Here is a 110,698-nt window from a genome sequence, read left to right on the forward strand (position 1 = left end):
GGCCGATCTGGCCGACGGGCAGCCCGCGCACGCGGAACTGCTGATCGGCGATTCGACCATCCAGCTCGGAATGCCCATACCCGACAACAACGTTCGCGCGCCCGAGGACTGGGTGCACACCTCGATCGTGCACTACTGCCCGGACGTCGACGCCGTGATCGCCCGCGCGATCGCCCATGGCGCCCGCCTCGCCGAGGAACCGCAGACCTTCGTCAACGGCGAGCGGTTCGGGGTGGTCATCGACCCGTTCGGTCATCGGTGGGCGGTGATCACCCGGATCGAGGAGATGTCGCGTGAGGAAGCCGACCGCCGGATCGCCGCATGGATGGCTGAGTCGAACTAGCGGCTGGCGCCGCGGGGTTTTCGGCCCCTTGTGCCTCGCGTTCGAGGAGCGATACTGCGCCTGCGGCGTTCCGTCTCGCTCCTCGAACGCGAGGCGGCCGAAAACCCGTGGGGGTCCGGTGAGCATGGTCAGCTCAGACCAGCGGCGTCCATGCCGCGTAGTTCCTTCTTCAGGTCGGCGATCTCGTCGCGCAGGCGGCCCGCCAGCTCGAACTGGAGCTCCCGTGCCGCGTTCATCATCTGATCGGTGAGCGAGGCGACCAGGTCGGCCAGTTCCGCGCGCGGCATGGACTTCACATCGCGTTCGGCGTAGATGCCGGCGCTGACCGCGCGTCCCGGCTCGCCCTGGGCGCGCCTGCCGCGGCTGACATTGCGGCCCGAACCACCGACGGCCACTTCGTCGTCGGCCTCGGAGTACACCTGGTCCAGGATGTCGGCGATCTTCTTGCGCAGCGGCTGCGGGTCGATGCCGTTGGCCTCGTTGTAGGCGACCTGCTTGGCGCGGCGGCGGTCGGTCTCGTCGATCGCGTGCCGCATCGAGTCGGTGATCTTGTCCGCGTACATGTGCACTTCGCCGGAGACGTTGCGCGCCGCGCGGCCGATGGTCTGGATGAGGCTGGTGCTCGACCGCAGGAACCCTTCCTTGTCGGCGTCGAGGATCGCCACCAGCGACACCTCGGGCAGGTCGAGCCCCTCACGCAGCAGGTTGATGCCGACCAGCACGTCGTATTCGCCAAGGCGCAGCTGGCGCAGCAGCTCCACGCGGCGCAGGGTGTCGATCTCGGAGTGCAGGTAGCGCACCCGCACGCCGAGGCCGAGCAGATAGTCGGTGAGGTCCTCGGCCATCTTCTTGGTGAGGGTGGTGACCAGCACGCGCTCGTCGCGCTCGGTGCGCTGGCGGATCTCGTGCACCAGATCGTCGATCTGGCCCTTGGTCGGCTTCACCACGACCTGCGGGTCGACCAGGCCGGTCGGGCGGATGACCTGCTCGACGACCTCACCGCCCACCTGGCCGAGCTCGTACGGACCCGGCGTCGCGGACAGATACACCGCCTGGCCGATCCGGTCGGCGAACTCCTCCCAGGTCAGCGGGCGGTTGTCGACCGCCGACGGCAACCGGAAGCCGAACTCGACCAGGTTGCGCTTGCGCGACATGTCCCCTTCGAACATGCCGCCGATCTGCGGCACGGTGACGTGCGACTCGTCGATGACGAGCAGGAAATCATCGGGGAAGTAATCCAGCAGGGTGGCGGGCGCCGACCCGGCCGGGCGGCCGTCGATGTGGCGCGAGTAGTTCTCGATGCCGGAGCAGAACCCGACCTGGCGGATCATCTCGAGGTCGTACTCGGTGCGCATGCGCAACCGCTGCGCCTCGAGCAGCTTGCCCTGCTTCTCGAGCTCGGCCAGCCGCTCGGCCAATTCGGCCTCGATGTCGCCGACCGCGCGTTCCATCCGCTCCGGGCCCGCCACGTAGTGGGTGGCCGGGAAGATGCGCAGCGAGTCGACCTGGCGGACCACGTCACCGGTGAGCGGGTGCAGGTAGTAGAGGGCCTCGATCTCGTCACCGAAGAACTCGATGCGGACCGCGAGCTCCTCGTAGGACGGGATGATCTCGACGGTGTCGCCGCGCACCCGGAACGAGCCGCGGGTGAACGCCATGTCGTTGCGGGTGTACTGCACGTCGACCAGCAGGCGCAGCAGCGCGTCGCGGTCGATCTCGCCGCCGACATCGAGCTGCACCGAACGATCCAGGTACGACTGCGGGGTACCTAGGCCGTAGATGCACGACACCGAGGCGACCACGACGACGTCGCGACGCGAGAGCAGGCTCGAGGTCGCCGAGTGCCGCAGCCGCTCGACGTCGTCGTTGATCGAGCTGTCCTTCTCGATGTAGGTATCGGTCTGGGCGATGTAGGCCTCGGGCTGGTAGTAGTCGTAGTACGAGACGAAGTACTCGACCGCGTTGTGCGGCAACATCTCCCGCAGCTCGTTGGCCAGCTGCGCGGCGAGGGTCTTGTTCGGCGCCATCACCAGCGTCGGCCGCTGCAGCTTCTCGATCAGCCAGGCGGTGCTCGCCGACTTACCGGTACCGGTGGCGCCGAGCAGGACGACGTCCTTCTCCCCCGCGGTGATCCGCCGCTCCAGCTCGGCGATGGCGGCAGGCTGGTCGCCCGCGGGCTTGTGCTCGCTGACCACCTCGAACTGTCCGCCCGCACGCTCGATGGTGCCGACGGGCCGGTGCTCGGAATGAGCCAGCGGGTGCCCCCGCTCCTCATACCCTTCCGTCGGAATCTCGGTTGCGAATGCCATGCACTCCAGATTAGGCCCGACCACCGACAAGTCGCGCGGACAGCCTGCTCACCGGCCCCGATCCGGCGACACACCTGCGCCACGCCGAGCCACCGCCCTCCGCCACGGTGTCTTTCCGGTGAACTTCTGCTCATCGGGAAATCCGCTCACCCGCGCGAACGCCGCGCCACTCGCGGCCCGCAGCATCGTGGCGATCACGCGCTCGCGACCGCATCGCCTGGTCCGGCCTGTACCGGCGATCACCCAGCCGCGCCATGGCTACTTCGGAGCATTCCGGGGCGCTGTCCGAAAAGTCCCATGTCCCAAGGATATTCACAGCGATGTGGTCCGGCAGACACGGTGCGCGACGCACATCCGGGCGTACCCTGAGCTGATCATCGGCACGTGGTGAAGGACAAGGCCATGAGCGCACTTCTTCCTCTGCTCGTCGCGGCTCCGGCGGTCACCGGATTCGCCGGATACTTCGCGCGGGAGATCCGCGGCCAGCAGCCGCCGCCCGCCGCGACTCCCACCGCGCCGCCGCCCGGTCGCCTCCGGGTCGAGTACTTCGACGTGGCGGAGCTCACCAGCACCGATGCCAAGGGCTACATCCGGCCCGTCGACCGGTACGAGGTGCAGCCGTGGGGCGTGTACCTCGCCCGCACCGTCGACCGGCCGCGTGGCCGCTACGAGGAGTCCTGGCTGCTGCCCGGCCCCGCCGTCCGCGCCACCATCGCGCACGATCGCCGCGGCGACCACCGCAGCCACGACTATGTCCTCGACATCGTCGAGTTCGTCCAGGTCGGGCCCAAGCGCTGGAAGGCCACCGACTACTTCCTCGACATCGCCGTCCGCCGCGGCCGGTCGGCGACTCTGCGTGGCACGGCCGAGCTGCTGGCGGCGCACGCCGCTGGCCACGTCGACACCGCCAAGGCCGATCGCGCTTTCGAGCGGGCCGCGGCCGCCCTCGACGGCCTCGCCGCCAACGACCACGATGTCGAGCGGTGGCTGCGCTCGCGGGAGATCACCCTGACCTGGATGTGAGCGGGCAGGCCCGCTCACCGGTAGATTTTCCGGTCATGACGCAGGCATCCACCGTGCACGTGCATCCACCCAAGGTCGAGTACTTCGACGTCGCGGCACGGACGAACACCGATCCGAAGGGGTTCGTCCGGCCGGTCGAGGTCTACCGGGAGGAACCGTGGGGCCTGTACATGGGCCGCCACTCCGATCATCCGAACTTCCACTACCTGCAGTCGTGGGTGCTGCCGGAGCTGTCGCTGCGCGCGACGAAATTCCACTACAACCCGGGTGCCGATCAGTGGCAGGACGTCTACGTCGACGTCGGCGCGTTCACCAGGGAATCGGCCACGCTGTGGAAATCGGTCGACCACTACCTGGATCTGCTGGTGCGCACGGGCCGCGAGGTCGAACTGGTCGATGTCGACGAGCTGCTGGCCGCCCACGCCGACGGCCTGCTCGACGCGGCGCAATCCCGGGCCGCGATCGAGCACGCGACCGCGGCGATCGACGGGATGGCCGCGCACGGCCACTCGCTCGAGGGCTGGCTCGCCACCCGCGGCATGACCCTGACCTGGCGCTGAAACGACAAACCGCCCGGACCTTCGGCAGAAGTTCCGGGCGGTCGCCGATCGGATCAGCCTGCCGACAAGCTCGGGAACAGATCCGCCAGTCCGCCGCCGCAGCCCGCGCTGCCGGTCGCGGCGGCCTCACCAACGGTGACGGTGATCGAGTCGCTGATCAGCAGCTGACGCGCCTCGAGCTTGTGCTGACCCGCCGTGGTCGGCTTCCATGTGATGCTCACCGTGCCGGAGAGCAGCGACGGCGACACCGGGCTGCCCGGAATGTCGACACCGTTGTCGGTGAACTTCACCGAGGTCAGCCGGTCGACCTCGACGCTGGCGGTCAGCTTGTAGCTGCAGCCGACCTTGTGGTCGCTGCCCGCCACAGTCAGGTTGCCGACCCAGGCCGAGGCCTGCGGGGCGGCCAGCACGATGCTGGCGGCGACGGCGCCGAATGCGGTGATACCGAAGCCCGCACGGCCGAACCGACGATGATGTGTTGTCATACGCGCTACAACTTCCCTGTGAACCGAGTCACCGCCTGGTGACTCGGCACAATGTACACAGCGCGCGACGACCCTCGGCCGCTTTTTGAAACATTGATGTTTAACAGATTGATCTCGGGTCAGACGCGTGCGTGAGCCCACTCGGTGACCACCGGATAGACGGCGTCGAACCACGGTTCCTTCACCGCGTAGTACGCCTCGCCCGCCGCGTCACCGGCCTTGCCCGCGGCCGCCTGCTCGGCCTCACGCTTGACCGCCAGGTACGCGTCCCTGGCATCCGCGTCGGCGCGCAGCCAGTCGCGCAGGTCGAGCGCGAACCGCTGTCCGGGCGAATCCTGCACGCGCAGATGGATGTTCGCCGGGCGCGCGGGATCGGCGTTGCCGTGCAGGCGCTTTCCCCAGCGAGCCAGGTCCGTGCCGTCGGGGTCACCGGGAGTCGGCTTCGGGTTGTCGTGGGTGGCCTGGGGCGCGAGCGGGAACCCGGCGCCGGCGAGCGCGTCGGCCAGCGACTCGGCGGTGGTCATATCGGCCACCGTCACCTGGATGTCGATGATGTCCTTGGCGGGCAGGCCGTGCACGGCGGTGGATCCGACATGGTCGATCCGCACCGCCGACGCGCCGCACACCAGGTGCAGCCGGGCGATGATCCGCCGCGCCTTGGCGCCCCATTCCGGGTCGGCGGGCACCAGCTGGTAACCGGCCCTGGCCCGCACCCCTTCGCGCTGATTGCGTTCGAACGGCACCAGCCGGTCCGCCCACAGCGCCCGCACCTGCGCCTCGACGACCTCGGGGGCGCCGTTGTTGTCCAGCCAGACATCGGCGACCGCGTGCCGCTGTTCGTCGGTGGCCTGCGCGGCGATCCTGGTCCGCGCGTCGGCCTCGGCGACCCCGCGATGGTCCACCAGCCTGCGCAGCCGGGTCTCGACCTCGGCGCCGACGACAAGGACCAGCTGCATCAGCGGCGCGAGCCCGTTCTCCACCAGCAGCGGAATGTCTTGCACGACAATCGCGTCCGCGGGCGCGGCGCCGATCAGCTCGGCGGTGCGGGCACCGACCAGCGGATGGGTGATGGCGTTGAGCGTGCCCCGTGACTCGTCGTCGGCGAAGGCCACCGCGGCCAGCGCGGGCCGGTCCAGGCTGCCGTCGGCCGCGAGGATGCCCGCGCCGAACGCCTCGACCAGCGCGGCCAGACCCGGCGTGCCGGGCGCGACGACCTCGCGGGCGATCGCGTCGGAGTCGATCAGCACCGCCCCGCACTCGACCAGGGTCCGCGCCACTGTGGATTTACCCGCTCCCATGCCTCCGGTGAGGCCGATCCGCAACATGGCGCCCAGTCTCGCAGACGGCGTCGCGCCACGGTCCGGTCCGTCGGATTCTTTCCGACACGCCCACGCGCCGACCGGCGCAAAATCCGAGGCCGGGCGCGTCGGGTGGATTAATGTTCGCCGAGGCGAGAAGGCCAAGCTCCAGCTACCGAAGGATGATCATGGGCACCAGAGACCACCGGACGGCTCGCCACCGCCTGGGCATGCCCGGCGGTGTGCACTGCATCGAATACCCTGCCGTCGCAGCGACTCTCGCCGAATATCGACGCTCCTGGTTCACCGCCCTGGTCTTCCCCGCCAGACACAGTTTCGCCGCGATGCGCAAACGCCCCAGTATGGCCGCCGGCTACTGGGTGCCCGCCGCCGCGAGCTGATCCCCGCTCGGACAGCGCGGGCCCGTCCGGCGTTCAGACCCCGACCAGCCCGCTCGGCGCGCGCCTGCTCCCCGGCTGTTGCGACGGCATCGCGTTCGGCGGCACCGGATAGGGCACTCCGTGCCCGAGGGTGCCCGCCGCGATGTTCGGACCGCACTGCACCGCCGCCGCGTCCGCCTTGGGACGCGGATCGGGCAGCACCGGCTTGGCGGAGTTCGGCGCCGCCGCGAAATCGAAGGTCGAGGTCATGTCGCCGGTGACGCCGCGCCGCCACGTGGTCAGGTTCGGCACCTCGACCCCGAACCGGGTTTCCAGCAACCGCAGCTGCGAGGTGTGGTCGAAGGTCTGCGAGGCGACCAGCCCACCGCGGCTGTAGGGCGAGACCACCAGGCAGGGCACCCGGTAGCCGAGGCCGATCGGCCCCGCGATGCCGCCCGCCGCGGGCACCCGGTCCAGTGGCACGGTCAGGAATTCTCCGGCCGTTCCCGGTGGCGGGGTCGGCGGGACGACGTGATCGAAGAAACCGCCGTTCTCGTCGTAGCTGATGATCAGCGCGGTCTTCTCCCACACCGCCGGGTTCGCGGTCAGGATGTCGAGCAGCTGCACGATCCCGACCGCGCCGAATGCCGCGGGCAGCGCCGGATGCTCGCAGTGCAGCACCGACGGCACCACCCACGACACCGCGGGCAACGTGTTGTTCGCGACGTCGGCCTGGAAGTCGTTGGGGTACACCGGCGCGATGCCGCGCCGGGCCAGTTCGGAATTCGGGTCGGCGGCCTGGGTGAAGCAGCCGATCATGCCGTCGAGGATCATCGACGACGCCGGTCCGGCATCGCGATTGCTGTAGACCTTCCAGCTCACCCCCGCCTCGGACAGGTTCTCCGGGTAGGTGCGCCAGCTGTAGACGTTCTTGGGGATGAGCAGCGGCGTCTCCACCAGCGGGCCGCCCGCCTGACCGTCGGGATCGATGGTGGCGCTGATCCAGTACAGCCGGTTGGGATCGGTCGGGCCGAGCACCGAGCAGTGGTAGTTGTCGCACAGGGTGAACGCCTGGGCCAGCTCGGTGTGGATCGGAATGTCTTCGGGCAGGTAGTAACCCATCGCGGCGGGGGCGTTGGCCGGTCCGACCGAGGCCACCGACATCGGCATCCAGCCGTCGTTGCGTCCGTCGTTGAACGCCTTGTGCATGCCCGGCCAGGTGTGGTCGGGGTCGTTGATGCACTCGCCGTCGAGCGTGGCGCCCCGGGTGGTGTCGAGCCGGAACGGTTCGACGAAACCGTCTGCGGTGGGACCGATTCCGGGCGACCAGCCGTACTGGCGCCACGACGCGGACGCCTCACCGAAACCACGCACTCCCGGCAGGGTGCCGAAATAGTGGTCGAAGGACCGGTTTTCCTGCATGAGCAGGACGACATGCTCGATGTCACCGAGCCCGCCCATCCCGGCCGGGTCGGCGGCGAAGGCGCGGTCGATGATCGGATTCGCCCAGGAGGCAAGCGTTCCCACGGCGCCGGCCGCCATCGCCTTGGCGAGGAACTGTCGCCGGTTGAGACCGGCGAAGGGACCAGAACTCATGTCGGTGGAGCGCCTTTCCCGAGCAGGGGATGGAGCAATCGCGCCGACACTACCCCACCGACCTGGGAAAAGGCCGAAGGCCCCGGTCCGTGTGGACCAGGGCCTTCGGTACTGCTCTACCCGAATCAGGCGTTGCCGGAGAGCTTCTCCCGCAGAGCCGCGAGCTGGGCGTCGCTGGCGAGCGAACCGCCGGCGGACTCGGCCGGGCCGGAGGAGGCCTGCGAGCTGCCACTCTCGGAGGAGTAGTTGCCCGAGGCGGGTCCGCCGTTGGCGGCCTCGGCGGCAGCGTCGGCTGCCATCTTCTCCATCTGAGCGGTGTGCATCTTGTGGCGACGCTCGGCCTCGGCGTAGCGGCCTTCCCACTCTTCACGCTGCTTGTCGAAGCCCTCGAGCCATTCGTTGGTCTCGGGATCGAAGCCCTCGGGGAAGATGTAGTTGCCCGCATCGTCGTAGCTGTCGGCCATGCCGTACTTCGACGGGTCGAACTCGGCGTGGTAGTCCTCGTTCGCCTGCTTCAGCGACAGCGAGATCCGGCGACGCTCCAGGTCGATGTCGATGACCTTGACCATCGCGTCGTCGCCGACGGCGACGACCTGGTCCGGGACCTCGACGTGGCGCTCGGCCAGCTCGGAGATGTGCACCAGGCCCTCGATGCCCTCTTCGACGCGCACGAACGCACCGAACGGAACCAGCTTGGTGACCTTGCCCGGCACGATCTGACCGATCGCGTGGGTGCGGGCGAACTGACGCCACGGGTCTTCCTGGGTGGCCTTGAGCGACAGGGAGACGCGCTCGCGGTCCAGGTCGACGTCGAGAACCTCGACGGTGACCTCGTTGCCGACCTCGACGACCTCGGACGGGTGGTCGATGTGCTTCCAGGACAGCTCGGAGACGTGCACCAGACCGTCGACGCCACCCAGGTCCACGAAGGCACCGAAGTTGACGATCGAGGAGACCACACCCTTGCGGACCTGGCCCTTCTGCAGCTGGTGCAGGAACTCGGAACGGACCTCGGACTGGGTCTGCTCGAGCCAGGCGCGACGCGACAGGACCACGTTGTTGCGGTTCTTGTCGAGCTCGATGATCTTGGCCTCGATCTCCTTGCCGACGTACGGCTGGAGGTCGCGGACACGACGCATCTCGACGAGCGAGGCGGGCAGGAAGCCACGGAGGCCGATGTCGAGGATCAGGCCGCCCTTGACGACCTCGATGACGGTGCCCTTGACGGCCTCGTCCTTCTCCTTGAGCTCCTCGATCGTGCCCCACGCGCGCTCGTACTGCGCCCGCTTCTTCGACAGGATCAGGCGGCCTTCCTTGTCCTCCTTGGTGAGAACCAGGGCCTCGACCGCATCGCCCACGGAAACGACCTCGTTGGGGTCGACATCGTGCTTGATGGAGAGTTCGCGGGAGGGGATGACGCCTTCGGTCTTGTAACCGATGTCGAGCAGGACCTCGTCACGATCGACCTTGACAATGGTTCCCTCGACGATGTCGCCATCGTTGAAGTACTTGATCGTGGCGTCGATGGCGGCGAGGAAATCCTCGGCGGAGCCGATGTCGTTGACGGCTACCTGCGGCGAGGTGACGGTGGTGGGCATATGTGGATTTGCTCCGGACGGATTGTGGTCGGTTGCGGACATTGGAACTTTCGGTACGCTGCGAGATCACCGCGACGAGGCGACGAAGGATACTGAGAAAGTATCGCACGGACCGCCGCACTTGCTGCTGATCAAACTCAGCACGGGCGACTCCGTCATCGGATACTGTACGCATTCAACCCCGGCGCACAGCGTTCCTCGAAAGACACTCGCGTGCCTCAGCGTACGCGACCTCGGTCCAGCCGGGCAAACCACCCCTCGCGCCACGCCGATACCCTGGTCGCCGTGTCCGATGACGAACGCCACGCGCAGGCCAACGCGCTGCTGGGAACCACAGCGACCACCCGAACCAAGATCGGTTCCGCGGCCAGCGAGCGCGCGAGCAGGCGCTGGTGGGACGCCGATGCCGACCAGTACCACCAGACCCACGCCGACTTCCTCGGTGTCGACTCCCCCGGCGGCGAGTTCGTGTGGTGCCCCGAGGGCCTGCACGAGGGCGATATGGGCTTCCTCGGCGAGGTGACCGGCAAGACCGTGCTGGAGATCGGCTGCGGTTCCGCGCCGTGTTCGCGCTGGCTGGCCGGTCAGGGCGCGCATCCGGTCGGCCTTGACGTCTCGATGGGCATGCTCGAGCGCGGGGTGGCCGCGATGGAGCAGGGTGGGCCGCGGGTGCCGCTGGTCCAGGCGGGCGCGGAGGCGCTGCCGTTCGCCGACGAGTCCTTCGACCTGGCCTGTTCGGCCTTCGGCGGCGTCCCGTTCGTCGCCGATTCGGCGCTGGTGATGCGCGAGGTCGCGCGGGTGCTGCGGCCGGGCGGGCGCTGGGTGTTCTCGGTGAACCATCCGATGCGCTGGATCTTCCCCGACGATCCGGGCAAGGACGGCCTCGTCGCGCGGATCCCCTATTTCGACCGCACGCCCTATGTAGAGGTCGACGGCGACGGCGTCCCCACCTATGTCGAGCACCATCGGACCATCGGCGACCGGGTCCGCGAGATCGTCGGCGCGGGCCTGACCCTGCTCGACATCGTCGAACCCGACTGGCCGGAGTGGCTGGACCGGGAATGGGGTCAGTGGTCGCCGCTGCGCGGGGAGATCTTCCCCGGCACCGCCATCTTCGTCACCGAGAAGCCGGGCGCCTAGAACTCGGGCAGGGCCGCGAAGGCGGGGTCGACCCGCACGTTGGGCACGGTTTCGGCGATCCAGCGGCGGGCCCTGGTCAGGGCGTGATCGGGGAACACCGCGTCGAAACGCACGTCGTCGGACAGCAGATAGGGCAATCGACCACGCAGACCCGGCGCGTACGGGTGGGGCGGGCACATCTCGTTGCGGTGAACCTGCGCGCCGATCGAGGACTCCCGTAGCCCCGGCACCCCGGTCTCGGGGCAGATGATCTGGAACACCGCGGAGCACCGATCCTTGGGCACCACGATCGACGCCGCGAAAACGAGCTCGCCGCGCGGGCCGGGCAATTGCGTCTTCTCCACCCGCAGCAGCGCCGGCAGCCGGTCGACCCACACCACGAACGCCTCGATCAGACAGCCGGTGCGGGCATGATGCTCGGCCAGCCGCCTGCGCAGCCGCGGCAGATCGTGCAGCCGGGCGGGCAGGTCGGGCGTGCCGTTGACATAGGTCAACGCGACGACATCACGAGTGGCCGGATTCCCCCAGGTCGTGTTGTCCAACTGCTGCATTCCAGGAATGTCGAACGAGATGGGCACCGATCCAACTTACCGGCGCGGACCAGTTCGGTTGTCCCCGTACGGGGTAGTGCGCGTCGTTCGGGCCCGAACGCGCTCTTCGACCAAGTCGGCCGGCGATGATTCGTGACCGATCACCACCGCGCGACATCCCTGATCCTGGGTTTCGCCGTAGACTGGGCCGGTGCCGAGCGCCCTGGCCGACCGGGTGAGCCGCCTGGCCCGCGCGGATCATTCCGCCAAACGACTGCGTGAGCTCGTCTTGGCCGAGATACAGCTGTCGATGCCCTTCGCCGGCCATGTCTTCGCGCTCACCGACCCCGTCACCGCGGTCGCGACGGCGCCGCTCGCCGACGTCCCCGGGCTCGACATGGCCCGGCTGCCGGAGCTGATCCGGGCCCGCTATCTCACCCCGCTCAATCGCTGGGACACCCTGCGCGGCACCGGCGCCCACTCCCTGCTCGACGCCACCGAGGGCGATCCGGATCGTTCACTCCTGTGGCGCACCGCCCAGCGCGAGCTCGGCATCACCGACTCGGCCACCATCACCTTCGCCGATCGCTACGGCTGCTGGGGATTCCTGGAACTACTCCGCGTCGACGAATCCCCTTTCACCAGAACCGAACTCACCGGCCTCACCGCACTGACCGCCATCGTCACCGTCGGTCTGCGCCGCACCGTCGGCGCCACGTTCGTCGAATCCGGCGCCCAGCTCCCGCCACCGGATCCCGCGGTGGTGATCCTCGACGGCACCCTGCGCGTGCGCCCCCACACCGCGGCCGCCGCCGAAGCGCTGCTCCGCCTGCTCCCACCCGACGAGCCGCTCCCCCCGGTCCCCGCGTCGGTCTGCAACGCGGGCGCCGCCCTCCTTGCCGCCGAAGCCGGTGCTCCGGTCGGCCCCGCCACCTCCCGCATCCACCTGGGCGGCAACCGCTGGGTCACGGTGAAGGCCGACCGCATCGGCGACCACGACATCGCCGTTGCCCTGGCACCGAGCACCGCCATCGAACGCCTCGACCTGTTCGCCAGAGCCAACGGCCTGTCCACCCGCGAAGCCCAGGTCCTCACCCTGCTCGCCACCGGCCTGGACTCCCGCGAACTGGCCGCCGAACTCGTCCTCTCCGAACAGACGGTCAACGACCACGTGAAAGCCATCCTCGCCAAGTCCGCCACCCGCACCCGCCACCGCCTTCTCTCCCGCGTCCTCGGTGTCAGCTGACGCCGGTCGGTGCTCTGTCGAGGTCGGCGCTCACCCTGCGGCAGTCTTCGGTCAGCGCTACTGGGTGAGCGACGTGATCGCGCACCGGCGGCGGTGAGATCGCCGAGGCCAGTCCAGGTTCCGGCCGCGCAGTGGATCAGTTCGCCACGAGATCCTCGAGCAGACCCGGCCGCGACGGCACCCAGCCGAGGTCCGTCCGAGCCTTGGCCGAGGTGGCGACCTGGTCGAGCATGAACGCCTCGACCATGACGCTCCAATACTGCTGAGCCTCGGTGGGATCCCAGTGCTCGACCCGAGCGCCCACCCGGTCGGCGACGACCTTCGCCGCGTCGCGGACCACCACCGAATCGTCGTTCGTGCCCAGGTAGACCGAGCCGGCGGGCGCGGACTCCACAGCCAGGGCGTAGAGCTCACCGAGATCGTCGGCGTGCACCACCGACCAGCGGTTGGAGCCGTCGCCGAAGTGGCGGATCAGGGCGCCGTCCGCATCCTCCTGCGGGCTCAGCAGCATCGGCACGTAGCCTCGGCCGCCGCCGTAGACCAGGCCGGGCCGGATGCGCACGGTGCGCACACCACGCTCGGCGGCGGCGTCGGCGAGGATCCGCTCCGCCGACGGCCGCCAGGAGACCACCATCGGCGGCGCGAAGGGTGAGAGCTCGGTAGCCGGGGTGTCACCGGTATTGCCGTGCAGCCACAGGCCGCTGGTGTAGACCAGCGCCTTGCCGGCGCCCTGGAAAGCCGACAGCAGCGACTCGACGACGATCCCGTCCAATTCACCGGCGCGTTCGTCATTGCTCGACGCGGCATGGACGGCGGCATCGACATTCGCGGCGGCGGCGGACAGCGCGCCCGGGTCGAACAGGTCGGCGACGAGCGGCTCGACACCCTCGGGCACCGGACGGTCGGACGCGGTCACGGTACCGACGACGGTGTGCCCGCGCCCGCGCAGCGCACGCGCCACCGCACTGCCGATGGTGCCCGATACGCCGGTAACAAGAACTCGCATGGAGTGCTCCTCAACTAGGTGTACGCCGATTTCTATCAACGTTAGAAATTGACTGTAGGGTCGCGGCGCAGCATTGTCTACCCTTGTTAGAAAATGACCGAGGAGTAGCGACGTGCCCCGAGAAGGAAAGCGGATCAAGGGAACCGCCTGCGAACGCGCCGAGGCCCGCGAGCAACTCCGGGCCGAGCTGCTGACCGCGGCTCGCTCGATCGCGACGGAGTCCGACGGCTTCGACAGCATCACCATGCGCTCGATCGCCGACCGCGTCGGCTACACCGTGCCGATCGTCTACCAGTACTTCGCCGGCAAGCGCGCACTGCTGCTGGATCTGGTGGAAGTCGGATTCACCGAGCTCGCCCATCACCTCGATCGCGCCCAGTGCCCGGCGATCCAGCAGCGCGAAGGCGGCCTGCTACCGGCGACCGCCGTGGCGTATTGGCAGTTCGCCATGGCCGACCCGCACCTCTACCGACTCATGCACACCCTGCCGGAGGTGCCGTTCGGCACTGCCGACGCGCCCGCTCCCGCGCGCGCGTGTTTCGAGGCGTTACGCAGAGCGGTTGCCGCGGGGCCCGCCGCCGGGGGCCCGCAGTTGCCCGAGTGGGCCCACGACGAGGACGCCGCCGCCGATCTGCTGTGGGCCCACCTGCACGGGCTGGTCGGGCTGGTGCTCGACGGTCGCATCAAGGGCGGCGGAGAACGCGGCCGGATCCTGCTCGCCGATCTGACCCGCCTGTTCAGCTCACCCGTAGCGCCCACATCCGGCTGAGCCGGTTCAGCAGCACATCCAGCGGCTGCCCACGTTCGTCGGTGCGGATCCGGCGGCTGCGCGCCAGGGAGACCAAACCGTGCACCGCACTCCAGAAGACCTCGGTATCGACTTCGGGATCGCGTTCGCCCGGTAGCTCTTCGATCACGCCCCGCAGCTCGGCGAACGCGCGCAGCAACGGTTCCGGCGTCTGCGGACTTCCGAAGGCAATCTCGGTGACACGGACGAACATCGCGTCGTAGAGGGCAGGCTGACAAACCCCGAACTCGACGTAGGCGTGTGCGATATCGCGCAACTGCAGGCCGGGCGACCCACCCCGGGCCCGCACCCCCGCGAGCGCGTCCGCCAGCTCGATGAATCCTTGCAGCGCCACCGCCTGCACGATGGCCTCCATTCCGGCGAAATGGCTGTAGAGCACCGGCTGGCTGTACTCGATCGCCTCCGCCAGCCTGCGCGCGGTCACCGCCCCCCAGCCTTGCGCCTCGGCCAGCTCGCGGGCCGTATCGACGATCAGCCGATGCCTGCCCGCCCGCTCTCGTTCCCGTCTCTCACGCACCGTCATGCCCACAACGCTAGCGCAGCTAACTCTTCTAACAACACAACTGTACATAGCCCGACTAGAACATCTACCATAGCTAGAATATTCAGCAACGACCAACGGGAGCTGTCGTGGCACATCAAGTCCTCGCCGGAATCGCGATTCTGGCGGTAGCCGTGATCTACGGAACAGACGTGTTCTGCGCGGTGGTCCAGCGCGCAGCCATGACCCGCGTCGGTGACGGAGTACTCACCGCCGCAATGGGTTACATCCACCTCTATGGCGATCAACGGTTGAAGTTCCCCGGCGCGATCGGGCTGATCACCACACTCGCCGCCGCGGTGACGGGTGCTCTGACCGGACGGGGAATCGGTTCCGTCGTCGCGGGTTTCGTCGCCGTCGCGGCGCTGATCGTGTGGTTCGGCATCTACGGCCGGATCAGTGCTCCGGTGAACGCGCGGCTCACCGCCGCCGCCGAAGCGAACCAGGTCCCGCCGGACGCGCGTGCGCTGCAGCAGACCTGGGATTCGGTGATCAACCCGCGAGCCGGGTTGCAGGGCATCGCGTTGCTGTCGCTGTACCTGAGCTCGGTCCTGTCCTGAATCGCGGCGAGGAGCACACCATGAAATCGCTCGTCGGAGGCAGCCCGGCCGCCGACGGATTCCACAGCAACTGGATGCCCGACAAGACAACCCGCGGAGGCGTGCGATGAAGACCATCCGAATGACCGAGAGCCTGATGAGCTACGTCAACGGACACACCAATCTGTTCGACGACGTGCTCGCCCAGCTGGTTGCCGACAACGTGCTGTGGTTCGGCACCGTTGCCGAACCACCGTTCGACCAATCCACCAGGGCTGTCCGAAAATTCAACGATCATGTACTGGCCGACGACAGAGTCGACGTGGTGACACTGACCATCGGCGACGGCGTCATGCTGATCCGTAAACGGCGCTGACTCCTGCCCAACTGAATACGCATCTGGATGCGGCCGGATTCACTGCCGTCGGCGCACCCGAGGAACGTGCGATCCGCGGTCACAAGCTCAGTCCCGCTTGGGATTTCGTCCCGCCTGCGTGAGGGCGAGGCGGAGGGCGTATTCGATCTGGGAGTTGACGCTGCGCAGGTCGTCGGCCGCCCACTTGGCGATGGCCTCGTGGACGGCCGGGTCGAGCCGCAGCAGGATCTTCTTGGGTTCCTTCTTCGGCGCGGTCATGGCACCGTCAGGCGTAGAGGGATCCGGTGTTCACGACCGGCTGGATGGCGCGGTCGCCACAGAGGACGACGAGCAGGTTCGAGACCATCGCGGCCTTGCGTTCCTCGTCGAGTTCCACCATGCCCGCGGCGGCGAGGCGGTCCAGGGCAAGGCCGACCATGCCGACCGCGCCCTCCACGATCTGCGTCCGCGCGGCGACGACCTGGGCGGCCTGCTGACGGACCAGCATCGCCTGGGCGATCTCCGGGGCGTAGGCGAGGTGGGTGATCCTGGCCTCGATGACCTCGATGCCCGCGGTGAGGGTGCGCTCACGCAGTTCGACGGTGAGCTCCTCGGCCACCTCGGCGCCGTCACGCAGGCTGGTGCGGGCGTCGTCGTGCGCGTCGTAGGGGTGGGTGGTGGCCAGGTGCCGGACCGCCGCCTCGGACTGGGTTTCGACGTACTCCTCGTAGTCGTCGACCGCGAAGGCGGCCTTGAAGCTGTCGACCACCTTGTAGACGACGACGGCCGCGATCTCGACCGGGTTGCCGTCGGCGTCGTTGACCTTCAGCTTCTGGGTCTCGAAGTTGCGCACCCGCAACGAGATCGACCTGCGGTCGGTCAGCGGGACCACCGAGTAGAAGCCGGGATCGGAGACCGAGCCGATGTAGCGGCCGAAGAAGGTGACCACCTTGGCCTCGTTTGGGTTGACGATGATCAGCCCGGTGGCGAGCAGCGCGACCACCACCACGGCGAGCACCGCGGCGATCGCGCCCGCCCAGGCTACGACACCACCGCCGTGCTGCGCCGCGAAGATGAAGGCCAGCACAGCGGCTCCACCGAACAACAGGGTGAACACGAGCCATCCCAGCAAGACGACGAACCCGTTCATGCGGAATGCGGACCGCAGCTCCATGACATCCTCCAGATATCTGAGTGATATCACTAAGATAGTAGATGGCGGCCGCGGTTCACAAGTCCGGACAAGCAGCTAGCCGGTGGGTGCGATGTTGCGGTTGAACCGGAACATGTTGTGCGGGTCGTACTTCGACTTCGCCGCGACCAGCCCGGCGTAGGTCTCAGGCGCGTAACCCGCCCGGGTCTGCGCCGCGTCCGCCGCCGCGCCTGCGCCGTAGAGGAAGTTGAGGCTGTGCCCGACAGTCCACGGCGCCAAGGCTTCTCGTACCGCGGCCAGTCCGGCGGGTGCGGCGTCACCCACGCCGGCGTCGGTGATCACCCGCACGGCGTACTCGGCCTCGCGGTGATCCACCGCGACGCCGGTGCCCCGGCGCAACGCCCCGCCGAGGTGACGAATGTCGACGACCGCGTCGACCGGTCCGCCGGGTGCGGTCAGGCCGCGCAGCGCGGCGAGCCCCTCGGCGGTGAGCTCCGTGAGCAGCGCGTTGGTGGCGGCGTAAGCGTGCGGGAAGTCCGGGTCGCTGTGGATGGTGTGCGATTCGGTGTAGGGCATGGCGCGCACGGAGTCGCGCAGGCGCTCACCGAGCGCCCGCAGCGGCGCGACCAGCCGTTCTCCCTCCTCGGCCGGGCCGTGGAAGGCGATGCGGATCGAGGCGACATGCCTGCCGCGCAGCGGTTCCGGCACGGGCGCGAGGTCGGGGAAGGTGACCACGGCGACGGTGGAGGTGAGAGCCTCGGGCACAGTCGCGGTCCATTCCCGCCACGTCTCCAGCGCGGTGTCGACCAACGGGGTGTCGAAGATCAGCTGGCCACCGTAGACCTCGGTGACGGGGACGAGGTCGAACTCCAGGCCGGTCACCACGCCGAAATTGCCACCGGAGCCGAGCACCGCGCCGAACAGTTCGTCGGCCGGGGTGAGGGTGCGCATACGCCCGTCGGCGGTCACCAGGTCGATCGAGCGCACATGGTCTGCGGCATAACCGAATTCACGGGCCAGCAACCCGAGGCCACCACCGAGCACGTATCCGACGACGCCGACCGACGGCGAGGAACCGTTGAGCGGCGCCAGCCCGTGCCGGGCCGCGGCCTCGACCAGCGCACCCGCGCGCACCCCGGCACCGATACGGGCCGTGCGGGCCCGCGGGTCGATCGTGATGGCATCCATCCGGCGGGTGGTGATCAGCACGCCACGATCCGCGGCCACCGAGAGGCCGTGCCCGGTCGCCTGCACCGCCACCGGAAGTCGCTGCCGGGCAGCGTATTCCACCGCCGACCTGACGTCCTCGGCGTGGACCGCGCCGACGACCAGCGCGGGACGGTGGGTGTAGGCGGTCTGGAACCCGGCGACCTCCTCGGCATAACCGGCGTCGCCGGGTGTGAACACCGGGCCGGTGAAGCGGAGGGAATCGATGGTCTGCGTTGCGTTCTCGGTCATGCCATCGACTGTGCCGCCGCGCCTACCAGAAGTACAACAGATAGTTCTTCTCACTGCGATAACAGGTCGTTATGGCAAGGATTTAGAATAGCCGGATGGAACTGCGGCAACTCCGGTACTTCGTCACCGTGGTCGACGAGGGCGGCTTCACACGGGCGGCCGAGCGGCTGCACCTGACGCAGCCGGGCCTGAGCGCCCAGATCAGGCAGCTCGAGCGCGAGCTCGGCCAGCGCCTGCTCGACCGTGGCGCCCGCACCGTGACGCCCACCGAGGTCGGGACCGCCGTGCTCGAACACGCGCGGGCCGCCTTGGCCGCGGCCGACCGGATCGGCGAGACCGTGCAGGAATTCACCGGACTGCTGCGCGGGCACGTGCGGCTCGGGGTGATCTCCGGTGCGGCCACCGAGGAATTCGATGTCGCCGGCGTGCTCGCCGATTTCCACCACGACCACCCGCGGGTCGGCATCAGCCTCACCGAGGACACCGCCGAGCGGATGCTGGCCGCACTCGAACGCGGCGAACTCGACATCGCCCTGGTCGGATTGACCGGCGCCGCAACGAATCCCGGCATCGGCCTGGAGGTGATCCTGGAGACGCCACTCGTCGCCGCCGTCGCACTCGACGCACCGGCCGACCCCGCCGAGTCGGCGGGCACGATCACCCTGGCGGCATTGACCGATCGGCGGCTCATCTGCCTGCCGGCCGGGACCGGACTGCGCGGGGTCTTCGAACGCACATGCGCCGCAGCCGGTTTCACCCCACACATCGCCTTCGAGGCCGCCGCTCCCCCGTTGCTGCTCCGGCTGGCCGCCCGGAGCCTCGGCACCGCGATCGTCCCCGCGCTCACCCCCGCCGAGGCGACCGCGTTCGGCGTGCGCGCACTCACCATCGTCGAACCACGAATCCACGGCCGCCTCGCCATCGCCTGGCGCACCGACCGTCCCGGCGGCCCAGCGGCGAGGGTGCTGCTCGGCCAGCTGCGGATCGCGCTGGGGCAGCGGGCCATCGGGTGAATCGCCGCCACATCACCGCCTACATCACGCCACCGGATCGACACCCCGTCGGTGCGAACGCGGTCGTATCGCCGGTGGCCAGTACGGCGAATCGTCAGCGACGACCCCGGACCGCTTGGGACGGCGGCACTAGGGCCGGTGGCGGTGCCCGGTGGCCGACACGCACGCTTCGACGTACCCACGCACCAGCCGACGATGGTCGTCGTGCCGCCACGCCAGGGCGAGTTCGGCCGGGCGCAGACCGGTCACCGGCCGGGTCACCACACCGTCGTGGGCGATCAGCGGCGCGTTGCCCGTGGCGACCAGGACCACGCCGTCCCCGTTGACCAGGGCTTCGTAGGTCTCCTCGGTGCTCGACACCTCGGCTCCGATGACCGGCCGACGCCCGGCGCGTTCGTCGAGGGCGAGCCAGTAGTCGCGCAGCACGCCCGCCGAGGTCGGTAGCGCCAGGAACGGCTCGTCGAGGAGCTCGGTGAACGCGATGCTGTCGCGCGCCGCGAGGTGGTGCGTTTCCGGGAGTGCGACGAGCCGCGGTTCGGTGGCCACGACCAGCCATCGGTAGCGGTCGCCATCGGCCAGCGGAAGCCAGACGAAGGCGACATCGGTGGACCCGTCGGCCAGGCCTGCTGTCGGATCGTCCCAGCTCACTTGGCGCAGAACAGGTTTCGCGTCGGGGAACGCGGTGGCGAATCGAGAGCGCACCGCAGGCAGGATGCCGCGACCGGGGCTGGTACTTATCCCGATCGACAGCCCGGCCCGCTGGGCGGCCTTCGCGGATTCGACCGCGGACTCCGCCGCTTCCCAGGCGACGAGGACCCGGCGAGCCTGGTGTAGCAACGCCTCGCCGACCGGAGTCAGCGCGACCGAGCGGGTGTCACGCACGAACAGCGCCGCACCGAGCTGACTTTCGAGCTTGCGGATCTGTTTGCTGAGCGCGGGCTGCGAGACGTACAGCGCGTCGGCAGCGGCGGTGAAGTTCAGCTGATCGGCGACCGCGACGAAGTAGCGGAGGTCGCGCCCGTGCACATCCATAACCCTTGGTTATCACAAGGGATATTGGACGCCCACTCGGCACGGCGGAAGTATCGACGGCGAAATATCAACGGGCAGAGGAGAATCTGATGAGCATCCCGCAGATCTGGCTGGTCACCGGCGCGAGCAGCGGCTTCGGCCGTGCCATCGCGGAGGCGGCGATCGCGGCGGGCGACACCGTCGTCGCTGTCGCCCGCCGCACCACGGCCCTGGATGATCTGGTCGCCGCGCACCCCGATCAGCTCGAGACCATCGCCCTCGATGTCACCGACACCGCGCGCATCGACGAGGTCGTCGCCGATGTCGTCGCCCGGCACGGGCGTATCGATGTCCTGGTCAACAATGCGGGTCGCACCCAGGTCGGCGCCGTCGAGGAGACCACCGACGCCGAGTTGCGCGAACTGTTCGACCTGCATGTCTTCGGTCCCGCCGCCCTCACCCGCGCGGTGCTGCCGCACATGCGCGCGCAGCGCAGCGGCGCGATCGTGATGATGAGCAGCTTCGGCGGTCAGCTGTCCTTCGCCGGCTTCTCCGCCTACAGCGCAACGAAATTCGCGCTCGAGGGCCTTTCCGAGGCTCTGGCCGACGAAGTGCGGCCGTTCGGCATCAAGGTGCTGATCGTCGAGCCCGGCGGCTTCCGCACCGGCCTGATGAGCCCCGGCGCCGCCACGCTCAGTGCCGAGACCGACACCTACGCCGACACCGTCGGCGGGACCCGCCGCATGATCGAGACCAGCGACGGCCGCCAGCCCGGCGACCCGGCCAAGGCCGCCGCTGCCATCCGGACCGCACTGTCCGCCGACAAGACCCCGCTGCGGCTGCCGCTCGGCTCCGACGCGGTCGACGCCATTCTCGGACACCTGGATTCGGTCCGTGTCGAGTTGCTGGAGTGGGAAACCACCACCCGTGCCACCGATTTCGACGACAACTGAGAGAGTTCCCTTGCGCACCGCACTGTTTCGCACGTTCGCTCCGATCGTTCTCGCCGCCGCCCTGTCGGTCACCTCGTGTGCCGCCGAGGACACCGACGTCGCCGCCACTGCGACGACGACGCAGCACGCGGCGCAGGACGCGGGGCATGCCCGCCTGAACCAGCTGGTCGGCGAATGGACCGCCGAGAAGTCCACCTTCGTGGCGGGGGGCACCCCCGATGCCCCCCTGATCACCCGCGATGCCGTCTCGCGGTGGAGCTGGATCGGCGAGACCGGGGGCAACTTCCTGCGCGAGGAGGTCACCGGCGTCATCGGCGATCGCCCGTACTACCGGCTCGGTCTGCTCGGCTACTCCCCCGTCGACGACCGCTACGAATGGTCGACCTTCGACAGCGTCACGCCACTGACAATGGCCTATCGCGGCGCGAAGGGCACCGCGAGCAACCCCGACCTCTCGCTGCCGGGCGAGTTCACCGACCCGGGCATCACCGGACCGGCCAATGCCGGCAAGACCATCCCGATGCGGACACTGATCCGCCTCGAATCGCCGAACCGGACGGTCATGGAGCTCTTCTTCACCCCACCGGGCGAACCGGAGCGCCTCGCCGACCGCGTCGTCCTCACCCGGCGGGCGTAGCGACAACGGCGGTCGATGTCGTCCGCTCCGCACCACGGCCTGCCACCTCGCGCATCACCAGATAGATCGGAAAGGCGATGGGCGACAACAGGATCGTGCCGACCAGGAGCGGCGCCATCAGCAGCGGATGGATGTCTCGGTCGCGGCTGTCGAGGTAGATCCAGCGGCCGAGGAACAGGTCCCAGGCGATGATCTGGGCCCAGAGTGCTGTCAGTACGGCCGGGTCGGCGACGGCGTCGGTGATCGCGGGCAGCGACGGGGAGGTCACCAGGGACCACATCGCGCCGAGGACCGGGACGGCGACGATCGCCCAGATCACCAAGGGCACCAGGGTGATCCACGGTGAGCCGATGATCGTGCGGGTCCAGCGCCGGGTGGGGGCCAGGATCATCAGCGCCCAGAACGGGACGGTGACGAAGAAGGACAGGTCGAACAGCGTGCTCATGCGGTGACTACCTTTCGGGTGCCGATCGCGCTCGCGACCGAGATCAGGGCGCCGGCGACGACGCCGGTGAGAATCGCGGCGGCCACGGTCAGGGTGGCCTGGTCGGGGTGGATGAGCGGCTGCCCGCGCAAGGCCTGCCAGGTGACCAGCGCGAGCACCGCCGCGTAGCCGGCGGCCATGGTGACGACCAGGCCGACCCGCACGCGCAGTACCCGCAGCAACGGAATCCGTGGTGCGAGGATGACCAGCAGCGCGGCGAACAGCGGCAGCGCCTGCAACGCGTGCATGCCGAAGAAATGCGGGATCCGCAGGTCACCCGCGGTAGTGCTCCACCCGGTCACCGGCATGCCCGGTGTGCCGTCGGGCGCGCCGACGGTGTGCGCGCCCGCGATGTCGGCCACCCCGGATTCGCGGTTCGGCATCAGATTGCCCAGCGCCAGGCCGACCAGCGTGATCGCGAGGCCGAGCCGGATCGACCAGGTGGTCGCGGCGTCCCCGATTCTGGTCAGCGAGAGTTGCGCGGCGACGACCATGGTCGCGAGAAAGAGCACGATGATGGTGCTGCCCATGATGATCCACAGGACGGCGTCGAAGCTCGTCGTCATGTTGTAGTGGCTGCGGGTGCCGCGCACCACCTGGCCCACGATGATCAGCTGTTCGATCGTGCCCGCGACGACGATCACCGTCGCCATCCACCAGTTGAGCCGGGATGCCTTGGGCCGCAACGAGATCAGCCACGCCAGCGCGACGCTGTAGAGCAGGAACGACACCGCGAACTTGGTCGGCTTGAACCAGGCGGTCGACCCCGTGATGACCCGGTCGTCGACCAGCATCCCGACCACGGCGACGACGGCGAGCACGGCGTTGGCCGCGGCGAACCAGAGCAGTGGGCGATGCAGACGGGCCTGCCGCCGCGGTAGTGGATCGAGGGTTGTGAGGGCAGTCATGGCGAATCTCCCAAGATAGATAGCTGCACTATCCGTTATGGATAGCTAGACTATCCGTTACAGCGAAGGCGAGCAAGGGGGAGCGCGGAAAACGGAGGTGAACTGTGCGGGTCTCGGAGTTGAGCGAGCGCAGTGGAATCGCGGTGGCGACGATCAAGTACTACCTGCGTGAGGGCCTGCTACCCCCGGGCGAACGCACCAGCCCGAACCAGGCCAGCTACGGCGAGGACCATCTGCGCAGGTTGCGGCTGGTGCGCGCGCTGATCGAGGTGGGCGGGCTGCCCGTGGCCACCGTCGGCGAGGTCCTCGCCGCCGTCGACTCCCCCGATCTGCCGCTGTTCAGCCTGCTCGGCGTGGTCCAGGACAGCATCTCCGCCCCGGTACCGCCCGCGGCCGACGCGGAGTGGGAACGCGCGTCGGCGACCGTGCGCGCGGAGATGGATCGGCGCGGCTGGGACATGAAACCCTGCCCCGAGGCGATCGACACGCTCACCTCGGTGCTCGTGCGAATCGCGCAGCTGGGCTACGCGGACTGGGGCGAAACAGCCCTGCCCAGCTATTTCGACGGCGCGCGGGTGATCGCGGAGAACGACGTGACGACCGCGCTGGCCGCGGGCGGACGCGACGACATCATCGACGCGGTCGTGGTGCTGACCGTCCTCGGCGACACCGCCCTGTCCACCATCCGCCGCATCGCCCAAGCCCAGGTCTCGCTGGAAATGCTGAACAACCCCCAGGAATGAGCAACGGCCCCGCGGAATCTCGCGGGGCCGTCGTCCGTCCGAGCTTTCAAAGCAGACGCGAGAGGAACGTCTTGGTGCGCTCGTGCTGCGGGTTCGCCAGCAGCTCACGCGGCGGACCCGATTCCACGACCACACCGCCGTCCATGAACACCAGTTCGTCGGCGACCTCGCGGGCGAAGCCCATCTCGTGGGTCACCACCACCATCGTCATGCCCGAATCGGCGAGCTCGCGCATGACGGTGAGCACCTCACCGACCAGCTCGGGGTCCAGCGCCGAGGTCGGCTCGTCGAACAGCATCAGCTTGGGATCCATCGCCAGCGCGCGTGCGATGGCCACGCGCTGCTGCTGACCGCCCGAGAGCTGCGCCGGGTAGGCGTTGCGCTTGGCCGAGAGCCCGACCCGTTCCAGCAGTTCCTCGGCCCGCGCGATCGCCTCGGTCTTGCGGATGCCACGCACCTGGGTGGGCGCCTCGATCACGTTCTCCAGGGCGGTGCGGTGCGGGAACAGGTTGAAATGCTGGAACACCATGCCGATGTCGCGACGCTGGATCGCGGCATCGCGCGGATGCATCTCGTAGAGCTTGCCGTTCTTCTCCCGGTAGCCGACGAGCTCGCCGTCGACGTACAACCGGCCCGCGTTGACCTGCTCGAGGTGGTTGATGCAGCGCAGGAACGTCGACTTGCCCGAGCCGGACGGCCCGACCAGGGTCAGCACCTTGCCTCGCTGCACCTCGAGCGAGATGCCCTTGAGCACCTGCAACGCGCCGAAGTTCTTGCACACCCGATCGGCCAGCACCATCGGCGGTGCGGCCACTTGTGGTTCGGTCATTTCGCCTTCACCGCCGCCTGCGCCGTGGCCAGTTCCTCGAGCTGCTTGGCCGTCAGCTGCCGGGTGGCACCGCGCGAGTAGTAGCGCTCCAAGTAGTACTGCCCGACCATGAGCACGCTGGTGATCGCCAGGTACCAGGTGGCACAGACGAGCAGCAGCGGGATCGGCTGGAAGTTCACGCCGTAGATGTCGCGCGCGCGGCCGAACAGGTCGGTGCTCAGCGGGATCGCGGTGACCAGCGAGGTCGTCTTGAGCATGCCGATCAGCTCGTTGCCGGTGGGCGGGATGATCACCCGCATGGCCTGCGGCAGCACGGTGCGGCGCATGGTCTGCGTCCACGACATGCCCAGCGCCACCGAGGCTTCGCGCTGCCCCTCACCGACGGAGTTGATGCCGGCGCGCACGATCTCGGCCATGTAGGCGGCCTCGTTGAGGCCGAGACCGAGCACCGCGAACAGGAACGCCGCCTGCAGGTTCTGCACGTCGAACTCGAAGAACTGCGGCCCGAACGGCACCCCGAGGTGAATCTGCTTGTACAGCGAGGGCACCAGGCCCCAGAACACCAACTGCACGAACACCGGGGTGCCGCGGAAGATCCACAGGTACACCCACGCGGTGGTGCGCAGCACCGGGTTCGGGGACAGGCGCATCACCGCGAGCACCGCGCCCAGGCCCACCGCGATCGCCATCGCGAGCACGGTGAGTTCCAGGGTGACGATCGCGCCCGCGATGATCCGGGTGTCGAACAGGTACTTGCCGTAGGTGTCCCACCGGTAGGCGGGATTCGTCGCGGCTCCGTAGACGAACAATCCCACCAGGATCAGGATGATTGCCGCCGCGATCCAGCGGCCCGGCCTGCGCAGCGGGACCGCTTTGATCGGTTCGGGTTCGGTGCCCGGTCCGGGCACCTCCACCGTTGTGTCCTTCTCGGTCACGTCAGCTCACTGCGCCGTTGATCACCGAGGTCTTGATCTGACCCTCCTGGACGCCCCAGTTGGTGGTGATCTCGCCGTACTTGCCGTTGTCGATCAGGTGCTGCAGCGCCTTCTGCAGCGACACCGCCAGCGGCGAGCCCTTCTGCACGGCCCAGCCGTAGGGCGCGGAATCGAACAGCGGGCCCGCGGCCTCGATCTTGCCCTCGCTCTGCTTGATGGCGTAGGCGGTGACCGGCGAATCGGCCGACATCGCGTCGACCTGACCGAGTACCAGGGCGTTGGTGGCCGCGCTCTGCTCGTCGAAGGCCTTCATATCGATGGCCGGCTTGCCCTCGGCGACGCACTTGGCGCTCTTGGCGGGAATCTCTTGGGTGTGCTCGACCGTAGTGGCCTGTACGGCGACTTTCTTGCCGCACGCATTGTCGGGATCGATGGCTTTACCGGTTTGCTGGGCCCACTGGATGCCCGCGGAGAAATAGGTCGTGAAATCGACCTGCTGTTCGCGTTCGCGCGAATCGGTGATCGAGGACATACCCACGTCGTAGGTGCCCGCCTGAATCGCGGGAATGATCTTCTCGAAGTTGGATTCGACGTAGTCGACCCGCAATCCGAGGGTGGTCGCGACGGCGTCGAGCAGGTCGACGTCGAAGCCCACGATCTTGCCGCCGGCGTCCTTGTACTCGTTCGGCTGGTAGGGCACATTGACGCCGACGACGATCTTGCCTGCCTGCTTGACCTTGTCGGGGACGGTCGCGGCGAGCGCGTCGACCTTCTCCACCGACACCTTCGTCACCGTGGAGGTATCACCCTCGGTGTTGGTGGTGCAGCCGCTCAGCACCAGGGCGCCACCGGCGACCGTACAGAGCAGCCGCACGGCGCCGCGGCCGAGAACAGTTCGAACAGACAAAGGAGCCTCCACATTTCACGTCGACGCCGGCCACGTGTCAGCGCCTGTTTGGCAATGTATGCGAACCGGACACAGCGTGGTGCGACAGTAACCGAAGATTAATCAGCCAATGTGAAAGGGGTCCCTTCACCTACGGTGCACGCGCGCTCTGACCTGCTCGGTGAATTCGCTGGTGGAAGCCAGACCGCCGAGATCCGCGGTCGCGATTCCGGCCGCCAGAGTGGCGGCGACGGCACGGCTGATCCGGTCCGCCGCGTCGTCGAGTCCGCGGTCGTCGTGGCGAACGGCCAACCACCGCAACAACATCGCCGCCGACAGCTGCAGGGCCGCCGGATTGGCGCGATTGCGTCCGGCCAGACCGGGCGCGGCGCCGTGCACGGCCTGTGCCATCGCCTTGGTGTCCGAACAGTTCAGCGACGCGGCCATGCCGAGCGAGCCTGCCAGCTCGCCCGCCAGATCGGACAGGATGTCACCGAAGAGGTTCTCGGTGACGATCACGTCGTACTCGCCGGGCGCGCGGACCAGGTGCGCGGCCATCGCGTCGACGTGCTCGTCGTCGACCCGCACGTCCGGGTACTGCGCGGCCACCTCGTAGCACACGTCGCGGAACAGGCCGGTCGTCATCGGCAGCACATTCGCCTTGTGCACCACGGTGACTCGCTTGCGCCTGCCCCGTGCCAGCCGCAGCGCCTGATGCGCGATCCGCTCGCACGCCTGCCGGGTGATCACCGCCACCGCCATCGCCACATCGGGCGTCGGCCGGAACTCCCCCGACCCGGCGAACATGTTGCGGTCGGCGTAGAAGCCTTCGCTGTTCTCGCGCACGATGACCAGGTCGATGTCCGGCGCGCTCGACCGCACCCCGGCGAACGCCACCGCGGGCCGGATATTGGCGTAGAGGCCGAGCCGCTTGCGGATGACCCCACCCGGCGCGACCCGCATGTCCGCGGGGTAGGAGGCGTTGTCGTGGGGGCCGAGGATCCAGGCATCGAGGTCCTCGAGCGCGCGCAGCGTCTGCTCCGGCAGCGGGTCGGCGCAGGCCGCGATGGCCTCGTGGCCCATCAGTAGCGGCACCCATTCCACCGGCCAGAGTCCCGCCGCGCCGATCGCCTCGTCGACGACCGCCCGCGTCGCGGCGACCACCTCGGGGCCGATTCCGTCACCGTCGATCACACCGAGCCGCAGATTCTTCGTACCGTTCACGCCCCCATCCTCGCGCCTGTCGGGCCCGACCTGACCACGGGGACACGCCACAGCGACTACTTTCTGCAGATCATGGTGCAGTCGGTGGAGTTGCTCCTGGACGACGACGGAGCGGACGAGGTCCGCAGACAGTGGGAGGTGCTGGCGCGAGCAGGCATCGCCAGCCCCCGTGGCGCCACCCATCGGCCGCACGTGACGGTGGCGGTGGCGCGCGAGATCTGGCCGCGGATCGACCGCGCGCTGGCCGGGATCGAGTTCCATCCGCTGCCGATCCGGCTGGGCGGGCTGCTGGTCTTCGGGGCGCGCAGGCCGATCCTGGTGCGCCCGGTCGTGGTCACCGAGGACCTGCTCGCCCTGCACCGGCGCGTCTACCACCTGGTCGAACCCTGCCCCGGTGTCCCCGCGACCATGCGGCCCGACGCGTGGACACCGCACGTGACGCTGGCCCGCCGGGTCCCGCCGGACCAGCTCGGCGCCGCGGTCGATGCGGTGGCCGCCGAGAAGGACTTTCCGGCCGTTGTAGTGGGCATTCGCCGCTGGGACGGGGAGGCGCGGCAGGAACGCATTCTGATCGGGGGAAGATAGAAGGACGCCACGGCGTTACAGCCGGGGACACCGACAAGGAAGGGACGTCATGGCCACCCAGACGCTGACCCAGCAGAACTTCGACGAAGTCATCACCGAAAACGACGTGGTCCTCGTCGATTTCTGGGCTTCCTGGTGCGGTCCGTGCCGCAGCTTCGCACCCACCTACGAGGCCTCCTCCGACAAGCACACCGATGTGGTGTACGGCAAGGTCGACACCGAAGCCGAGCAGGGACTCGCCGCCGCGGCGAACATCCAGTCCATCCCCACCATCATGGCCTTCCGCGAGGGCGTGCTCGTGTTCGCCCAGCCGGGCGCGCTGCCGCCTGCCGCGCTCGAAGACCTGGTGACCCAGGTCAAGGGCCTCGACATGGACGAGGTCCGCAAGCAGATCGCCGAGCAGGCCCCCGCCGCCGAATAGGCGCGACGAAACGTCAAGGGCCCGTTCACCTTTGGCGAGGTGAACGGGCCCTTTGTGATTTCGTTGTCAGCCGGCGAGCAGGTTGACGCAGGCGATCATGGCGCGCACGGTCGATTCGGCGCCGTCGCCGGCCATGGCAGCGGCCCAGCCGCGCCTGCCGTTGAACTCGCACTGCACGAAGGTGGCGGTGCCGGCGGCGGTGCGGCGCTGATGGAACTGCAGGATCTCGAGGGGGTAGCCCTCGTCGTAGAGCGCCGAGGTCATGGCGGCGACCGGGCTACCGGCCGCGATGACGGTGCGCAGGTGGTCGGCGAATTCCAGGGTCGCGGTGAAATCCGTTCCGGAACAAGTGAATTCGCCGAGGGCGATCGGTCCGTCGATCCGGGCGTACCGGTCGAGGAACTGGGTGGGGGTCAGGTCGATGGTCTCGGCGCGCAGCCCCTTGGGGGCGGCGTCGAACAGGGCACGGTCCAGTGTCAGCAGTGTCATTGCAGGTGAGGTCTTCCCGAAGATGGTCTTCGTTGGCAGTGGGACCAGCAGAACAATGAAAATCAGCCCGCAGCGAGGGGGCCGGTCCGAATCAGACCCCGCTACGGCGGGTTACTACGAGAAGAATCTGCCGTGTGGCTGCCTGCGCGGTCTGCGCAGCAGCGACCGCGCGGTCGCGGTCAGCGACAAGCAGCGCGGCGAAGCGGTCGGCGGGATTCGGCACGAGTTCGAGAATAGGGCGATCGTCGCGAAACCGCAACCTACTTACCGCCTCGACGTGTCTACCCGTGAGTACCATCACCGCAGCTCAGCGACCACTCGCTCCGGGCCGGTACCGTGAACGCATGGGTGCGGTCTTCGCGATGACGATCCCCGGGCTGGCGATCCTGCTGATCCTGCTCGCGCTGCTCGAGGTGGTGGTCAACCGGCTGACCGGCACGCGTGTGCTGCCGTGGACGCGCAAACGCACCGGCCCCGCGGTGGCGGCGACCGGGTTCGAGCATCTCACGGCGATGTTCCAGGGGTCCAAGCAGCACGAGTTCGAGCAGCGGCAGAGCACGCTGATGCACCGGGAGACGCCGTCGGAGGGCGCGCCGCCGCGGGATGAGGTGGATCTGACGGGTGGGTCGGCCAGGTTGGTCGCGCGCGAACGCTAGCGGTCGCCGCCGAGTCGCTCGACCGAACCGAGTGCCCGCGCCGAACCGTCGACGTCGACCTGCAGGCGCAGGCTGCCGGGCTGCCTGCTGGTGCGCAGCACGACCTTGTCGCCCATCATCACCGGGCCGACATGCTCGACGATCGCCCGGTACGGCAGTTCGTGGTGGTCGGGGTGCGCGGCGAGGGCTTCCTCGACGGCCTCCCAGTAGACGGCGTTGTTGACGTGGCCGAGCCGGTCCACATCGGTCACCCGCAGCGGGAACGACACCGCCTCCGCGGCGACGCCGTTGAGTTCGGTGAGCGCGGCGCGCCAGCGCAGCCGGTGCTCGGTGGTGCTGGCCAGCATCGGCGCCATGAACGCGTCGCTCATCCGCGCCGGGCGGCCCGCCACCGGGTCGATGTGGATCAGGAACGCGGCCGCCTCGATGTGCCCGCCCCGCTCCCCTGTGAGCTGAATTCGCATGTCGCACCATCGATTCGACAGCGCGTCGGCCCAGCGGCGTAGGTGCACCCGGTCGCCGAAGACGATCGGCTCGTAGACGTCGATGACGGTGCGCCGCACGATCCACGCCTGGTGCGCGTCGCCGTCCTCGACCGCGTCGAGATGATCGAACCCGATGTCCTGCAGATACCGCGCCACCGCGTCCAGCCGCAGCCGGTCGTGGCCGTCGGTGTCCCCGAGGCGCACCGGCCACGACACCGCGAAGGCCTGGTCGATATCGGGGCAGGCGGGCAGCGGGGTCGCGATGACATCAGCGGACATATGTCCGATGCTGCCACATTCGGCCGCTGCCGCTGCCCGGCGCCGAGGCGTTTCGCCCCGCCGGAATCAGGCGCGCTCGGCGGCGGCCTTGATCCCCTCGACGTGGCTGGTCCACATCCCGCGCGCGTGCTCGGCCTCCGCCTCGGTGGCGTTGTTGTCCTGACTCAACGTCAACCGCGTGGTGGTGTCGTCCCCGGTGAGTTCGTAGGTGAGCGTGTGATAGTTCTCGGGCAGGTCGTCCTGGCCGCTCAGCGGGCTGTAGTGGGTGAGCTTCAGCAACCGGCCCGGCTCGACCGCGAGAATCTCGCCGCGATCCTCGTAGGACTTGCCCTCGTACTCGCCCTGCCACACGATCGGGCTACCCGGCTGCCAATCGGTGCGCACCTCGGCACCGAACATGAACCGGCGGATCTGCTCCGGGTCGGTCAGCACGTCCCATACCCGCCGCGGAGAGGCGCTGATCTCGGTCTGCACGGTCGCGACGAATCCGGTCATGATGCTCAACTCCTTCGGTCGACGACCCCACACTACGACCGCGCGACCCCCGCGTCTTGGACAAAGGCGCCAGGCTTCGCGCCGACTGGGCTACCCGCCCCGACGAGACGACATTCGGCCACTGCGGGCACCGATCCTGAGCGGTCGGTGCCCCCAGTGGCGAGTAGGCCACGTCAGTGCGCGGCCGCGTCCCAGCTGCGGCCCGTGCCGACCGAGACGGTCAGCGGTACCGAGAGTTCGATGGCCGAGGACATCTGTTCGCGGGCAAGGGATTCCAGGGCCTCGCGTTCGCCGTCGGCGACCTCGAAGACGAGTTCGTCGTGGATCTGCAGGAGCATGCGCGAGCGCAGGCCGGCCTCACGCATGGCGTTGCGCACATTGATCATGGCGACCTTGATGATGTCGGCGGCGGTGCCCTGGATGGGGGCGTTGAGGGCCATCCGCTCGGCGGCCTCGCGGCGCTGGCGGTTGCTGGAATCCAGGTCGGGCAGGTAGCGGCGGCGGCCGAACAGGGTTTGGGTGTAGCCGACCTTGCGGGCCTGCTCGACGACCTCGGCCAGGTAGTCGCGGATGCCACCGAAGCGGTCGAAGTAGACGTCCATCTGCTCCTTGGCCTCGGCGGTGCTGATCTTCAGCTGCGCCGAGAGGCCGTAGGAGCTCAGTCCGTAGGCCAGACCGTAGGACATCGCCTTGATCCGGCGGCGCATCTCCGGGTTCACCTCCGACAGCGGGATGTCGAAGGCCTTGGACGCGACGAAGGTGTGCAGGTCCTCGCCGGAGTTGAACGCCTCGATCAGACCCTCGTCGCCGGACAGGTGCGCCATGATCCGCATCTCGATCTGGCTGTAATCGGCCGTCATCAGCTCGGTGTAGCCGGGGCCGACGACGAAGGTGTCGCGGATCTGGCGGCCGGTGTCGGTGCGGATCGGGATGTTCTGCAGGTTCGGCTCGGTCGAGGAGAGCCTGCCGGTGGCGGCGATGGTCTGGTTGAAGGTGGTGTGCACGCGGCCGTCGTCGGCGACCGACTTGAGCAAGCCGTCGACGGTCACCTTGAGCCTGGTCGCGTCGCGGTGCGCGAGCAGGTGCTCGAGGAAGGCGTGGCCGGTCTTCTCGAACAGCGATTCCAGCGCGTCGGCGTCGGTGGTGTAGCCGGTCTTGGTGCGCTTGGTCTTGGGCATGTCGAGCTCGTCGAACAGCACCACCTGCAGCTGCTTGGGCGAGCCGAGGTTGATCTGCTTGCCGATCACCTCGTACGCCGAGTTCGCCGCCTCGGCCACCCGGTCGGCGAACTGGCGCTGCAGCGACTCGAGCTGGGCCACGTCGACGGCGATGCCGGCCTCTTCGAGCTGTCCGAGCACGCCGAGCAGCGGCAGCTCCATCTCGTCGAGCAGGGCGGTCGACTCGATCGCGGCCAGCTCGGTGTCGAGCGCGTCGGCGAGGTCGGCGACCGCGCGGGCGCGCAGCATCTCCTGGCGCGCTGTCTCGGCGGCGACGGTGTCCTCGTCGTCGAGCAGCGAGAGCTGACCCGTGTCGCCGGTCTCCACGCGCAGTTCGCGCTTGAGGTAGCGCAGGGATAGATCGTCGAGGTTGAAGCTGCGCTGGCCGGGCCGGACCAGGTAGGCCGCCAGCGCGGTATCGGTGGTGAGACCGGCCAGGGTGAAGCCGCGACCACGCAGCGCGTGCCCGGCGGCCTTGGCCTCGTGCAGTGCCTTGGGCACGGCAGGGTCGGCCAGCCAGGCGCCCAGCGCCGCCTCGTCCTCGGGGGTGAGCACGGTGAGATCGATGTAGCCGCCCTCCCCGTCACCGGCGGCGATGGCGATCGCACGGGCGTCGCCGTGCACCGGGGTGCCGCTGCCGACCACCGACAAGCCTTGGCGCACACCGGCTTGCGCGTGCTCGGCCAGCCAGTCGGCCACCGCGCCCTGATCGAGGGCGCCACCGCTGATCTCGAAGCCCGATTCGGCCTCGGGCTCGGCGGAGCCGAGGGTCTCGAAGAGCCGGTCGCGCAGCACCCGGAATTCCAGGTCGTCGAAGAGCTGGTGGATCTTCTCCCGGTCCCACGGCGCCTGCGCGAGCTGGTCGGGGGTGTAGGGCAGCGGCACCTCGCGCACCATCTCGGTGAGCTGGCGGTTGAGCACGACGCTGGACAGGTTGGCGCGCAGCGCGTCGCCGACCTTGCCCTTCACCTGGTCGACCTTGTCGACGAGGGTGGCCAGGTCACCGTATTCGCGGATCCACTTGGCCGCGGTCTTCTCGCCAACGCCGGGGATGCCGGGCAGGTTGTCACTCGGGTCGCCACGCAGGGCGGCGTAGTCCGGGTACTGGGCGGGGGTGAGGCCGTACTTGGTCTCCACCTCGGCCGGGGTGAAGCGGGTGAGATCGGAGACGCCCTTGCGCGGGTAGAGGACGGTGACGTCGTCGTTGACCAGCTGGATGGCGTCGCGGTCACCGGTGACGATGAAGACCCGGTACCCCTGGGCGACGGCCTGGGTGGTGAGCGTGGCGAGCACGTCGTCGGCCTCGTAGCCGTCGATCGCCATCACGGGAATGCCGAGGGCGCCGAGCACATCCTTGGTGAGTTCGACCTGGCCGCGGAACTCGTCGGGCGTCGCGCTGCGGTTGGCCTTGTACTCCGGGTAGGCCTCGGTGCGGAAGGTCTTGCGGGACACGTCGAACGCCGCGGCCACATGGCTCGGCTTCTCGTCGCGCAGCAGATTGATGAGCATCGAGGTGAATCCGTAGACCGCGTTGGTGGTCTGCCCGGTGACGGTCTTGAAGTTCTCCGCCGGTAGCGCGAAGAACGCGCGATAGGCCAGCGAGTGCCCGTCCAGGAGCAGCAGCGTCGGCCGCTCACCGCCCGAATCGGTGGTCGTTGTCGATGCCTGCGCAGTCGTCGGTGAACTCACCCGGATGAGTGTAGGGACCACCACCGACACCCCCGAACCCCGCCGCGCCGATTCTGCACCGACGGGCACCCGCATACCCCGCCCCGCACGCCCGACCACGAGGAGGGCAGGCCGACGCAGTCGGCCGTCGCGGCCGTCCCGCCGATCAGGTGCCGTTGCGTAGGCGACGAAGGAGCAAGCAACGGTGCCTGATCGGCGGGACAGGAGGGGCCGCGACCTCGAGCGCGCCAGCGCTCCGACGACTCAGTGGCCGAGGTAGGCGGACATGACGGCCGGGTCGGTGAGCAGGGCGGAGCCCGCCCCGGTCTTGGTGACCTCGCCGGTTTCCAGGATGTAGGCGCGGTCGCTGCGGGTCAGCGCCTGCTGGGCGTTCTGCTCGACGAGCAGGACGGTGGTGCCCTGGCGGTTGATCTCGCTGATGATCTTGAAGATCTGCTGGATCACCATGGGCGCCAGACCCATCGACGGCTCGTCGAGCAGCAGCAGCTTCGGGCGGGCCATCAGGGCACGGCCGATGGCCAGCATCTGCTGTTCGCCGCCGGAGAGCGTGCCGCCGACCTGCTTGCGGCGTTCGGCCAGGCGCGGGAACAGTTCGAAGATCCAGTCCAGCGTCTGCTGGTACTCGGCCTTCTGCGCGAACGGCCTGCCGTAGCAACCCATGTCGAGGTTCTCGGCCACGGTCATGCCGGGGAACACGCCACGACCTTCCGGCGCCTGGATCAGGCCGTGCACCACCCGGTCGTGCGCCTTCATCGAGGTGATGTCCTTGCCCTCGAACAGGATCTTGCCCGAGGTGAGCGGCAGCAGACCCGACAGCGCGCGCATGGCGGTCGTCTTGCCCGCGCCGTTGGCGCCGAGCAGGGTGATCAGCTCGCCCTGGTCGACCGACAGCGAGATCCCGTGCAGCGCTTCGATTCTGCCGTAGTTCACGACCATGTCGCGCACCTCGAGCAGGGGCACCTTCTGCTCGACGACGGGTTCTTCCTGCGCCGCTTCCACCACGACGGCGGGGGCCTGGGTGGGCGCCACCTCGGCCGCCGCGGCGGCACCGGCCCCCTCCCGCACCTCGTCGACCGTGTCCGCGTCGGGCACACCGAGATAGGCCGCGATGACCGCCGGGTTCTCGCGTACCTGGGCGGGCAGGCCGTCGGCGATCTTGCGCCCGAACTCGAGCACCACGATCCGGTCGGTCACGCCCATCACCAGGCGCATGTCGTGCTCGATGAGCAGCACGGTGTAGCCGTCGTCGCGGATCTTGCGGATCAGATCCATCAGCGCCGACTTCTCGCTCGGGTTGAACCCGGCGGCCGGTTCGTCCAGGCACAGCAGCTTCGGCTCGGTCGCCAGCGCTCGCGCGATCTCGAGCCTGCGCTGGTCACCGTAGGAGAGGTTGCGGGCCTTCTCGACCGCGCGCGGCGCGATGCCGACGAACTCGAGCAGCGCCATGCCGCGTTCGATGGCGTCGCGTTCCTCGCGCCGGTGCTTCGGGGTGCGGAACACCGCGCCGGGTACCGAGGTGGTGTGGCGGGCGTCGGTGCCGACGACCACGTTCTCCAGCGCCGTCATCTCCCCGAACAGCCGCACGTTCTGGAACGTGCGCGCGATGCCCATCCGGGTGATCTCGTTGCGTTTGGTCTTGGCCAGCGGCCGCCCGTCGAAGTGCACACTGCCCGCGGCGGGCTTGTAGACACCGGTGATCGCGTTGAAGCAGGTGGTCTTGCCCGCGCCGTTGGGGCCGATCAGGCCGAGGATCTCGCCGCGGCGGATCTCGAAGCTGACCCCGTCCAGCGCGGTCAGACCGCCGAACTTCACCGTCAGGCCGTCGGTGCGCAGCAGCGCCTCGCCCACCTCGGTGTCGATCGCGCGATGCGGCGCGACGACCTCAGCGACCGTCTCCGCGTCGCCGAGTTCGGGCAGCACCGCGGTGACGTCGACCTCGCCCGCCGGTTCGACCTCCGGCGCGGGCTTGTACCCGGCCGACATGTCCTCGTTGTCGTACAGCGCGTCCCCTGCGCCCGGCCCCGTCATCGCCCTGCTCCGATCGGTTCGGCCGCCGGCTTGCGCACGACCGCCTGGTACACCTGTCTGCCGTAGGTGAGCAGCTTCTGCCGCACCGGGAACAGACCCTGTGGCCGCAGAATCATCATCACCACCAGCGCGATGCCGAAGTAGAAGTACTTCAGGTCACCGAGCGTCTGCGCGCCGCCCTTGCGGAACAGCAGCACGCTGCCGAGCAGCAGCAGGCCGAAGACCACCGCGAAGATCGACACGGTGATCACCCCGCGCCTGGCCCACACGCCGAGCGCGTCACGGCGCCACCGCCACAACAGCCACAGGCCGACCAGCAACGCGACATCGAGCGCGAGCAGCAGATAGCCCATCGACTCGCTCGACACCAGCTGCACCGACTGCAACCGCATCGGCAGATACGCGATGAGGAAGGCGCCGACGATCACGCCGAGCTTGTTGCCCGAGCCACCGAGCACGACCGCGCACAGGAACAGCATCGACAAGATGATGTCGAACTGTTTCGGGTTCACGTAGGTGACCTGACCGGCGTACATGGCACCCGACAGACCACCGACGGACGCGCCGATCACGAAGGCCCACAGCTTGAACTTGAAGGTCGGCACGCCCATGATCTCGGCGGCGTCCTCGTCCTCGCGGATCGCGACCCAGGAGCGGCCGACCCGGCTGCGCTCGAGGTTGCCGATGATCAGCAGCACCACGATGACCAGTGCCATGCCCAGCCAGAACCACCAGGTGCCGCTGCTCGCGCGCTCCAGCGGGTTCATGCTCTCGGTGTCGCCGAGGTTGCCCGGGGAGAAGTAGCCACCGGGATGCGCCTCGGATTCACCGACCTGCGGGTACGCGATCTTGGACAGCCCGAGGCTGCCGTTGGTCAGCTCGGTCAGGTTGTCGGCCATCAGGCGCACGATCTCACCGAAGCCCAGCGTCACGATCGCCAGGTAGTCGCCGCGCAACCGCAGCGTCGGTGAGCCGAGGATCAGACCCGCGAGCGCGGTCAGCGCGACCGCGATCGGCAGGCAGGCCAGCCACGCCCAGCCGGGTTCGAGCCAGCCGCCGTCGGTTTGGTTCCACGGGCTGTTCGGGCTGGTCAGCAGGCCGACGGTGTAGGCGCCGACGGCGTAGAAGCCGACATAGCCGAGGTCGAGCAGACCGGCCTGGCCGACCACCACGTTCAGGCCGATGGCGATCAGCGCGTACATCGCGAACTGCGCCATCACACCGCCGAAACTCACGCCGGGGGTGTCGATCAGCGGGGGCGGGAACAGCGGCAGGAGCGCCAGCGCGATGATGATCGGCACGCCGACGGCCCATTGGCCCGCCCGCGGCAAGCCGTCCCACCAGGTGCGGATCGCGTCGCCGATGCCACGCCGATCCTGTTCCGTCGCAGGGGTTTTCGTCAGGTCGGTCATGCGCGCGCCCTCCCCAGGCTCTCGCCGAGGATGCCGGTCGGCCGGAACATCAGCACGGTCACCAGCAGAACGAACGCGACAACGTCACGCCATTCGTTGCCGAACAGGATCTGCCCGTATTGCTCGGCGACGCCGAGGAGCATGCCACCGAGCAGCGCGCCGCGCAGGTTGCCGATACCACCGAGCACCGCGGCGCTGAACGCCTTGATCCCGAGGATGAAACCGCCGGAGAAGATGATGCCGGTGGGAATGTAGAGCGTGTAGAGCATCGCGGCCGCACCGGCGAGCAGACCGCCGATGAGGAAGGTCAGCACGATGACCCGCTCACGCGAGACACCCATCAGGGTCGCGGTGTCGGGGTCCTGGGCCACCGCGCGGATGGCGCGGCCGAACTTGGTTCTGTTGATGACGATCTCGGTGGCGATCGCGAGCACGACGGCCGCGGCGAAGATCACCAGCGCCACATTGGTGACCTGCGCGCCGAGGAAGGTGAACTGCACCTTCGGCTCGACCAGCCGGATACCGGTCTGGGCGTTGGAGCCACCGAGACCCGGCTTGATCTTGGGCAGGATGTAGTGGACGAACTCCTGGATCACGAACGACATGCCGATCGCGGTGATCAGGAACGCCAGCGGTTTGGCTCCGCGCCTGCGCAGCGGGCGGTAGGCCACCCGTTCGAGCCCGATCGCGGCGATGCCGGAGACCAGCATGCCGAACAGCATCGCCAAGCCGAGATAGGTCACCGTCAGGACGACGCCCTGGGAGTACGCGTTGCCGCTGGGGGCGAAGCCGAGCAGCTCCAGCCCCACGTAGGTACCGAACATGCCGAGCATGAAGATCTCGGAATGCGCGAAGTTGATCAGTCGCAACACGCCGTAGACCAGGGTGTAGCCGACGGCGACCAACGCGTAGATCGATCCGTAGGTGAGTCCGTCGACGGTCAATCGCCAGAACTGGTCGATCACCCCGGAGACGTTGAAATCGATGGAACCCTCGGCCAACAGGGTCACACCGAGCGATGCCGCTGATGTCATGATTTCTCTCGCGTCAGGCAAGCGGTGCGCGTGGCATGGCCACGCGGTCTTTTTTTGATTGCGCCCGCTTCTGTCAGGCGGGGGGGGGGGCTGGGCCCCCCCCACCGCTACACACTTTCGTGGGGACTACTTGACCTCGTACATCCAGATCTGGATGTTGGCCAGCTCGCCGGTCTCGCCCCACTTGTACTGGCGGGCGACACCGGTGCCGTTGTAGTTACGGACGTAGTCGACGAGCTCGGCGCGGGTGACCTTGCCCGAGTCGATGCCCTTGAGCAGGATCGTGGTCAGGTCGTAGCCCTCGACGGAGTAGACGCCGGGCGCCTGGCCGTTGAGCGCCTTGTACTCGGTCGCGAACTTCTCCGGCGCCGGGCTGCACGGGCACGACAGCAGCGCGCCCTCCGAGGAGCTACCGGCCTGGCGCACGAACTCGGGGTCGTTGCTGCCGTCGGCGGAGACGAAGGTCGCGGTCACGCCGCCGGAACGCAGCTGCTGCACGAACGGCGCCGCCTCCGCGTAGTAACCGGCGTAGAAGATGGCATCGGGCTTGGCCGCGGACAGCTTCGACACCGCGGCCGAGAAGTCCTTGTCACCTTCCTTGACGCTGACCGCGCAGGACGCGTCAGCGGCCGGGCCCGCGGCGGTGTTGAACGCCTTGGCCAGACCGGCGCCGTAGTCGGTGTTGTCCTGCACGACGCAGAGCTTCTTGTAGCCCTTCTCGCCGGTCAGGTAGTTGGCGACGGCCGGGCCCTGCGAGTCGTCGTTGCCGAGGCCGCGGAAGAAGGTCTTCCAGCCGTTCTGGGTCAGCGTCGGGTTGGTGGCCGATGCGGTCAGCGTCGGCATGCCCGCCTCGCTGAGGATCTGGCCGGTCGCCTTGGTCTCACCCGAGAAGGTGGGGCCGACCAGCGCGACGATGCTGGGATCGCTGACGATCGTCGGGATCACCTGGCTGGCGATCTGCGGCTTGCCCTCGGTGTCGAACTGCTTGACCGACACCTGACAATCCGGATTGGCCTTGTTGTGCTGGTCGAGGGCCAGCTTGACACCGTTGATGATGTTGATGCCGAGCGCGGCGTTACCGCCGGTCAGCGGGCCTGCCATCGCGATGGTCTGGGGCGCGCACTTGGCCTTGCCGTCGCCCGCGGGATCGGCGGCGGCGCCCGCGTCGGTCTGCGCGACGGCCTTACCCTGGGTGTCGAGCTGAACTACCGGCTGGATCGAGAGATCGGTGTTGCCGCCACCGCCGCCGTCGGACGACTTGTCGCTGCATCCGGACAACACCAACGACGCGGCAGCTCCGATTACCAGAACTCCTCGCGTCGAACGACTGCGCCATGTCGAACTGAGCACGTCTCACCTCTATGTCCTGTGCTCCCCGGGGTCACCGAGGGGGCCGACCACGTTCAGCCCGGACAGAACATATCGCCGGTTTGTTAGATCCGCATCACATTCGCATCATGTCGGACGCATCATGTCCAGTCGTAGTTCACATTATTGTTTCGCTTGCGTAAAGTTTTTCGGCTTTCGGCGCGAGACCCGCGGCGGCGCGTTCCGGCGTCACTGCGGGGTGAGGTTCTCCAGCACGACTTCGGCGACCGCCTTCATGGTCGTGCGCCGATCCATCGCGGTGCGCTGAATCCATTTGAACGCCTGCGGTTCCGACAGACCCTGGGTCTGCATGAGCACACCCTTGGCCCGCTCGACCAGTTTGCGCGTCTCCAACCGGTCCGACAGATTCGCGACTTCTGTTTCCAGCGCGGTGATTTCGTGGAAACGGCTCGCCGCGAGTTCGATCGCGGGCACCAGATCGGATTTGGTGAACGGCTTGACCAGGTAGGCCATCGCACCAGCGTCGCGGGCCCGCTCGACCAGGTCGCGCTGACTGAACGCGGTCAGGATCACCACGGGCGCAACACGTTTCGACGCGATCTCGGCTGCGGCGTCGATGCCGTCGCGGCGCGGCATCTTCACGTCCATGATCACCAGATCGGGGCGCATCTCCTCGGCCAGCTCGACGGCCTGCTGACCGTCGCCCGCCTCACCGACAACCTCGTAGCCCTCTTCCTTGAGCATCTCGACGAGGTCCATCCGGATGAGGGCCTCGTCCTCGGCGACAACGACGCGCTTGGCCGCGGCCTCACGCGTAGCGCCGGCGCCCGCTGCATTCGTGCTCATAGGTTCGACCCCTCTGGAATTCCGATGCCTGTCGATCACACCACGACAGACGACGGCACCGGGCGAGCCGGTCGGGAACCCGTCGTGGGTGACCGAGTGATGTAAAGAGTACCTTTCGCTTCCGCACAGAATGCAGTGAGCGGTCCGAAACCGCCGGTGAACGCGAGCGCGGTGACGTCGCGCACACCCCGCGACCGATACTCCCCCGCGGAGCGCGGCCGATGCCGCGCTACCGCCGTGGTGCCGAGTGTGGGACTCGAACCCACACGTCCTTTCGGACAACGGTTTTTGAGACCGTCGCGTCTGCCAGTTCCGCCAACCCGGCGCACCGCGGTCACTATAGCGCCTCGGCGCGCCGGGAAGCGAACCGCGGGTCTGCCACGTCGTCGCACCAGGTCGGTCGGCGCCGGCAGTGGTGACCGGAGTGTCCGCGCACGGCCGGATGCTCTCCACCCCCGGCCGGGTGGACGGCGCCGCACCCTCGGTGCCGCAAATTATCACCGAACAGAATTGTTACACCGCAGCAGAGTGATGATCGACACACATTTCCCGCAGGTTTCCGGTCCCTATCTCGCGGGTATCACGATGACGCACAACGGATTTGCGCATTGTGATTCATGTACGGGATTCAACCGAGAGGTGAATAAGTAGCGCCGCACCTGTGATGGTTCCATTTCTGGCTCACCGCGCGACAATCAACCCGATTACGGTGTCGGTATGCACGTGTTGTTCGTCTGCAACTCCAACGTCTGCCGTTCGGTGATCGCCGAACGGCTCACCCGGGCGTTCGCGGCGGACAACGGCCTATTCGGGCTGACCGCAGAGAGCGCTGGGACGCGCGCGCTGGTCGGCTTTCCCCCGGAACCGCTGGCCGCGGAGACCATCGCCAGCCTCGGCGGCGACCCCACCGGATTCAAGGCCAGAAAACTCAAGCCCGAGATGGTCGACCGCGCCGACCTGGTGCTCGCGATGACCGAATCACTGCGCGATCAGGTGGCCGAGCTCTCCTTCGGCGTCGGCCCGCGCGTCTTCACCCTCGCCGAGGCGCACCGCATCGCCAAGGTCACCGGCGCGAAATCCATTGCCGCGCTTGACCGCGCCCGCGACGATCTGGCCTACGTCAGCCGGGAGAACATCGCCGACCCGATCGGCTTGTCCCCCCAGGCCTTCCTCGAGGTCGGCGACCAGATCGCCGAACTGCTGTTCCCCCTGTTGCAGGCGCTCGCGCCGCACGAGCAGACCACACTCACCGGCGACGACGAGCGCCCCGGCCTGGTCATCGAACCGGCGCCCGCGCGTCCGCTCTCGGCATTTCTGGCCGCCCAGCGCAGGAGCTGAGCGCAAGGCTGTTCGCCGGAGGGTCCGAGGGATTACACTTCGGCGCGGACGTGCTGTTCCCCTTGCTGGTTCGACACACGACAGGAACTTCAGACATGCCGAAACGCATTTCGGATGTTTCGCTCCATGTGTATGTGACACCGGAAATTCTCGACCGCATCGTCGCCAGTGTCCGGACGGTCCTCGACGACCACCTCCAGGACCGCGACGTGTTCGCCTGGCGGTTCACCCTGCCCGTCGACGTGGCCGATCCCGTCCATCAGGAACTCGAATCACACTGGCGCGGTGCGCGTCCCGGCGCCGAACCGGGCGCCGAGACCACCTCCGAGATCGCGCTCAGCCTGGTCGGCGATCCGGCCGACCTCACCGACACCGATATCGCCGACCTCGAGCACGGCCTGGCGCTGGCGGTGTACGGCGCGGCCACCGAGGCCGTCCCGTTCGTGTTGCGCGCCAACCAGCGCACCGATGTCGAGCTCGAACTCGACCGCGAACACCGCTGAGTCGCTCGCTCAGCGGGCCGGGAAGTGCCGGATGACGCCTTCCTGGACCGTGGTCGCGAGCAGTTCCCCGCTGCGCGAATAGAATCGGCCGGTCGCCAGGCCACGCGAGCCCGCCGCAACCGGTGATTCGGTGGCGTAGAGGGTCCAGTCGTCGAAGCGGAACGGGCGATGGAACCAGATCGAATGGTTCACCGTGGCCGCCAGGATCCGGTCCAGACCCCACGACAATCCGTGCGTGGTGATGATCGAATCGAGCACGGTGGTGTCGGAGGAGTAGCCCAGCGCGGCTACGTGCAGCAGCGGATCGTCGGGCAGCGCGCCGTCGGTGCGCATCCACACCCGGTTGTGGTTGAGCTTCTCGCCGGTGCCCTTGAGGATCCACGCCGGATCGTTGGTGTAGCGCATGTCGACCGGGTGCGGCGCGTTGATGAACATCTCCAGCTTGTCCTCGAAGCCGGCGAAGCTCTCCTCGATCCGGGGCAGTGTCTCCGGATCGGGCACCTGCGGGCCCTCGTGGGCGTGCTCGAGGCCCTTGCCCCAGTCCTGGAACGCCGCCAGCATGACGAACAGCTCCTGGCCGTCCTGGCTGGCGGTGACCGTCCGGTTCGCGAGCGCGCGGCCGTCGCGATGCCGCTGCACGTGGTATTCGATCGGCTTCTTCACGTCGCCACCGCGCACGAAATGCGCGTTGATCGCGTGCAGCGGCCGCTCACCGGCGGTGCGTCCGGCAGCGACGATCGCCTGCGACACCAGCTGCCCGCCGAAGGTGCGGCTCCACACCTTCTCGGGATGGTTGCCGAGGAAGACGTCCTCGCCGATCGGTTCGAGGTCGAGCAGGTCGAGCAGCACCCGCAGATCGGGGGACGGCTCGCCCTGCACTGTCTCGACCTCGATCGATCCGCCTGCCGAACTACTCACGACTAGTGGTCCTCCTCGCCGATGCGATGAACGTGGATCAGGTTGGTGGAACCGACGGTACCCGGCGGGGAACCGGCGACGATGACCACCAGGTCACCCTTGCGGTACCGATCCATCGACAGCAGCGCCTGGTCGACCTGATGGATCATCGCATCGGTGCTCTGCACCATCGGGACGATGAAGGTCTCGGTGCCCCAGGTCAGCGTCAGCTGGCTGCGCACCTCCGGCAGCGGGGTGAACGCCAGCAGCGGCAGCGGGGTGTGCAGGCGGGCCAGGCGGCGCACGGTGTCACCGGACTGGGTGAAGGCCACCAGCGCCTTGGCGTTGAGCCGCTCGCCGATGTCGCGGGCGGCGTAGGAGATCACGCCACGCTTGGTGCGCGGCACGTGGGTCAGCGGAGGCACCCGGTGCGTCTCGGACTCCACCGCGGTGACGATCCGGCTCATGGTGCGGACCGCGTCGATCGGCCACGCGCCGACGGAGGTCTCACCCGAGAGCATCACCGCGTCGGCGCCGTCGAGCACCGCGTTGGCGACGTCGGAGGCCTCCGCGCGGGTCGGGCGGGAGTTCTCGATCATCGACTCCAGCATCTGGGTCGCGACGATGACCGGCTTGGCGTTCTCGCGCGCCATCTGGATGGCCCGCTTCTGCACCAGCGGCACCTGCTCGAGCGGCAGCTCGACGCCGAGGTCGCCACGGGCGACCATCACCGCGTCGAAGGCGAGCACGATCGCCTCGAGGTTGTCGATCGCCTCGGGCTTCTCCAGCTTGGCGATGACCGGAACGCGGCGCCCTGCCTTGTCCATGATGTCGTGCACCAGCTCGATGTCGGACGGCGAACGCACGAACGACAGCGCGATGAAGTCGACGCCCAGCTTCAGGGCGAATTCGAGGTCTTCGATGTCCTTTTCGGACAGGGCGGGCACCGACACGTCCATGCCGGGCAGCGACAGGCCCTTGTTGTTGCTCACGGGGCCACCCTCGGTGACCCGGCAGACGACGTCGTTGCCGTCGATGCTCTCCACCGTCAGGCCGACCTTGCCGTCGTCGACGAGCAGGCGGTCGCCTGCCTTGGCGTCCTGCGCGAGCTGCTTGTAGGTGGTCGAGACACGGTCGTGGGTGCCGTCGACGTCGTCGACGGTGATCCGCACCTGCTCGCCGTTGGCCCAGGTGGTGCGGCCGTCGGTGAACCGGCCGAGGCGGATCTTGGGGCCCTGCAGGTCGGCGAGGATGCCGACCGCGCGGCCGGTCTCGTCCGAGGCCGCGCGGACCATCTTGTAGTTGTCGGCGTGGTCGGCGTGCTCACCGTGGCTGAAGTTCAGCCGCGCCACATCCATGCCGCTTTCGACGAGCTCACGAATACGGTCCTGGGTGGCCGTAGCCGGTCCGAGGGTGCACACAATCTTCGTCCGTCGCATCACAACGGCAAGCCTAGTCCTCCCGATTCCGGGCGTCGTTTCGCCGGTCGGGTGTTAGCCCGGTGTTCACGAAATCAGCGGCGCGCGAGGGCCACATGCCGCGACAGCCTGGTCTCCAGGCGGGTCTGGCCGACGCCGAGGATCAGGCAGATCACCCAGTAGTAGAGGGCGGCGACACCGTAGAGGGCGAAGAAGTCGAAGGTCGGCGCTGCCGCCAGCTGGGCGGTGCGCAGCAGTTCGGTGACCAGGATGGTCGACGCCAGCGAGGTGTCCTTCACCAGGGAGATGAGCGTGTTCGACAGCGGCGGTACCGCGATCCGGGACGCCTGCGGGAAGACGACGTACCAGAGCGTCTGCGGGTAGGTCATGCCCAGCGACTCGGCCGCCTCCCACTGCCCGTTGGCGACGCTCATGATCGCCGAGCGCACCACCTCCGCGGCGTACCCGCCGACATTGAGGCTGAACGCGATCACCGCCGCCGGGAACGGGTCGATGACGATCCCGAACTGCGGCAGCGCGTAGAACACGATGAACAGCTGCACCAGCAGCGGGGTGCCGCGGATGATCGAGATGTAGAAGCGGGCAGGCAGTGACAGCGCCCGCTTCGACGACATCCGCGCCAGCGCGACCCCGACCGCGATCGCCAGGCCGATGACGAAACTGATCGCCGTCAACGGCAGCGTCGCGGTCACCGTGGCCTTCAGCATCGGCCACAGGTTGTGCCAGATCAGCTCCCTGGTTGCGGGATCCATCCGCTATTTGCTGACGTCGGTGCCGAAGTACTTCTCCGACAGCCTGGTCAGCGTGCCGTCCGCGCGCAGTTGCTCGAGCGCTCTGTCGATGTCGGCGATCAGCGCGGCGTCGTCCTTGCGGGCAGCGAAGGCCTGCTTACTGGTCTCGCCGGTCCTGGCGGCGATCTTGATACCGGTGTCGCCGGTCTTCTTGGTGTACTCACCGACGGCCAGGGTGTCGTTGACGGTGGCGTCGACGCGACCGGACTTCAGCAGCTGCACCGCCTGCACGAAGCCTTCCACCGCTTCGACTTTCGCACCGGCGCCCGCGGCGACCTTGCTCCAGTTGCTGGTCGCGGACTGCGCGGTGGTCTTGCCCGACAGGTCGGCCAGCGAGGTGATGGTGGTGTTGTCGGCCTTGGTGACGATCACGCCCTCGGAGGTCGTGTACGGCTGCGACAGCGAATACTTGGCCGTGCGCTCGGGGTTGACGGTGACCTGGTTGGCGACCAGATCGAAGCGCTTGGACTCCAGCCCGGCGAAGATCGAGTCCCACGGCGTCTGCACGAATTCCACCCGCTTGCCGAGCTTCTCGCCGACCGCCCGCGCGACCTCGACGTCGTACCCGGTCAGCGTCCCGTTGTCCTGGTAGCTGAACGGCGCGTAGGTGCCTTCGGTGCCCACCTTCAGCACATTCGGGTCGGTACCGGACGAGCAGGCCGACAGACCCGTCGCGGCGACCACGGCGAGTACGGCGGCGGCAAGCAGTTTGCGCACGGTCAATCCCTTCCTCCGCTGCGCGCATCAGGGCACGCGCAGGCCAAGCGACGCTACGGCGCCACCACAGACGGACACAGAGTATCGCTCACCATGATCGGAATTCCGGCGGTGAAACGGGAAACGGGCACTCCGCGCGACGCGGAGCACCCGTTCGGCAGTGCGGTGCCTGCGATCAGTCGCGCAGCGGACGGCCCTGCGCGTCGGGCACCTTGCCGGTGAGCATCATGATGCCGTCGATCAGCGGCCAGATGGCGCCGATGCCACAGGTCAGCCAGACGACCGCGATCTGGGCGATGCCGAGACCGGTGTAGCCCAGGTAGAAACGGCCGACGCCGAAGCTGCCGAGGAAGATCTCCAGCAGACCGGCCATCAGCTTCTGCTTGTCCGAGAACGGAACGCCGTACATGTCACGGCCGTACGGCGCTTCCGGATCGGCCGGGTTGTAGCCCTGCGGCATGGCGCCGTACGGCGCGGCGCCGTAGACGGGCTGCGGCTGGGCGTACGGGTCGGCGGGCTGGCCGTACTGGGGCTGGCCGTACTGCGGCTGACCGTACCCCGGCTGCTGCTGGCCGTACCCCGGCTGCTGGCCGTAACCCGGCTGCTGCGCGTACGGGTCCGAGGGCTGGCCGTAGGCGGGCTGGCCGTACTGCGGCTGCGCGCCGGAGTCGGGCTGCTTGCTCAGGTCGGGGCCGTACTGGGGATTGGGGTTGTAGGGGTCGGTCACTCATGTCCTCCATCATTCGTGCGGGTACCCGTCGTGGCCCCCGGCCAGTGGCGATCGGCCGAACGGCGGTGCGCCCGCGACGATCACCGGTCATTGTGGTCATAAGGACCGGCCGTTGTCTCCTCGGGTCCCCACGATCGGTCCGCGACACTGCACCCGGAATATCGCGACGGGCGCCCGGAATGTTGCCGGACGCCCGTCGGATTCGCTGCGAAGGCTGTCGGTCAGGCCTTCTTCGCGCCGGATTGCTCCGGTGTGGCGGTGTCTGCCGCGTCGGTGGTGTCTGCCGCGTCGGCGGACGTCGCGTCGTCGGCGGTCGGCGCCGGATCGGCCTTCTTCAGCTCCGCCTTCGGATCGGCGCTGTCGGCCGCGTCATCGGAGGATTCCTTCGCGGTGTCCTCGGTGGAATCCGCTGTCTCGGTGGACTTGTCGGCCGCGGCGATGGTGCCTGCCGCCCCGGCGGCACGCAGCGCCGAGAATTGCCACGGCCACGGCCGCGGCTCACCACCGGGCTGCAGCTGCGCCGGTGTCTCGCGGCCCTTGGTCGCCAGCGCGAAATAGGCCATGGCGCCCAGGAATACGAGGGCGGCGGTGAACGAGTTGATCCTGATGCCGAGGATCTGGGTGGCTTCGTCGCTGCGCATCAGCTCGACGAAGAAGCGCCCGAAGCTGTAGCCGGCCACGTAGAGCGCGAACAGGCGGCCGTGGCCGATCTTGTAGCGCTTGTCCAGCTGCACCAACGCGACGACCACCAGCACGTTCCACACCAGCTCGTACAGAAACGTCGGGTGCACGACCTCGAGTACCCGGCCGGTCGAGACGCCGTTCATCATGTCGCGCGCGCCGGTCTCCGGATCGAAGCGCTCGTAGATCTCGAGGCCCCACGCCACCTCGGTGGTGCGGCCGTAGAGCTCCTGGTTGAAGTAGTTGCCGAGGCGGCCGATCGCCTGCGCGAGCAGCACGGCGGGCGCGATCGCGTCGCCGAGCGCGGGCAGCGGGATCTTGTAGACGCGGCAGCCGATCCAGGCGCCGATGCCGCCGAGGAACACCGCCCCCCAGATGCCGAGGCCGCCCTGCCAGATGTAGAGCGCCTCGATCGGGTGCTTGCCCGGACCGAAGTACTTCTGCCAGTCGGTGGCCACGTGGTACAGCCGGCCGCCGATCAGGCCGAACGGCACCGCGAACATCGCGACGTCGAGCACCGCGCCCTGCTGGCCGCCACGCTGTTGCCACCGCCGCTCACCCCACCAGATGGCGACGACGATGCCGAGAATGATGAACAGCGCGTATGCCCGGAGTGGGAAGGGCCCGAGCTGCCAGACACCCTGCGGCGGACTCGGAATGTAGGCCAGGACTGAGTTCACGGCCCCCACGTTAGTTGAGTGGGGTATCAAGGAGTGACCGTGACCCTGACGTGGGTGGTCCACCACGCGAAGAGTGCACCGATACAGGTTCTGCGCAACCCATTTCGCGAGAACATGGGTAACTCACCGGGGACGGGCTACCCCGGCTCCCGCCTGACCGCCGGCCGCGTGGCCTACCGACTCCGCGCCTAGATCTGGCCAGAAGTCGCGGAGAGGCGGAACTGCTAGGTGCGGACGGTCGCCGACCGCACACCTTCGGCGAGCTCGCTGGTCAGCGCGCGCACCGCGTCCAGACCCTCGGCCGCGGCCGAGACCAGCGCCGATCCGACGATCACACCGTCGGCGTAGGCGGCGATCTCGGCGGCCTGGGCACCCGAGCGCACGCCGAGGCCGACGCCGATCGGGATGTCGGAATGCGCGCGGACCCGCGCGCACAGCGCGGGCGCGGCCGAGGAGACCGCGTCACGCGCACCGGTCACACCCATGGTCGAGGCGGCGTAGATGAATCCACGCGAGGCCTCCAGCGTCTTCACCAGGCGCTCCTCGGTGGACGACGGCGCGACCAGGAAGATGCGGTCCAGGTTGTGCGTGGCCGAGGCGATGAACCAGTCGTCCGCCTCGTCGGGGATCAAGTTCGGCGTGATGATGCCCGCGCCACCGGCCGCGGCCAGGTCGCGAGAGAAGGTGTCGACGCCGTACTGGAGCACGGGGTTCCAGTAGCTCATCACCACGGCCTGACCACCGGCGTCGGTGATCGCCTCGACGACGGAGAACACGTCGCGCACCCGCACGCCACCGCGCAGCGCCTGCTCGGCGGCGGCCTGGATGGTCGGGCCGTCCATCACCGGGTCGGAGTACGCCACGCCGACTTCGACGATGTCGCAACCGGATTCGACCATGGCCTTGCACACCTCGATCGAACCGGCCAGATCGGGGTAGCCCGCGGGCAGGTAGCCGATCAGTGCGGCCCGGTTCTCCGCGCGCGCGGCGGCGAAGGTGTTGGCCAGACGGGACTGCTGACTCACTTCGAGTTCTCCTCGGCGGCGTCGTCGTCGAACAGACCGAACCAGCGGCCCGCGGTGTCCATGTCCTTGTCGCCGCGACCGGACAGGTTGACCAGGATGATCGCGCCCTTGCCGAGTTCCTTGCCGAGCTTCAGCGCGCCGGCCACGGCATGTGCGGACTCGATCGCCGGGATGATGCCCTCCGAGCGCGAGAGCAGCAGCAGCGCGTCCATCGCCTCGACGTCGGTGATCGGCTCGTACTCGGCGCGGCCGATGTCCTTGAGGTGGGCGTGCTCGGGGCCGACGCCCGGATAGTCCAGACCGGCCGAGATCGAATGCGATTCGATGGTCTGGCCGTCCTCGTCCTGCAGCAGGTACGAGTAGGCACCCTGGAACGCGCCCGGCGTGCCACCGGTGAACGTGGCCGCGTGCCGACCGGTCTCGACGCCGTCACCGGCCGCCTCGTACCCGATCAGCCGCACGCCCGCGTCGGGGATGAAGGCGTGGAAGATGCCGATGGCGTTGGAGCCGCCGCCGACGCAGGCGACGACCGCGTCGGGCAGCCTGTTCGTGCGCTCCTGGATCTGCTGGCGCGCCTCGATCCCGATGATGCGCTGGAAATCGCGCACCATCAGCGGGAACGGGTGCGGGCCGGCGGCGGTGCCGAAGCAGTAGTAGGTGTCGTCGGCGTTGGAGACCCAGTCGCGCAGCGCCTCGTTGATGGCGTCCTTGAGGGTCTGCGAGCCGGTGGTCACCGAGATCACCTCGGCGCCGAGCAGCCGCATGCGGGCCACGTTCAGCGCCTGGCGGGCGGTGTCGACCGCGCCCATGTAGATCACGCAGTCCAGGCCGAGCAGCGCGCACGCGGTCGCGGTCGCGACGCCGTGCTGACCGGCGCCGGTCTCGGCGATGACGCGGGTCTTGCCCATCCGCTTGGCGAGCAGCGCCTGGCCGAGCACATTGTTGATCTTGTGCGAGCCGGTGTGGTTGAGGTCCTCGCGCTTGAGGAAGATCCGCGCGCCGCCCGCGTGCTCGGCCAGATTGAGGCACTCGAACACCGGCGACGGACGCCCGGTGTAGTCGCGCTGGAGCCGGTCGAGCTCGTCGAGGAAGCTGTGATCGGAGCGGACCTTGTCGTACTCGGCGGTGACCTCCTCGATCACCGCCATCAGCGCCTCGGGGACGTGCCGTCCGCCGTAGACACCGAAGTGGCCGCCCGCGTCGGGTTCGTAGTCGCTGTGCTGGGCGACGCCCGCACTGGCCTGGGGCAGAGCGCTCACCGGATGCTCCGTCGGGCCGGCTTCGGGCAGGACGGGTGGGTGCCCGCGGTCACCAGCTCCGACACCGCCGCGCGCGGGTTGCCGCTGGTCACCAAGCCCTCGCCGACGAGCACCGCGTCGGCGCCCGCGCCGGCGTAGGCCAGCAGGTCGGCGGTGCCGCGGATGCCGGACTCGGCGACCCGGATGACCTCCGACGGCAGGCCGGGCGCGATCCGCGCGAACACGTCGCGGTCGACTTCCAGGGTCTTGAGGTTGCGCGCGTTGACACCGATCACCGACGCGCCCGCTTCCAGCGCGCGATCGGCCTCTTCCTCGGTGTGCACTTCTACCAGGGCAGTCATGCCCAGTGATTCGGTGCGGTCGATCAGCGAGGACAGGACATCCTGCTCGAGCGCGGCCACGATCAGCAGGATCACGTCGGCACCGTGCGCGCGGGCCTCGTGGATCTGGTACGGGCCGACGACGAAGTCCTTGCGCAGGACCGGGATGTTCACGGCGGCGCGAACGGCATCGAGGTCGTCGAGCGAGCCACCGAAGCGGCGGCCCTCGGTGAGCACGCTGATGATGCGCGCGCCACCGTCCTCGTAGGCCTTGGCCAGGACAGCCGGGTCCGGGATGTCGGCCAGCGCGCCCTTGGAGGGGCTGGCACGCTTCACCTCGGCGATGACACCGATCCCGTCCTCGTGCAACGCGGCGGCCGCGTTCAGCGGCGCCTTGGCGGCGGCCGCTGCGGCTTTGATCGCCTGAAAATCGAGGAGGGCTTCGCGAGCGGCAACATCCGCCCGAACCCCGTCGAGAATCGAGTCGAGTACCGTCATCTGGCTCGAATCCTTTCTGGGGAGACGAACTTCTCACCTGAGAGTCCCCTCAGGCGCTGTCTCACCGATGCTTGACAACAATAAATGGCTGCCGCGCGTGTCACTGCGGCGGGGGTGCGGCGCGTCACTCCTGCGGAGCTGCGCCGGGTCACCGCGGTGGAGCTGCGGCGGGTCACGGCGTGCGGCCGGGCGACTTGCCGTCGTCGTCCGGTCCCTCGGCGGTGTCGGTCGGGTCGGTGCCCGCGTCGAGCGCGTCCCACAGCACGCGGTCCGACAGCGGCGCCGCGGTGCCGGTCTCGTCGCGCTGCTTGCTCACCTGGGCGCTGGCGTCGGCACGGCGGAAGACCGGGTTGTCGTAGGCGCCGGAGAGCTGGGCGTTTCCCCCGGTCCGGCGGGTGAGCAGGACTCCGGCGAGCAGGGCGAGCGCCGCGGCGAGGATCGACAGGACAGCGGGCGCCGGATGCACGTCGGCGCTGCTGACGACGGCACGCACCGGCAGCTCGGCCAGCTGGCCCGCCCGCTCCGCGGTCCTGCCCTCCCCCACGACCAGCGCGAACCCCGGCACGGCGGCGACCGCGGCGACGACCGCGATCACCACCCCGAGCAGCTGGCGCGGTCCGCCCTTCACCGCGAACACCGCGGCGATCGAGGCGACCAGCACCAGTGCCAGCGGGGTGAGCGCGCCGAACCAGGTGGCACCGTCGAGATCGTCGGTGCGCGGTTCGGTGAGCCCGTCGGCGGAGTGCACCGTCACCCAGGTCATCCGCGACGACGCCCACAGCCCCGCCGCAGCCAGCGCCAGCAGCGCCACCGGGACGACCGGCTTGGCGGCGGGTGCGGGAGCGGCAGCGTCGGTCATGCTGTCTCCATTCGGCATGCTCGGGCGCCCCGCGTGGTTACGCAAGCTGCCTCCTCCGGGCGCTGACCGCTCATGCCAGCCCGCCCTCGTAGGTGCGCAGGGTCTGGGCCGCCGCGATCGCCTTGAGCACCGCCATGGCCTTGTTACGGGCCTCGGTGTCCTCGTAGACCGGATCGGAGTCGGCGACCACACCCGCACCGGCCTGCACGTAGGCCGTGCCGTCCTTGAGCAGCGCGGTGCGGATGGCGATGGCGGTATCGGCGTCACCGGCGAAGTCGAGGTAGCCGACGACACCGCCGTAGATGCCGCGCCTTGTCGGTTCCAGTTCCTCGATCAGCTCCATCGCCCGCACCTTCGGCGCGCCCGACAGCGTCCCGGCCGGGAAGCAGGCCTGCACCGCGTCGAGCGCGATCTTGCCCTCGGCGAGCTGTCCGGAGACCGTCGAGACCAGGTGCATGACGTGGCTGTAGCGCTCGACGTGGCGGTACTGGGTGACCCGGACGGTGCCGGGACGGCAGACCCGGCCCAGGTCGTTGCGGCCGAGGTCGACGAGCATCAGGTGCTCGGCGTTCTCCTTCTCGTCGGCGAGGAGGTCCTTCTCGAGCAGGATGTCGTCCTCGGCGCTGTGCCCGCGCCAGCGGGTGCCCGCGATCGGATGGGTCGTCGCGACGCCGTCCTTCACGGTGACCAGCGATTCGGGGCTGGAGCCGACGATCGAGAACGCGGTGCCACCGTCGCCGTCGGGGATGTGCATCAGGTACATGTACGGGCTCGGGTTCGAGGCCCGCAGCATCCGGTAGACCGCCAGCGGCGAGCCGGTGTAGTCCATCTCGAAGCGCTGCGAGAGCACCACCTGGAACGCCTCGCCCGCCTCGATCTCCTTGATCAGCCGCAGCACGCCCGCACCGAATTCCTCGGTGGTGCGCCTGCGCAGGAACTGCGGCTCCGGCTGGTCGAAGACCGACACCGTCGACGGCGCGGGCGTGGCCAGCGCGGCGGTCATCCGGTCGAGCCGGGCGACGGCGTCGTCGTAGGCGGCGTCGGCGTTCTCGTCGGTGCCGTTCCAGTTCACCGCGTTGGCGATGAGGGTGATCGCGCCCTCGTGATGGTCGAACGCGGCCAGGTCGGTGGCCAGCATCAGGACGAGTTCGGGCAGTTGCAGATCGTCGGTGGCCAGCTCGGGCAGCCGTTCGATCCGGCGCACCGCGTCGTAGCCGAGGTAGCCGACCAGGCCGCCGGTCAGCGGCGGCAGACCGGGCAGGCGTTCGGTGCGCAGCAGTTCGAGGGTCTCGTGCAGCGCGCGCAGCGGATCGCCACCGGAGGGGGCGTCGGCCGGTACCGTGCCGAGCCAGGTCGCCTCGCCGTCGACGACGGTCAGCGCCGACGGACTGCCCGCGCCGATGAACGACCAGCGCGACCACGATCGCCCGTTCTCGGCGGACTCGAACAGGAAGGTGCCCGGCCGGTCGTCGGCCAGCTTGCGGTAGGCCGAAAGCGGAGTTTCGGAGTCCGCCAGCACCTTTCGGGTCACCGGGACGACCCGGTGCTCGGCGGCGAGCAGCCGGAACTGGTCGCGGGTCGTGGTGGTTGGTGTCGACGCGCCCTGCATGAGCCCATCATCCCAGGCGTGCCGCGGCACCCGTGCGCTGACCCGACCCCGCGCCGCGACACGGGGTGATCGGCATCACTACACTCGCGCGCGTTCCATGTCGCATGCGGTATCCCTTTCCCCGAGAGGAGCAATGTTGTACCCCTCGCTTCAGGGCGCACAGGACGGCCGGTCGGTCGTCCCGTCGCAGCAGCACTACGGTCCCGGTCAGCTGTCCGCGGCGAACGCGCTCACGTCGTTCGTCACCTACGCCAAGGCCATGCAGGATCTGGACGAGAAGATCTTCCCGGCCGAGTACGCCGGGCACCGCGATCGCATCCGTGAGCTGGAGCCGATGCTGCGCGTGCACGGCATCCTCGACGTGATGGAGATTCGCAACCCCGAGATCAAGGCGCTGCTACAGCGCTAGGAGCCGCTCGGCGGGTGCGGTCCGTCGGGGGCGGTACCTGCCGATCACGAACCGATCCCCGTTCGCCCCGGCGGACGGGGATCTTTCGCGCTCGGCGGCCGGTCGATAAGGTCTGGTCATGCAGCCAGGCCAGCGCGCTCCGCAGTTCGAGCTCCCCGACCAGTCCGCCCAGCTCCGCACGCTCGACGGCCTGCTCGCCGACGGCCCGCTGGTGCTGTTCTTCTACCCGGCGGCCAATACCCCGGTGTGCACGGCCGAGGCCTGCCACTTCCGCGATCTGAGCGCGGAGTTCGCCGCCATCGGCGCCTCGTGCGCCGGCATCAGCACCGACAGCACCGAGGTGCAGGCCGGTTTCGCGACCAAGCAGCGCCTGGACTACCCGGTCCTCTCCGACGCCGACGGCGCGGTGGCCGCGGCGTTCGGCGTCAAGCGCGGCCTGCTCGGCAAACTCGCCCCGGTCAAGCGGCACACCTTCGTCATCGACACCGACCGGACCATCCTGAAGGTCGTCACCGGCGAACTCCGCGCTGCGGTGCACGCCGACGAGGCGCTGGCCTTCCTGCGCGACCGCGCGACCGCGGCGGAGTAGCAGGCGAAACGCCGGGCGCCGGATCGGCGTCCGGCGTCACGGCCGCCTCTACGCTGGGGCGATGACAACCGGCGAGGCGCAGTCGAGCGGTCAGAAGTCCACGGTGACCGTGTGGCGCAACCGGGCGATCATCACGGTCGCCACGGCCGTCGTGCTGGTGATCGCCTATGTCATCCTGGCGTCGTTCATCCCGCGCTGGTGGGCGCAGCGACTGGCGAGCATCGTGCACGGCAGCTTCACCCAGGGCATCTGGTGGGGCCTGGTCTACGGACTGGCGTTCACGCTGGTTCCGCTGCTGCTGGTGCTGCTGGCGGTGCGCATGTGGAAACGCAAGGGCGGCAAGTTCATCGCGGGCGCCGCGGTGATCATCGCGCTGCTCGCCGCGCTGCCCAACCTGATGACGCTGACGATCGTGCTCGGCGGCAACAACGCAGCGCACGCCGGTCAGCGCATCCTCGACGTCGACGCCCCCGCTTTCCGCGGTGCCTGCCTGGTCGGCGCCATCGTGGCGGCGGTGATCTTCCTGGTGGTCCTGGCCCTGATGGGCAAACGGGGCTTCACCCGCCGCAAAGCGGCCAAGTCTGCCACGACGTCGTCCACGCAGACGCCACCGACGAGCGACAGCAATTTCGTATAAGCCCAGCAACACGCCATCGCGGCGCGCTTCCGATTCCGCCGAGGTGTCCTAAGCTCCGGTCTCATGCGCGTGGCGAGCACCGATCGCACCACCGCGGTCCTGATTCTCGGCGCTGGTCCCGCCGGCTTGGTCCTCGGCAATATCCTGCAAGCGGCCGGGATAGATTCCGTGATCCTCGAACGGCGCGATCGCGCGCACATCGAGCAGCGAGCGCGGGCCGGTTTCCTGGCGCCAGGCAGTGTCGCTGTCCTGCGTGAGCACGGCCTCGACACCGGCTTGCGCGAGCGCGGACGTACCCATCGGACTTGCGAATTCCGTAGTGACACCGGACGTTTCGCGCTGTCCTACGACGAGCTCGGACGACGCGAGGTGCACACCGTCTACCCGCAGCAGCACCTGGTAACCGATCTGGCCGCCGAGTATCTGCGCCGCGGTGGCGACCTGCGTTGCCAGACCACCGCCGAACGGATCGGTGACGAGCACAGTGACCGTCCGTGGGTCCTTGCCCGTGCCGCCGACGGCAGCGCGTATCGGATCGCCGCCCGCTATCTGGTGGGTTGCGACGGCGCGCGTGGCGTCGCCAGAAACGCCGTCGCCGGTGCCCGATCGACGTGCGACTACGACATCACCTGGCTCGCCCTGCTGGCGCAGGCCCCACCGACGTCCGAGACCGTCGTCTACGGCGTTCACGCCGACGGCTTCGCCGGGCAGATGCCGCGCAGTCCGGAGATCACCCGCTATTACGTGCAGTGCTCGCCCGGCGAGGATCCCCTGAACTGGAGCGAGGACCGTGTCTGGGCTGCCCTGTCCACGCGACTTCGCGCCGACCGGTACGGGCCGCTGCGGACCGGCCCGATCGTCGAGCGCGGCCTGGTCCGGCTACGGTCGGAGATCCTCGACCCGATCCAGCGGGGACGGTTGTTCCTCGCGGGCGACGCGGCCTCCTCGATCAGCCCGTCGGCCGCCAAGGGCGCCAATCTGGCCATTCTCACCGCGCAGTCGCTGGCGCTCGCGCTCGTCGCCGCCGTCGGACGCGGGGACGAGTCGGGCCTGCGGCGACATTCGGCTGTGTGCGTGCCGCGCATCCGCCGAGCGCACGAGTTCTCGCACTGGATGATCGGCCTGCTCCATCCGCCCGCCGGACCACAGGCCGCCTTCGAACGCGAACTCCAGCGTGCCCGGCTGCACAGCCTGGCCACCTCACGGACACACCAGGACTTTTTCGCGGAGAACTACGTCGGCATCTGAATCCAGGAGGACGCGTGACCCGTTCGCCGGCAGTGCAGCCCCGGATCGACCCCCTCGATCACGACCGCGTGGAAGCGGCCGTGCGGTTCGTCAGAACGCAGGACACCGACAGCGTGCTCACCCGGCTGCTGCCCCACCTCGGCGAATCCGAACGCAGGGCGATCGCAGGCCGCTGCCGGTTCGACCATGTGGGGGTGCTGGTGTTTCCCCCCGACCTCGCGGCACTGGACGAGATGCTGGCGATGCACGATCTCGTCGTGGCGTCGACCGGCCCCAGCGTGGTTGTCCGCCGGCGATTGGCGGCGCGGCACGGCCTGGATCCGCGGCATGTGCCGGTCCAGATCGTGCGGGCCGCACTGCGGGCCGCCGATGGAAAACCCTGCGAGATAGAGATTTTCGCGCTGCTCGACGCACCGGCACAGGTGTCGGCCGCCGAGCGCGCCGACGCGCGGGAGGCCCACATCGCGTTGACCACCGGCCCCATCGACGACGTCGCCCTCGCCGGGCTGTGCGCGCTGCTCACCGGGCCGGGCGGACTCCGTCCCGACGGCGGCGGCTACAACGACCGGGAGGACGCGACCAGCTTCTATTTCGCCCGGCCGGGCGCGCGCACCGACCGGATGGAACTCCACGTCGCCGGTGCCCGACCGGGCGCGCTGGCGAGGCACATCGGCGAGTCCGACGACCCGGCGACACGGCTGCTGCGGCTGCTCACCGGAGCCTGGGCCACCCAGGCGCTGGCCGTCACCGCCGAGTTCGGGATCGCCGACCGGCTCGCCGGCGCACCGGGCAGCCCGGTGCGCGAGCTCGCCGCACAGACCGGGACCGACCCCGGCGCTCTCGCCCGGCTGCTGCGCTATCTGGTCCAGCTCGATGTCGTCGAGCCGAGCGGGGCGGGCTACGCACTCACCGACGTCGGCGCGCTCCTCGTCGCGGACGCCAGTCCCTCCCTGCATCCGCTGGCCCGCCTGTACGGCGGCGCGTTCTACGAGTCCTTCGGCGAACTGGGCTACTCCGTGCGCACCGGGCGGACGGCATTCGACCACCACTTCGGCCTGCACCATTTCGACTACTTCGGCACCGACCCCGCCCGCGCGGACCTGTTCGACAGCGCGATGGCCGCGGGCGCGGCGATTTTCGGCCAGGTGGCAGATCGGGTCGGTGCCGCCACGGCACGCACGGTGGTCGACATCGGCGGCGGCAACGGCGAACTGCTGGCACGCGTGCTTGCCGCGCATCCGCACCTGCGCGGAATCCTGTTCGAACGGGAGACGACCCTCCCGCGCGCGCGAACCACCATCGACCGAGCGGGTTGTCTCCCGCGCTGCGAGTTCATCGGCGGCGACTTCTTCACCGCGGAGGTGCCGACCGGCGGCGATATCTACCTGCTCTCGCGAGTGCTGCACGACTGGGACGACGCCGACGCCCGGACCATCCTGCTCCGCTGCGCGGCGGCGATGTCCGAAAACGCCCGGCTCTACCTCGTCGAACGGCTGCTCCCCGAGGACGAGTCCCGTTCCCTGGTGCCGGCCTGGGACCTGCACATGCTGTGCAATGTCGGCGGTCGCGAACGAACCGGCACGCACTACCGGGCCCTGCTGAAGTCGGCCGGGCTCGACCTGATCACCCACGAGGAGTTGCCTCTCGGTTTCGCGATGTTGCATGCCCGACGCGCTGATTGAGCAGGCCAGCCGTGCCGCTGCGGCCCGTGCGATAGATCGCGCGGGCCGCTGTGAGTGACCTCACGACCACCGCCAACTCGCGGACGCTGCAGCGACGTCGTGGCAAACTCGGTTCGGTGCGCGCCCCAGTACACCAGCCCTGTCGTTCGGCCGTGAGGCTGTGCCGGCGATGACCCAGTGGCTCGACCCCGTCGAACAGCGCGCCTGGCAGGCGATCGTGACGCTCATGGCCCGGATCCCGGGTGCGCTCGATACACGGCTGCAGCGCGAGGCCGGGCTGACCCATTTCGAGTTCCGGGTGCTGAGCCTGCTCTCCGAGGAAGCGGGCCATCGCCTGCAATTGAGTGACCTCGCCCACAAGGCAAATGCGTCGCTATCGCGCCTGTCGCATGTGGTGTCGAAGCTGGAGCGGCTGGGCTGGGCCCGGCGCGACTCCACCGTGGGCAGGCGCGGGGTACACGCCGTGCTCACCGACGCCGGTTTCGAGAAGGTGCTCGAGGCGGCGCCCGGGTATGTGGACGCCGTGCGCAGACTGGTCCTCGACGGTCTCGACGCCGAGCAGACCGCCCAGCTGGCCGAGCTCGGGGAAACCCTGTCGAACCGGCTGAACCGGGTGCTCGCCGAGGACGGCGACTAGCCGGCGGCGAGCAGCACGTCGGTGTCGAAGCAGGTGTGCGTGCCGGTGTGGCAGGCCGCGCCCTCCTGATCGACGATCAGCAGGATCGTGTCGCCGTCGCAGTCCAGTCGCACCTCGTGCACGTACTGGGTGTGGCCCGAGGTCTCGCCCTTGACCCAGTACTGCTGACGCGAGCGCGAATAGTAAGTGCCCTTGCGGGTTTCGATGGTCCTGGCCAGGGCCTCGTCGTCCATCCACGCCATCATCAGCACGTCGCCGGTCGACTTCTCCTGGGCGACGGCGGCGACCAGACCCGCCTCGTTGCGCTTGAGACGTGCGGCGATGGCGGGATCCAGGCTCATGCCTCGTTTATAACAGCCGCGCCGTGGCGACCCGACTGCCCGGTCTGCAACTCGATCGCCACCAGCAATTCGACCAGGTCGTTGACGCTGCGCATATTGCGGCCGGTGAGTTCCTGGATCCGTCCGAGCCGGTACTTGGCGGTGTTCAAGTGGATCCGCAGGGTGTCGGCGGCCTCGCGCAGGTTCATGTCGGCGGCGGCGAAGGCGCGGATGGTCTCGGCCAGCGAGCCGCCGCGGGCGCGGTCGTCGGCCAGCGCGGTGCCGATGCGCGGGTCGACGAGCTGGCGGGTGGTGTCGTCGGCCCGCAGCAGCAGGTACCGGAACGGCGTCATCTGTGGCAGCGCGAGCACACCGCCGTCCTCGGGCAGCAGGGCGAGCGCGGCCTGAGCCTGCCGGTAGGCGCGCGGGATCTGGGCGACCTCGGTGACCGCGGTGCTCACGCCGACGGCGAGCACGATGCCCTCGGCGGCGAGGTCGTCGCGCATCGCCCGCAGCCGGTCACACAGCTGCTCGGCGGATCCGTCGCGCCCGAGCGCCGGAATCGCCACGATCTCGCCGCCGCGCACCACCGAGAGCGTGCGCAGCCCGTTGACACCGACGCGCGCCGCGGCGGCCGACACCAATTGCCGTGTCTCACCGGCTCCGTCGGCCGACCCGTCCAGCACGACGGCGGTCACGACAACCAGCGGCGTGGTGCGGTCGGCGCCGATCCCGTGCGCGGTGGCCACCGACAGATGCGGCCCGCCCGCGGGCAGGGTTCCCTCGAGCAGCGTGTCCATCAGCGCCTGGCTGTCGCGGCCCGATTCGGCCGCCACGTACTGCTGGAACTCCAGGTAGGCGTCGGTGGCCTGGGCGCTGATCAGATCGGTGTAGCGGGCCAGCGGACCGGCCAGCGACAACACCGCTTCCCGGCCCGCCTCGGTGTCGCCCGCGTGGGCGAGCAGCGATTTCCAGATGGCGCGCTGGCCCAGCCGGAACGCGGCGATGTAGTCGACCAGCGGCAGCCCCGACCGCGCCCGCCGCGCGGCCGCCTGCCTGGCATAGGTGACATCGGCCGCGGTGACCCGTTTGCGTTCGAGCAGCGCGCCGAGACCGGTCCGGCTGAGCCGGGCCAGCTGGTCGTGCACGTCGGCGAGGAAGCCGGGGTCGGCCGTCCCGTAGCCGGGCAGCTGGGCACGCAGCGTGGTCATCACGTCGTCGGCGATGTCGTCGGCGTGGTCGTAGGCGCAGCTGACGATCCTGGCCCGTTCGGCGTGCAACGGGTCCGAGACCGACGCGGTGAGCAGATGTGATCCAGCCGACATGTCCGGGGAGTTTGCATGTCCGGTTTCCCGGTGTCAACCGGATGCGGCCATGTCCGCAGCGGACGAGATCGCGCGCAGAAATTGGTCCGCAACGTCCGATGTGGCCCGTGACCTGCGAACTTACCGTCATCGCATGCTCGAAATAACCAACCTGACGGTGCGCTTCGGCGGGATCACCGCCCTGCGGGAGGTCGGGTTCGCGGTCGCTCCCGGCGAGATGGTCGGCCTGATCGGACCGAACGGCGCGGGCAAGACCACCCTGTTCAACTGTATGACCCGGCGCAACCGCCCGACCTCGGGCACCCTGCGCTACCGCGACACCGATCTGTCGACCGTCCGGCCCGACGCGCTGGCCGGCCTCGGCATCGCCCGCACCTTCCAGAACCTCGGCCTGTTCCCCCGGCTGTCTGTCCGCGACAACGTCCTCGTCGGCGCCCACCACCGGGCCACCGCCGGTTTCGTCTCGGCGGGCCTGGGACTGCCGAAGGTCCGCCGGGAGGAACGGGCACTGCGCGCCGAAGCCGACGAGCTGCTCGAGCGGCTCGACCTGACCGCGGTGGCCGACCATCCGGCGTCCGGTCTGCCGTTCGGCACGCTCAAACGCATCGAACTGGCCAGGGCGCTCGCGGTCCGGCCACGGCTGCTGCTGCTCGACGAGCCGGTCAACGGCCTCAGCCACGGCGAGGTCGACGAATTCGCCGAACGCCTGCGCGCGCTCCAGTCCGACCTCGACCTCACCGTCGTTGTGGTCGAACACCACATGGGCTTCGTCATGGGCACCTGCGATCGCGTGGTGTGCCTCGAGTTCGGGCAGGTCATCGCCGAGGGCGAACCCGAAGCGGTGCAACGTGATCCGGCAGTCATCCGGGCCTACCTGGGAGCGGCGGCATGAGCGGTCAGCGGCCGGAGGCGGTAGCGGAGCGTGACCACGGAGGCCGCCCGAGCATGCCGAAAGGACACAGCATGAGTGAATTTCTGTCCATCACCGACCTGCACGCCGGCTACGGCGCGGCGAAAGTGCTGCACAGCGTGAGCTTTTCGGTCGCCGAGGGCAAAGTCTGCGCGATCCTCGGCCCCAACGGCGCAGGCAAGACGACCCTGCTGCGGGCCCTGTGCGGCATGGTCAAGGTCCGCGGCACCCTGCGGCTGGACGGCACCGAGGTGACCGGCCGCTCCCCGGAGGCCATGGCCCGGATCGGTGTCGCCCACGTGCCCGAGGGCCGTGGCACTTTCGCGCCGCTGTCGGTCGAGGAGAACCTGCGCCTCGGCGCCTACACCCGGCGTGACCGCTCGGGCACCGAGACCGACCTGCGCCGCATCTACGACTACTTCCCGATCCTGCGTGACAAGCGGCGCGAGCCGGCGGGCGGCCTGTCCGGTGGCCAGCAGCAGATGCTCGCCATCGGCCGGGCGCTGATGCTGCGCCCGCGCGTGCTGCTGCTCGACGAACCCTCGCTCGGTCTGTCCCCGCTGGTGACCCAGGAGCTGTTCGGGATCGTGCACACCATCAACGAGGAGGAACGCACCACCGTGATCGTCGTCGAGCAGAACGCGCATCTGGCCCTCGGGATCGCCCATCAGGCACATGTGCTCGAGACCGGGCGCATCGTGTTGTCCGGCACCGCGGAACAGATCAGGGCCGATGACCAGGTCACCCGGTCCTACCTGGGAATCCGGGTGCGGCCGTGACCGAATTCGTGCAGCAACTCGTCGAGGGACTCTCGGCGGGCGCGATCTACGCCGGCCTCGCGCTGGCCCTTGTCCTGATCTACCGGTTCACCGGCATCGTCAACTTCGCCCAGGGCGAGCTCGCCATGTTCTCGGCGTTCCTGGCCTGGCAGCTCAGCCAGACCATGCCGTTCTGGGCGGCACTGCCGCTCACGCTGGCGATCTCCTTCGTGGCGGGCATGCTCATCGAGCGGGTGGTGATCCGCCCGGTCGAGGGCGCTCCCGAGATCACCCTGGTGATCGTCACGGTCGGGTTGTTCTTCACCGTGCACGCCGTGGCGGGCTGGATCTGGTCGTACCAGGTGAAGTCGTTTCCGAATCCGTTCCCGGACGGCGCTTTGCGCACCGCGGGCATCAGCGTCGGCTACGGCAGCCTCGGCATCTTCGCTGTCGTCGGTGTGGTGATGGGACTGCTGTATCTGCTGTTCCGCTTCACCGGGATCGGCTTGGCGATGCGGGCGGTGGCCTGTAATCCCCAGTCCGCCAAGCTGGTCGGTATCCGGGTCGGCACGGTCCTCGCGCTCGGCTGGGGCCTGGCCGCGCTGGTCGGCGCGGTCTCGGGGGTGCTGTCGGCGCCGCTGCTGTTCCTCGAGCCGAACATGATGGGCGGCGTCCTCATCTATGCCTTCGCCGCGGCCACCCTCGGTGGCTTCGACTCCCCCGGCGGCGCGGTGGCGGGCGGCCTGATCGTCGGCGTCGCCGAAACCCTCACCGGCGCCTATGTCGACGCGATCGGCACCGAACTCAAGATCGGTGTGCCGCTGGTGATCATCCTGGGCGTGCTCTTGCTGCGCCCGCAAGGTCTGTTCGGACACGCGGCGGTGGAACGGGTATGAGCGAAGTGAACACGATATCGACGACATCGACTTCGGTCGCGCCGGCGGCGCCTTCGTTCGCCGACCGGCTCGGACAGCTCCGCTGGCCGGTGATCGCCACCGCGGTGGTGATCCTGGTGGCCTGCGCGGCGCCGTTCCAGCTGGTGCCCTTCCACACCTTCCAGCTCGCCATGGCCATGGTCTACGCGGTCACCCTGCTCGGGCTGAACCTGCTGGTCGGCCACACCGGCCAGATCTCGCTGGGGCACGGCGCGTTCTTCGCGGTCGGCGCCTACACCGCGGCCGTGGCGATGGAACGGTGGGACACACCGTATTTCGCGACCATCCCGATCGCGGCGGCGGTGGCCTTCGCCCTCGGCTTCGCGCTCGGCATCCCGGCGCTGCGGCTGCGCGGGTTGTACCTGGCGCTGGTCACCCTGGCGATCGCGATCTTCCTTGTCCCGCTGCTCAAGCGATTCGACGGGCTGACCGGCGGCTCGATGGGACTCACCGTCACCAAGCCGGTGCCGCCCGCCTGGACCGGGCTGGCCGAGGATCAGTGGCTGTACTTCCTGGCGCTGGCCACCACCGTCGGCAGCTTCGTGCTGGTCGCCGGGATGCTGCGGTCACGGGTGGGACGCGCGCTGCACGCGGTGCGCGACAACGAGATCGCCGCCGAGGTGCTCGGTGTGAACCTCGCCCACTACAAGACGCTCGCCTTCGCCTGGAGCGCGCTGCTGGCCGGTGTCGCCGGCTGTGTCTACACGTGGGTGATCGCGTTCGTCTCACCGGACTCGTTCGCGCTGACCCTGTCGGTGACGCTGCTGGCAGGCCTGGTCGTCGGCGGGCTCGGCACCACGTGGGGTCCGGTGCTCGGCGGGTTGTTCGTGATGTTCGTGCCCAGCTTCGCCCAGGACGTCAATCAGGCGGCGCCCGGCGTCATCTTCGGACTGCTGATCATCGCGGTCATGTACCTCGCGCCCACCGGGCTGGCCGGTCTGACCGGCCGGCTGGCGCAACGGCTCGGACATCTCGTTCGGAAAGGGAAAACACATGCGCACTAAGGCGATCCACTCGCTCGGCCTCGCGGCGGCGCTGCTCGCGACACTCACCGCCTGCGGTGGTCGTGGCGCCGACACCGGCACCGTCGGGCTCGGCGACTGCAAAGGCCAGCAGACGACCGGCATCACCGACACCAGCATCAAACTCGGCGGGGTGTATCCGCTGTCGGGTCCGGCCTCGGCATACAGCGAAGTCCCCAAGGGCATCAAGGCCTACTTCGACTACGTCAACGCCGAACAGGGCGGCATCGACGGACGCAAGGTCGAGTACGTGGTGCGCGACGACAGCTACCAGCCGCCCAAGACCGTCGAGGAGACGCGCAGGCTCGTCGAGCAGGATCAGGTGTTCGCGGTCTTCCAGACCCTCGGCACCGCGACGTCGTCGGCGGTGTGGGACTACCTCGGCCAGCGCAAGGTGCCGCAGGTGTTCGTCGCCACCGGCGCCACCAAGTTCGGCGCGGGCACCGAGCATCCGTGGACCATGGGCTGGCAGCCCAGCTACCGCACCGAAGCCCTGGCCTACGCGACGTACGTGAAGGCGCAGCGGCCGACCGCGACAGTGGCGGTGCTCTACCAGAACGACGACTTCGGCAAGGATCTGCTCGCCGGGTTCACCGAGGGTGTCGCGGGCAGTGGCGTCAAGGTCGTCGCCGAGCAGAGCTTCGAGGTCACCGACCCCACCGTCGACGCGCAGGTCCGCAATCTCGCGAACTCGAAAGCCGATGTGCTGCTGAACTTCTCGACCCCGAAGTTCGCCTCGCAGGCGCTGGCCGCCGATGTGCGCAACACCGACTGGAATCCGCTGCACGTGGTGACCCAGGTGTCGAACACGATGGCCACGCTGCGGCCGGTCGGGCTGGACAACGTCCAGGGCGTGGTCTCCGCCGCCTTCCTCAAGGACCCGGCCGACGCGCGCTGGGCACAGGACGCGGGCATGCAGACCTTCAAGTCGAAGCTGGCGCAGTACGCGCCCGGCGCCGATCCGGAGAACCAGCACGCCTTGGCCGGCTGGGCGATGGCCGAGAGCTTCCGCAAGACGATGGAATCGGCGAAGTGCCCGACCAGGGAGGGCCTGCGCGATGCGATGCGCTCCCTCGACAACGTCTCGGTCGACCTGCTGCTGCCCGGCATCACGATGAAGACCGGTGCGGACGACGGCTATCCCCTCGAAGCCGTCGGCATCCAGACCTTCTCGGGCAACCACTGGTCGCTCACCGACGGCCTGATCGACACCGGCAAATAGCCCCCGCTCGTTCCGCGGCACACCGCGAAACACCCGAAGAACACCCCCGATCGATGAGGATCACCGATGAAGATGTCCACCACCCTCGCGACCGCCGCCCTGACGGCACTGACCCTCTGTGTCGGCGCGGGCACCGGCCACGCCGATCCGGCGCCCGCGCAGACCGACGTGCACTACGAAGTCAGCAGGCAGGGTGACGCCGCCGTCGTCACCACCACCGACGGCAAGCTGCAGGTCGTCGGCGACCAGCTGCTGCTGACCACCGGCGCCGATGTCCCGGTCGCCGCGCTGCCGCTGTCCTACCGCATGGACGACAAGGTCTTCCCGATCGCCGCCACGATCGACGGCGGCAAAGCGACCCTCACCCCGGCCAAGGACGGCGGTGCCCCGGTGGCTGCCGCGACGAACGTCATCGCCCAGGACTCGGCCGTGAAGCAGGTCGCCGAATCCTTCACCCCGCGTGACCAGACGGCGCTGGGCATGTTCACCCAGCGCCTGACCATCGGCAGTGCGGTGAGCGCGATCATCGGCGCCGTGCTCGGTGGCGGTATCGGCTGCCTGGTCGGCGGCGCCGCGGGAGCGGCCATCGCCAGCCCGGTGATCGTGCTGCTGGTGCCGTGGGTCGGCGCCACCGTCGCCGGGTGTGTGCTCGGCGCGGCCACGCTCGGCGCGGTCGGCACCATGGTCGGGCTGGTCACGGTCGGCGGACCGCTGGCGGTGTTCTCGGCGTACCAGTACTTCTCGACCATTCTCGCGCCGTGCCCGGCTGAACTCGGCGCGTACTGCAAGGATCCCGCGGTGCCCGCCCCCGCGAAGTAGCACCGTCCGCACTCCGCCGGCCCGCCCGAACCACGATCGGGCGGGCCGGCTCGTGGCCGTTTCCAGGCCGGTAAGGAATTCCTGATGCGCAGAACAGTTTTCGACGCCGATCACGCCGCGTTCCGGGCGACGATGCGCGCGTTCATCGAATCCGAGGTCGTGCCGAGCTTCGGCAAGTGGTACGAGGACGGTCTCGTGCCGCGCGAATTCTATTACCGGCTGGGCGAACTCGGCGTGTTCGGGCTCGAGGCGCCGGTCGAGTTCGGCGGGGCAGGTCGCGAGTCGTTCGGGTACCGGACCGTGCTCGCCGAGGAGATCGCGCGGGCCGCTGTCTCCTTCGGCGGTTCGAGCGCCCACGTCACCCGGTGCCTGCCGCTGGTCAAGACGCTGGCCACCCCGGCACAGCAGGCGCGGTGGATGCCCGGCATCGTCACCGGCGACATGATGTTCGCGCTGGCGGTGGCCGAGCCTGGCACCGGTGCGGAGCCTGCCGAGATGCGCACCACCGCACCGCTGTCCGTCGACGGCGGCACGTATGTGGTGAACGGATCGAAGACCTACGTCACCGGTGGCGTGTACGCCGACCGGGTCATCGTGTGCGCGCGCACCGCCGCGCCCCGCCCCGACGACCCGTCCTACGGCCTGTCCCTGCTCGTCGTCGACGCGACCGCCGCGGGTTTCCGGGTCGGGCGCCAGCTCGACACGCTGGGCCGCAAGGTCAGCGGCACCGCCGAACTCACCTTCACCGATGTGCGGGTGCCCGCCGCCGACCTGCTCGGCACGCCACACCAGGGGATCACCCATCTCGCCGGGCAGCTGCCGCAGGAACGCCTCGGCATCGCCGTCGGCGCCTACGCCCAGGCCAAGGCCGCGATCCGCTTCGCGCGCAAGCACACCCAGGACCGCATCGCGTTCACCCGCCCCGTCTCGGCCTTCCAGAACACGAAGTTCGAACTCGCCGCCTGCCAGACCGAGGTCGACGCCGTCGAGGCGGTCGTCGATCGCGCGCTCGCCGCACACGACCGCGGCGAACTCGGCCCAGCCCACGCCGCCTCGGCGAAACTGTTCGCCACCGAAACCGCGGGCCGCGTCATCGACCGCTGCCTGCAATTACACGGCGGCGCAGGCTATCTCACCGACTCGCCCATCGCCCGCCTCTACGCCGATCACCGCATCGACCGCATCCAGGGCGGCAGCAGCGACGTCCTGCGCACGATCATCGCCGCCGAAATGGGGCTGTAGGTCAGCGGACGGTGATGCCGTCGGCGCGCATGGCGGACTTGACCTGGCCGATGGTGAGGTCGCCGAAGTGGAACACGCTGGCGGCCAGGACCGCGTCGGCGCCCGCGTGCACGGCGGGCGGGAAGTGCTCGACCGCGCCCGCGCCGCCGCTGGCGATCACCGGGACGCTCACCGCGGCGCGGACCGCGGCGATCATCGGCAGGTCGAAGCCCGTCTTGGTGCCGTCGGCGTCCATCGAGTTCAGCAGGATCTCGCCGACGCCGAGTTCGGCGCCGCGGATGGCCCATTCGACGGCGTCGATGCCGGTGCCGCGCTTGCCGCCGTGGGTGGTGACCTCCCAGCCCGACGGGGTGTCGGGCTGGCCGTCGGGCACGGTGCGCGCGTCGACCGAGAGCACGATGCACTGGGCGCCGAAACGCTGCGACATCTCGAACAGCACCTCGGGGCGGGCGATGGCGGCGGTGTTCACCGACACCTTGTCCGCGCCCGCGCGCAGCAGCCGGTCGACATCCTCGACGGTGCGCACACCGCCGCCGACGGTGAGCGGGATGAAGATCTGCTCGGCGGTGCGGGTCACCACGTCGAGCATGGTGCCGCGATCGCCGGTGGAAGCGGTGACGTCGAGGAAGGTCAGTTCGTCGGCGCCCTGCGCGTCGTAGGTGGCGGCCAGTTCGACCGGGTCGCCCGCGTCGCGCAGGTTCTGGAACTTGACGCCCTTGACCACCCGGCCCGCGTCGACGTCAAGGCAGGGGATCACGCGGACGGCCAAGGTGCTCGGCGCCGCCGTGTCCGGCCGTTCCTCGGTGCGCGGTGTCATGGTGTTCACCCTCGTTCTTCTTCGGTGACCGTGCAGATCATGTCCAGGAGTTCTTCGTGCACCCCGGGCGCGGCGGCCAGCACCGAACCGGAGGTGATCGTCCACGGCGCGCCCGCCAGGTCGGTGACAACGCCGCCCGCGGCCCGCACCAGCGCGACGCCTGCCGCGTTGTCCCACGGATGGTGCCCGAACACGACCGCGCCGCCGAGCACGCCGGAGGCCGTGAAGGCCAGGTCGATGCCGGTGGCGCCGTGCATCCGCACCCGCGAGGACAGCCTGCTCAGCGCGCCGAGCAGATCGAACCGGAACTGGCCGGGGATGCGGCCCGCCGAGTCGAGGTTGAACGCGCCGAACCCGATCATCGCGTCGGCGAGCTTGCCCGGCTCCAGCGGCGGCATCGCGATGCCGTCGACGAGCAGCGGGCCGCCCGCGACCGCGGAATAGCGGTGGCCGAGCAGGGGCAGCCAGGTCAGGCCGATCACCGGTTCGCCCTCGTGCACCAGCGCGAGCAGCGTGCCCGACATGGGGTGGCCGGAGGAGTAGTTGAAGGTGCCGTCGATCGGGTCGAGCACCCAGGCCGTGCCCGAGGTGAGCGCCGGGCCGCCGAATTCCTCGCCGTGCACCGCGATTCCGGTGCGCTGCTGCAGTTCGGCGGTGATGGTGCGTTCCAGCTCGAGGTCGAGTTCGGTGGCGAAGTCGTTGCGGCCCTTGGCGACCGCGCTCGGCGCACCGATCCCCTCGACGAAGCGCGGGACGACCCCGTCCAGTACCTGGGTGGCGACGGCAAGCAGGTCGGTCAGTTCGGCGGTGCTCGGTGCGGCGGTCATCGTTGGTGTCAGCGCACCGCGGCCAGGGCCTCGGGCAGGGTGAACCGGCCCGCGTAGAGCGCCTTGCCGATGATCGCGCCCTCGACGCCGTCCTCGGCGAGTCCGGCGATGGCGACGAGGTCGTCGAGCACCGAGATGCCGCCGGAGGCGACCACCGGTGCCTCGGCGGCGTTGGCGACCTCGCTCAGCAGCTCGAGGTTGGGGCCGGTCAGCGTGCCGTCCTTGGAGACGTCGGTGACGACATAGCGCGCGCACCCGTCGCGCTCGAGGCGTTCGAGCACCTCCCACAGGTCACCGCCGTCGGTCACCCAGCCGCGGCCACGCAGCCGCCATTCGCCGTCGATCTGCTTGACGTCGAGCCCGACCGCGATCCGGTCGCCGTACTCACCGAGCACCCGCGCACACCACTGCGGGTTCTCGATCGCCGCGGTGCCGATGTTGACCCGCGCGCACCCGGTCGCCAGGGCCGCCTTCAGCGAGTCGTCGTCGCGGATACCGCCGGACAGCTCGACCTTGACATCGAGCTCACCGACGACCTGGGCGATCAGCTCCCGATTGCTCCCCTTGCCGAACGCCGCGTCCAGATCGACCAGATGCACCCACTCGGCACCGGCCTGCTGCCACGCCAGCGCCGCGTCCCGTGGCGACCCGTAGCTGGTTTCGCTACCGGCCTCCCCCTGCACGAGGCGCACGGCCTCACCATTGGCGACATCGACGGCGGGCAACAGCACAAGACTCACGTGACCAGACTAGTAGGTCTGCGCCGACGATCCCGCCACCGGTCCGGGTGGGTGAGGCCCGTGTCACTGTGCTCAGGTGCAGCGGCGGCGGAGTTCGGGAACGCCGCCGCCGGTGAGTTCGTCGAGGACGACGGTGCGGCCGACGACAGCGAGGGCGATGGCCTCGCCGGGGCCGCGGACTTCCGGGCCGTCACCCCACGACCATTTGATATCGGTGGCCACGAACCGCAGGCCCCTGGTCCGCTTGCCCGGGGAGGCGAACGGGTCCGGATAGGACAGGACCGCGATCAGGCGATCGGCGGGAATGGTGCGCGGGCGCTGGAGTGGCCGCCGGATGTCCTGCTGGTGCACCAGCAGATCCGACAGCATGAGCCGCGGCGAGAATTTCGACAGCTTGCCCGATTCGTGTTCGAACTTGTGCACCAGCTGCGCGGTCGGCAGGTTCGCGAACGAGGCGGCGAGCGCGTTGTTGATCCGGTCCACCGAACCGCGGTTGCGCGCCGCGGCGGCCGCGTAGTCGAGTGGGCCGAGCGTGTCCGTCAGCAGGTGACCGACGACGTCACGCACCCGCCAGCCCGCGCACAGCGACGGTGTCTCCCACTCCTGCTCGGTGAGCCCGCGTAGCAGTTCGACCAGTTCCCGACGTTCGTCGGCCAGCATCCCCCGATAGCTCATGTGGCCCACCCTAGGCCAGCGCGACGCGGTCTGGAACCGCTTCGGCTCGGATTCCTTTGGGCGAGAAACGAAGTCGATTCGCCGGTACCGCGCACTCCCGAACGTTGCTGATCGACCGGATGAGCACGCCGCGCCGCCGGGTCCGTACGGGACAATGGACGACGCGAACAGTTCGCTGCTGCCCCGCCGGGCAGCCTCTCCGACGGACAAGGATCCCGCAGCTCGTGGCCAAGCAGAATCGTCGTCGTCGCACGGGACGGCGACCGGCGGCCGCCGCCGGACTTCCGGTCGAGGCCGCGCTGTCGGGTGATCCGGCGCAGGTCGCCGACGCGATCGCGACGGTCGCCTTCCTCGCGGCCCAGGGTGACACCACCGCGATCGAGCGGTTCGCCGAGCAGGTAGCCGGTGCGGATCTGGCTCGGGGAGTCGAGCGCGCCGGTGCGCGGATCATCGACCGCGCCTTCGAGTTCGGATGGTTGCCCGCCGACATCCATGCCGCCGCGCGCAGGCGGGTGGACGAGTTCGCGGCCGGTTATCTGACGGATCTGATGGCGGCGCACCGCGTCGACTTCGCCGCCGAGACCGTCGACGAGATCTGGCAGGCACAGCTGGACGAGGTGGGCGCCACGGTGTGGTGGTCGGCGGATCGTCCGCACCTCGCGCAGTGGGCCGACCGCGCCCTGCTCACCGTGCCCGAAGCGCTGACCGCCGCACTGACCGCCCTCGCCCTGCTCATCCGCCTGCCGAAACTGGAACAGATCCTGCCCCTGCCCGGCACCGCACCCAGGCACGCGCACCACCATGTCGACGAGAAGACCCTCGGCAGGGTCCGCGGGCTCCTGGCCAAAGCCGAGTCGACCTCCTTCGCCGAGGAGGCGGAAACCCTCTCGGCCAAGGCACAGGAACTCATGACCAAATACGCGATCGACCGCGCCCTGCTCGACCCCACAACCACCGACCACGACCTCCCCGCCGCCCGCCGCATCTGGCTGGAAACCCCCTACACCGACGCCAAAGCCCTCCTCGTCGACATGGTCACCCGCGCCAACCGCTGCCGCGCGATCTTCGTCGCCGACTGGGGCTTCGTCACCATCGTCGGCGACGACACCGACCTCGACGCCGTCGAACTCCTGTCGACCTCGCTGCTGGTCCAAGCCACCCGCGCGATGATCGAGACGACGACCACCGAGGAATCCCGCTCCCGCCACTACCGCAAGGCCTTCCTCACCGCCTACGCCGCCAGAATCGGCGAGCGACTCACCAGAGCCGCCGAGGCGACAATCGCCGAATCCCCCGACCCGACCCGCCTCCTCCCAGCCCTCGCTTCCCACCAGCAGCGAGTGGACAAGGCCTTCGACAGCTACTTCCCCACCGTCCGCACCAAGGGCATCACGATCCGCAGCGAGCAGGGCTGGGACGCGGGCACCGAAGCCGCCGACCGCGCCCGCTTCGACAACCACTGACCCTTGCCGGGCCCGCAGGCACACTCGTAATCTCGAATCGTGCGGCCGATCATGTCCGAACGTGAGCTGGCGGGCTGGGAGGTGGCCGAGCCGGGCGCAATCGCAATCTCCGGGGTCGCGATGCACGGTTTTCGTGATCGAGTGGCCACCGGGGTGGACATGCAGGTCGTCGCCCGGCCGGAAGTCACCGTGGTCATCCAGTTCGGTGAGTGCGAACTGGCCGTGGGAAATGCCTTCGGGCAGAACACCTTCGGCGGCGTGGTCGCGGGTCTGTCGCCGGGCCCGCACCGGGTCGGCACACGACGGGTCGAATGTCTCGAGGTGCGTTTGTCGCCGATCGCTGCCTACCGATTGCTCGGTGGCGTCCTCGGCGATCTCCAGGCCACGGTGGCCGATATCGGCGATATCTGGGGCACAGCGGCAACGCTGCTACGTGAGCAACTGGCTGAAACAGCAACGTGGGCAGACCGATTCGCTGTGACGACCCGGTTCCTCACCGACCGGTCCTCGACCAGGTCAGCCGATCCCGAAGTCGCCGCCTGCTGGCATCGCATCGTCGCGAGCAACGGTGACGTGCGGGTGCGGGACCTGGCCGAGCTCACCGGATGGAGTCGCCAACGCGTGTGGTCGAGATTCACCACCCAGGTCGGGGTGACTCCCAAACGTGCCGCGATGGTGGTCCGGTTCCGGTCCGCGTTCGATCTGCTGGTGTCGGGCCGCTCCCCCGCCGATGTGGCGGTGGCCTGCGGATATTCGGACCAATCGCATCTGCACCGTGCTGTGTCGACCTTCGCGGGGATCACGCCGGGTGTGCTCGCGACGATCTGACCGCCGGAACATTCGTTCAAGACACCGCCCGCACCCGGCCCGACAGTAGGTGCATGAACAATTCCCAGGGACTCGAACACCGGATCCGCGCGGCCGAGCAGCGCGTGGCCGGCACCTACGGACTGACGATCACCGAACGCCTTGTCACCCTTCGCGACCCGTCGGTTCAGGTCCGCGTCCTGATAACAGGATCCGGCGACCCGGTAGTCCACATCAACGGAATCTCCGCGCCCGTCCTTGGCATGGCACCCCTCGTCGCCCAGTTGCCCGGCTTCCGGCACATCCTCATCGACCTGCCCGGCCACAGCCTCGCACCCTCGTACTCCTGGCAGGGACGGACCGTCCGCGAGCTCGCGATGGGCGTGCTCACCGGAACTCTGGACGCGCTGGAAGTGGAACAGGCCGCATTCGTCGGCAGTTCGCTGGGCGGCCTGTTCACGCTGTGGGCGACGCTCGACACACCGGACCGGCTGACGCGAGCGGCGATCGTCGCCACCCCGGCCACCGCACTACCCGGATCCCGGGGCATCGCCGAGATGGCATCGCTGACTTCCCCGATCCGCGGCGGTCTCGACCAGCGCCTGATGCAACTGCCGTCCCCTCGATTCGTCGCCCGCTTCGCCCTCACGGAGGCGATCGGCGCCCCTGCGGCACGTGCCATCTCCGACGACATGCTCGACCTGCACCGCCTGCCACTGCGCCTGCCCGGCCAAGCCGCGTCGTACCGCGCCCTGCTGTGCCGACTCCTGCGTGGCCGCACGCCGCGTCCCGAAAATGTCCTGACCGACGAAGAATTGGCACGGATCGAGGCCCCGGTGCTGTTCGTCTGGGGCGAGCACGACGTGTTCAGCTCACCCGATCAGGCACGGCCATCCGTGACGAGGATTCCCGGCGCGCGTCTCGTCGTCGTCCCCGGCGGCCACGCCCCGTGGTTCGACGACGCTGCCCGCTGCGCAGCGCCGATCAGCGGCTTCCTGGCAGGCGAACCGCTCAGCCCAGACCCCATCGGCCGCTGAGCAGAGCGGGAAAGCGCAGCGTCCGAACTACAGCGACCCGATCCAGTTGCGCAGCAGCTGAGCACCCGCGTCACCGGACTTCTCCGGGTGGAACTGGGTGGCCGAGAGGACACCGTTCTCGACGGCGGCGAGGAAGGGGACGCCGTGTTCGGCCCAGGTGAGCTTCGGGGGCGCGATGTGCTCGTTCTCCGGGAGCTCCCACTGCTGGGCGGCGTAGGAGTGGACGAAGTAGAAGCGGGTGTCCGCGTCCAGGCCGGCGAACAGGGTGCTGTCGGCGGGGGCCTTGACCGTGTTCCAGCCCATGTGCGGGAGGACGGGGGCGTCGAGGCGGGCGACGGTGCCCGGCCACTCGCCGCAGCCTTCGGTTTCCACGTCGAACTCGACGCCGCGGTCGAACAGGATCTGCATGCCGACGCAGATGCCGAGGACCGGTCGGCCGCCGGCGAGGCGCTGCCCGATGATCCGCTCACCGCGCACCTCACGCAGCCCGGCCATGCAGGCCGCGTACGCGCCGACACCGGGGACGACCAGCCCGTCGGCGGCGAGCGCGACCTGCGGGTCGGCGGTGACCTCCACCTGCGCACCGGCCCGCACCAGCGCGCGCTCGGCGGAGTGCAGATTGCCGGAGCCGTAGTCCAGCAGGACGACGGATTTCGAACTCACAGCACACCTTTCGTCGACGGAACGCCGCTCACCCGCGGGTCGATCTCGACGGCCGCGCGCAAAGCCCGTGCCACCGCCTTGAACTCGGCCTCGGTGATGTGGTGCTGATCGCGGCCGTAGAGCACCCGCACGTGCAGCGCGATCCTGGCGTTCTGCGCGATCGACTCGAACACGTGCTTGTTGAGCACGGTCGAGTACGAGGCGCCGGGGCCCGCACTCGGAATGATGGTGTGCACCAGGTGTTCCGGCTCGCCGGTGAACACGCAGTACGGCCTGCCGGACACGTCGACGGCGGCGTGCGCGAGGGTCTCGTCCATCGGGATGAACGCGTCGCCGAAGCGGCGGATGCCCTTCTTGTCGCCCAGCGCCTTGCCCAGCGCCTGCCCGAACACGATCGCGGTGTCCTCGACCGTGTGGTGAGCCTCGATCTCGATGTCGCCCTCGGCCCGCACCACCAGGTCGAACCCGGCGTGCGCGCCGAGCGCGGTCAGCATGTGGTCGTAGAACGGGACACCGGTGGAGATCTCGGTCTGCCCGGTGCCGTCGAGGTTCAGCTCGACCAGAATGCTGGATTCCTTGGTGACGCGCTCCACCCGCGCTGTTCTGCTCATATCAATTGCCTCCAGCGGTCAGTGGGTGAGGTCGGTGCCAGCGATGTCGCGGCTCACGCGCAGGAACTCGTCGTTCTCCGCGGCGAGCCCGACGGTGGCGCGCAGGTAGCCGGGGATGCCGACGTCGCGGATGAGCACACCGGCGTCGAGGTAGTGCTGCCAGGCGCGTGCGGCGTCGGTGAACCGGCCGAAGAGGATGAAGTTGGCGTCGCTGGGAATCACGTCGAAGCCCTGCTCGGCCAGCGCGGCGGCGACCCGGTCGCGCTGCGCCGCCAGTTCCGCGACGCTGCCCAAGGTTTCGTCGGCGTGCCGCAGGGCGGCGCGCGCGGCGGCCTGGGTGACCACCGACAGGTGGTACGGCAGGCGCACCAGCAGGATTGCGTCGATCACGGCGGGCGAGGCGGCCAGGTAACCGAGGCGCCCGCCCGCGAAGGCGAACGCCTTGCTCATGGTGCGGGTGACGACGAGCTTGGTCGGGAAACGGTCGATCAGCGTGATCGCGCTCGGCGCTGCCGAGAACTCGCCGTATGCCTCGTCGACGACGACGATGCCGGGCGCCGCCGCGAGCAGGCGCTCGAGCTCGTCGATCGGGATGCTGTGCCCGGTCGGGTTGTTCGGGCTGGTCACGAATACCACGTCGGGGTGGCGTTCGGTGATCTGCGCGACCGCGTAGTCGATGTCGAGGGAGAAGTCGCCGCTGCGCTTGGCCTCGATCCACTCGGTGTCGATGCCCTCGGAGATGATCGGGTGCATCGAGTACGAGGGCACGAAACCCAGTGCGCTGCGGCCCGGTCCGCCGAAGGCCTGCAGCAGCTGCTGCAGGATCTCGTTGGAGCCGTTGGCCGCCCACACATTGGCGGTGTCGACGGCGACGCCGGTCTGACGGGTCAGGTACGCGGCGAGATCCGCGCGCAGCGCGACGGCGTCCCGGTCCGGGTACCGGTGCAGGTCGGCGGCGGCGGCGCGCACCGATTCGGCGACGTCGTCGATCAGCGCCTTGCTCGGCGGATGCGGGTTCTCGTTGGTGTTGAGCTGCACCGGCACCGTCAATTGCGGTGCGCCGTACGGGGATTTGCCGCGCAGGTTGTCGCGCAGCGGCAGCTGGTCCAGGGTCGCCGAGGCGCCGGGCACGGTGGGAGTGCTCATGCCTCCGCCTCGCTGGCGCTCGGCTGCGGCATGCGCACCGCGCGCTGGCACATGATTCGCTCGCTGCGCTCGCTCATGACAGCGCCTCGAAACGCGCCCGCACGGCCTGGCCGTGGGCGGGCAGGTCTTCGGCGTTGGCCAGGGCGACGACGTGTCCGGCGACATCCTTCAGCGCGGCCTCGGTGTACTCCACGATGTGGATGCCACGCAGGAAGGTCTGCACGCTCAGGCCGGACGAGTGCCGCGCGCAGCCCGCGGTGGGCAGCACGTGGTTGGAGCCGGCGCAGTAGTCGCCCAGGCTGACCGGCGCCCACGGGCCGACGAAGATCGCGCCGGCGCTGCGCACCCGGGCCGCGACGGCCGCGGCGTCGGCGGTCTGGATCTCGAGGTGCTCGGCGGCGTAGGCGTCGACGACGCGCAGGCCCTGGGCGATGTCGTCGACGAGGACGATCCCGGACTGCTTGCCGCTCAACGCTTCCCGCACCCTCGCGTCGTGCTTGACCACGGTGAGCTGGGCGTTCAGCGCCGCGTCGACCGCGTCGGCCAGCGCCACGGAGTCGGTGACCAGCACGCTGGCGGCGAGCACGTCGTGCTCGGCCTGGCTGATCAGGTCGGCGGCCACGTGCACCGGGTCGGCGCTGGCGTCGGCGAGGACAGCGATCTCGGTGGGGCCTGCCTCGGCGTCGATGCCGACCAGGCCGCGGCACAGCCGCTTGGCCGCGGTGACGTAGATGTTGCCTGGTCCGGTGATGAGGTCGACCGGTTCCAGCGCGGCGCCGTCGGTGTCGGTGCCGCCGTAGGACAGCAGCGCGACGGCCTGCGCGCCGCCGACCGCCCACACCTCGTCGACGCCGAGCAGCGCGGCGGCCGCCAGGATCGTCGGGTGCGGCAGTCCGCCGAACTGGGCCTGCGGCGGCGAGGCCACGACCAGCGATTCCACGCCCGCGGCCTGGGCCGGGACGACGTTCATCACGACCGAGGACGGGTAGACGGCATTGCCGCCTGGCACGTACAGCCCGACCCGCTCGACCGGCACCCACTTCTCGGTGACGGTGCCGCCGGGCACCACCTCGGTGACGGTGTCGGTACGGCGCTGGTCGGCGTGCACCTTCCTGGTCCGCTCGATGGCGACCTCGAGCGCGGCGCGCACGGCCGGGTCCAGCTCCTCGAGTGCCGTGGCCAGCTCGGCGACGGGCACGCGCACCGCGGCGGGGCGAACGCCGTCGAACTTCTCGCTGTAGTCCAGCGCGGCCTCGGCGCCCCGGTCGCGGATGTCCTCGACGACCGGCCGCACATGATGCAGCACCGAGTCGACGTCGACCCCTCCGCGCGGCAGCGCGGTGCGCAGCTCGGCAGCGGAGGGAGTACGACCGCGCAGATCGACGCGGGCGAGCTCGATGCGGGAAGTCATATCGGGGTGCAGTCCTGTCTGTGCGTGGCTCAGGTCAGGTACCAGCCTAATGGGCGCCCGCCATCGCTTTTCCGGCACATCCCGCCGAAGACGACGGACCCGGCAGGGTTTGTCCCTGCCGGGTCCGTCATCGATCCGTTGTCCGGGCCTGCTGTCAGCGGGTGTCGCCGTCGATCCGCAGGCTGCCGCCGGAGTTCACGACCCGCATGACCATGGCCTTGGTCTGGCCGTTGATGGTGATGCTGGCCAGGCGCATGTCGGTCGAGCCGTCGACGTTGTTGCCCTTGACCGCGGTGATGCTGGCGAAGGTGTCGACGGTGCGGTCGTTCCAGTACTCCCGGAACGCGGACTCACTGCCGTAGACCTTCTGCGCGGCCGGGGTGAGCAGCGACCAGGAGCCGCCCGGGTTGGAGAAGAAGTCCTCCACCAGCAGGCCCGCCGAGCCGATGTCGACGGTGCCGACATTGGTGGTCTGGCCGAGCGCGGCCGGGACCGCGCTGGGCGAGGCCGGACCGGCCGAGGACTGCACCGAGGTCGAGGGCTTCGCCTGCACCTGCGGCGAATTCGAGTCCGAGCTGTTCATCGCGCTGACCGCGACGGCGATGGCGGCGATCACCGCGCCGACACCGGAACCGATCAGCACCGCACGGCCCTTGCCCGCCTGCTTGCGCGGTACGGGTGCGGGCTGGGCCGCGGTCGGCGGGTGCGCGGCGGTGTCGTGGCGCGTCGGCGGGCGCGGGTTCGACCGGATCTGCCGGGTCGTCGCGGTGGACGCGCCCGCATGCGAGGTCCGGTGCCCGGACTGCCGGATCACCTGGGTCGCGGCGGACGAATTGCGGCGGCCGTAGGCCTCGCTGGCGGGCACGAACCCGGCGGGCACGGCGTCGTCGTCGGCGAACGCGGCCAGCGCGTCGCGGGCCTCGGTCATCGTCGGCCGGTCCAGCGGGTCCGGGCTGAGCAGGTCGAGCAGGAAGTCGGTGGCAGGCCCGGCATTGCGCGGCTCGCGCACCTGACCGTTGGCCGCCGCGTAGAGCACGGCTAGGGGATTGGCGTTGGCGCCGTAGGGCGGTTCACCCTCTAGCGCGTGGAACAGCGTCGCACCCAGCGCGAACACGTCGGCGGCCGGCGTCGGATCGGAACCGCGCGCGACCTCCGGCGCCAGGTAGGCGGCGGTGCCGCAGATCAGGCCCGTCTCGGTGAGGGTGACGTCACCGGCGGCGCGGGAGATGCCGAAGTCGGTGATCTTCACCTCACCGTGGTCACCGAGCAGGATGTTGCCCGGTTTCACGTCACGGTGCACGAGTCCGGCCTGGTGGGCGGCGATCAGCGAGGACGCGACCTGTTCACCGATGCGGGCGACCTCGGTCAGCGGCAGCGGACCCTTCTGTCCCAGCTCGGCGGCCAGGCTGACCGACTTGAGGTACTCCATCACCAGGCACGGGTCACCGTTGTGCTCGGTGATGTCGAAGACGACGATGGCGTTGGGATGCTGGAAGCGCGCCGCGTTGCGGGCTTCCCGAATCGCACGCTGGCGCAGGACATCCCGCTCGCCCTCGGGCAGGCTGGGTTTGATGTGGATCTGCTTCACAGCCACGGAGCGTTGGAGGCGTTCGTCGACAGCGCGCCATACAACGCCTGTGCCGCCGCTACCAATACGCTCGACCAGGCGGTAATGCTCCGCGATCTTCTGACCGGTATCGATGGCGCCTACTCCGAACCTTCTCGAAATTGTGACATCCCGCGTATTGACCATGGATATGGTCCGTCGACGAGTGTAGCTGGCCCGGTGCGGACCGCGTGCGGCAGCGTGGGTATTGCTCGCCCACAGAGCGTGACATAGATCATTGTTTGGCCCTCAGCATCCGTCCGGCGGCCTCCACCGCGGGCCCGGAACTGCCCGCGTCGGCGACGAAGACCGCGAACGCGAGGTCGCCGTCGATGCCGACGAACCAGCCGTGCGCGTGCTTGTCGTCGAGGTATTCGGCGGTGCCGGTCTTGCCGAGCAGCCCCGGAATATCGCGTAACGCGGTAGCGGTTCCGGCGGTCACCGTCTCCCCCATCATGGTCTCTATCTGCGACGTCACGTCGGCGGGCACCGGCGCGGACGCCCGGTCCGCGGTGCCGGGCCGCCCGCGCACGATGGCGGGCGCCGGCGCGGAGCCGTGCGCGAGCGAGGCGGCGACGAGCGCCATCCCGAACGGCGAGGCGGTGACGCTGCCCTGCCCGATGCTCGACTCCACCCGCTGGGCCGGGTTCTGCGCGGACGGAACCTTCCCGGTGACAGTCGTCAAGCCGGGTGTCACATAATCCACCCCGAGACCCAGCTGCGCGGCGGCCGCGGTGAGCCCGTCGGCGGGCAAGCGCACGCCGAGTTCGGCCATCGTGGTGTTGCAGGAGCGCGCGAACGCGGTGTGCAGCGGCACCGAGCCGAGATCGAAGCCGTTGTCGTTGGGAATCGTGCGGCCCTCGATGGTCGCGCGGCCGGGGCAGGGCAGCACGGTGTCGATGTTCACCCCGCCCGCCTGCAGCGCGGCCGAGACGGTGACGGTCTTGAACGTGGACCCGGGCGGGTAGAGGCCGGTGAGCGCGATCGGGCCTTGCGCGTCGGCCGGTGCGTTCTGCGCGACGGCCAGCACGTCCCCGGACGACGGCCGCAGCGCGACGATCGCGGCGGGCTGGGTCAGCGGGGTCAGCGCGGCCTCGGCGGCGTTCTGCAGGTCGATGTCGACGGTGGTCGCGATGTCGGTGGTCGGGGTCGCGTCGGGTCCGGCGATGCGCTGGGTGCCCTGGGCGGTCTGCGCGCGCACCGCCCACCCCGCCGCGCTGTCGGCCTGCTGCTGCCAGAGTTCGGCCAGACCGGAGTTCGTCGGTCCGGCCAGGGTCTTGTCGACGGTGAGCAGCCTGGTCTGCGGTGCGAGCGTCACGCCGCGCACTCCGCTCAGCGTCTGCTGGACCGGGGCGATGTCGGCTTCGCGCAGCGCGACCGCGGTGATCGGTTTACCTTGCGCCGCGGCCAGATCCGTCCGCAACGTGGCCTCGGTGACACCGTGCGGCGCGAGCAGCGCGGCCGCGGCGGCCAGGTCGGCGTCGGGGGCGACGGTCACCAGCGTCACCACCTGCTGGGTCATCAGATCGCCGCCCGAGGAGTCCAGCACGCGTGCGGGTTTCGGATAGACCGGGCTGTAGCTGAGCGGTCCGAGCTCGAGCCCGGGGGCGACGATCGCGGGATTCCAGTCGATCTTCCAGCCGTCGGTGCCGGCGGCGGTGCCGGTGCTGGTGTAGGTCCACTCGTTGCGGCCGCCGGGGCCGAATTTCCAGGTCGATTCGAGGGTGAAGGAGCTGTCGCCGGTAGCCGACACCCGGACCGAGTCGTTCTTTCCGAGATTCTCGAACAGGGTGGTCAGCACCGGACGGGCCTGGTCGGGAGCGTCGGTGAGCGCCGCGGCCGCGGCGGCGTCACCGCTGCTCAGGGCGGTGGCGAAAGCGTCGGCGACGGTCTGTGGCTGATCGGGTCCCGACGAGCACGCGACCGGCAGCAGGGCGAGCGCGAGGAGCAGGACCGGTGTCTTGCGGGAGATGCGCACGCGACCGAGGGTAGCCGCAGTCGTGGCATCGGTAGGCATCTCGCTTGTTACCACCAGCCGGTGATCGCCCCGATCTGGCGGCCGAGCTCGGGGGCGAGCGAGCGCGCGTAGCTGGCGGTCAGGTGGTGTTCGTCGCGGTAGATGAGCACATTGCCCTCGACGACCCGGCACCGCTGCGGCCTGCACACGGCATCGGAGAGATCGAGCAGATAGACGTTCGGGTACCCGGCCGCCGGTTCCCCGGCCGGGTCGACGGCGTCGAGCGCGTCGGCCCGGTCCAGTCCGCAGCTGTCGGGATCGCCGCGATGGGCCAGGCAGTCGGTGGCGCGGTAGAGGACGCCGTCGCGGCGCAGTCGCGGAGTATCGCGCAGCGCCAGCACATTCAGGCCGCGGTCCTGCATCGCCGACCACACCTCGAGATATTCGCCGGGCACCTCGTCACCCGGACCGTCCTTGCGATACCGCGTCGACAGGGTGAGCACCCAGTCCGGCGGCTCGGCGGCCAGCCGGTCGAGCACCTCCACCGACCATTCGTGGCATTCGGGGAACGGCCATTCGGCATACGAGGGCTGATCGGCGAGGGTGACAGGGCACCCCTCCTTGAGATAGGAGACCACCCGGATGCCGTGCTCGACGCCGAGCAGTTCCAGCGCGGGAATCCAGTGCTCGGAGTGCGATCCGCCGACCACCGCGATCGAGCGGGTCGCGCTGTGGTCGCCGTAGGTACAGGTGCGGACCTCGCGGTTGGGGGTGATGCAGCCGTCGGTCGTCGGCGGCGGCGAGTCGGCCTGCCCTTCGAACACGGTGGGGCGCATCGGTTCCGGCGAGTACTCCGCGCCCGACAGCAGGGCGGCCGCCCCCGGATACCGGTCGACGTCGAGCGCCTGCGGCGGCACCGCCGGATTGGCCCGCAGCACCAGCTGCCAGCCCAGCGCCGAGGCGAGCACGGCGACGGCGAGCGCGCCGACCAGCACACCCGTCGGCCGATGCCTGCCGACGGGGCTGTCCTGACCGGTGGGCGGCAGCCGCAACGGCGTCTCGATCAGGCGGGTGGTCGCATACGCCAGCACCAGCGAGACGCCGATCACGAGCAGCCCGTCGGCGAGCCCGGCGTGCGCGCGGCCGGATTCGGCCAGATAGAAGATGAGAATCGGCCAGTGCCACAGATACAGCGGGTAGGCGATGGCCCCGAGTTCGGTACAGACCCGCCCGGCCAGCACCCGGTTCGGCCACGCCGCCGCCCCCGCGACACCGAATCCGGAGGCGATCACCAGACAGGCCGCGGCCACCGGCCACAGCGCCGCCACCCCGGGAAACTGGATGGCGCCGTCGAAGATCGGACCGCACGACAGCACCATCAGCAGGCCCACCGCGGCGGCGAGTCCCCGCACCCGCCGCGGCAACCGCAGCCACAACGCTGCCACGGCCAGCGCCGCACCGGCCAGCAGTTCCCAGCCGCGCGCGACGCTGTCGTAGTAGGTCCACGCCTGATGCTGCGCGGAGCCGGACGCGGCGTACCAGAACGAGAGCAACCCCACCCCGGTCAGCACCATCAGCAGCGCGGGCCGACCGGCCGCGCCACGCCGTCGCAGCCACGCCCACCCGGCCAGGACCGCGAGGATCACCAGATAGAACTGACCCTGCACCGACATCGACCACAGATGCTGCAACGGGCTGACCGACGGATCGGGCGCCAGGTAGTCGAGTTCGGCGGTCGCGAGATACCAGTTCTGCGCGTAGAACATCGAGGCCAGCGTCTGCGCCGCCGTCTCACCCAGCTGGGTGTAGGGCCGCAGGGCGACCGTGGCGAGCACGATGGCTGCCAGCACCACCACCAGCGATGGCATCAACCGGCGTACGGTTCGCCGCGCGGTCACCCGGGCCGACACACCACCCCGGCGTTCGACCCCGCGCACCACCGCGCCGGTGAAGAAGAACCCCGACAGCACGAGAAACACGTCGACCCCGCCGGACACCCGGCCCGCCCACACGTGGAACGCGACGACCAGCGCGATCGCGACGCCACGCAACCCGTCCAGGTCCTGCCGCCGCCCGGCCGGGGCTGCGCCGGGTCGACGAAGGATCGCCGTCTCCGGCGCAACCGCGGACGCGGACTGAACTTTCGGCACGAACGACCCCAACGATTCGGACCCCACAGCACACAGCGGGGTTTGTTTCCCGGCAAGTAACCATCAATTTGCCGTAGCGCCACGTGGGAAGCAAACCGCCGAGCCGTTGCGGAGGCCCGCGATGTGGGCCGCTAGGGCGTCCGCCAGGGCAACGTCACCAGGGCGGCCGCGTCGGATTCGTCGAGGTCGATGTCGAATACCTCGGCCAGCACCTTGGGCAGTTCGCCCGGTTCGAGTTCCCGCGAGTGCGCGGTGCCGTCGGGATATTCGGTGGTCAGCGTCATATCGTCGAGTACGTGGTGGACCTCGGGCAGGAACCGCTGCAGGAAGGGCCGGGTGGTGAACGGGGATCGCGGCGACGTCGAGACGAAGTGGTTGCCGACGGCGTAGTCGATCCGGTACTGCGGGTTCTCGGTGAACGTGTAGCGATCGATCCAGCCGTCGCGGCCGAACTGGAACAGCACCCAGAGGTCACCGGGGCGGCGCTCGAGACGGTAGCGCCACTCACCGAGACTGAATTCACCACGCCCGTCGACCAATTCGAAGGGCTCGAGCGGGCCGAAACCGAAGCCGACGTCGCAGATCCAGACGCGATCGTCGCCGGGTGCCGTCACCCGCAGCAGGGCGTGGGTGGCGGGCCGGATCGCCCCGTCGGCGAACGCCCCATAGGTGACGCGGCCGCTCAGCCCGGAGACGCCGAACCCGAACCGTTCCAGCACGGCGGCGAACACGCCGGCATTCTCGAAGCAGTACCCGCCACGGCGGCGCCGGATCAGCTTGTCCTGCAACGCCTCCAGCTCGAGCGGGATCCCGCGGCCGAGGATGATCTCGAGATTCTCGAAGGGAATCGTCGTGGTGTGGCCGCGAACCAGCGCGCGCAGGGTGTCGAGGGAGGCGGTGCGCGGTCCGTCGTAGCCGATCCGGGCCAGGTAGGCCTCCAGATCCAGGTCCTCGCCCAGCCAGCGGTCGTCGCGTCGCTCAGCAGCCTCTGTCATACCTCGCACAACTTCGCTGTGGCGCCCCTTGTTCCCGGCCGCCCCGGTCAGGCCGCGCCCCACTGCCTCATGCCGAGAGTGTCCCTCTCCCGGTGCCACCGCACGCGACCGTCGCGACCGCACCCCCGCGGACGCGACGGTCCCGCACTCAGCCCAGCGCGACCGCCGACCCGCGGTGCAGCTGCACCGGCTCGGTCTTGCTCGCGGTGTCGGCATTGATGCCCTTGGCCGCCGGATTCGCCTGCTCCAGCTGCGGCTTACGGTCGAGCAGCGTCTTGGTGAGCACGCAGGCCAGATTCGCGTCCAGGTCGTCGCGGACGACGAGCAGGTTGGGCACCACGATGGTCGGCACGTCGGCGGCGAGGCCGTAGGTGGCGGCGGGGATCGCCCCCGTCTCGTACACCGGGTTGATCTCCTTCAGCTTGGGCAGCACCCCGGTGATGTCGAGGAAACGGACCTTGTCCCTGGCGGTGGTGAACAGGTCGGTGATGCCGGGCGTCGGCAGACCACCCGACCAGAACATCGCGTCGATGGAACCGTCCTTGAGCCCGTCGACGGTTTTCGTCAGGTCGAGACGTTGCGCGGAGACATCGCTGTCGGGGTTGAGGCCGGCGGCTTGCAGCACACGCTGCGCGATGACCTCGGTGCCCGATTTGGGCGATCCGGTGGACACCCGCTTGCCGCGCAGATCAGCGAGTGAGTTGATGCCCGCGTCGGCACGCACGATCACCTGGGTGTAGTTGTCGTAGAGCCGGGCCAGCGCGCGCACCGGCTGCGGGCTGGTGAAGCTGCCCGTGCCCTGCACGGCGTCGGCGGCGGAGTCGGCCAGCGAGAAGCCGACCTGGTAGGTGCCGCCGACGACCTGCTGGATGTTCTGCACCGACGCGCCGGTCTCGGCGGCGGTCGCCTTGACCGTGCCGCCGGTGGCGGCCGAGACCTGCTCGGCGTAGGCATTGCCCAGCGCGAAGTACACGCCGGTCGCATTGCCGGTGGCGATGCCGATCCTGGTGTCCTGCTTCACTTCACAGGTCACCTCGCCGCCCGTGTCGGCGGTCGGGGTGTCCTGCCGCCCGCCGCATCCGGTGAGCACGGCCGCCGCGGCGGATACCGCGACCACGGCGACAACTGTTCTGACCATGAGGTCCCTCTCGTCGGAGCTGATGTCCACGGATCACGGTGTATCCGTGGCTGTTCGGCGTCGCGTCCGGTCGACGACGCCCGCGAGTGCGGCGACGAGCAGCATCGCGAGCCCGATGCCGGTCGCGGCCGGACTCGGGTAGAGCAAGGTCAAGCCGGCCACCGCGGCCAGCCCGCGCGGGATCGGCCCGACCGCGCCGATGCCGAACAACCAGCCGCCCGTCGCCGCCGCCAGCGCCGCCACGCCGACACAGGCGGCCGCGCTCACCCACAGCACGTCGAGCAGGGCGCCGCGGCCGAGCAGGTGCTGGCCGGAGTCGGTGAGCACGAACATCAGCGGCACCAGGAACGCGGGCAGCGCGTATCGCAGAGCCGCCCACATGGTGGGCATGGCTTTCGCTCCGGTGACCGCGGCCGCGCCGACGGCGGCCAGCGCGGTCGGCGGCGTCACCTCCGAGAGCACCGAGAAGTAGAAGACGAACATCGCCGCCGCAGGCGCGGCGACGTCCAGGTCGAGCAGCGCCGGCCCGATGATCACCCAACCGATGACGAACGACGCCGTCACCGGCACCGCCAGCCCCAGCAGCGACAGCGCGATCGCCGCCAGCACCGCGGTCGTCGCCAGGACAACGGCGGGGTCGTCGGACAGCACCGAACCGGCTCGCACCAGCAACGACGCCAGTTGCGCGCCGAGGCCGGTCTTGGTGGTCATCGCCGTGATCACGCCCGCCGCCGCGCACACCGCGACCACGGGCAGCGCCGAGCGCATGCCGAGCGACAGCGCGCGCAGGGCCTCGAGCGCGAACTGCCCGATCTCGCGCCCCGACCACTGCCGCCCGTCCACGCTCGGAACAACTTGTTCGCCGGGCACTTTCGCGTCCTTGTCGCCGGATGCCGCCCGCGCGCGCAGCATCCGGTCCGGCACGGCCAGGATCAGGGCGAGCACCGTGGCGTAGACGACGGCGCGGGTCGCGCTCATCCCGGCCAGCAGCAGCACGACGATCACGATCAGCGAGGAGAAGTGATACCCGAAGCGCCCCAGCAGTTTCCACCACGGCGTGGGCAGCGGCCCGTCGGCGAGGTCGGCGGGCGCGCGTCCCTCGGCGTGGATGCGGCGGGCGTCGATCTCGACCGACAGCAGGATGCCGAGGTAGTAGAGCAGCGTCGGGATCAGCGCCCACCCGAGCACCGTCACATACGACACGTCGAGATATTCGGCGACGATGAACGCCGCGACGCCCAGTGTGGGCGGCGACAGGATCGCACCGACACCGGCCGCGGCGAGCATGCCGCCCGCCTGTTCGGGCCGGTAGCCCGCCCGGCGCAGGATCGGCCAGGTGACCGCGCCGGTGCTCACCGCGGTCGCGGTGCCCGACCCGGAGACGGTGCCGAGCAGGAACCCCGACACCACCGCTGTCCGTCCCGCCGCGCTGTGCGAGCGACGGAACAGCGAGACCGACAGATCGACGAAGAACCGTGCGGCACCGGAAAATTCGAGGACAGCGCCGTAGAGGGTGAACAACACGATGTAGCTGGCCGCCACGTCCAGCGGCGTGCCGTAGAAGCCGCTGCCGGAGTTGTACAGGGCGTCGACGATCTGGTCGACATCGAGTCCGGCGTGCGCGATCGCCCAGTCCTGCGGCAGCAGTCCACCGTAGTAGCCGTAGGCGAGGAACACCAGACACACCGCGGGCAGGATGATCCCGGTGGTGCGCCGGCACGCTTCCAGCACCAATACCAGCAGCAATCCGCCCATCACCACATCCAGTGGCGCCAGCATCCCCTGCCGGTCGAGGAACGCGTTGTAGCCGCCACCCGCGTCGCCGATGCGCACCGGCAGGATCGGATACAGGCACACCAGCAGCGCGACCGCGGCCAGCACCCAGTCGAGCACGGCGGGACCGTCGGCGCGATCGAGCCTGCCCCACCAGGACCGGTAGCTCAGATACACCAGCGGCAGCGCGACCGCGAGAAACACCACCAGGTAGTACTGACTGCCTTCGGCCAGCGGCCGGAACACCTGCCACACCGACAGCAGCGCCAGCCCGAGCGCGACCACGGCGACCAGCAGGCCCGCGAACCCGGACAGCACCCGCGCAGGCCGCTCCTCGTCGTCCACACCCAGTTCAGCGGCAGTGACGACCGGTGGCGCTGAGCTCATCAGCGGACCATAGCAACGGGATTCGCGCGTCGGAGTGAAAACGACGACCGCACGGTCTGCACAAAATGGACATTTCGCGCCGGTCGATTCGGCCGCCGATCAGCGCAGCGAACCCGCGGATGGCGAGACTGTCGGTGCCCCCACCTACGATCCGGACATGCTCTCGATCGATGTCGCGCAGCGACGCGCACGCCTGGCGGCCCGGCATCGCCTCGCGCCGTCGGCTCGCTCGACCGACCCCGTCGATATCGCCCGCTCGATGGTGGTGCTGCACGCCACCGATCCGGCGACGGTGTACCTGTCGGTCGGCGCCCGCGGCATCGATCTCACCCCGGTGGATGTCGGGAAGGCGCTCTACGACGACCGCACCCTGCTGCGGCTGCTCGCCATGCGCCGCACCATGTTCGTCGCGCCGACCGAGTTGCTGCCGGTCCTGCAGGCCTCCACCTGCGACGCGCTCGCGCACAAACAGCGTCGCGCCTACGGCCGCTATATCGAACAGGCCGGGGTCGTCGAGGGCGACGTCCAGTCCTGGCTCAGCGATGTCGAGGCCGAGACACACACCGCGCTGCTGGCCCGCGGGGCGGCGACCGGCGTGCAGTTGAGCAAGGACGTGCCGCGCCTGCGCACCCAGATCGATACGGCTCCCGGCAAGTCGTATTCGAAGCCGACCAGCATCACCACCTGGGTCCTGGTGGTGCTCGGCGCCGAGGGCCGGATCGTGCGCGGGCGCCCGAACGGCAGCTGGGCCAGTAGCCAGTACACCTGGGCGCCGGTCGAAACCTGGCTGCCACAAGGGTTCTCCCCTGTTCCGGCCGAGCAGGCCCGGGTGGAACTGGTGCGGCAGTGGCTGCGCGCCTTCGGCCCCGCTCCCGTCACCGACCTGAAGTGGTGGACCGGCTGGACCCTCGGTGAGGTCCGAAAAGCCCTGGCGCACCTGGATACCGTCGAAGTCGACCTCGACGGAGTCACCGGCATCCTCCTCGCCGACGACCTCGACCCGGTGCCCACCCCGGAGCCTTGGGCCGCCCTGCTGCCCGCCCTCGACCCGACTCCCATGGGCTGGCAGTCCCGCGACTGGTTCCTCGGCCCGCACGCCGAGGCCCTGTTCGACCGCAACGGCAATATCGGCCCCACCATCTGGGCCGGCGGCCGCATCGTCGGCGGCTGGGCCCAACGCTCCGACGGCGACGTGGTGACCCGGCTCCTCGAAGACGTCGACGCCGACACCCAGAAACTGATCGATGCCGAAATAGACCGCACCACAACCTGGTTCGGTGAAGTGCGCGCCATCCCCCGCTTCCGCACCCCACTCCAGCGCGAACTGACCGGATGATCCGGCTCAGCCGGAGGGACCGGCCGGAAGCCGACGGCCTCGAGCAGCGTGTCGTCCATGGTCAGACGCGCTCGGACTTGATCCCCGACACAGAGCGAGACTCCCGGCGCGACTGCGTTTTTCACCGCAGCAGCACCGGGAGTCCCCGAGCCGGGCGCAGTTACCCGCCGACCCGCCCTCTCAGGGCAGGACCTGCGGAATGACCTCGGGATTCATGTGGCCCACGATGCCACCGATGATGGCACCGACGAGCGCATGGGGGAGTGCGCCGAGCACGAGGCAGATCGGGTAGCCCACGCCCAACACGATCACGGACGGGAGGCAGTTGACCAGGGTGGCGAGCGCACCGAGACCGGCACCAGCGGCAGCACCGTTGATCACCGGGTCGGAGTTCTCGGCCTTCGGATCGGTCGCGACGTCCTGCAGCTGGGTCTCGATCACATCCGCGACCACGGGAGCGGCCACCTCCGAGACAGCGCCTTCGCCGGAAATCTCGGCGTCCTGCGAAATCGCTTCGCCCGCCGGGGTGGCGGATCCGAACGAGAACTCGGCGATGGCGGTCTCGTAGCTGTCCCCCTGCACGGCCATCGCGGTGACCGGCTGAGCCTGCTGGTCGGCGAAGGCATCCGCCGACGCGACACCACTTCCAGCGAAGGTGACCGCCACAACCACCGGCAGTGCACCGAGAAGAATATTGCGAGTTGAGCGCATGAACATCAAGTACTCCCTCTCGACCGTGTGCCCCCCGAACCGGACCAATCGAACGTCGACCGGGCTATTAGTAATAGCCATCCAGCCTTAAAGGCAACTTTTGTGATCTATTTCACATTGACAGTCGGGACCAATCCATTTCGAACCATCGATCGGTCGGTCCACAGTCCCGAAGACCTCGAGCACGTCGCGCCTTGAAACCACCAGGCCTGCTCACATATCGAGGCCGAGGTCGAGGACGCGGACCGAGTGGGTGAGGGCGCCGATGGCGAGGTAGTCGACGCCGGTGCGGGCGTAGTCCGCGGCCTGTTCGAGCGAAAGCCCGCCCGAGGACTCGAGTTTCGTGTTCGGCGCGGTGGCGTCGCGGCGCTGGACGGCGGCCTGGGTCTGCCACAGCGGGAAATTGTCGAGCAGCACCAGCTCGACGTTCTCGGCCAGCACCGCGTCGAGCTGTTCGAGGCTGTCCACCTCGACCTCGCAGGCTATGTCGGGAGCGAGCTCACGGACGGCACGCAGGGCGTTGACCACCGAGCCCGCCGCGACCACGTGGTTGTCCTTGATCAGCGCAGCATCACCCAGCCCCATCCGGTGATTCACACCGCCACCCACGCGCACCGCGTACTTCTGCAACGCGCGCAACCCGGGCAGCGTCTTGCGGCTGTCACGGATCTCGCAATCGGTCCCGTCGACCTCGTCGACCCAGGCCGCGGTGGCGGTGGCGATCCCGGACAGGTGACACACCAGGTTCAGCATGGTCCGTTCGGCGGTGAGCAGACCGCGCGTCGGCGCCTCGATACTCAGCACGGAGGTGCCGGGCTCCACCCGGGTACCGTCGGCGACCCGGTCGGTGACGGAGTAGTTCCCGGCGCCGATCACCTCGTCGAGCACCAGCAGCCCGACATCGAGCCCGGCCACGGTGCCGTTTTGGCGCGACACCACCGACGCCTTGCTCACCGCGTCGGCGGGCACGGTCGCGACCGTGGTGACGTCGGGCCCGTAACGCAGATCCTCGTCGAGCGCGGTACGGATCAGCGTCAGCAACTCGTCACGATCCAAGGCGGCATCCAGAGCCATCACTGCACTCCTGTTCTCGGGCGCACCGTGCGCCGGTTCGGTAAGGCGGAGGACATGATCCGTCCACCGGTCTTGCTCAGGCGACTGCGCCCGGTCTTCATCGCGCACAGACCGGCGCCGCGACGACATCGACGGTGGACAATTCGAGCGCGCCGTCGTCGCCCAGCCGCACCGCGGTGCTGTGCCGGCGGTCCTCGACCTGGCCCGGGTACTCCGAGCGCGTGTGGCAGCCCCGGCTCTCGGCGCGGTCGGCGGCCGCGACCAGCAGCGCACGAGCGGTCAGCGTCAGCGCGGCGTCCTCGATCCGGCGCAGCGAGCGCGGCGCGTCGAACACCCCCTCGCCGGAGCCGGTTCCGTCGAGCGGCTGGACAGCCCGCGGCGAGGCGTTGTCCAGCGGCGAGGCCACCGACCGCGCCGCCTCGATCCGCGCCAGTGCGGAACCGAGCCCGGCACCGTCACGCACGACGGAGGCGTGCTCGGTCATCACCTGCTGCACCAGGGCCCGATCGGCGTATTCCACCGTCCACGACGGGATCTCCTCGATGCGCGATCGCACACCGTGCCGCTCGGCCGCCGCGACACCGGCCCGTTCGCCCACCACCAAGCCCTCGAGCAGACTGTTGGAGGCCAGCCGATTCGCCCCGTGCAGTCCGGTCCTGGCGACCTCACCGGCGGCATAGAGCCCGGGAACCCCGGTCCGCCCGTGGGTGTCGGTCAGCACCCCACCGCACTGGTAGTGGGCACCGGGCGCGACCGGAATCAGTTGCGCCACAGGGTCGATCCCGGCCGCCAGACACGAAGCGGTGATCGTCGGGAACCGCTGCGCGAAGCCGTCGATCCGGCGCGCGTCGAGGAAGACATGATCGGTCCCCGTCGCCCGCATCCGCTCCGCGATGGCCCGCGACACCACATCCCGCGGCGCCAGATCACCCCGCGGATGCACGCCAGCCATCACCGAATTGCCATCGGTATCGACAAGAATCGCGCCTTCACCACGCACGGCCTCACTGATCAACGGCCGCCTGCCCACTCCGCCCGGGATGTAGAGCACCGTCGGATGGAACTGCACGAACTCGAGATCGGCCACCGCGGCCCCGGCCCACAGGGCCAGTGCCACACCGTCTCCGGTCGCGCCGGGCGGATTGGTACTCGAGGCATAGAGCTGTCCGAGCCCGCCGGTCGCCAGCAGCACCGCGGGCGTGCGCACGACACCGAAACCGTTGTCCGACACCGCGACAACGCCACGCACACCGTCGGGCCCGGTCATCACGCGCAAGGCGGCGGCACCGAACAGCACCGGCAGCCCGGCCGCGTTGAGCGCCCGCTGCACCTCGGCCCCGGTGGCGTCACCACCGGCGTGGATGATCCGGCGGGTGCTGTGCCCGCCCTCGCGGGTGCGCGAGATCTGGCCGTCGCGACCGAGATCGAAGACCGCGCCGAGGTCGGTCAGCGCGGCCACCGCCGCCTGCCCGCCCGCCACGATCGAGCGCACCGCGTCGACCTCGCACAGCCCGGCACCGGCCTCGACGGTGTCGTGCACATGGGAATCGACCGAATCACCCTGTGGCGCAACGACCGCGATGCCGCCCTGGGCGTACTGCGTCGAGGTGTCGGTGGGCCCGCCCTTGCTCAGGATGAGCACCCGCAGCCCGCGCAGCGACGCCGTGCGCGCGGCCGTCAGCCCCGCGACACCACCGCCGATGACCACCAGGTCGACCTCGGCCTCCCAGGAGACCGGAACCGTCGCCCTCATGGTCGTTACCGGCTCGACCGCGCGGCGAAGGGCGCGGTCACTCCCCACCGCCGGGGTTGCCGATCGCGATCATCCGCTGCACCGAGGCGCGACCGGCCTCGGCCATCGCCAGGTCGACGTGCACCTCGTCGGCGCCCTCGACCAGGCAGCGCAGCAGCGCGGCCGGGGTGATCATCTTCATGTACGGGCAGGAGGCCCGGTCGTTGACGGCCTGGAAGTCGATGCCGGGTGCCGCCTTGCGCAGCTGGTGCAGCATGCCGATCTCGGTCGCGACCAGCACCTGGTTCGACTTGGCGACCTTCGCGGCGTCGATCATGCCGCCGGTGGACAGGATGTGCACCCGGTCGGCCGGGAACGAACCCTCGCCTGCCAGGTACAGCGCCGAGGTGGCGCAGCCGCACTCCGGGTGCACGAACAGCTCGGCGTCGGGGTGCGTGCGGGCCTGCTCGGTGAGCTCGTCACCGTTGATGCCCGCGTGCACGTGGCACTCGCCCGCCCAGATGTGCATGTTCTCGCGCCCGGTCTCGCGCTTGACGTGCGCGCCGAGGAACTGGTCCGGCAGGAACAGCACCTCACGGTCCGGGTCGATCGAGGCGACCACGTCGACGGCGTTCGACGACGTGCAGCAGATGTCGGTGAGTGCCTTCACCTCGGCGGTGGTGTTCACGTACGACACCACCATCGCGTCGGGGTACTCGGCCTTCCAGGCGCGCAGTTCCTCGGCGGAGATGGAATCGGCCAGCGAGCAGCCCGCACGCTGATCCGGGATGAGCACCGTCTTGGCGGGGCTGAGTATCTTGGCGGTCTCGGCCATGAAATGCACGCCGCAGAACACGATGGTGTCTTCTTCGGCTTCGGCCGCGATCCGCGACAGCGCCAGCGAGTCGCCCACGTGGTCGGCCACGTCCTGGATCTCGGGCAGCTGGTAGTTGTGCGCGAGGATCGTGGCGTTGCGCTCACGCGCCAGCCGCCGCACCTCCTGCGCCCACTCCGGCGTCGCTTCGACACCCGTGTACCCCGTGGGTCCGTCGAAGACCGAACCCATCAGCGTCGGCTGTGTAGTCGTCGTCGCCATGGTGGCTCCCTTCCTCGTGCGAACGGCTCCATCGCCTCGATTCGCACCAAACCAGGTTTTCGACTTAGAATCGAAAACGTGCCCCATAGTAACACCATCCACGAATCGCTCACCGCGGTGTTCCAGGTACGCCGCTTCCCTGCCGATGTTTCCGCAGGTGGCGGCGCCGCGGGTCGTTCCAGGCACCCGGAACTGGCGGTGCTGCTGTGGGAGCGGGCACTCGACCCACAGAAGGGCACCTGGTCGCTGCCCGGCGGCAGGCTACGCGACGACGAGGAGCTCGACGCCTCGGCCCGGCGCCAGCTCGCCGAGAAGGTCGACGTCCGCGAGCTGGCCCACCTGGAACAGCTCTCGGTGTTCAGCGACCCCGACCGCGTCCCGGCCCCGCGCCGCATCGCCTCGGCCTACCTCGGCCTGGTCCCGCTGACCACCGAACCCGAACTCCCGCCCGACACCACCTGGCACCCGGTCTCGGCACTCCCGGACATGTCCTTCGACCACCGCACCGTCGTCGACCACGCCCGCACCCGGCTGGCCGCCAAACTCTCCTACACCAACATCGCCTACGCCCTGGCCCCCGACACCTTCACCATGTCCACACTCCGCGAAATCTATTGCGCGGCACTGGGTTACGACGTAGACACCACCAACCTCCAGCGAGTCCTCTCCCGCCGCAAGGTGATCACCCCCACCGGCGACACCGCCCCCTCCGGCCGCGCGGGTGGCCGCCCAGCCGCCCTCTACCGCTTCACCGACTCCGGCCTCCGCGTCACCGACGAATTCGCCGCCCTACGGCCGCCGCACTGATCGGAGCCGTTCACTTCCCGGCGTCGGCGAGGATGCCGAACAGCAGGGCGTCGACGCCGGCGACGAACACCTCGTCGTTGGTGATCGGGCCCTGCGTGGCGGCGGGTTCGGTCGCGAACAACGCCGCGAGGTGCGGGAAGTCGCCCGCCGGTGCGGCGAGACCGGCACCGAGTTGCGCGGCGGACAGACCGGCCGCTTCCTGCGCGGCGAAGGTCGCGCCCCAGCCGGACAGCAGGGCGATGCCCATCATGGTCGCGCCTGCGGCGAGCCCGGCGGGGGCCAGCGCACCGGCCATCCGGTCCAGGTAGCGCACCGAATTGGGGCCCATGGCCGTCGGGCCCGCCTGCGCCAGCCACGGGTGCCTGCGGTGCAGCGCGCGGGACTGCTCGGCGAGGGCGAGCACGTCGGCGCGCACCTCGCCGGTAGCGGCCGGGTAGTCGTATTCGCCCGCCACCCGGTCGACCATGAGCGCGATCAGGTCGTCCTTGCCGTCGACATAGCGATACAGCGAGGCGGCGGCGGTGCCGAGCTCGTCGGCGACCCCGCGCATCGAGACCGCGCGCAGCCCGCCCGCGTCGGCGCGCCGTACGCAGGCGTCGGCGAGCTGGTCGAGCGTGTACGCCGGGCGCGGCCCCGGCCGGGGCGCTCCGCCGCGCGACCACAACGAGGATCCGGTGTGCGTCATAGGTGTCAGCATGCCGCAGAACGCTAGTTGCGAACAGCGTTAGCAGATGCGTATCCTGCAATTGCGAACACTGTTAGCAATGAAGGGAGGATGCCGTGCACGCCATCGAAGCCACCGCATTGACCAGGACCTACGGCAAGAACACCGTGGTCGACGGGGTAGATCTACAGGTGCCGACCGGCCAGGTACATGCCCTGCTCGGCCCGAACGGCTCGGGCAAAACCACCACCGTGCGCATGCTGGCGACTTTGGCGCGGCCCACGTCCGGCCGGGCCACGATCCGCGGTTTCGACACCGTCGGCCAGGCCGACGACGCGAAGCGGCAACTCGGCCTGGTCGGCCAGTTCCACGCCGTCGACCCGCGCCTGACGGGACGGCAGAATCTCGTGCTGCTGGCCCGCCTCAACGGCTTCCGCGCCGCCGCGGCCCGCCGTCACGCCGCGGAGTTGCTGGACCGATTCGAACTGACCGGGGCCGCCGATCGCACGGCAGGCACCTATTCCGGTGGCATGCGCCGCAGACTCGACATCATCGCGGGCATGATCGTGCGCCCCGCCGTGCTGTTCCTCGACGAGCCGACAACCGGGCTCGATCCGCACAGCCGCAACGAGATCTACACCTACATCCGCGATTTCGTCGCCGAGGGCACCACCGTGCTGCTCACCACCCAGTACCTCGACGAGGCGCAGCGCCTGGCCGACGCGATCACCATCCTGGAAGCCGGGCGGGTGATCGCGACCGGAACTCCGGAACAGATCCTCGCGGCCGTGCCCGCCGGTCTCGACCTGGTCGTCGCCGATCCACACCGCCACGACGAGGTGCTGGCAATCCTCGGCAGCTTCGGCGGCTCGCCGGTGGATCCCCCACCAGCACAGCATGATTCGCCGCTGGAACTGTCCTTCACCTTCACCGGCGCGGCACCCGGTCTGCTCACGGTCCTGCGCGCACTCGACGCCGCCGACATCACCGTCCGCGATATCGGCACCCGCGCAACCACTCTCGACGACGCGTTCCTCGCGCTCACCGGTCGCGATCGGATCGCGGCATGAGCGCCGCCGGCACCCGCGAGGTGTCCGTGTACGCCGGTGCGTCGATCCTGTTCGGGCGGGTGCTGACCAACTACCGCAACTCCCCCGGCCTGTTCGCGATCACCCTGGCCGCGCCACTGGGCATGATGCTGCTGTTCGGCTTCGTCTTCGGCGGCGCGCTCGCCGGCGGCGGCGACGCCACGGCCTACCGCGCCTACCTGGTGCCCGGCGTGCTGGTCCTGGTCGCGGCCATGGGCCTGACGTCCACCGCGTCGACCGCGAACGCCGACCTGCACAGTGGATTCACCGATCGGCTCCGCGCGCTGCCGCTGTCGCCGGCGGCCGCCCCTGCCGGGCTCGCGCTGGCCGAGACCGTGGTCGGTGTCCTCGCGCTCGCGCTGATGTCCGGCGCGGGATATCTGCTCGGCTGGCGGGTGGACGCGGGAGCCGGCGAGGTCGCGGCGGCGATCGCACTGTTGCTGGCGTTCCGCTGGGTCCTGGCCTGGCTCGGCATCGCGCTCGGTACCGCGATCAAGGACGAACAAGCGCTGCAGCAGGCGGCGCCGATGATCTTCGGCGCGCTGATGTTCTCCAACGTCTTCGTCCCGACCTCGACCATGCCCACCGGCGTCGCGACCATCGCCGAGTGGAATCCGGTGAGCGCCGTCGTCGGGGCCCTGCGCGCGCTGCTCGGGTCCGATCCGGCCGCGTCGGCGGGCGCCTGGCCGACCCAGCATCCGGTACCGGCCGCCTGGCTGTGGATCGCGGTTTTGTTCGCCCTCTCCGCACCCCTCGCGATCCGCCGCTACGCGAGTTCGGCCTGAGCTATTTGTCGGTGGTCGCTGTCACACTGCTCGCATGGACAACAACGCGGCGGACGCGAAAGAGATCACTTCTTACGACGACCCGGACGCACCGTGGAACCGGGAGTACTCGGCCGAGGAGATGGCCGGGTGGAACGACGGCGTCGTCCGGGAATTCCGGGAGAACAACGGTCGGGTCGGTGGCGACTACGCGGGGGCCACGCTGCTCCTGTTGACGACCACCGGCGCCAAAAGCGGTAAGCAGCATGTGGTTCCGCTGGGCGCGCTGTATCGCGGCGATGTCCTGTATGTGAGCTCGTTCATCGAGGACCGGTATCCGGCCTGGGTCCACAACGCCAAGGCCGACCCGCGGGTGACGATCGAGTTGGGCGGGGAGAAGTTCGCGGCGACGGCCGAGGTGCTCACCGGCGCCGGGTACGACGAGTTCGCGGCCTGGGCACTGGCGGAGAATTCACTACTGGCCGAATATCAGGCCAAGGTCGACAAGCCGCTGCCCCTGGTGGTGCTGACCCGAGATACCCAGTAGGAGATCAGGATTCGTATCGGCGATCGCGATGCTTCGGCGCTCGCCGGTACGTCCGCCCGCTGGGCACCGCGGTGGCGGCGGAGGAACTGCGCAGTGCGTGGCGGCGCCGCCACGCAGCGAGATCAGGTCGCTCGGTCGGTGCGTCGGTCTCGGTCTTCTCGGTGGCGCGCATGGCCGTTCCTCCCCGGTGCGGATTTGACCTGTCGACGGTAGGCGAGCGGGCCGCGATGGGGCCACCGGTTTTCCGGTGCGCGACAGCACGTCGTCACGGCCGCTTCTCTTCCCGCTCTTCTTCCGGCACCTTCTTCGGCAGCGGCGCGCCGATCAGCACATCGGCCCACCGCGTCGACGGATCGATATCGAGCAGCAGCGCCTTGACCAGCAGGGTCAGCGGGATGGCGAGCAGGGCGCCGAGCGCGCCGATCACCCACGCCCAGAACACCAGCGACAGGAAGGTGACGGTCACGCTCAAACCGACGGCGTCGCCGACGAATTTGGGCTGGATGATCGACTGGATGACGAAGTTGATCACCGAATAGACCACGATCACCCAGATCATCAGCACCGGCCCGCTGTCGAGCAGGGCCAGCAGCGCGGGCGGGATGACACCGATGACGAAGCCGATATTCGGGATGTAGTTGGTGATGAACGACAGCAGCGCCCACAGGATCGGCAGCGGCACCCCCATCAACCACAGTGCGCCACCGTCGATCACCGCCACGATCGCGCCGAACACGGTGGACACAATGAGGTATTTGCGGGTGCCGTCGGCGAAGGAGAGCAGCGCGTCGGCGATGGCGGGCCGCTGCTGCTGCACCACGCCCATCCGCTTGTCCATGGACATCCCGTCGATGGCCATGAACAGCAGCAGCGCGAGGACGAAGAACAGATTCGAGAAGACCCCGAGCACCCCGCCGAGCAACTGCTCGACGAACTCGACCACCTTGCCGACATCGATGCCGTCGAGCACCTGGTGGATCTGGTCGGAGCTGATGCCGAAGTCCGACAGCAGCCCCCGGGCGTTGTCGAGCAGCGAGTCCAGCTTGTCGGCGTACTCCGGCAGCAGCGAGGCCAGCTGCCACGCCGACACCGCCAGCGCCCCGCCGATTCCGAGCAGAATCGCCACCACCGCGAGGAGGGCGATGATCATCCCCGCCCACGCGGACCACCCGCGCCGCTGCGCCCACCCCTGCAACGGCTGGACCGCGATGGTCAACATGAGGGCAAGGAAGATCGGTCCGACGATGCCGGAAAAGGCTTTCAGCCCCCCGATCACGACTACGCCGGCGGCCAGCGACAGCAGGACGATCAGTCCGCGAGGAATCGACCAGGACGGTAGCGCTGCTGCGCCCGTGCTCGGCTCGGACATCGACACTCCCTCGGTCTGGTGAACTCAGCCGGAGAGGACTTCGCGCTGCGCCGCACAGTCCTCCGGAACCGACGCTAGGGAGGTCACGGGCGGCGCACATCGCCCGTTCTGGATGAATCCGGCTAGGCGGTCTTCATCTGCGGGGCAGGCGGTGGCTCCGTCGTCCGCCTGCCCAGCCGCCCGACGGCCCAGAACGCCAGCTCGACCACCCAGAACAGCCACAGCGACAACGTCACCACGACGACGGGCACCGTCAGGAACACCACCGACGGCACCGCGATCACGACCCAGCGCGCGACGTCTCCTGGTGTCGCGCCGCGCAACCGGCTACCCAGACGGACTGCGGCCCACATCATCCAGCGCCGCGGCGTCGAGACCTCGAACTCGTGCAGGCACCGACGGAAGATCCCGTCGGCGTCGGCACGGCTGATCGTGTCCGTGCGGCACAGGTAATCGTGCAGGATCGCGGCCCGGGTGTAGGCGCCGTAGCGCGGGATCAGCCAGACCAGCGAACGTGGCACCGACGCGAAGTCGGTGCGGAAACCGGCGGGGACCGTAAAGGTCTGGACCGCACCTTGATACGTGAGCGGCTCGGTGAGTCGCCAGAATTTCGCGTCCAGTTCCTCGACGACCGGACCACCACCGATGAAACCCACGACCGCTCCTCTCGAGCCGTCTACCTGCCGTTATAGACGATGGTAGAGACCCGGACGGCGTGAGATCCGCGCTCAGGCGCGCGGTTGCGGACTCGAATCGAAATCGCCGCTCGGCCGATACTCCTCGGCCTGGACCGGCAGTGGATAGTCGTCGATCTCGGCCGGGCGCAGGTCGCCGAGCAAACCCGCAGTGCCGGAACCGAGATCGGTGCGCGGGTGCAGTGCGGCGAGGAACAACAGCACGAGCGCGGCCAGGAACGGTTGCACCAGCAGCGCGAGATCGGTGCCGACCTCGGCGGGCAACGCGACGATCGTCCCGACCGCGGGATCGTCCGGACGCGGATGCCGCAGTTCGGCGACCGCTTCGCCCACCCACATCATCACCGCGGCACCGAGTCCCGAGGCCAGCAGGATGCCGACGACCAGCAAGGGCCCGCGCACGATCCGCACCCGCCAGGCCGCGGCCGCGCTCAGCACCGCGACCACCGCACCGAGGCACAGGAACATCCCGACGGCGTCGAACAGGTGCAGGCTCTCGCCGGTGAGCACGGCGGCGCGACCGGGCTGGGTCACCCGCAGCCGTTCGGTCGGCGCGAGCAGTCCCCAGGCCACGCCCGCCGCCGCGCTCGCCGCGAGCACGACGGCCGCGACGACACCGACGCCGATCAGCTCGCGGCGCAGCACCTCGGGGCGCGGCCCGGCGCCGACCTCGGCCACCACTACCGGCGTTCCAGCTGCGCCGATTCGATGACCCCGTGCCGGGAGCACTTGGCCCACCAGCCGTCGGGGCTCACCTGCACGATCATCCGGCGGCCGCACTGCTCACAGAAGCGCGGCGGCTCGAGCCCGAGCGCCGCCGAAGCGGGCATCGCGTCGTCGAGTCCGGGCACGATCCGCTTGCCGGTGAACGGGTTATAGCGCTCGTCCATATCAGTCACCCTACTGTGCCGATGCCTCAGAGGGTTTCGTTGAACGCCTTGATCGGCATCTTCAGCTCACCCAGCAGATCGAGATCCGATTCGGCGGGGCGGCCGAGGGTGGTCAGATAGTTGCCGACGATGACGGCGTTGATGCCGCCGAGCATGCCCTGCTTGGCGCCGAGGTCACCGAGGGTGATCTCGCGGCCACCGGCGAAGCGCAGGATGGTGCGCGGCAGCGCGAGGCGGAACGCGGCGATGGCGCGCAGCGCGTCGGCGGCGGGCAGCACCTCGAGGTCACCGAAGGGGGTGCCGGGACGCGGGTTGAGGAAGTTCAGCGGCACCTCGTCGGGCTCGAGCGAGGCCAGCTGCGCGGCGAATTCGGCGCGCTGCTCGATGGTCTCGCCCATGCCGAGGATGCCGCCGCAGCAGACCTCCATGCCCGCCTCGCGCACCATCCGCAGGGTGTCCCAGCGCTCCTCGTAGGTGTGCGTGGTGACGACCTTCGGGAAGTGCGACTTGGCGGTCTCGAGGTTGTGGTTGTAGCGGTGCACGCCCATCGCGGCGAGCTGGTCGACCTGCTCCTGGTTCAGCATGCCCAGCGAGCACGCGACCTGGATGTCGACCTCGTTGCGGATGGCCTCGACACCCGCGGCGACCTGCGCCATCAGGCGCTCGTCCGGGCCGCGCACCGCGGCGACGATGCAGAACTCGGTGGCGCCGGTCTTGGCGGTCTGCTTGGCCGCCTCGACCAGGCTGGGGATGTCGAGCCAGGCCGCGCGCACGGGCGACTGGAACAGGCCCGACTGCGAGCAGAAGTGGCAGTCCTCGGGGCAGCCGCCGGTCTTGAGGCTGATGATGCCCTCGACCTCGACCTCGGGGCCGCACCACTTCATCCGCACCTCGTGGGCGAGCTCGAGCAGCGCTTCCAGGCGATCGTCGCCCAGGCGCAGCACCTCGACGGTCTGCGCCTCGGTGAGGCCTTCGCCGCGCTCGAGCACCTGCTCACGGGCGATGGCCAGAATGTCGGTCTGGACGGGTGCCTGTGTCACGACGTGATGTCCCTTCGACGGGGTACGTGCACGGGGCACGGGTGTGATCCACCCGGCGTAGCCGTGCAACTTGAACGGTGTTCAGGCTAGGGTAGCTGCTAGGGGTGAGACACGACACCCGGGTCGGTGAATTCGAAGGGAAGGACGCGCGTGCAGCTGCGGAAGACGGATGTGGTCGATGCCGCCGTCGACATTCTCGACCAGTACGGACTCGCCGATCTGACGATGCGCAGGCTCGCCGGTGCACTGCAGGTGCAGCCGGGCGCGCTGTACTGGCACGTCAAGGACAAGCAGTCGCTGCTCGGCGCGGTCGCCGACCGGATCCTGGCGCCGATGGACGAGCCGATCACGGCCACCGGATGGCCCGAGCAGCTCGCCGAACTCGCCCACCGCCTGCGCGACTGCCTGCTCGCCTACCGCGACGGCGCCGAACTGGTCTCGGCCACCTATGCCTCGCGCCTGACCACCAGCAAGGCGCGCGAACGCCTCGCCGGGATCGTCATCCGGGCCGGAATGACAAGGGAGGAAGCCGAACTCACGGCCTACACCCTGCTCTACTACGTCCTCGGCCAGACCGTCGACGAGCAGTCCCGCATGCAGATGGACTCCGTCGGCGCGCTGCCCGACGGAGCCTCTCCGCTGCTCGAAACGCCCGATCCCACAGCCCGTTTCGACTTCGGTCTGCAGTTGTTCATCGCGGGCGTGCGCACCATCCTCGGTACGCGGGTGCGCTGATCGCGGGCTAGGCGCTGCCGGTCATCATGCCGAGCAGCTGGAACGGCATCATCGCGTACATGAACGCGACCCAGATCGGTCCCCGGACGGGGTCCCCCGCGAGATAACCCTCGACCAGCCAGTTGATGACATCGGTAGATCCCATACTGTCCACTCCTTGTCGTTACTTCGGTTCACTATCACTGTCGGGGTAGCCGATCACGGCGTTACCGCAGTTCGTAGCGCTGCGCGTAGCGGGTGGGCGGTTCACCGAAGATCGTGCGGAAGTCACGGCTGAGGTGGGCCTGGTCGGCGTACCCGAGCTCGGCGGCGGTTGCGGCCCCATCGATCTCGGTTCGCTCGGTGAGGCGCTCGGTGATCTCGTGCAGGCGATGGCGAGTGTATGTCGCGTTTGTTCAAGACAGCACCCGCGTCACGGTGGTTACCTCGATCTATGTCCGAAACCGAACGCGTGGCACGCGCCGCCGAACCGTTGTCGAACCTCCTGCACACCATCACGCCGGATTGTCTCGCCGCCCCGACCCCGTGCACCGAGTTCGACGTCCGCGCCCTGCTGAACCATCTGCTGTTCTGGGGTCCGTCGCTGATCGGCGCGGCCCGGAAGGAGGCGATCGCCCCGCCCGCGGCCGCCGAATCCGAGGTCGATCTGACCGACAGCGACTGGGCCGCGGCCCTCGACACCCAGCTCGACGACCTCGCCACCGCCTGGCGAAACCCCGATGCCTGGCAGGGCGTCACGCACATGGGCGGCCCGATGCAGCTGCCCGCTCCGCTGGTCGGTGGCATGGTGGTCGGCGAACTGATCGTGCATACCTGGGACCTCGCCCGCGCTCTCGGCGCCGCACCGCAATGGGACGACGACCTGCTCCGCTACGCCTACGACGAAACCGCCGCCACCGCCGACCAGGGCCGCCAGATGGGCATCTACGGACCCGAAATCCCGGTCGCCCCCGACGCTCCCCTCCTCGACCGCGTCCTCGGCCTCACCGGCCGCGACCCCGCCGGGAAGTAGGCCGCCACCACAACTCCTTGGCCCGATCACATCCACGGCCTCCGACAGCGACTCCGAGTCCACGTTGGCCGCCACACCACCGCGGCTTCCCCGCTCGTAGCCTCCTCGCCGCATCCCGAATAGCCTTGGGCTGCAACATCACTCATCACTGACCACCCGCGGCTGGGCGCGGCCGGGGAACCATCGGTGGATCGCGACCGTGCCGAGACCGACGCCGACGGCGAGCAGCGCGCCGGCGGCGGCCAGGCCCGCGAACGCGCCGACGATGCCGACGGAGACCGGACCGGCGAACATGCCGACATCATGGGTCAGCCGCCAAGCGCCGAGGAATTCCGCGCGGCGGTCCTCCGGTGCCGCGAAGGCGCCGACGGTCATGATCAACCCGTTGCTGAGCCCGTTGGCCAGGCCGAGCAGCATGGTCGCCGCGCCCATGGTGAGCGCCGAGTAGGTGAACGGCAGCACCGCGTACCCGGCGGCGAAGCAGATACCGCAGGCGATGCCGGTGACCCGGCTGCCCGCCCGGTCCAGCCACACCCCGGCCGGATACGACATGAGCACATCGACCGCGCCCGCCAGGCCGAACAGCAGACTGGTGGTCGCGGCGTCGATGCCCAGATGCGCCGCCCACAGCGGCAGCAGCGCCGACCGCGATGCCCGCGCCGCGCCGACCGCCACCGCCGCGAGCCCGAGAGTGCCCAGCGCCCTGCGGTTTTCGGAGAGCACGGTGTGCAGCGGCCGCAGCGCCGCCTGGCCGATCTCACCGGAGCGGATCGTCACCATCGCGGCGCTGGCCAGCAGCGTGGTGACCAGTTGCAGCCACAACGCGCCGACCGGCCCGTACCCGTGCACCAGCGCCGCACCGAGAAACGGCCCGCAGAAGAACCCGAGCCGATGCGCGCCCGCCAGCGTCGACATGGCCCGGCCCCGCTGCTCCGGCGCGACCACCGACACCAGATAGGTCTGCCGCGCCAGTCCCCACACCGCACCCGCCGCCCCGTTGAGCAGCAAACCCAGTGCCAGCACACCGAGATTCGGCGCGAAGATCGCCGCGAGCACACCAACCGTCCCGAGCACGCTGCCGACCCCGACCGCAGCCCGCTCCCCGATCCGCGCGACGATCCGGCCCGCAGGCAGATCGGTCAACACCATCCCGAGCCCGCCCAAAGCGACGATCAGCCCCGCAGGACCCGCCGACGCACCGAGATCCAGCGCCCGCAGCGCGTACATCGGCGCGGCGGCCCCCACACCGACGCCGTACAACGCCATCGGCGCGAACACCGGCCACACCAGCGAGCGCAGCTGCACCGGAGCGGTGCCGATCACCTCCGCGGTCATCGCGCCAACCCGGCACGGGGACGCCGACGACTATCCGGTTTCGCAGCAGTACAACAGTTTTCGTCGTCCAGCACACTCATCCGACGGTAACGGGTTCCGGCGCGAACCGGCTCCGCGGACGGGCGAGACCGAAGTGGTCACGCAGGGTCGTGCCCGTGTACTCGGTGCGGAACAGCCCGCGCTCCTGCAGGATCGGCACCACCGACTCGGTGAACACCTCGAGCCCACCGGGGTAATACGGTGGCATCACATTGAAACCGTCGGCCGCGCCCTGGGTGAACCATTCCTCGATGGTGTTCGCGACCTGCTCGGGCGTACCGGCGAAGACCCGGTGCCCGCGGGCGCCCGCCAGCCGGTGCAGCAGCCCACGCAGGGTCGGCCGTTCCCGCTCGACGATGCCCGCCACCACCTGTAGCCTGCTGCGCGCGTTGTCGGTGACATCACCGGCCCCGGCGAACACCTCCACCGGCACCGGTTCGTCGAGCGCGAGGGCGCGCAGCGACGTGCCGGTGATCGATTCCAGCTGCTTGATCCCGTATTCGGGCACGGTCAGCTCGTTGAACTCCCGCTCCAGACGCAGCGCGGCGGCCTCGGTGTCGGCGATGAACGGGCTGATTCCCGGCAGGATCTTCACCTCGTCGGCGTCGCGCCCGTACTCGGCGGCCTTGGCCTTGATGTCGGCGTAGAAGGTCTGCGCATCCGAAAGCCGTTGGTGCGCGGTGAAGATGGCCTCGGCGTACTTGCCGGCGAAGGCTCGTCCCTCGTTGGAGGCACCCGCCTGCACCAGCACAGGATGCCCCTGCGGCGTCCGCGCGGCATTGAACGGTCCACGCACGCGCAGATGTTCGCCGACGAAGTCGATCGGATGGATCTTGTCCGGGTCGGCGTAGATGCCCGCGGCGCGGTCGAGCAGGATCGCGTCGTCCTCCCAGCTGTCCCACAGGGCAACCACCGCGTCGACGAATTCCCGTGCGCGGGCGTACCGTTCGGCGTGATCGGGGTGCCGGTCGAGCCCGAAGTTGGCCGCCGCCAAGTCGGTTCCGGTGGTGACGATGTTCCAGCCGGCCCGCCCACCGGAGATGTGGTCGAGCGAGGAGAACAGCCGAGCCAGGTTGTAGGGCTCGTAGTAGGTGGTCGACGCGGTGGCGATGAGACCCAGATGTGTTGTCGCCGCCGCGATCGCGGTCAGCAGGGTGATCGGCTCCAGGCCGGGCGCCGCATTGTGGCGAACATCGGTGCGCAGGGCCGGCCCGTCGGCGAAGAACACCGCGTCCAGCTTCGCCGCCTCGGCGGTGCGCCCGATCTCCTGGTAGTAGGTGACGTCGTAGATGCGCTCGGGCCTGCTGTCGGGGTGCCGCCAGGCGGCCTCGTGGTGCCCCGACGGGTAGATGAACGCGTTGAGACTCAGTTGCCGTGGTGCACTCATGACGCTGCTTTCACTTCCTCGAATTCGGTGGTGTCGACGCCGAGCCCGGCCAGCAGAACCTCGCGCAGCCGGACGAACTCCGGGTGCGCGTGCCTGCGCGGGCGCGGCGCGTCGATGCGCTGATCGATGGCGATCCGCCCCTCGTCCAGGACCAGTACCCGGTCCGCGAGCAGGACCGCCTCGTCCACGTCGTGGGTCACCAGCAGGACGGCGGGCCGATGTCGCTCGCACAGCGCCTGCAACAGGGCGTGCATGCGGATCCTGGTCAGTGCGTCGAGCGCGCCGAACGGTTCGTCGGCCAGCAGCAGCTCCGGCTCACGCACCAGTGACCTGGCCAGCGCCACCCGCTGCTGCTCACCACCGGAAAGCTCACGCGGCCACGCCTTCTCGCGCCCCGCCAGCCCGACCTCGGCCAGCGCCGAGCGGCCACGCTCCGCGGCGTCGCGCCCGGTGAGCCCGAGCACCACATTGTCGAGCACCCGCGCCCAGGGCAGCAGCCGCGAATCCTGGAACACCACCGCGCGCTGGGTCGGCACGGTCAGCTCACCGGAACCCGGCACGTCGGCGTCGAGTTCGGCCAGCGCCCGCAACAGCGTGCTCTTACCCGAACCGCTGCGGCCGAGCAGGGCGACGAACTCACCGCGCCGGATCTCGATGTCGATGCCGTTCAACACGATTCGCTCGCCGAAGCCGCGGGTGAGTGCGCCGGTGCGCACCACGATCCGGTCCTCGTTCAGTCGCCCAGTGTCTGTCGCCATGCCAGCGCCTTCCGTTCCGCCGCCCGCACGGCGAGGTCGCCGAAGAGCCCGAGGAGTCCGTAGATCACCAGACCGACGACGATCACGTCGATCTGTCCGTAGGTGCGCGCCTGCGTCATCAGATAGCCGATGCCGCTGGTCGCGTTGACCTGTTCGACCACGACCAGCGCCAGCCACGAGATGGTCACCGCCAGCCGCAGCCCGAGAAAGAATCCGGGCAGTGACCCGGGCAGCGCGATCCGCCGCAGAAATTCCCACCGCGACAGCCCGACCGTTTCGGCGAGCTCCACATACCGGGCATCCACGCTGCGCAGATAAGCGTGGGTGTTGATGTAGACCGGGATCAGCACGCTGGTCGTGATGACGATCAGCTTCATCTCCTCGCCGATGCCGAACCAGACGATGAACAGCGGGATCAGCGCCAGCGTCGGAATCGAGCGCTTGATCTGCACCGGGCCGTCGACGACCGCCTCCCCGAGCCTGCTCAGCCCCGCCACCAGCGCGAGCACAACGCCGATCACCACACCGAGTCCGAGCCCGATCGCCGCGCGCTGCAGCGAGGTCAGCAGGTTGGACTGCAACCGCCCGTCGGCGATCAGGTCACCCGCGGTCTGGGTGACTGTCCACGGCGCGGGCAGCGTCTCCGGATCCAGTGCGCCCGTGGCCGATCCGAGCACCCACGCGCCGATGAGCAATGCCGGTCCGAGCGCGAACCCGAACGGAATCGGCTTGCCCGGCCCGAGCCTGCGCCTGCCCCGCCCGCGCGGCGTGAGCGCCTCGACCGGGGCGGCGGTGCCGGTGCGGATACGCCGCAGCACCCCCGCGTCGATGGTCGCCATCAGCTCGTCGCCGGCGCGAACGCCGCCCCGCTGGTGGTGACCGCCTCGGTGACCGCGGCGTCGAAGCGCAGATCGAAGCCGTCGGCGGCCTTGATCTTCTTCGGCAGCTCACCCACGGCGTCGATCGCGTCGATGGTGGTCTGCTGGCGGGCGACCAGCTGCTGATCCAGGTGCGGGAACGTGTAGGTGCCGAGCGAGTCGACGATCCGCTTCGCGTCGTCGGCGCTGACCTTCTGGATCTCCACGTAGTACTTGGTCGCCCATTCCTCGCGGTGCGTGTTGGTCCAGTTCCAGGCCCGCACGAACGCGCCGACGAGAGCACGGGTGGCCGCCGCCTTCGCCGGATCCTGCACCACCGCGCGGCGCGCGTAGAGGTAGGCCAGGCCGCTGTAGATGCCGGTGGTCTCGGAGTCCGGGATCAGCGACGTGCCCTGGGTGCGCAGCAGGCGGGTGACATTGGGTTCGATCAGCGGAGCCACGTCGACCTGACCGGTGCGCACGGCGTCGAGGAATTCCGCCAGCTGCAGCCGGACCAACTGCACGTCGGCCGGCGTCAGCCCCGCCTTGGTCAGCGCCTTGAGCACCGCGGCCTGCTGCGAGGTTCCCTCGGCGTAGGCGATCTTCTTGCCCTTCAGATCCGTGAGCTTCGTGATCGCACGCCCCGGCGCGACGGCGAGCTTCAGCGCCTGCGGGTTGGTCTGGTACGAGCCGACGATCGGCACGTCCTGCCCGGCGGCCAGCGCGTGGATCGGCGGAACGTCACCCACCTGGCCGACATCGGCGGCGCCTGCCCGGAACGCCTCGAGAATGGCGGGCCCTCCGATGAAGTTGGCGAACTCGATCTTGAACGGCAGCTTGTCCAGCTCCCCGGACAGCCGCAGGGCCGACTGCAGCCGCTCCTGCTGATCGGCGACGATCAGGGTGGTGCCCGGCGGTACTTCGGTCGGCAGCGGCGTGTCAGGGGTGCCGACCGGCGCGTCACTGCCGTTCGAGCAGCCGCTCAGGCCGAGCGTCGCCACGGTAGCCACCGCGAGGAGCGCGGCGGTGGCTCGGCCGCGCAGGCCGGGCAGGAAGGTGTTCGGTCGGTGCATGTACGGATTGAAGCAATCGGGCGGTTCGCCGAACAGCTTTAGCCTTACCGTGATTGGAAACCGGGACGCGCGCCGCCATCCACCGCCGTCCCCGGTCAATCTATGGCACGGGGTGCCGCGCTAAGGTCGATGCGTCCTCCCCGGTGGGTGTGGGAATCCGGTGCAATTCCGGAACGGTCGCGCCACTGTGATCGCCTCGCGGCGAGAGTCAGACCTCCCTCGCCGGGCACCCTCCGAAAGGGCCGCGCCTTGCCTGTGGTGAACCCGCGATGATCCGTGCCCGGATCTCGCTCGCCTTGCCCCTGCTCGGGGCGCTGTTACTGGTCGCCATGCTCGGCGCCACCGGCTTCGGCGCCGAGATCGTCCCCGTGTCCGCGGTGCTCGACACCCTCGGCGCCCGCCTGACCGGGACGGCACCCACCGACCTTGGCATCGACACCATCGTCTGGCAGCTCCGGGTGCCACGCACGGTCCTGGCCGCGGTGGTCGGCGCCGGATTGGCGCTGGCAGGCGCGGCGATGCAGACCCTGGTGCGCAATCCGCTCGCCGATCCCTACCTGCTCGGGGTCTCCTCAGGTGCGGGCGTAGGCGCGGCCGCGGTGATCACCTCGGGCCTGTTCGCCGGCGCCGGCATCTGGGCACTCTCGGGCGGCGCGCTGGCCGGTGCGTTCGGCGCGGCCACCCTCGTCTTCCTCGTCGCCTTCGCCCAGGGTGGTCTGACGCCGCTGCGGTTGGTCCTCACCGGCACCGTGCTCGGCTTGGCCTTCGCGGCGTTCAGCAGCTATCTGGTGTTCCGCAGCACCGATCCCGCCGCCGCGCAGTCCGTGCTGTTCTGGCTGCTCGGCAGCCTGGCCGGAGCGGACTGGACGACACTCGCGGTGCCGCTGGTCGTCGTGCTGGTCGCTGGTGCCGTCTTGATGGCCATCGCCGGGTGGCTCGACGCGCTCACTCTCGGCGCGACCACCGCGTCGTCGATCGGTGCTCCGGTGAAGGAACTGCGCATCGGTCTGTTCGTACTGCTGGCGGTCCTCGTCGGCGTGCTGGTGGCGGTGTCGGGCGGAATCGGCTTCGTCGGGCTGGTCGTCCCCCATGCCGCGCGCATGATCGTCGGTCCACGCCACCGCAATCTCCTCCCCGCCTGTGCCCTGTGCGGCGCGCTGTTCCTCGTCGTCGCCGACGCCGCGACCAGGGTCCTGGTCCGCCCCACCGAGATCCCCGTCGGCGTCTTGACCGGCCTGATCGGCGCACCGACCTTCCTGCTCCTGATGGGTAGACGTCGCTACCAGTTCGGCACCTCATGACCGCGCACGAACACACTGCCCGTCGGCCGGCAACCGCCACCGACGGCGAGCCCGGCAGGCACGCGGGTGACCACGGCGATGTCGGCAGCGCTGAAGCCGACGCGAACGTCGACAGCGCGGCCCGATCG

The 110,698-nt window shown here is 69.3% G+C and carries 114 protein-coding genes, 1 tRNA gene and 2 pseudogenes (2 of these 117 only partly in view); 43 read left to right on the forward strand and 74 right to left on the reverse strand.

Annotated features, from left to right (window positions below; all coding sequences use genetic code 11):
• On the forward strand, positions 1–343 hold the 3' portion of the coding sequence (locus ACWF82_RS13335; RefSeq protein ID WP_452500937.1) for a VOC family protein. Its footprint begins 125 nt before the window's first position; only the last 343 of its 468 coding nucleotides appear in the window; its start codon lies beyond the left edge, outside the window; its stop codon occupies positions 341–343.
• Between the two features lie 128 nt (positions 344–471).
• Here the strand turns inward: ACWF82_RS13335 and uvrB are convergent, their stop codons facing one another.
• The gene (gene uvrB / locus ACWF82_RS13340; protein WP_452500939.1) at positions 472–2,652 is read right to left on the reverse strand and encodes an excinuclease ABC subunit UvrB; all 2,181 of its coding nucleotides are present in this window, start codon (positions 2,650–2,652) and stop codon (positions 472–474) included.
• Between the two features lie 402 nt (positions 2,653–3,054).
• Here uvrB and ACWF82_RS13345 point away from each other — a divergent pair, with 402 nt between their 5' ends.
• Positions 3,055–3,675: a DUF402 domain-containing protein gene (locus ACWF82_RS13345; RefSeq protein WP_452500941.1), complete on the forward strand. Its 621-nt coding sequence runs from the start codon at positions 3,055–3,057 to the stop codon at positions 3,673–3,675.
• 59 nt (positions 3,676–3,734) lie between these two features.
• Positions 3,735–4,235, forward strand: a complete 501-nt coding sequence (locus tag ACWF82_RS13350) for a DUF402 domain-containing protein (RefSeq protein WP_452501143.1) — start codon at positions 3,735–3,737, stop codon at positions 4,233–4,235.
• A 53-nt stretch (positions 4,236–4,288) separates the two neighbouring features.
• Here the strand turns inward: ACWF82_RS13350 and ACWF82_RS13355 are convergent, their stop codons facing one another.
• The gene (locus tag ACWF82_RS13355; protein WP_378853664.1) at positions 4,289–4,720 is read right to left on the reverse strand and encodes a hypothetical protein; all 432 of its coding nucleotides are present in this window, start codon (positions 4,718–4,720) and stop codon (positions 4,289–4,291) included.
• A 119-nt stretch (positions 4,721–4,839) separates the two neighbouring features.
• A complete protein-coding gene (gene coaE / locus ACWF82_RS13360; protein WP_452500943.1) occupies positions 4,840–6,045 on the reverse strand; it encodes a dephospho-CoA kinase in 1,206 nt (401 codons plus the stop codon).
• A 161-nt stretch (positions 6,046–6,206) separates the two neighbouring features.
• Between coaE and ACWF82_RS13365 the strand changes: the two genes are divergently transcribed.
• Complete coding sequence (locus tag ACWF82_RS13365; RefSeq protein WP_452500945.1) at positions 6,207–6,419, forward strand: hypothetical protein; 213 nt, start codon at positions 6,207–6,209, stop codon at positions 6,417–6,419.
• Positions 6,420–6,452: 33 nt separating this feature from the next.
• On the opposite strand, the gene ACWF82_RS13370 is transcribed toward ACWF82_RS13365, so the two are convergent.
• Both ACWF82_RS13370 and rpsA read right to left on the reverse strand, forming a co-directional pair.
• The gene (locus ACWF82_RS13370; RefSeq protein ID WP_452500946.1) at positions 6,453–7,994 is read right to left on the reverse strand and encodes a phospholipase C; all 1,542 of its coding nucleotides are present in this window, start codon (positions 7,992–7,994) and stop codon (positions 6,453–6,455) included.
• Positions 7,995–8,119: 125 nt separating this feature from the next.
• Entirely contained in the window at positions 8,120–9,592 is a 1,473-nt protein-coding gene (gene rpsA, locus ACWF82_RS13375; RefSeq protein WP_189034021.1) for a 30S ribosomal protein S1, read from the reverse strand.
• Between the two features lie 285 nt (positions 9,593–9,877).
• Between rpsA and ACWF82_RS13380 the strand changes: the two genes are divergently transcribed.
• On the forward strand, positions 9,878–10,732 hold the full coding sequence (locus ACWF82_RS13380; protein ID WP_452500948.1) for a class I SAM-dependent methyltransferase: 855 nt from the start codon (positions 9,878–9,880) through the stop codon (positions 10,730–10,732).
• On the opposite strand, the gene ACWF82_RS13385 is transcribed toward ACWF82_RS13380, so the two are convergent.
• A complete protein-coding gene (locus ACWF82_RS13385) occupies positions 10,729–11,283 on the reverse strand; it encodes a hypothetical protein (RefSeq protein ID WP_452500950.1) in 555 nt (184 codons plus the stop codon). The two genes, ACWF82_RS13380 and ACWF82_RS13385, sit on opposite strands and share 4 nt — an antisense overlap.
• Before the next feature lie 190 nt (positions 11,284–11,473).
• Between ACWF82_RS13385 and ACWF82_RS13390 the strand changes: the two genes are divergently transcribed.
• The gene (locus tag ACWF82_RS13390; RefSeq protein WP_452500952.1) at positions 11,474–12,508 is read left to right on the forward strand and encodes a helix-turn-helix transcriptional regulator; all 1,035 of its coding nucleotides are present in this window, start codon (positions 11,474–11,476) and stop codon (positions 12,506–12,508) included.
• A gap of 136 nt (positions 12,509–12,644) precedes the next feature.
• Here the strand turns inward: ACWF82_RS13390 and ACWF82_RS13395 are convergent, their stop codons facing one another.
• Positions 12,645–13,514, reverse strand: coding sequence for an NAD-dependent epimerase/dehydratase family protein (locus tag ACWF82_RS13395; protein ID WP_452500954.1), 870 nt, complete (start codon positions 13,512–13,514; stop codon positions 12,645–12,647).
• Between the two features lie 112 nt (positions 13,515–13,626).
• Between ACWF82_RS13395 and ACWF82_RS13400 the strand changes: the two genes are divergently transcribed.
• Positions 13,627–14,283 (forward strand): TetR/AcrR family transcriptional regulator, encoded by a 657-nt coding sequence (locus ACWF82_RS13400; RefSeq protein WP_452500956.1) that lies wholly within the window; start codon positions 13,627–13,629, stop codon positions 14,281–14,283.
• Here the strand turns inward: ACWF82_RS13400 and ACWF82_RS13405 are convergent.
• Entirely contained in the window at positions 14,252–14,845 is a 594-nt protein-coding gene (locus tag ACWF82_RS13405) for a TetR/AcrR family transcriptional regulator (protein WP_452500958.1), read from the reverse strand. The genes ACWF82_RS13400 and ACWF82_RS13405 overlap by 32 nt on opposite strands.
• Before the next feature lie 107 nt (positions 14,846–14,952).
• On the opposite strand from ACWF82_RS13405, the gene ACWF82_RS13410 reads away from it, so the two are divergent.
• Together ACWF82_RS13410 and ACWF82_RS13415 are read left to right on the forward strand one after the other, a co-directional pair.
• Positions 14,953–15,423, forward strand: a complete 471-nt coding sequence (locus tag ACWF82_RS13410) for a DUF1772 domain-containing protein (RefSeq protein WP_452500959.1) — start codon at positions 14,953–14,955, stop codon at positions 15,421–15,423.
• A 106-nt stretch (positions 15,424–15,529) separates the two neighbouring features.
• Positions 15,530–15,778 (forward strand): O-methyltransferase, encoded by a 249-nt coding sequence (locus tag ACWF82_RS13415; RefSeq protein ID WP_452500961.1) that lies wholly within the window; start codon positions 15,530–15,532, stop codon positions 15,776–15,778.
• An 87-nt stretch (positions 15,779–15,865) separates the two neighbouring features.
• Here ACWF82_RS13415 and ACWF82_RS13420 read toward each other — a convergent pair whose 3' ends face one another.
• The 3 genes from ACWF82_RS13420 to ACWF82_RS13430 form a co-directional block, all read right to left on the reverse strand.
• Positions 15,866–16,036: a toxin-antitoxin system HicB family antitoxin gene (locus ACWF82_RS13420; RefSeq protein WP_452500963.1), complete on the reverse strand. Its 171-nt coding sequence runs from the start codon at positions 16,034–16,036 to the stop codon at positions 15,866–15,868.
• 7 nt (positions 16,037–16,043) lie between these two features.
• On the reverse strand, positions 16,044–16,931 hold the full coding sequence (locus ACWF82_RS13425) for an SPFH domain-containing protein (protein ID WP_452500965.1): 888 nt from the start codon (positions 16,929–16,931) through the stop codon (positions 16,044–16,046).
• Between the two features lie 75 nt (positions 16,932–17,006).
• Positions 17,007–18,368, reverse strand: a complete 1,362-nt coding sequence (locus tag ACWF82_RS13430; protein WP_452500967.1) for an FAD-binding oxidoreductase — start codon at positions 18,366–18,368, stop codon at positions 17,007–17,009.
• Between the two features lie 95 nt (positions 18,369–18,463).
• On the opposite strand from ACWF82_RS13430, the gene ACWF82_RS13435 reads away from it, so the two are divergent.
• Positions 18,464–19,381: a LysR family transcriptional regulator gene (locus tag ACWF82_RS13435; protein ID WP_452500969.1), complete on the forward strand. Its 918-nt coding sequence runs from the start codon at positions 18,464–18,466 to the stop codon at positions 19,379–19,381.
• 129 nt (positions 19,382–19,510) lie between these two features.
• Here ACWF82_RS13435 and ACWF82_RS13440 read toward each other — a convergent pair whose 3' ends face one another.
• Positions 19,511–20,413, reverse strand: coding sequence for a LysR family transcriptional regulator (locus ACWF82_RS13440; protein ID WP_452500971.1), 903 nt, complete (start codon positions 20,411–20,413; stop codon positions 19,511–19,513).
• Positions 20,414–20,502: 89 nt separating this feature from the next.
• Between ACWF82_RS13440 and ACWF82_RS13445 the strand changes: the two genes are divergently transcribed.
• Positions 20,503–21,345, forward strand: coding sequence for an oxidoreductase (locus tag ACWF82_RS13445; protein ID WP_452500973.1), 843 nt, complete (start codon positions 20,503–20,505; stop codon positions 21,343–21,345).
• A gap of 10 nt (positions 21,346–21,355) precedes the next feature.
• Positions 21,356–21,982 carry a DUF1579 family protein gene (locus tag ACWF82_RS13450; protein ID WP_452500975.1) on the forward strand — a complete coding sequence of 209 codons (627 nt, stop codon included), beginning with the start codon at positions 21,356–21,358 and terminating at the stop codon, positions 21,980–21,982.
• On the opposite strand, the gene ACWF82_RS13455 is transcribed toward ACWF82_RS13450, so the two are convergent.
• Both ACWF82_RS13455 and ACWF82_RS13460 read right to left on the reverse strand, forming a co-directional pair.
• Positions 21,966–22,427, reverse strand: a complete 462-nt coding sequence (locus ACWF82_RS13455; protein WP_452500977.1) for an ABA4-like family protein — start codon at positions 22,425–22,427, stop codon at positions 21,966–21,968. The genes ACWF82_RS13450 and ACWF82_RS13455 overlap by 17 nt on opposite strands.
• On the reverse strand, positions 22,424–23,374 hold the full coding sequence (locus tag ACWF82_RS13460) for a hypothetical protein (protein ID WP_452500979.1): 951 nt from the start codon (positions 23,372–23,374) through the stop codon (positions 22,424–22,426). The genes ACWF82_RS13455 and ACWF82_RS13460 overlap by 4 nt, the downstream gene beginning before the upstream one ends.
• Positions 23,375–23,478: 104 nt before the next feature.
• On the opposite strand from ACWF82_RS13460, the gene ACWF82_RS13465 reads away from it, so the two are divergent.
• Complete coding sequence (locus ACWF82_RS13465; protein WP_452500980.1) at positions 23,479–24,117, forward strand: MerR family transcriptional regulator; 639 nt, start codon at positions 23,479–23,481, stop codon at positions 24,115–24,117.
• A gap of 46 nt (positions 24,118–24,163) precedes the next feature.
• On the opposite strand, the gene ACWF82_RS13470 is transcribed toward ACWF82_RS13465, so the two are convergent.
• The 4 genes from ACWF82_RS13470 to ACWF82_RS13485 all read right to left on the reverse strand — a co-directional run bounded on the left by ACWF82_RS13470 (position 24,164) and on the right by ACWF82_RS13485 (position 27,991).
• Positions 24,164–24,916, reverse strand: coding sequence for an amino acid ABC transporter ATP-binding protein (locus tag ACWF82_RS13470; protein WP_379310013.1), 753 nt, complete (start codon positions 24,914–24,916; stop codon positions 24,164–24,166).
• A gap of 26 nt (positions 24,917–24,942) precedes the next feature.
• A complete protein-coding gene (locus ACWF82_RS13475) occupies positions 24,943–25,881 on the reverse strand; it encodes an ABC transporter permease subunit (protein ID WP_452500982.1) in 939 nt (312 codons plus the stop codon).
• Between the two features lies 1 nt (position 25,882).
• Positions 25,883–26,788 carry an ABC transporter substrate-binding protein gene (locus ACWF82_RS13480; protein WP_452500984.1) on the reverse strand — a complete coding sequence of 302 codons (906 nt, stop codon included), beginning with the start codon at positions 26,786–26,788 and terminating at the stop codon, positions 25,883–25,885.
• 126 nt (positions 26,789–26,914) lie between these two features.
• Positions 26,915–27,991, reverse strand: a complete 1,077-nt coding sequence (locus ACWF82_RS13485) for an isocitrate/isopropylmalate dehydrogenase family protein (protein ID WP_452500986.1) — start codon at positions 27,989–27,991, stop codon at positions 26,915–26,917.
• An 84-nt stretch (positions 27,992–28,075) separates the two neighbouring features.
• On the opposite strand from ACWF82_RS13485, the gene ACWF82_RS13490 reads away from it, so the two are divergent.
• Both ACWF82_RS13490 and trxA read left to right on the forward strand, forming a co-directional pair.
• Positions 28,076–28,576: a 2'-5' RNA ligase family protein gene (locus ACWF82_RS13490; protein ID WP_452500988.1), complete on the forward strand. Its 501-nt coding sequence runs from the start codon at positions 28,076–28,078 to the stop codon at positions 28,574–28,576.
• 49 nt (positions 28,577–28,625) lie between these two features.
• Complete coding sequence (trxA, locus tag ACWF82_RS13495; RefSeq protein ID WP_452500990.1) at positions 28,626–28,997, forward strand: thioredoxin; 372 nt, start codon at positions 28,626–28,628, stop codon at positions 28,995–28,997.
• A 66-nt stretch (positions 28,998–29,063) separates the two neighbouring features.
• Here the strand turns inward: trxA and ACWF82_RS13500 are convergent, their stop codons facing one another.
• A complete protein-coding gene (locus tag ACWF82_RS13500) occupies positions 29,064–29,486 on the reverse strand; it encodes a 2-keto-3-deoxygluconate kinase (RefSeq protein WP_452500991.1) in 423 nt (140 codons plus the stop codon).
• A 344-nt stretch (positions 29,487–29,830) separates the two neighbouring features.
• On the opposite strand from ACWF82_RS13500, the gene ACWF82_RS13505 reads away from it, so the two are divergent.
• Positions 29,831–30,142: a DUF6191 domain-containing protein gene (locus tag ACWF82_RS13505; RefSeq protein WP_452500993.1), complete on the forward strand. Its 312-nt coding sequence runs from the start codon at positions 29,831–29,833 to the stop codon at positions 30,140–30,142.
• Here the strand turns inward: ACWF82_RS13505 and ACWF82_RS13510 are convergent.
• The 10 genes and pseudogenes from ACWF82_RS13510 to ACWF82_RS13555 all read right to left on the reverse strand — a co-directional run bounded on the left by ACWF82_RS13510 (position 30,139) and on the right by ACWF82_RS13555 (position 41,281).
• Entirely contained in the window at positions 30,139–30,906 is a 768-nt protein-coding gene (locus ACWF82_RS13510; RefSeq protein ID WP_452500995.1) for an acyl-[acyl-carrier-protein] thioesterase, read from the reverse strand. The two genes, ACWF82_RS13505 and ACWF82_RS13510, sit on opposite strands and share 4 nt — an antisense overlap.
• Before the next feature lie 66 nt (positions 30,907–30,972).
• A complete protein-coding gene (locus ACWF82_RS13515; protein ID WP_452500997.1) occupies positions 30,973–31,401 on the reverse strand; it encodes an SRPBCC domain-containing protein in 429 nt (142 codons plus the stop codon).
• 173 nt (positions 31,402–31,574) lie between these two features.
• Positions 31,575–34,307 (reverse strand): DNA polymerase I, encoded by a 2,733-nt coding sequence (gene polA, locus ACWF82_RS13520; protein ID WP_452500999.1) that lies wholly within the window; start codon positions 34,305–34,307, stop codon positions 31,575–31,577.
• A 243-nt stretch (positions 34,308–34,550) separates the two neighbouring features.
• A complete protein-coding gene (locus ACWF82_RS13525; RefSeq protein WP_452501145.1) occupies positions 34,551–35,243 on the reverse strand; it encodes an ABC transporter ATP-binding protein in 693 nt (230 codons plus the stop codon).
• 138 nt (positions 35,244–35,381) lie between these two features.
• Positions 35,382–36,335, reverse strand: a pseudogene (locus ACWF82_RS13530) (ABC transporter ATP-binding protein); the annotation flags it as partial.
• Positions 36,332–37,747, reverse strand: coding sequence for a branched-chain amino acid ABC transporter permease (locus tag ACWF82_RS13535; protein ID WP_452501001.1), 1,416 nt, complete (start codon positions 37,745–37,747; stop codon positions 36,332–36,334). The gene ACWF82_RS13535 and the pseudogene ACWF82_RS13530, both read right to left, overlap by 4 nt.
• Entirely contained in the window at positions 37,744–38,781 is a 1,038-nt protein-coding gene (locus ACWF82_RS13540) for a branched-chain amino acid ABC transporter permease (protein WP_452501003.1), read from the reverse strand. The genes ACWF82_RS13535 and ACWF82_RS13540 overlap by 4 nt, the downstream gene beginning before the upstream one ends.
• A gap of 126 nt (positions 38,782–38,907) precedes the next feature.
• Positions 38,908–40,065, reverse strand: coding sequence for a branched-chain amino acid ABC transporter substrate-binding protein (locus tag ACWF82_RS13545; RefSeq protein WP_452501005.1), 1,158 nt, complete (start codon positions 40,063–40,065; stop codon positions 38,908–38,910).
• 273 nt (positions 40,066–40,338) lie between these two features.
• The gene (locus tag ACWF82_RS13550; protein WP_189033992.1) at positions 40,339–40,956 is read right to left on the reverse strand and encodes an ANTAR domain-containing response regulator; all 618 of its coding nucleotides are present in this window, start codon (positions 40,954–40,956) and stop codon (positions 40,339–40,341) included.
• Between the two features lie 238 nt (positions 40,957–41,194).
• A tRNA-Leu gene (locus ACWF82_RS13555) sits at positions 41,195–41,281 on the reverse strand.
• A 392-nt stretch (positions 41,282–41,673) separates the two neighbouring features.
• Between ACWF82_RS13555 and ACWF82_RS13560 the strand changes: the two genes are divergently transcribed.
• Complete coding sequence (locus tag ACWF82_RS13560; RefSeq protein WP_452501007.1) at positions 41,674–42,294, forward strand: arsenate reductase/protein-tyrosine-phosphatase family protein; 621 nt, start codon at positions 41,674–41,676, stop codon at positions 42,292–42,294.
• Positions 42,295–42,389: 95 nt separating this feature from the next.
• Positions 42,390–42,797, forward strand: a complete 408-nt coding sequence (locus ACWF82_RS13565; RefSeq protein WP_452501009.1) for a hypothetical protein — start codon at positions 42,390–42,392, stop codon at positions 42,795–42,797.
• Positions 42,798–42,806: 9 nt separating this feature from the next.
• On the opposite strand, the gene ACWF82_RS13570 is transcribed toward ACWF82_RS13565, so the two are convergent.
• The 11 genes from ACWF82_RS13570 to ACWF82_RS13620 all read right to left on the reverse strand — a co-directional run bounded on the left by ACWF82_RS13570 (position 42,807) and on the right by ACWF82_RS13620 (position 54,302).
• The gene (locus ACWF82_RS13570) at positions 42,807–43,676 is read right to left on the reverse strand and encodes an acyl-CoA thioesterase (protein ID WP_452501147.1); all 870 of its coding nucleotides are present in this window, start codon (positions 43,674–43,676) and stop codon (positions 42,807–42,809) included.
• Positions 43,677–43,717: 41 nt separating this feature from the next.
• Positions 43,718–45,136, reverse strand: coding sequence for a pyruvate kinase (pyk, locus tag ACWF82_RS13575; protein ID WP_379310099.1), 1,419 nt, complete (start codon positions 45,134–45,136; stop codon positions 43,718–43,720).
• A gap of 71 nt (positions 45,137–45,207) precedes the next feature.
• On the reverse strand, positions 45,208–45,885 hold the full coding sequence (locus tag ACWF82_RS13580; RefSeq protein ID WP_452501012.1) for an amino acid ABC transporter permease: 678 nt from the start codon (positions 45,883–45,885) through the stop codon (positions 45,208–45,210).
• Positions 45,886–45,888: 3 nt separating this feature from the next.
• Positions 45,889–46,641, reverse strand: coding sequence for an amino acid ABC transporter substrate-binding protein (locus ACWF82_RS13585; protein ID WP_452501014.1), 753 nt, complete (start codon positions 46,639–46,641; stop codon positions 45,889–45,891).
• Positions 46,642–46,816: 175 nt separating this feature from the next.
• Positions 46,817–47,368: a TM2 domain-containing protein gene (locus ACWF82_RS13590; protein ID WP_452501016.1), complete on the reverse strand. Its 552-nt coding sequence runs from the start codon at positions 47,366–47,368 to the stop codon at positions 46,817–46,819.
• Positions 47,369–47,592: 224 nt separating this feature from the next.
• On the reverse strand, positions 47,593–48,741 hold the full coding sequence (lgt, locus tag ACWF82_RS13595) for a prolipoprotein diacylglyceryl transferase (protein ID WP_452501018.1): 1,149 nt from the start codon (positions 48,739–48,741) through the stop codon (positions 47,593–47,595).
• A gap of 215 nt (positions 48,742–48,956) precedes the next feature.
• On the reverse strand, positions 48,957–49,757 hold the full coding sequence (gene trpA, locus ACWF82_RS13600) for a tryptophan synthase subunit alpha (RefSeq protein ID WP_452501020.1): 801 nt from the start codon (positions 49,755–49,757) through the stop codon (positions 48,957–48,959).
• Positions 49,754–51,016, reverse strand: coding sequence for a tryptophan synthase subunit beta (gene trpB, locus ACWF82_RS13605; RefSeq protein ID WP_452501022.1), 1,263 nt, complete (start codon positions 51,014–51,016; stop codon positions 49,754–49,756). Before trpB ends, trpA begins: the two co-directional genes overlap by 4 nt.
• Positions 51,013–51,834: an indole-3-glycerol phosphate synthase TrpC gene (gene trpC / locus ACWF82_RS13610; RefSeq protein WP_110040403.1), complete on the reverse strand. Its 822-nt coding sequence runs from the start codon at positions 51,832–51,834 to the stop codon at positions 51,013–51,015. Before trpC ends, trpB begins: the two co-directional genes overlap by 4 nt.
• A 172-nt stretch (positions 51,835–52,006) precedes the next feature.
• Positions 52,007–52,693 carry a TIGR02234 family membrane protein gene (locus tag ACWF82_RS13615; protein ID WP_452501024.1) on the reverse strand — a complete coding sequence of 229 codons (687 nt, stop codon included), beginning with the start codon at positions 52,691–52,693 and terminating at the stop codon, positions 52,007–52,009.
• A gap of 70 nt (positions 52,694–52,763) precedes the next feature.
• Entirely contained in the window at positions 52,764–54,302 is a 1,539-nt protein-coding gene (locus ACWF82_RS13620; protein ID WP_452501025.1) for an anthranilate synthase component I, read from the reverse strand.
• Between the two features lie 133 nt (positions 54,303–54,435).
• Here ACWF82_RS13620 and ACWF82_RS13625 point away from each other — a divergent pair, with 133 nt between their 5' ends.
• From ACWF82_RS13625 to ACWF82_RS13650, 6 genes are all read left to right on the forward strand, one after another.
• Positions 54,436–54,711 (forward strand): hypothetical protein, encoded by a 276-nt coding sequence (locus tag ACWF82_RS13625; protein ID WP_452501027.1) that lies wholly within the window; start codon positions 54,436–54,438, stop codon positions 54,709–54,711.
• Positions 54,712–54,829: 118 nt separating this feature from the next.
• On the forward strand, positions 54,830–55,300 hold the full coding sequence (locus ACWF82_RS13630; protein ID WP_452501029.1) for a peroxiredoxin: 471 nt from the start codon (positions 54,830–54,832) through the stop codon (positions 55,298–55,300).
• A gap of 61 nt (positions 55,301–55,361) precedes the next feature.
• Complete coding sequence (locus tag ACWF82_RS13635) at positions 55,362–55,937, forward strand: permease (protein ID WP_452501031.1); 576 nt, start codon at positions 55,362–55,364, stop codon at positions 55,935–55,937.
• Positions 55,938–56,000: 63 nt separating this feature from the next.
• Complete coding sequence (locus tag ACWF82_RS13640; protein WP_452501033.1) at positions 56,001–57,185, forward strand: 4-hydroxybenzoate 3-monooxygenase; 1,185 nt, start codon at positions 56,001–56,003, stop codon at positions 57,183–57,185.
• Positions 57,186–57,199: 14 nt separating this feature from the next.
• Entirely contained in the window at positions 57,200–58,867 is a 1,668-nt protein-coding gene (locus ACWF82_RS13645; RefSeq protein WP_452501036.1) for a methyltransferase, read from the forward strand.
• A gap of 169 nt (positions 58,868–59,036) precedes the next feature.
• Positions 59,037–59,504, forward strand: a complete 468-nt coding sequence (locus ACWF82_RS13650; protein ID WP_452501038.1) for a MarR family winged helix-turn-helix transcriptional regulator — start codon at positions 59,037–59,039, stop codon at positions 59,502–59,504.
• Here ACWF82_RS13650 and hisI read toward each other — a convergent pair.
• Together hisI and ACWF82_RS13660 are read right to left on the reverse strand one after the other, a co-directional pair.
• On the reverse strand, positions 59,501–59,845 hold the full coding sequence (gene hisI, locus ACWF82_RS13655) for a phosphoribosyl-AMP cyclohydrolase (RefSeq protein ID WP_378851133.1): 345 nt from the start codon (positions 59,843–59,845) through the stop codon (positions 59,501–59,503). The two genes, ACWF82_RS13650 and hisI, sit on opposite strands and share 4 nt — an antisense overlap.
• Positions 59,842–61,149, reverse strand: a complete 1,308-nt coding sequence (locus ACWF82_RS13660) for a PucR family transcriptional regulator (RefSeq protein WP_452501040.1) — start codon at positions 61,147–61,149, stop codon at positions 59,842–59,844. The genes hisI and ACWF82_RS13660 overlap by 4 nt, the downstream gene beginning before the upstream one ends.
• A 133-nt stretch (positions 61,150–61,282) precedes the next feature.
• Between ACWF82_RS13660 and ACWF82_RS13665 the strand changes: the two genes are divergently transcribed.
• The 7 genes from ACWF82_RS13665 to ACWF82_RS13695 all read left to right on the forward strand — a co-directional run bounded on the left by ACWF82_RS13665 (position 61,283) and on the right by ACWF82_RS13695 (position 68,057).
• Entirely contained in the window at positions 61,283–62,041 is a 759-nt protein-coding gene (locus tag ACWF82_RS13665; protein ID WP_452501042.1) for an ABC transporter ATP-binding protein, read from the forward strand.
• A gap of 71 nt (positions 62,042–62,112) precedes the next feature.
• Positions 62,113–62,838 carry an ABC transporter ATP-binding protein gene (locus ACWF82_RS13670; RefSeq protein ID WP_452501044.1) on the forward strand — a complete coding sequence of 242 codons (726 nt, stop codon included), beginning with the start codon at positions 62,113–62,115 and terminating at the stop codon, positions 62,836–62,838.
• Complete coding sequence (locus ACWF82_RS13675) at positions 62,835–63,713, forward strand: branched-chain amino acid ABC transporter permease (RefSeq protein WP_452501046.1); 879 nt, start codon at positions 62,835–62,837, stop codon at positions 63,711–63,713. Before ACWF82_RS13670 ends, ACWF82_RS13675 begins: the two co-directional genes overlap by 4 nt.
• Entirely contained in the window at positions 63,710–64,756 is a 1,047-nt protein-coding gene (locus tag ACWF82_RS13680) for a branched-chain amino acid ABC transporter permease (RefSeq protein WP_452501048.1), read from the forward strand. Before ACWF82_RS13675 ends, ACWF82_RS13680 begins: the two co-directional genes overlap by 4 nt.
• Complete coding sequence (locus tag ACWF82_RS13685) at positions 64,746–65,996, forward strand: ABC transporter substrate-binding protein (RefSeq protein WP_452501050.1); 1,251 nt, start codon at positions 64,746–64,748, stop codon at positions 65,994–65,996. The genes ACWF82_RS13680 and ACWF82_RS13685 overlap by 11 nt, the downstream gene beginning before the upstream one ends.
• A gap of 66 nt (positions 65,997–66,062) precedes the next feature.
• Positions 66,063–66,815 (forward strand): hypothetical protein, encoded by a 753-nt coding sequence (locus ACWF82_RS13690; protein ID WP_452501052.1) that lies wholly within the window; start codon positions 66,063–66,065, stop codon positions 66,813–66,815.
• An 84-nt stretch (positions 66,816–66,899) separates the two neighbouring features.
• On the forward strand, positions 66,900–68,057 hold the full coding sequence (locus tag ACWF82_RS13695) for an acyl-CoA dehydrogenase family protein (protein ID WP_452501054.1): 1,158 nt from the start codon (positions 66,900–66,902) through the stop codon (positions 68,055–68,057).
• Between the two features lies 1 nt (position 68,058).
• Here ACWF82_RS13695 and hisF read toward each other — a convergent pair whose 3' ends face one another.
• From hisF to ACWF82_RS13715, 4 genes are all read right to left on the reverse strand, one after another.
• On the reverse strand, positions 68,059–68,874 hold the full coding sequence (hisF, locus tag ACWF82_RS13700) for an imidazole glycerol phosphate synthase subunit HisF (protein ID WP_452501149.1): 816 nt from the start codon (positions 68,872–68,874) through the stop codon (positions 68,059–68,061).
• 5 nt (positions 68,875–68,879) lie between these two features.
• Positions 68,880–69,701 (reverse strand): inositol monophosphatase family protein, encoded by an 822-nt coding sequence (locus ACWF82_RS13705; protein ID WP_452501056.1) that lies wholly within the window; start codon positions 69,699–69,701, stop codon positions 68,880–68,882.
• Between the two features lie 8 nt (positions 69,702–69,709).
• Positions 69,710–70,441 carry a bifunctional 1-(5-phosphoribosyl)-5-((5-phosphoribosylamino)methylideneamino)imidazole-4-carboxamide isomerase/phosphoribosylanthranilate isomerase PriA gene (gene priA, locus ACWF82_RS13710; protein ID WP_378856413.1) on the reverse strand — a complete coding sequence of 244 codons (732 nt, stop codon included), beginning with the start codon at positions 70,439–70,441 and terminating at the stop codon, positions 69,710–69,712.
• 72 nt (positions 70,442–70,513) lie between these two features.
• Entirely contained in the window at positions 70,514–71,116 is a 603-nt protein-coding gene (locus ACWF82_RS13715; protein ID WP_452501058.1) for a maleylpyruvate isomerase family mycothiol-dependent enzyme, read from the reverse strand.
• A 224-nt stretch (positions 71,117–71,340) separates the two neighbouring features.
• Here ACWF82_RS13715 and ACWF82_RS13720 point away from each other — a divergent pair, with 224 nt between their 5' ends.
• From ACWF82_RS13720 to ACWF82_RS13730, 3 genes are read left to right on the forward strand one after another with little or no spacing between them, the layout of a single operon-like run.
• On the forward strand, positions 71,341–72,579 hold the full coding sequence (locus tag ACWF82_RS13720; RefSeq protein WP_452501060.1) for a DUF2786 domain-containing protein: 1,239 nt from the start codon (positions 71,341–71,343) through the stop codon (positions 72,577–72,579).
• A gap of 39 nt (positions 72,580–72,618) precedes the next feature.
• Complete coding sequence (locus ACWF82_RS13725) at positions 72,619–73,407, forward strand: helix-turn-helix domain-containing protein (RefSeq protein WP_452501062.1); 789 nt, start codon at positions 72,619–72,621, stop codon at positions 73,405–73,407.
• A gap of 53 nt (positions 73,408–73,460) precedes the next feature.
• The gene (locus ACWF82_RS13730; RefSeq protein WP_452501064.1) at positions 73,461–74,423 is read left to right on the forward strand and encodes an alpha/beta fold hydrolase; all 963 of its coding nucleotides are present in this window, start codon (positions 73,461–73,463) and stop codon (positions 74,421–74,423) included.
• 27 nt (positions 74,424–74,450) lie between these two features.
• Here the strand turns inward: ACWF82_RS13730 and hisH are convergent, their stop codons facing one another.
• The 10 genes from hisH to ACWF82_RS13780 form a co-directional block, all read right to left on the reverse strand.
• On the reverse strand, positions 74,451–75,086 hold the full coding sequence (gene hisH / locus ACWF82_RS13735; RefSeq protein WP_452501066.1) for an imidazole glycerol phosphate synthase subunit HisH: 636 nt from the start codon (positions 75,084–75,086) through the stop codon (positions 74,451–74,453).
• Complete coding sequence (gene hisB, locus ACWF82_RS13740; protein WP_189033963.1) at positions 75,083–75,697, reverse strand: imidazoleglycerol-phosphate dehydratase HisB; 615 nt, start codon at positions 75,695–75,697, stop codon at positions 75,083–75,085. The genes hisH and hisB overlap by 4 nt, the downstream gene beginning before the upstream one ends.
• 18 nt (positions 75,698–75,715) lie before the next feature.
• Positions 75,716–76,843, reverse strand: a complete 1,128-nt coding sequence (locus ACWF82_RS13745) for a histidinol-phosphate transaminase (RefSeq protein ID WP_452501068.1) — start codon at positions 76,841–76,843, stop codon at positions 75,716–75,718.
• 73 nt (positions 76,844–76,916) lie between these two features.
• A complete protein-coding gene (gene hisD, locus ACWF82_RS13750; RefSeq protein ID WP_452501070.1) occupies positions 76,917–78,254 on the reverse strand; it encodes a histidinol dehydrogenase in 1,338 nt (445 codons plus the stop codon).
• A gap of 154 nt (positions 78,255–78,408) precedes the next feature.
• A complete protein-coding gene (locus tag ACWF82_RS13755; protein WP_452501072.1) occupies positions 78,409–80,007 on the reverse strand; it encodes a protein kinase domain-containing protein in 1,599 nt (532 codons plus the stop codon).
• Between the two features lie 88 nt (positions 80,008–80,095).
• Complete coding sequence (locus tag ACWF82_RS13760; RefSeq protein ID WP_452501074.1) at positions 80,096–81,838, reverse strand: penicillin-binding transpeptidase domain-containing protein; 1,743 nt, start codon at positions 81,836–81,838, stop codon at positions 80,096–80,098.
• 47 nt (positions 81,839–81,885) lie between these two features.
• The gene (locus ACWF82_RS13765; RefSeq protein WP_452501076.1) at positions 81,886–83,967 is read right to left on the reverse strand and encodes an acyltransferase family protein; all 2,082 of its coding nucleotides are present in this window, start codon (positions 83,965–83,967) and stop codon (positions 81,886–81,888) included.
• A gap of 131 nt (positions 83,968–84,098) precedes the next feature.
• On the reverse strand, positions 84,099–84,962 hold the full coding sequence (locus ACWF82_RS13770) for an arylamine N-acetyltransferase family protein (protein ID WP_452501078.1): 864 nt from the start codon (positions 84,960–84,962) through the stop codon (positions 84,099–84,101).
• Positions 84,963–85,110: 148 nt separating this feature from the next.
• Positions 85,111–86,100: a TAXI family TRAP transporter solute-binding subunit gene (locus tag ACWF82_RS13775; protein WP_452501080.1), complete on the reverse strand. Its 990-nt coding sequence runs from the start codon at positions 86,098–86,100 to the stop codon at positions 85,111–85,113.
• Positions 86,101–86,133: 33 nt separating this feature from the next.
• On the reverse strand, positions 86,134–88,260 hold the full coding sequence (locus ACWF82_RS13780) for a TRAP transporter permease (RefSeq protein WP_452501081.1): 2,127 nt from the start codon (positions 88,258–88,260) through the stop codon (positions 86,134–86,136).
• A gap of 157 nt (positions 88,261–88,417) precedes the next feature.
• On the opposite strand from ACWF82_RS13780, the gene ACWF82_RS13785 reads away from it, so the two are divergent.
• Entirely contained in the window at positions 88,418–89,596 is a 1,179-nt protein-coding gene (locus ACWF82_RS13785) for a winged helix DNA-binding domain-containing protein (protein WP_452501083.1), read from the forward strand.
• A 180-nt stretch (positions 89,597–89,776) separates the two neighbouring features.
• Here ACWF82_RS13785 and ACWF82_RS13790 read toward each other — a convergent pair whose 3' ends face one another.
• The 4 genes from ACWF82_RS13790 to nadA all read right to left on the reverse strand — a co-directional run bounded on the left by ACWF82_RS13790 (position 89,777) and on the right by nadA (position 94,209).
• Complete coding sequence (locus tag ACWF82_RS13790) at positions 89,777–90,313, reverse strand: hypothetical protein (protein WP_452501085.1); 537 nt, start codon at positions 90,311–90,313, stop codon at positions 89,777–89,779.
• A gap of 207 nt (positions 90,314–90,520) precedes the next feature.
• Entirely contained in the window at positions 90,521–91,381 is an 861-nt protein-coding gene (gene nadC, locus ACWF82_RS13795; RefSeq protein WP_452501087.1) for a carboxylating nicotinate-nucleotide diphosphorylase, read from the reverse strand.
• Positions 91,382–91,478: 97 nt separating this feature from the next.
• Positions 91,479–93,134: an L-aspartate oxidase gene (locus ACWF82_RS13800; protein ID WP_452501089.1), complete on the reverse strand. Its 1,656-nt coding sequence runs from the start codon at positions 93,132–93,134 to the stop codon at positions 91,479–91,481.
• A gap of 37 nt (positions 93,135–93,171) precedes the next feature.
• Positions 93,172–94,209, reverse strand: coding sequence for a quinolinate synthase NadA (nadA, locus tag ACWF82_RS13805; protein ID WP_452501091.1), 1,038 nt, complete (start codon positions 94,207–94,209; stop codon positions 93,172–93,174).
• Positions 94,210–94,287: 78 nt separating this feature from the next.
• On the opposite strand from nadA, the gene ACWF82_RS13810 reads away from it, so the two are divergent.
• Positions 94,288–95,016: an NUDIX hydrolase gene (locus tag ACWF82_RS13810; RefSeq protein ID WP_452501093.1), complete on the forward strand. Its 729-nt coding sequence runs from the start codon at positions 94,288–94,290 to the stop codon at positions 95,014–95,016.
• 10 nt (positions 95,017–95,026) lie between these two features.
• Here the strand turns inward: ACWF82_RS13810 and ACWF82_RS13815 are convergent, their stop codons facing one another.
• Complete coding sequence (locus ACWF82_RS13815) at positions 95,027–95,701, reverse strand: TetR/AcrR family transcriptional regulator (RefSeq protein WP_452501095.1); 675 nt, start codon at positions 95,699–95,701, stop codon at positions 95,027–95,029.
• 95 nt (positions 95,702–95,796) lie between these two features.
• Here ACWF82_RS13815 and ACWF82_RS13820 point away from each other — a divergent pair, with 95 nt between their 5' ends.
• The 3 genes from ACWF82_RS13820 to ACWF82_RS13830 are packed head-to-tail and all read left to right on the forward strand — an operon-like array spanning position 95,797 to position 98,079.
• Positions 95,797–96,750, forward strand: a complete 954-nt coding sequence (locus ACWF82_RS13820) for an ABC transporter ATP-binding protein (RefSeq protein ID WP_452501096.1) — start codon at positions 95,797–95,799, stop codon at positions 96,748–96,750.
• Positions 96,747–97,553: an ABC transporter permease gene (locus ACWF82_RS13825; protein ID WP_452501098.1), complete on the forward strand. Its 807-nt coding sequence runs from the start codon at positions 96,747–96,749 to the stop codon at positions 97,551–97,553. Before ACWF82_RS13820 ends, ACWF82_RS13825 begins: the two co-directional genes overlap by 4 nt.
• Positions 97,554–97,587: 34 nt before the next feature.
• A complete protein-coding gene (locus tag ACWF82_RS13830; protein WP_452501100.1) occupies positions 97,588–98,079 on the forward strand; it encodes a nitroreductase/quinone reductase family protein in 492 nt (163 codons plus the stop codon).
• Positions 98,080–98,083: 4 nt separating this feature from the next.
• On the opposite strand, the gene ACWF82_RS13835 is transcribed toward ACWF82_RS13830, so the two are convergent.
• The 6 genes from ACWF82_RS13835 to bioB form a co-directional block, all read right to left on the reverse strand.
• On the reverse strand, positions 98,084–98,251 hold the full coding sequence (locus ACWF82_RS13835) for a hypothetical protein (protein ID WP_379308738.1): 168 nt from the start codon (positions 98,249–98,251) through the stop codon (positions 98,084–98,086).
• Between the two features lie 93 nt (positions 98,252–98,344).
• Positions 98,345–99,448 carry an AI-2E family transporter gene (locus ACWF82_RS13840; protein ID WP_452501103.1) on the reverse strand — a complete coding sequence of 368 codons (1,104 nt, stop codon included), beginning with the start codon at positions 99,446–99,448 and terminating at the stop codon, positions 98,345–98,347.
• 122 nt (positions 99,449–99,570) lie between these two features.
• The gene (locus ACWF82_RS13845) at positions 99,571–100,104 is read right to left on the reverse strand and encodes a DUF1353 domain-containing protein (RefSeq protein ID WP_452501105.1); all 534 of its coding nucleotides are present in this window, start codon (positions 100,102–100,104) and stop codon (positions 99,571–99,573) included.
• A gap of 72 nt (positions 100,105–100,176) precedes the next feature.
• Positions 100,177–100,821: a DUF2567 domain-containing protein gene (locus tag ACWF82_RS13850; RefSeq protein WP_452501107.1), complete on the reverse strand. Its 645-nt coding sequence runs from the start codon at positions 100,819–100,821 to the stop codon at positions 100,177–100,179.
• 2 nt (positions 100,822–100,823) lie between these two features.
• Entirely contained in the window at positions 100,824–101,033 is a 210-nt protein-coding gene (gene bsaP / locus ACWF82_RS13855) for a biotin synthase auxiliary protein BsaP (RefSeq protein ID WP_378854095.1), read from the reverse strand.
• 26 nt (positions 101,034–101,059) lie between these two features.
• Positions 101,060–102,073, reverse strand: a complete 1,014-nt coding sequence (bioB, locus tag ACWF82_RS13860) for a biotin synthase BioB (RefSeq protein WP_452501109.1) — start codon at positions 102,071–102,073, stop codon at positions 101,060–101,062.
• A gap of 150 nt (positions 102,074–102,223) precedes the next feature.
• Here bioB and ACWF82_RS13865 point away from each other — a divergent pair, with 150 nt between their 5' ends.
• Entirely contained in the window at positions 102,224–102,808 is a 585-nt protein-coding gene (locus ACWF82_RS13865; RefSeq protein WP_452501111.1) for a TetR/AcrR family transcriptional regulator C-terminal domain-containing protein, read from the forward strand.
• A gap of 7 nt (positions 102,809–102,815) precedes the next feature.
• Here ACWF82_RS13865 and ACWF82_RS13870 read toward each other — a convergent pair whose 3' ends face one another.
• A complete protein-coding gene (locus ACWF82_RS13870) occupies positions 102,816–102,953 on the reverse strand; it encodes a hypothetical protein (RefSeq protein WP_379085493.1) in 138 nt (45 codons plus the stop codon).
• Positions 102,954–103,014: 61 nt separating this feature from the next.
• Positions 103,015–103,179, reverse strand: a pseudogene (locus ACWF82_RS13875) (helix-turn-helix domain-containing protein); the annotation flags it as partial.
• 62 nt (positions 103,180–103,241) lie between these two features.
• On the opposite strand from ACWF82_RS13875, the gene ACWF82_RS13880 reads away from it, so the two are divergent.
• Positions 103,242–103,820, forward strand: coding sequence for a TIGR03086 family metal-binding protein (locus ACWF82_RS13880; protein ID WP_452501113.1), 579 nt, complete (start codon positions 103,242–103,244; stop codon positions 103,818–103,820).
• Between the two features lie 138 nt (positions 103,821–103,958).
• Here the strand turns inward: ACWF82_RS13880 and ACWF82_RS13885 are convergent, their stop codons facing one another.
• From ACWF82_RS13885 to ACWF82_RS13905, 5 genes are all read right to left on the reverse strand, one after another.
• Positions 103,959–105,155, reverse strand: coding sequence for an MFS transporter (locus ACWF82_RS13885; RefSeq protein WP_452501115.1), 1,197 nt, complete (start codon positions 105,153–105,155; stop codon positions 103,959–103,961).
• A gap of 76 nt (positions 105,156–105,231) precedes the next feature.
• Positions 105,232–106,581: an LLM class flavin-dependent oxidoreductase gene (locus ACWF82_RS13890; protein WP_452501116.1), complete on the reverse strand. Its 1,350-nt coding sequence runs from the start codon at positions 106,579–106,581 to the stop codon at positions 105,232–105,234.
• Complete coding sequence (locus tag ACWF82_RS13895; protein WP_452501118.1) at positions 106,578–107,339, reverse strand: ABC transporter ATP-binding protein; 762 nt, start codon at positions 107,337–107,339, stop codon at positions 106,578–106,580. Before ACWF82_RS13895 ends, ACWF82_RS13890 begins: the two co-directional genes overlap by 4 nt.
• Positions 107,315–108,178 (reverse strand): ABC transporter permease, encoded by an 864-nt coding sequence (locus ACWF82_RS13900; RefSeq protein WP_452501120.1) that lies wholly within the window; start codon positions 108,176–108,178, stop codon positions 107,315–107,317. The genes ACWF82_RS13895 and ACWF82_RS13900 overlap by 25 nt, the downstream gene beginning before the upstream one ends.
• Positions 108,178–109,269, reverse strand: coding sequence for an ABC transporter substrate-binding protein (locus ACWF82_RS13905; protein WP_452501122.1), 1,092 nt, complete (start codon positions 109,267–109,269; stop codon positions 108,178–108,180). The genes ACWF82_RS13900 and ACWF82_RS13905 overlap by 1 nt, the downstream gene beginning before the upstream one ends.
• A gap of 269 nt (positions 109,270–109,538) precedes the next feature.
• Here ACWF82_RS13905 and ACWF82_RS13910 point away from each other — a divergent pair, with 269 nt between their 5' ends.
• Both ACWF82_RS13910 and ACWF82_RS13915 read left to right on the forward strand, forming a co-directional pair.
• Entirely contained in the window at positions 109,539–110,570 is a 1,032-nt protein-coding gene (locus ACWF82_RS13910; RefSeq protein ID WP_452501124.1) for a FecCD family ABC transporter permease, read from the forward strand.
• Positions 110,567–110,698, forward strand: partial view of an ABC transporter ATP-binding protein gene (locus tag ACWF82_RS13915; RefSeq protein WP_452501126.1) — the 5' end (the start) only. It continues 789 nt past the right edge of the window; 132 of the gene's 921 nt are visible here — the first part of the coding sequence; the start codon lies at positions 110,567–110,569; its stop codon lies beyond the right edge, outside the window. The genes ACWF82_RS13910 and ACWF82_RS13915 overlap by 4 nt, the downstream gene beginning before the upstream one ends.

It is taken from the genome of Nocardia sp. NPDC055053 (assembly GCF_053608285.1).

What these genes read in the sequence shown, in the direction of transcription:
- ACWF82_RS13355 (WP_378853664.1), bottom strand. Translation starts at nt 4,720, where the DNA reads ATGACAACACATCATCGTCGGTTCGGCCGTGCGGGCTTCGGTATCACC.
- ACWF82_RS13840 (WP_452501103.1), bottom strand. Translation starts at nt 99,448, where the DNA reads ATGTCCGAGCCGAGCACGGGCGCAGCAGCGCTACCGTCCTGGTCGATT.
- ACWF82_RS13550 (WP_189033992.1), bottom strand. Translation starts at nt 40,956, where the DNA reads ATGAGCACGAATGCAGCGGGCGCCGGCGCTACGCGTGAGGCCGCGGCC.
- ACWF82_RS13905 (WP_452501122.1), bottom strand. Translation starts at nt 109,269, where the DNA reads ATGCACCGACCGAACACCTTCCTGCCCGGCCTGCGCGGCCGAGCCACC.
- ACWF82_RS13885 (WP_452501115.1), bottom strand. Translation starts at nt 105,155, where the DNA reads ATGACCGCGGAGGTGATCGGCACCGCTCCGGTGCAGCTGCGCTCGCTG.
- ACWF82_RS13540 (WP_452501003.1), bottom strand. Translation starts at nt 38,781, where the DNA reads ATGACATCAGCGGCATCGCTCGGTGTGACCCTGTTGGCCGAGGGTTCC.
- rpsA (WP_189034021.1), bottom strand. Translation starts at nt 9,592, where the DNA reads ATGCCCACCACCGTCACCTCGCCGCAGGTAGCCGTCAACGACATCGGC.
- nadA (WP_452501091.1), bottom strand. Translation starts at nt 94,209, where the DNA reads ATGGCGACGACGACTACACAGCCGACGCTGATGGGTTCGGTCTTCGAC.
- ACWF82_RS13910 (WP_452501124.1), top strand. Translation starts at nt 109,539, where the DNA reads ATGATCCGTGCCCGGATCTCGCTCGCCTTGCCCCTGCTCGGGGCGCTG.
- ACWF82_RS13770 (WP_452501078.1), bottom strand. Translation starts at nt 84,962, where the DNA reads ATGACAGAGGCTGCTGAGCGACGCGACGACCGCTGGCTGGGCGAGGAC.
- ACWF82_RS13440 (WP_452500971.1), bottom strand. Translation starts at nt 20,413, where the DNA reads ATGGATGTGCACGGGCGCGACCTCCGCTACTTCGTCGCGGTCGCCGAT.
- ACWF82_RS13745 (WP_452501068.1), bottom strand. Translation starts at nt 76,843, where the DNA reads ATGAGCACTCCCACCGTGCCCGGCGCCTCGGCGACCCTGGACCAGCTG.
- uvrB (WP_452500939.1), bottom strand. Translation starts at nt 2,652, where the DNA reads ATGGCATTCGCAACCGAGATTCCGACGGAAGGGTATGAGGAGCGGGGG.
- ACWF82_RS13455 (WP_452500977.1), bottom strand. Translation starts at nt 22,427, where the DNA reads ATGAGCACGCTGTTCGACCTGTCCTTCTTCGTCACCGTCCCGTTCTGG.
- ACWF82_RS13685 (WP_452501050.1), top strand. Translation starts at nt 64,746, where the DNA reads ATGCGCACTAAGGCGATCCACTCGCTCGGCCTCGCGGCGGCGCTGCTC.
- ACWF82_RS13580 (WP_452501012.1), bottom strand. Translation starts at nt 45,885, where the DNA reads ATGGATCCCGCAACCAGGGAGCTGATCTGGCACAACCTGTGGCCGATG.
- ACWF82_RS13560 (WP_452501007.1), top strand. Translation starts at nt 41,674, where the DNA reads ATGCACGTGTTGTTCGTCTGCAACTCCAACGTCTGCCGTTCGGTGATC.
- ACWF82_RS13800 (WP_452501089.1), bottom strand. Translation starts at nt 93,134, where the DNA reads ATGAGGGCGACGGTTCCGGTCTCCTGGGAGGCCGAGGTCGACCTGGTG.
- ACWF82_RS13445 (WP_452500973.1), top strand. Translation starts at nt 20,503, where the DNA reads ATGAGCATCCCGCAGATCTGGCTGGTCACCGGCGCGAGCAGCGGCTTC.
- ACWF82_RS13825 (WP_452501098.1), top strand. Translation starts at nt 96,747, where the DNA reads ATGAGCGCCGCCGGCACCCGCGAGGTGTCCGTGTACGCCGGTGCGTCG.
- ACWF82_RS13895 (WP_452501118.1), bottom strand. Translation starts at nt 107,339, where the DNA reads ATGGCGACAGACACTGGGCGACTGAACGAGGACCGGATCGTGGTGCGC.
- ACWF82_RS13640 (WP_452501033.1), top strand. Translation starts at nt 56,001, where the DNA reads ATGCGCGTGGCGAGCACCGATCGCACCACCGCGGTCCTGATTCTCGGC.
- ACWF82_RS13345 (WP_452500941.1), top strand. Translation starts at nt 3,055, where the DNA reads ATGAGCGCACTTCTTCCTCTGCTCGTCGCGGCTCCGGCGGTCACCGGA.
- ACWF82_RS13430 (WP_452500967.1), bottom strand. Translation starts at nt 18,368, where the DNA reads ATGACCGAGAACGCAACGCAGACCATCGATTCCCTCCGCTTCACCGGC.
- ACWF82_RS13505 (WP_452500993.1), top strand. Translation starts at nt 29,831, where the DNA reads ATGGGTGCGGTCTTCGCGATGACGATCCCCGGGCTGGCGATCCTGCTG.
- ACWF82_RS13660 (WP_452501040.1), bottom strand. Translation starts at nt 61,149, where the DNA reads ATGTCGGCTGGATCACATCTGCTCACCGCGTCGGTCTCGGACCCGTTG.
- ACWF82_RS13775 (WP_452501080.1), bottom strand. Translation starts at nt 86,100, where the DNA reads ATGGTCAGAACAGTTGTCGCCGTGGTCGCGGTATCCGCCGCGGCGGCC.
- ACWF82_RS13705 (WP_452501056.1), bottom strand. Translation starts at nt 69,701, where the DNA reads ATGACCGCCGCACCGAGCACCGCCGAACTGACCGACCTGCTTGCCGTC.
- trpC (WP_110040403.1), bottom strand. Translation starts at nt 51,834, where the DNA reads ATGACGGTACTCGACTCGATTCTCGACGGGGTTCGGGCGGATGTTGCC.
- ACWF82_RS13880 (WP_452501113.1), top strand. Translation starts at nt 103,242, where the DNA reads ATGTCCGAAACCGAACGCGTGGCACGCGCCGCCGAACCGTTGTCGAAC.
- ACWF82_RS13370 (WP_452500946.1), bottom strand. Translation starts at nt 7,994, where the DNA reads ATGAGTTCTGGTCCCTTCGCCGGTCTCAACCGGCGACAGTTCCTCGCC.
- ACWF82_RS13405 (WP_452500958.1), bottom strand. Translation starts at nt 14,845, where the DNA reads ATGACGGTGCGTGAGAGACGGGAACGAGAGCGGGCGGGCAGGCATCGG.
- bsaP (WP_378854095.1), bottom strand. Translation starts at nt 101,033, where the DNA reads ATGGACGAGCGCTATAACCCGTTCACCGGCAAGCGGATCGTGCCCGGA.
- ACWF82_RS13460 (WP_452500979.1), bottom strand. Translation starts at nt 23,374, where the DNA reads ATGACTGCCCTCACAACCCTCGATCCACTACCGCGGCGGCAGGCCCGT.
- hisI (WP_378851133.1), bottom strand. Translation starts at nt 59,845, where the DNA reads ATGAGCCTGGATCCCGCCATCGCCGCACGTCTCAAGCGCAACGAGGCG.
- ACWF82_RS13830 (WP_452501100.1), top strand. Translation starts at nt 97,588, where the DNA reads ATGGACAACAACGCGGCGGACGCGAAAGAGATCACTTCTTACGACGAC.
- ACWF82_RS13535 (WP_452501001.1), bottom strand. Translation starts at nt 37,747, where the DNA reads ATGACCGACCTGACGAAAACCCCTGCGACGGAACAGGATCGGCGTGGC.
- hisF (WP_452501149.1), bottom strand. Translation starts at nt 68,874, where the DNA reads ATGACACCGCGCACCGAGGAACGGCCGGACACGGCGGCGCCGAGCACC.
- ACWF82_RS13630 (WP_452501029.1), top strand. Translation starts at nt 54,830, where the DNA reads ATGCAGCCAGGCCAGCGCGCTCCGCAGTTCGAGCTCCCCGACCAGTCC.
- coaE (WP_452500943.1), bottom strand. Translation starts at nt 6,045, where the DNA reads ATGTTGCGGATCGGCCTCACCGGAGGCATGGGAGCGGGTAAATCCACA.
- ACWF82_RS13615 (WP_452501024.1), bottom strand. Translation starts at nt 52,693, where the DNA reads ATGACCGACGCTGCCGCTCCCGCACCCGCCGCCAAGCCGGTCGTCCCG.
- ACWF82_RS13665 (WP_452501042.1), top strand. Translation starts at nt 61,283, where the DNA reads ATGCTCGAAATAACCAACCTGACGGTGCGCTTCGGCGGGATCACCGCC.
- ACWF82_RS13900 (WP_452501120.1), bottom strand. Translation starts at nt 108,178, where the DNA reads ATGGCGACCATCGACGCGGGGGTGCTGCGGCGTATCCGCACCGGCACC.
- ACWF82_RS13510 (WP_452500995.1), bottom strand. Translation starts at nt 30,906, where the DNA reads ATGTCCGCTGATGTCATCGCGACCCCGCTGCCCGCCTGCCCCGATATC.
- ACWF82_RS13780 (WP_452501081.1), bottom strand. Translation starts at nt 88,260, where the DNA reads ATGAGCTCAGCGCCACCGGTCGTCACTGCCGCTGAACTGGGTGTGGAC.
- ACWF82_RS13525 (WP_452501145.1), bottom strand. Translation starts at nt 35,243, where the DNA reads ATGGTCGTGAACTACGGCAGAATCGAAGCGCTGCACGGGATCTCGCTG.
- ACWF82_RS13395 (WP_452500954.1), bottom strand. Translation starts at nt 13,514, where the DNA reads ATGCGAGTTCTTGTTACCGGCGTATCGGGCACCATCGGCAGTGCGGTG.
- ACWF82_RS13695 (WP_452501054.1), top strand. Translation starts at nt 66,900, where the DNA reads ATGCGCAGAACAGTTTTCGACGCCGATCACGCCGCGTTCCGGGCGACG.
- ACWF82_RS13500 (WP_452500991.1), bottom strand. Translation starts at nt 29,486, where the DNA reads ATGACACTGCTGACACTGGACCGTGCCCTGTTCGACGCCGCCCCCAAG.
- hisD (WP_452501070.1), bottom strand. Translation starts at nt 78,254, where the DNA reads ATGACTTCCCGCATCGAGCTCGCCCGCGTCGATCTGCGCGGTCGTACT.
- ACWF82_RS13650 (WP_452501038.1), top strand. Translation starts at nt 59,037, where the DNA reads ATGACCCAGTGGCTCGACCCCGTCGAACAGCGCGCCTGGCAGGCGATC.
- ACWF82_RS13790 (WP_452501085.1), bottom strand. Translation starts at nt 90,313, where the DNA reads ATGTTCATGCGCTCAACTCGCAATATTCTTCTCGGTGCACTGCCGGTG.
- trxA (WP_452500990.1), top strand. Translation starts at nt 28,626, where the DNA reads ATGGCCACCCAGACGCTGACCCAGCAGAACTTCGACGAAGTCATCACC.
- hisB (WP_189033963.1), bottom strand. Translation starts at nt 75,697, where the DNA reads ATGAGCAGAACAGCGCGGGTGGAGCGCGTCACCAAGGAATCCAGCATT.
- ACWF82_RS13670 (WP_452501044.1), top strand. Translation starts at nt 62,113, where the DNA reads ATGAGTGAATTTCTGTCCATCACCGACCTGCACGCCGGCTACGGCGCG.
- nadC (WP_452501087.1), bottom strand. Translation starts at nt 91,381, where the DNA reads ATGGCTCTGGATGCCGCCTTGGATCGTGACGAGTTGCTGACGCTGATC.
- ACWF82_RS13715 (WP_452501058.1), bottom strand. Translation starts at nt 71,116, where the DNA reads ATGAGCTATCGGGGGATGCTGGCCGACGAACGTCGGGAACTGGTCGAA.
- ACWF82_RS13435 (WP_452500969.1), top strand. Translation starts at nt 18,464, where the DNA reads ATGGAACTGCGGCAACTCCGGTACTTCGTCACCGTGGTCGACGAGGGC.
- ACWF82_RS13690 (WP_452501052.1), top strand. Translation starts at nt 66,063, where the DNA reads ATGAAGATGTCCACCACCCTCGCGACCGCCGCCCTGACGGCACTGACC.
- ACWF82_RS13565 (WP_452501009.1), top strand. Translation starts at nt 42,390, where the DNA reads ATGCCGAAACGCATTTCGGATGTTTCGCTCCATGTGTATGTGACACCG.
- ACWF82_RS13620 (WP_452501025.1), bottom strand. Translation starts at nt 54,302, where the DNA reads ATGCAGGGCGCGTCGACACCAACCACCACGACCCGCGACCAGTTCCGG.
- ACWF82_RS13385 (WP_452500950.1), bottom strand. Translation starts at nt 11,283, where the DNA reads ATGCAGCAGTTGGACAACACGACCTGGGGGAATCCGGCCACTCGTGAT.
- ACWF82_RS13680 (WP_452501048.1), top strand. Translation starts at nt 63,710, where the DNA reads ATGAGCGAAGTGAACACGATATCGACGACATCGACTTCGGTCGCGCCG.
- ACWF82_RS13420 (WP_452500963.1), bottom strand. Translation starts at nt 16,036, where the DNA reads ATGACCGCGCCGAAGAAGGAACCCAAGAAGATCCTGCTGCGGCTCGAC.
- ACWF82_RS13470 (WP_379310013.1), bottom strand. Translation starts at nt 24,916, where the DNA reads ATGGTGCTGGCCGATCGGGTGTGCAAGAACTTCGGCGCGTTGCAGGTG.
- ACWF82_RS13635 (WP_452501031.1), top strand. Translation starts at nt 55,362, where the DNA reads ATGACAACCGGCGAGGCGCAGTCGAGCGGTCAGAAGTCCACGGTGACC.
- ACWF82_RS13755 (WP_452501072.1), bottom strand. Translation starts at nt 80,007, where the DNA reads ATGGTCAATACGCGGGATGTCACAATTTCGAGAAGGTTCGGAGTAGGC.
- ACWF82_RS13625 (WP_452501027.1), top strand. Translation starts at nt 54,436, where the DNA reads ATGTTGTACCCCTCGCTTCAGGGCGCACAGGACGGCCGGTCGGTCGTC.
- ACWF82_RS13835 (WP_379308738.1), bottom strand. Translation starts at nt 98,251, where the DNA reads ATGCGCGCCACCGAGAAGACCGAGACCGACGCACCGACCGAGCGACCT.
- ACWF82_RS13785 (WP_452501083.1), top strand. Translation starts at nt 88,418, where the DNA reads ATGCTCTCGATCGATGTCGCGCAGCGACGCGCACGCCTGGCGGCCCGG.
- ACWF82_RS13870 (WP_379085493.1), bottom strand. Translation starts at nt 102,953, where the DNA reads ATGGGATCTACCGATGTCATCAACTGGCTGGTCGAGGGTTATCTCGCG.
- ACWF82_RS13890 (WP_452501116.1), bottom strand. Translation starts at nt 106,581, where the DNA reads ATGAGTGCACCACGGCAACTGAGTCTCAACGCGTTCATCTACCCGTCG.
- ACWF82_RS13365 (WP_452500945.1), top strand. Translation starts at nt 6,207, where the DNA reads ATGGGCACCAGAGACCACCGGACGGCTCGCCACCGCCTGGGCATGCCC.
- ACWF82_RS13730 (WP_452501064.1), top strand. Translation starts at nt 73,461, where the DNA reads ATGAACAATTCCCAGGGACTCGAACACCGGATCCGCGCGGCCGAGCAG.
- ACWF82_RS13415 (WP_452500961.1), top strand. Translation starts at nt 15,530, where the DNA reads ATGAAGACCATCCGAATGACCGAGAGCCTGATGAGCTACGTCAACGGA.
- ACWF82_RS13425 (WP_452500965.1), bottom strand. Translation starts at nt 16,931, where the DNA reads ATGGAGCTGCGGTCCGCATTCCGCATGAACGGGTTCGTCGTCTTGCTG.
- ACWF82_RS13515 (WP_452500997.1), bottom strand. Translation starts at nt 31,401, where the DNA reads ATGACCGGATTCGTCGCGACCGTGCAGACCGAGATCAGCGCCTCTCCG.
- ACWF82_RS13815 (WP_452501095.1), bottom strand. Translation starts at nt 95,701, where the DNA reads ATGACGCACACCGGATCCTCGTTGTGGTCGCGCGGCGGAGCGCCCCGG.